Origin of the sequence: Chelativorans sp. M5D2P16 (genome assembly GCF_034427935.1) — a bacterium.
Taxonomy (GTDB): domain Bacteria; phylum Pseudomonadota; class Alphaproteobacteria; order Rhizobiales; family Rhizobiaceae; genus Chelativorans.
In genome coordinates, this window is the sequence record NZ_JAXQNM010000040.1 from 234,470 (window position 1) to 319,574 (window position 85,105).

Consider the following 85,105-nt stretch of genomic DNA (forward strand, 5'->3'; position numbering starts at 1 on the left):
CGTGCGGATTTCCATCGGGGAGCCCCAGGGGGTGAGTTGGTCGGGGTCGACCGTCACCGTCTCCAGCCTCAGAAGCCGGTTGACGAGAACGGCGACGAAGGCGCCGAGCATGAACAGCGCGCCGTGCGCGAAATTGACGACTCCGAGCGTGCCGAAGACGAGCGTCAGACCCAGCGCGATCAGCGCGTAGGCTCCGCCCTTGTCCAGTCCGTTGAGCAGTTGCAGAAGGAACGCGTCCATTCAGTTTACCCTTGCCACCCGCCGCGACGAAGAGAGCGTAAAGGCCGGGCGAAACTGCGCCGCCCGGCCTTCTTCCCCCCGGAGATCGTCAGCACTTGTTGCTGACGGGGCCGAGCTCGCCGCCGAAGATGGACGGGTCGTACATTACCTGTTCCGTCGGCACTTCCCTGACGACCTGCAGCAGGTCGTACTTGTCCTTGGGATCCTCCTTGCCCTGCACCACGAGCACCGGCTTGAAACACTGGTGGTCGGCGCCGCGATAGAGCGTCGGGCCGTTGCCCAGCCCGTCGAACTCGAGATCCTGGAGCGCTTCCACCACGCCCTCGGGATTGAACGTGCCGGCAGCTTCGCAGGCGTTGGCGTAGAGCAGTGTCTGCACGTAGCAGGTCTGCGCCGCCTGTGACGGCGGCTGGCCGTACTCCTGCCCGAAGGACTTGGTGAAGGCCTTGGTGCCTTCGTTCTCCAGCTTCCAGTCCCAGTTGGCGGTGCCGTAGATGCCCTTGATCGCATCGCCGGCGCCCTGCGCCATCAATTCGGAGAACAGCGGCACGACGATCTGGAAATCCTTGCCGTTGACCTGCTTGTCGCGCATCCCGAACTGGACGGCCTGGGTCAGCGAGTTGATCATGTCCTTGCCGTAGTGATTCAGGATCAACACATCGGCGCCCGAATTGAGGACCGGCGTGATGTACTGCGAGAAGTCGCCGGCGCCGAGCGGCGTGCGCACGGCCTGCACCGTTTCCCAGCCGAGGGCCTCGGTGGCATTCTTGATCGATTCCTCCTGGGTCCAGCCCCAGGTATAGTCGGCGGTCAGATGATAGGCCTTGCGGTCCTTGCCGTAGGCCTCGGCCAGCACCGGCCCGAGTGCCTGGCCGGACATGTAGGCATTGAAGAAGTGACGGAAGCCGTTGCGCTTCTTGTCCTTGCCGGTGGTGTCGTTGGAATGCGTCAGGCCGGCCATGAAAATGATGCCAGATTCCTGGCACAGCGACTGCACGGCGACGGCGACGCCGGAGGACGAGCCGCCGGTGATCATCAGCGCGCCGTCCTTCTCGATCATGCGCTTGGCCGAGGCACGCGCAGCATCGGACTTGGTCTGCGTGTCGCCGGTGACGAAGGTCACCTTCTTGCCCAGGACGCCGTCGCCCTTAAGCGCCGTCCCCTTGAAGGTGTTCAGCATGCCGCCGTCACCCTCGCCGTTCAGATGCTGGACGGCAAGCTTGAGGGCGCGAAGTTCGTCGGCGCCTTCGTCCGCGTAGGGGCCGGTCTGCGGAACGTTGAAGCCGAGCACGAGATTCGCGCCTGTCGGGGCGTTGCAGAAGTCCTGCGCCCGCGAGGCGCTGGTGAAGATGGTCGGCATCGCCAGACCGGCGCCCGCCACCGCGCTGCCTCGCAGGAAGACACGCCGGGTGATCCTCTCAAATGTCATCAATTCCTCCCTTGGCTGGTTGAACGCAACATCCGGCAGGATGCGCGCCACCTCGCGCAAGTTATCGCCGTATCCGTCAACTTTTCAATAAGTAATTGGTATGAAAGGATATTTTTGTAAATATATTCCTATTGCGATAGGATTCTGTGTAAGGTATTTACAGGTCATGAGGAGGAGGAAAGCTCGTGGCGCGCAACCTGACCGGGCTCAAGATCCGCTCCTTCCGCAGGAAAGCAGGCCTGACCCAGAGCGCGCTCGCGGATCGCGTCGGCATCTCGGCCTCCTATCTCAATCTCATCGAAAGCAACAAGCGCTCCGCCGCCGGCATGCTGCTCGTCAAGTTGGGCGCGGAACTGGGGGTATCGCCATCGGAACTCGACGGGCTCGCCGAACGCCGCCTGGTCGAATCGCTGGAGGAACTCGCCACCGATCCGCGCATCGGCGGCGAGGGACCGCGCGCCCGCGCCACGGAGGATCTCGTCGGCCGGCACCCGGAATGGGCGGAGTTGATCCTCGGCCTCTACCGGGCGTTCAACGACCAGAGTGAGGCCGTGCTGGCACTGGCCGACCGGCTCAACCACGATCCGTTCCTCGGCGAAAGCGTGCACCGGATGCTGACAAGCGTCACTTCCGTCAGCTCGGCGGCGGAAATCCTCGGTAGCGCGGACGATCTCGCCCCGGCCGACCGCGAGCGCTTCCTGGCGATCATCGCTGCCGACGGAGCGCGTCTCACGCAGACGGCGCGCGCCCTGCTCGACTTCTTCGACAATTCCACCATGCGCGTGCGCTCGGCCACGTCGATGGAGCACGTCGACGCCTTCATCTTCCAGTCGGACAACTATTTTCCGGAACTGGAGACGTTGGCCGACGAGTACCGGCGGGAGGCTCTCGCCCTGGAAATACCCCCTGAAGCGGACGATACGGCTTCGGTTCCCGCCAGGGCTGAAAGCGCCCGCTTTGCCGCCACGCGGGTGCTCGCCGGCCGCGTGGCGGAAGAGGCGGTCAACACGATCGTCAATGCCCACCCCGCGCTTCCGACCGAGGAAGCCCGCGCGCTTGCGCGCGCCGCACTCATCAGCTATGTGGCCGGCGCTTTCCTCATGCCCTACGAACGTTTCCTGGAAGCGGCCGAAGCGTGCCGCTACGATCTCGATCAGCTCTCCCGCCGCTTCCGGGTGTCCTACGAGCAGGCGGCCCATCGCCTTGCCACGCTGCGCCGGCCGGGTGCCGCCGGAGTCCGTTTTGCCTATATGCGCTCGGACGCCTCCGGATATGTGACCAAGCGCCTGCCGCTGCCGGGACTTCCGTTGCCGCGCTACGGCACCGCCTGTCCGATGTGGCCCGTCTACGGCGCCTTCCAGACGCCCGGCCCGACGGCGCGCTGCTTCGGCGAACTGCCTTCCGGCGACGGTTTTCTCTTCTTCGCGCGCGCGGTGGAGAAGCAGTCGGCAAACGTGGGACATCCGCGCAAGCTGCTGTCGATCATGCTCGCCTGCCCGGCACACGAGGCCGAGAACGTCGTCTATGGAGACGGCCTCGACCGGGCGCGCGCCACCATTCCCGTGGGGACGGTGTGTCGGCTGTGCCCACGCACGAACTGCACCCACCGCCAGGAGGCGCCGCTGATCGCGTGAGAGATAAGCATGCAGGAAGGGACTATGTTCACGTGAGCGTGGGTCATATACTGCGGCGGGAGGAGCCATGGGAGGATCGGGTCTGTCTTCGCAACGTATTCTAATAATCGAGGACGAGCCGAACATCGTTGAATCGCTACGTTTCATCCTCGAACGGGCGCGATTCGCGGTCGATGTCGTCTCGAACGGGGCCGCTGCGCTCGAAAGGCTGCGGCGCGAGCCCTTTGCCGCGGTCATTCTCGACATCATGCTGCCTGGCATGGACGGCTTCGACGTTCTGAGGGCGGTGCGCGAGGAACCGGGGCTTGCCGCGCTTCCGGTCGTCGTGCTGACGGCGAAGGGCCAATCGAGCGACCGCGACATGGCCATATCGAGCGGTGCCAGCGCCTACATCACGAAACCCTTTTCCAATGCCGAGGTGGTGGCGCAGGTGAGGAAGCTGACCGGAATGTGAAATGAACGAGATCGAAACAGGCGGACGTGGCGCGCGGGACGCGGCTAAGGTGCTGCCCTTCCTGGCGGCCGTTCTCCTGGCGCCGCCCATCGTGCTTATCTTCACCGCTCCGGTCACAATCGCCGGCATGCCGCTGATCGTCGTCTACCTCTTCGGGGTCTGGACTGCGGTGGTGTTCGCAGCCTTCCTTTTGTCGCGGCGCCTGGCCGAGGGCGAAGCGCCCGGGGACGAGCCGCGCCGCCCATCCGACGGTAAGAGGCGCTGATGCTTCCCACCGACGTCGTCATCCTGGTTTGCCTCGGCTATGTCGCCATCCTGTTCGCGGTGGCCTTCGCCGGCGACCGGCGCGCGCGCAGGGATCCCGGCGGCTGGCTCTCCTCGCCCCTCGTCTACACGCTGTCGATCTCGATCTACTGCACGTCCTGGACGTTCTTCGGCGCCGTCGGTTCGGCGGCACGCAGCGGATTCGAGTTCGCCACCATATATCTCGGCCCGACGATCGTCTTCGTCGGCTGGTGGGTCTTCCTGCGCAAGCTGGTTACCATCGGCCGCGTCTACCACACCACCTCGATCGCCGATCTGATTTCGGCGCGCTTCGGCAAGGACCCCGCGCTCGGCGCGCTCGTCACCGTGATCGCGCTCATCGCGACCGCGCCCTATATCGCGCTCCAGCTCAAGGCGCTGACGGCCAGCTTCCAGGTCATCACATTCCCCGCCGGCGCGGTGACGGCGGCGAAGATCAACCTCGAACCGGACTTCACGACCACCTTCTGGCTGGCTGCCGGCCTGTGCGTCTTTTCCATCATGTTCGGCGTGCGCAACATCGACGTGAACGAGCGCCATCATGGCGTCATCGCGGCCATTGCGCTGGAAGCCGTCGTCAAGCTGGTCGCGCTCCTGACTGTCGGGCTGTGGGTCGTCTTCGGCCTGCAGGACACACCCGCCGCTGCCTTCGACAACGCGCCGGTGAGCCTCACCAATCCCGACGCGACCTTCGGCACACGATGGCTCACGCTCTGCTTTCTCGCCGGCGCCGCCGTTATCTGTCTGCCGCGCCAGTTCCAGGTGACGGTGGTGGAGAATTCAAGTGAAAGACAACTTCGCACCGCCTCCTGGCTTTTCCCGCTCTATCTGCTGCTCATCTGCCTTTTCGTCGTGCCGATCGCCGTCACCGGGCTGAACCTGCTTCCGGAAGACACCAACCCGGATCTCTTCGTGCTCACGCTTCCGCTCAGCGCCGACCGAAACACCATCGCGCTGCTTGCCTTCCTGGGCGGCTTCTCCTCGGCGACCTCCATGGTGATCGTATCGTCCATCGCGCTTTCGACGATGATCTCCAACCACATCATCATGCCGCTGGCGCTGCGCTTTTCCATCGCCCCCTCCGAGAGCGGGCAGGCCATGCGCGGCTTCATTCTTGGCGCGCGCCGCATCAGCATCGTCTTCATCGTCTTCCTGGGCTTCATCTATTTCAAGCTGAGCGGCACCGGGAGCGCGCTCGCCTCCATCGGCCTCATCTCCTTTTGCGGCGTGGCGCAATTCCTGCCGAGCCTCGTCGGCGGTCTCTACTGGCGCAGGGCCACTCATGGAGGGGCGCTGGCGGGGCTCGCAGCGGGTTTCCTCGTGTGGGGCTACACGCTCTTCCTCCCGAGCTTCGGCGGAACGTTCCTGATGCCGGCGTCGATCATCACGCACGGGCCGTGGGAGATCGGCCTTCTCAGGCCGCAGGCGCTGTTCGGCCTTGCCGGCATGGATCCGCTCGTTCACGCCGTCTTCTGGAGCATGTTCTTCAACGTCGCGCTGTTCATCGGTGTCTCCATCCTGTCCGAGCCAACGCCGCTTGCGCGGTACCAGGCGCGCCTCTTCATCGATGTCTTCCGCCGGCGGACCGAGGGCGAGGTGAGCATCATCCGCCGTACCGCGCGGATCGCCGATCTGCGGCGCATCGCCGATCGCATCCTCGGGCCCGCCGAGGCGCTGGAGCTTTTCGCGCTGACGGAGCCGGCGGACCGGGCGACGACAGCGAGCGACGAGCTCATCTCTCTGGTCGAGCAACGGCTGGCGGCCAATGTCGGCGCGGCGACGGCACGCTCCCTCGTTTCCAGCGTCGTGACGAGCGAGACGATCAGCGTCGACGAACTAAAACGCCTGGCCGACGAAACGGAGCAGATCCGCGCCTATTCGGCCGAACTCGAACGGAAGTCGCGCCAGATCGAGGAGGCCGCCGCGGAGCTTGCCCGTGCCAACCAGCAGCTTCGCGAGATCGACGTGCAGAAGGACGAGTTTCTGAGCCAGGTGAGCCACGAGTTGAGGACACCGATGACCTCGATCCGCTCCTTCAGTGACATCCTGCTTTCGACCCCGGACCTCGGCGAAGGCCGGCGGCGACGCTTCCTGCAGATCATCCAGGACGAGAGCATCAGGCTCACCAGGCTCCTGGACAGCATTCTGCACCTGAACCGGATGGAGAATGGCGGCGTCGAATGGGAGGTCGAACCCTTCGATCCAGACGCCGCGCTCGACCTTGCCATGGCGAGTTGCGAGGCGCTCGCCCGTTCCGAAGGGGTGACGCTGAAGCGGATGGGTCGCGCCCGGCGCGCGGTGGTCGAAGGCAATCGCGACCAGCTCGCTCAGGTGTTCATCAACCTCATCTCCAACGCCATCAAGTACAACACGGCCCGCGACCCGCTCGTCACCGTCAAAAGCGTGGCGCGCAAAGGCATCTACGAAGCACACGTGGATGACAACGGGCCGGGCATTCCCAAGTCGGAGCGCGAGCGCATCTTCGTCAAGTTCTCGCGCGGGCCGATACCGCGACAGGTCGGCACGGGACTGGGACTGGCCATCAGCCGTCAGATCGTCGAAAACATGGGCGGTACGCTGACGCTTTCCGAAAGCAGGCTGGGCGGCGCCAGATTCACGGTGGGGCTGAGGACGACCCAGGCTGCATCAACGCCATCGCCGGCCGCCTCGTCGCGCGACGTGCTCGACCGTGCACACGAAGACGCAGAGTCCAGCGCCGTCAGTTCCCGCCCGTAAGGTCGTCTTCTGCTTCCTGCAACGACACCAGCTTGAAAGCGCTCATGGCCGACACCTCGGGCAGACCGTGCATCCAAAGAGCACAGGCGGGCGCCAGATCCGGATCACGTATCTTCATAGAGGCCGAGATACCTCTCGCGCAGCACGTTCTTCTGCACCTTGCCCATCGTGTTACGCGGCAGTTCGTCGACGAAAAGGACGCGCTTGGGCTGCTTATAGCGGGCAAGACGGTCCTTGAGGCTGTCCAGGATCGCCCGTTCATCGATCGCCGCCTCCGGTTTTACAACCACAATCGCTGTCACGCCCTCGCCGAAATCAGGGTGCGGGACACCGATAACCGCGCTTTCGACAACGCCCTGGAACCGGTCGATCTCCGTCTCGACCTCTTTCGGATAGACGTTGTAGCCGCCGGAAATCACCAGGTCCTTGCCGCGCCCGACGATGTGGACATAGCCCGCTTCATCGATCCTGCCGAGGTCTCCGGTGATGAAGAAGCCGTCGTCGCGGAACTCTGCCCTGGTCTTTTCCGGCATGCGCCAATACCCCTTGAAGACGTTGGGGCCGCGCACTTCGATCATGCCCACCTCGCCCTGCTCCAGCAATTCGCCCGTTTCGGGATCGGTGATGCGCAATTCCACACCCCGCAGGGGGAAACCGACCGTACCGGCAACCCGCTCGCCCTCATAGGGGTTGGAGGTGTTCATGTTGGTTTCGGTCATGCCGTAGCGCTCGAGAATGGCATGGCCCGTGCGCTCACGGAACCGGCGGTGCGTCTCGGCGAGCAACGGCGCGGAGCCGGAGATGAAAAGGCGCATATTGGCTGCTGCCTCGCGGGTGAGACCTTCGTGCTGCAGAAGGCGGACATAGAAGGTCGGCACGCCCATAAACGTGGTCGCCTGAGGCAGCAGCCGCAGGATTTCCTCGGCGTCGAAACCGGGCAGGAAAAACATCGAAGCACCCGAAAGAAGGACGACATTGGTCGCCACGAAGAGCCCGTGCGTGTGGAAGATGGGCAGGGCGTGGATCAACCTGTCCTTTGCCGTGAAGCGCCAGATGTCGCGCAGCGTCACGGCATTGGACAGAAGATTGTCATGGGAAAGCATCGCCCCCTTCGAGCGCCCGGTCGTGCCCGAGGTGTAAAGGATGGCGGCCAGGTCGTCGGGACCGCGCGGCACGTCCGCGAACGCACCCCCGGCGGCGCTCGCGCGCTGCATGAGTGTGCCGCCTCCTTGGCGGTCGAGTGTTTCCACGTTGGCGCCATGCCTGGCGGCGAGCACGGTGACATTCCTTGCCGCGTCGGGCGATACGACGACCAGCCTCGGCTCGGCATCGCCGATGAAGTAGTCGAGCTCGGCCAGTGTGTAGGCGGTGTTGAGGGGCAGGTAGACAGCCCCCGCCCTGAGACAGGCGAGGTAGAGCATCACGGCCTGAGCGCTCTTTTCCACCTGTGCCGCAACGCGGTCCCCGGGCGTGACACCAAGCTCGACGAGCGCCGCGGCCAGTTTCGCGGTTTCATCCAGCATATCCCGATAGGTCCAGCGGCGATCGCCCGGCACATCGATGAGCCTCCCCTCGCGATTTGCTGCCGCACCGCGGATGGCGTCGAACAGGTGATTGCTCATGAAGCGGACTCCCTCGATTCACTGCCGGCTTCAGGACAGCCGGAAACGCTTCTCCCGTCACACAGCGCTTCTGTAACCGAACGGTCGGCCATGTCGTAAGGCGGCGGAGCAGAGAGAGGACGGTAAATTGCTGAAATTCAAGATTCCAGTGAGGACATGTGGTGCCGAACGATAGTCCGGACGAAAGAAACATGATATAAGCGCTCCACTATTGATGCCGTGAAGCGGAGTCTCTATGGCTTCTGCCGTCGCATTGCACAGAAATCATACCTGGAGGGTTCCGATGAAGTTTTCGTTTGCCGTCGCCCTGGCCGGCCTCGGCATCTCCACTGCTCATGCAGCGGAGCCGTCGGCCATTCTCGACACCTATGCCGACGTCGCGCTGGCCGGCTATGAGGACAGCCTGGAGACCGCACGCTCGCTGCAGAGTGCGGTGGAGGCGCTGGTCGCCGACCCCTCGAAAGGGACGCTGACTGCCGCGCGCGAGGCCTGGCTTGCTTCCCGTGTTCCCTACCAGCAGACGGAGGCCTATCGTTTCGGCAACGCCATCGTCGACGAATGGGAGGGCAAGGTGAATGCCTGGCCGCTGGACGAGGGGCTGATCGACTATGTCGACGCCAGCTACGGCACCGAGTCCGACGTCAACGCGTTCTACACGGTCAATGTTATCGCCAATGATCATGTGAGCGTGGGCGGCGAAACCGTCGAGGTCTCCGAAATCACGCCGGCCGTCATCCAGTCCCTTCATGAACTGGGCGGCATCGAGGCGAATGTCGCCACCGGTTATCACGCTGTCGAATTCCTCTTGTGGGGGCAGGATCTGAACGGCACGGGACCGGGCGCCGGCGAGCGTCCCTACACGGACTTCGATCCGGAGAACTGCACCGGCGGCCATTGCGAGCGCCGCGCGCAGTATCTGACGGCCGCGGCAAGCCTGCTCGTCTCCGACCTGGAGGAGATGGTGGCCAACTGGCAGGAGGATGGCGCCGCACGGAAGGCGCTGACCGACGGTGACCCGGATGCGGGGCTGACGGCGATCCTGACCGGCCTCGGATCGCTCTCCTATGGCGAGCTTGCCGGCGAGCGCATGAAGCTCGGGCTCCTCCTGAACGATCCGGAAGAGGAGCATGACTGCTTCTCCGACAACACCCACAACAGCCACTTTTACGATATCGTGGGCATCAACAACGTCTATTTCGGCCGCTACGAGCGCACGAACGGGGAGACCGTGGAAGGGCCGAGCCTGGCAGAACTCGTACGCGAGAAAGATTCGGCGCTTGCCGACGAGGTGGAGGCAAAGCTCGCCGCTACTCTCGAGGCCGCCGAGGCGCTCAAGGAGCGCGCCGAGACGACAGAGGCCTACGACCAGATGATCGGCGAGGGCAATGACGAGGGCAACGCGGCCGTGCAGGCCGTGATCGACGGGCTCGTCGGCCAGACCCGCTCGCTGGAGCGCACGATCGCCGCGCTCGACCTATCCGGCGTGACGATCGAAGGCTCCGACAGCCTGGACAATCCAGACGCCGTCTTCCAGTAAGACGCCCGAGCCGCCCGTCCTTCGGACGCGGCGGCTCCCTCTTTCCGCCTGTCGGTGCGATGCGTTTTCCTGTTCGATCTTTCCTGCCTCTCATAGCGGCATTCCTCACCCTCCTCATCGCTGTCGAGGCGCGGGTGCCGGCCCCGCGCGACGATCTGAGCGAAAAGGATCGTGCGCGTGTGGAAAAGGTGACGCGACCGACCACGGACTTCACCGCCGCCGAGCGTTTCGAGCGCAGGCAGGCAGGTGCCGCGACCTCCACGAAGCGCGTCAACGCCGATGCCTACTCGCATCCCTCCGCCAATCTGAAGTTCGAAGACGAGCAGCGCTTCCTGCTCGGCAACGGGCTTTTCCGCAAGGAGTGGGTGTCCGCCCCCTCCTCCACCCAGGCTTCCGACGGGCTTGGGCCGCTCTTCAATGCACGCGCCTGCCAGTCCTGCCACATAAAGGACGGCCGTGGCCACGCGCCTGCGAGCCGGAAGGATGCGGCTGTCTCCCTGCTCGTGCGGCTCTCGGTGCCGCCCACGGAGAAACAGGAAGAAGCAATTCGCGACGGCCGCCTTTCCGTGGTTCCCGAGCCGGTCTATGGCGGCCAGCTCCAGGATTTTGCCGTAGCCGGGCTGCCGGCCGAAGGCCGCGTGCGGATCGACTACGCGGAGGTGCCCGTGCGGCTCGGCGACGGCGAGATCGTGCGTCTTCGCAGGCCGAAGCTTTCCATCGACAATCCGGGTTTCGGACCTCTGCATCCCGACGTCATGCTTTCGGCCCGTGTCGCCCCGCCGATGATTGGTCTCGGGCTCCTGGAAGCGATCGACCGTGGTGACATTCTTGTTCGCGAGGACCCGCAGGACGCGGACGGCGACGGTATCTCCGGCCGCGCCCGCTGGGTGCGCGACAAGGCGGGCGAATGGCATCTCGGCCGCTTCGGCTGGAAGGGCAATGCCATGAGTGTCGAGCAGCAGACGGCCGACGCCTTCTTCGGCGACATGGGCCTTTCCACGCCGCTGGTGCCGGACCACTGGGGCGAATGCACGAAAGCCGAAGGTGCCTGCCGCGAATTGCCCCATGGCGCCCAGCCGCATCTGGGGGCGGAGGAGGTGCCGGCCGAGCTGCTCGACCTCGTCGTCTTCTATTCGCAGAATCTGGCCGTGCCCGCGCGCCGCGACGTGGACGACCCAAGCGTCCTCGCCGGCAAGCAGGTCTTCTACGAGGCGGGCTGCACGAACTGCCACACACCCAAATTCGTGACCCGGCGGGACGCCGCCGTGCCCGCGCTCGCCTTCCAGCTCATCTGGCCGTACACCGACCTTCTGCTTCACGATATGGGCGAGGGTCTCGCCGACCACCGACCGGAAGGTACGGCAACCGGCTATGAATGGCGTACGCCGCCGCTTTGGGGGATCGGTCTTGCAAAGACCGTGCACGGCGAGGCAACCTTCCTGCACGATGGCCGCGCGCGAACACTTCTGGAGGCGATTCTGTGGCACGGCGGCGAGGCGAAGGCCGCACGCGACAGAGTGGTGGAGATGGACAAGGCCGACCGCGACAATCTCATCCGTTTCCTGGAGTCGCTGTAGATGCTGAAGACGCTCCTTCTTTGCCTCAGCCTTGCCTTGAGCCTGCCGGTGCAGGCGCAGGAATCCGGGCATATTCCGCCCGATATCGGCACGCGCGTGGCGGATCGCTACGCCGCATCGAGCCTTGCCGGTTTTGCCGGCGTGACGGGGCGGCTGCGCGGCAAGATTGAAGAGCTTTGCGCGAGACCGGGCAAGGCTGCCCTTGCCGAAGTGCGCGCGACCTTCGCAGACACGATCAGGGCCTGGGCCTATGTCTCAATCCTGCGCTTCGGGCCGCTTGTCGAAGAAAACCGCTTCGAGCACATCTTCTTCTGGCCGGATCCGCGCGGAGTGACGCTGCGCCAGGTGCAGGGCGTGCTCGCGGAAAAGGACGAACAGGCGGCAAATCCCTTGACGCTCAAGGAAAAGAGCGTGGCACTCCAGGGCCTGCCGGCGCTCGAATTCGTACTGTTCGGCTCGGGCTCCGAGGCGCTTGCCCGAGTGGGCGACGGTTTTCGCTGCCGTTACGGCACGGCGATCGCTGCCAATCTGGCCAATCGCGCCGCAGCCCTAGAGGCCGCCTGGGCGCCGGGCTCTTCGTTCCACGCCGCGTTCACCGAGCCCGGCGCGGACAACGCCCTCTACCGCTCGCCGAAGGAGGTGGCGGGCGAAGTGGTCAAGGCGCTGGGCACCACGCTGCAATTTGCCCGAGACGCCGAGCTTCTGCCGGCCCTCGGCGACGATGCAGCAAAGGCCAATGGCCGGCGCGCGCCGTTCTGGCGCTCCAATCTCACCTTCGCTCTGGTCGGTGCGCAGATCGAGGGCACGATGGCGCTCCTTCAGTCGACCGGATTCGGCACCCGGCTCGACGCGGAACGCCGGGCCGTCATCGACACGGTTCTGTTCGATCTGGAGCATGCACTGGGTGCGGTCGACGACGTGCAGGCGCCGGCGGAGACAGCCTTCGCGGAGGAAAAGAGCCGTCGCCGCATCACCTATGCCGCCGTGGCACTCAAGGGCGCCAACCGCAGCATCAGCGAAGAGCTTTCGGCCGCTATCGGATTGACGATGGGCTTCAATGCACTCGACGGCGATTGACCGCAGAACCTTTCTGGCGCTCGCCGGCTGGGCGTCCTTTGCGCCCGCACGGGCGGGTGCGGCGGAGGAGGCGCTGTTTCTCGGCGCGAGGCTGAACGGCAGCCAGTTCGAGGCCGCCGTCGTCGACGCGCGCGGGCGCGACCGACTGGTGCTGCCGCTCGAAGCGCGCGGCCATTCCTTCGCAATCGACGCACCGCGCCGGCGTGCTGTCGCCTTTGCACGCTCGCCGGGCCGCTTCGCCATCGCCTTCAACGTGGACGACAGGGCGGAACCGGTCGCCATCGCCGCTCCGCCCGACCGCCATTTCTATGGCCACGGCATCTTCACGCCCGACGGCAAGCTGATGCTCGCCACGGAGAACGATTTCGAGGGCGGGCGCGGGGTTGCCGGCATCTATGACGCGACGGACGGCTTCCGCCGCATCGGCGAATTTCCGACCGATGGTGTCGGGCCCCACGAAGCCGTCCTGCTGCGGGATGGCAGGACGCTGTGCGTGGCCAATGGCGGCATCCTCACCCATCCCGACTACGGCCGCACCAAGCTCAACCTTGCCACGATGGCGCCGAGCCTTGCCTATATCGACATCGCCAGCGGCGAGGTGACGGAGAGAACGGCACTCGCCAAGGAGCTTCACCGGCTTTCCCTCCGCCACATGGCGGTGGATGCGGCGGGCGACGTCTGGTTCGGCTGCCAGTACCAGGGCGAGACGGCGGAAAGGCCGCCGCTGGTGGGCCGGCACCGGCGGGGCCGCGTTATCGAGCTGTTTCCCGCCCCGAGGGAGATCCTCCACGCCATGCAGAACTATGTCGGTTCGGTCGCGGTGGACGCCTCGGGCACGATGCTTGCCACCTCCAGCCCGCGCGGCGGGCTGATCGTCTTCTGGGACACGGCGACGGGCCGCTGCCTCGGGCGGCGGACACTCGCCGACGGCTGCGGCGTGGCGCCCGCGGCACGGGATGAGGTGCTTGCCACCAGCGGGCGCGGGGCGATCGTTACGGCCGGGCCCGAGACGGAGAAGGTCATACGCTCCGAGGGCGCGGGTCGGCCCGCCTGGGACAACCACTTGCGCCGCATTTGAACGGTCGTTCAATCCGGTGATCACCAAAGGGCTCTGAGCAGACGACAAACCGGAGCGGCACTTCGGCAGGCCGAGAACGCGGCAGGTTGAAATGAGAGGCGCAAAGTCTATTCTCGGCCACGGCATCATATACAATTGAAATCCCTCCCGGAAACCGAGGTCACCAGTTGCCGGCCCTTCTGCGATACGTTCTGTCTCCGCTTTTTGCGCTTCTTCTGCTCACAGGTTCTGTGGCCGCACAGACCGAAGCGCCGCCCGCACAGGAACCGCCCGGCGGTCCGCAACCGAGCTATGGAGCGATCGCGGATCTTCTCGAAGACGAAGCAGCCCGGAATGCTTTGATTGAGGAACTGCGCAGGCTTGCAGCCGGCGACGCCGTGCCGGCGGAAACGGAAACACAGGATGTCTCGCTGGCCCGCCAGATCGCGGATCTTACAAGTACCGCTGCCGAAGGTTTCGTGACCGAGCTCGACGCGGCCTACGACCGTATCCTGGACCTCGACCTGGATACGTTGTCGTCCACGGGGATGGCGAATCTGGCAAGGGGTGCATTCGATCTCGGCGTCGTTGTCGCCGTCGTCATTGCAATCCTTTGGCTGGCGCGAACTCTGGCGCGTTCGGTCTACCGAAGGGCATCCGATTGGGTGCTGGTGCCGGACCGTCCGGGAACCTGGCTGCGGCGTTGGCTGGCGGCCCTTGGCTGCAGCCTGCTCGATCTCGTCACCGTCGCCGTCGGTTGGGTGGCCGGCTATGCCATCGCCCTTTTCGTCCTCGGGGACGAGACCGGGCGCATCGACACGAGCCAGTCACTCTTCCTCAACGCCTTTCTCGTCATTGAGACCATCAAGGTCGCGCTCCGGCTCTTTTTCGCAACGCGGTACGACGGATTGCGGCTGCTCCCGATCAGGGGTGAGGACGCAGCCTACTGGAATACGTGGCTCTCGGGTCTCACGAGCTTCGTGGGTTACGGGATTCTCCTTGTCGCGCCGATCGTCAACATCAATCTCGGAACGGCACTGGGATCTGTCGTTGCCGCCTTTGTCTATGGTGTGGCGCTCATCCTCGCAGTTGTCATGATCCGTCAGAATCGCGAGCCGGTAAGGACGCGGCTCGAGGCGATGGCCGAGAGAAGCCAGATCGGCTTCGCAAACATCCTTCTGGGCACGCTGGCCCGCATCTGGCACATCATCATGATCGCCTACCTTTCGGTGCTGGCGCTGCTCCTGATCATAGAGCCGGAGGAAGCGCTCTCCTTCATGATCGGCGCAACGGTCCAGATGATCGTGGCGATTGCAGCAGGAATTCTCCTGTCGGCATTGGTCGACAAGGCGATCGCTTTCGGCGTACGGCTGAAGCCCGAGATGCGTTCGCAATTCCCGATGCTGGAGGAGCGGCTGAACGCCTTCGTGCCCACGACATTGAAGGTGGTGCGCATCGTCATTGCCCTCGTCGTGGCGGCGGTTGTTCTGGACGCCTGGGAGGTCTTCGATTTCTTCGCCTGGATACGCTCGGACGGCGGCCTCCTGGTTCTCGGCAAGATCGTGACCATCGCCCTGGTGCTGACCGCAGCTTTCGCCATCTGGCTGTTTGTTTCATCCTGGATCGAATACCGTCTAAACCTGCAAACCAGTGGCGTCCTCGCCGCCTCCATGGCGCGCCAGCGCACGCTTCTGACGATCTTCCGCAACGCCTTGACCGTCGTCCTCGTCGTCATGGCGGCGATGATCACGCTGTCCGAACTCGGCGTCGATATCGGACCATTGCTGGCCGGGGCCGGCGTACTCGGTCTCGCCATCGGCTTCGGCGCGCAAAAGCTCGTGCAGGACGTCATCACGGGCGTGTTCATCCAGCTCGAAAACGCCATCTACACGGGCGACGTCGTCACGGCTGCCGGAACCACGGGCGTGGTCGAAAAGCTGACGATCCGTTCGCTCGGGATTCGCGACCTTTCGGGCACCTACCACATCGTCCCGTTTTCCTCCGTCGATACGGTGTCGAACTTCATGCGCGGCTTCTCCTACCACGTGGGAGAGTACGGGGTCGCGTATCGGGAGAACATCGATGAGGTGATCGAGGTGATGAAGCAGGCGTTTGAGGAATTGCGCGCCAACCCCGATTATTCCGACAGCATCATCGACGATCTCGAGGTGCACGGGGTCACTCAGCTTGCCGATTCCAGCGTGAATGTCCGCATACGCATCAAGACCCTGCCCGGCCAGCAATGGAGTGTCGGGCGGGCCTACAACGCCATCATAAAGAAGCACTTCGACGCGGCCGGGATCGAGATCCCCTTCCCGCATGTCACGCTCTATTTCGGCGAGGACAAGAAAGGCTCCGCGCCCGCCGCGCCGATCAAGATCATTCAGCCCTCGCCTCCGGTTGCAGGCAAAAAATCCGACGATGCAAAGCCGAGCACCCCCCGGCGGGCGAAAGTCTCAAAGAAGAAGCCGGCGCAGTCCTCACAGGAGAACAAGACGGATATCCCTTCCGACGGTGAGGTCTAGAGGCTGCCAGGAACCATGGATGGGCTGCGCGCACGTGTCCCGAACCCATGCGACAGCCAACAATGCGCGGGTAACAGCGCTTGCGTGTACAGCTCCAGTCCCATGGCCCTTCTGATGACGCCCGTTCCCAGAAAGCGGCTCATGTTCGATCTGGTCGATGGCGGCTTCAAACAGCGACGAGCCGGGAATGGGCCAATCAATCAGTCTGAAAAAGACTCCCGCCCGACTGTGCAAACCGCGTAAGATGGCCTTCTCGGGTTGACGGGTACGCCGTGCTACCCAAAAATCGAGACATGCGGATGACGGCGCGTGCAAGCGCGTCGAAACGGGAGGTCTCATTCGCGGGAGGAAAAGATGACGGAATTCATCAGGCTCTTCCGGGGCCCCTTCGGGCATGTCTCACTTCTGAATGTCGGCGGCAATCTCGTCACCCATGCCCACCCGGAGATCCATATCGTAATCTGGCTGGCGGGATGCGCCGGCACCATGACGGTTGACGGCTGGACCATCGCCCCGCGGCCGGGGATCGCCATCGGCATAAATTCCTTTGAGCCGCACAGCCATACCTTTGCCAGGTCCGAAACCCCCGGTCAGTTCCTGGCCTTCTACATCGACCGTGAATGGCTCAACAGCCGGCTCGGGTTGCCTCCCGCCTCCGTGGCCTTCGAGAAGCCGGTCATCCCGCTGCCGCGCTGGCTTGTCGATCTGGCCTTTCTGCTTCCCGACCGGCTGGCCAGCGGCGAGGAGGAGCTCGTCTCCTACGAAGTTGTGCGCTTCATCGACCATGTCATGGCGGCCGCCGGTGCGACGCAGCCAAAAAAGGCAGGCGCCAAGACGATGCGCCGCAGCCGGGACTTCCGCATACGCAAGGCAGTCGCGCTGATGGAAGCGAATATCGGCGAACGCATCTGCTTTGACGAGGTCGCCCGCAGCGTCGGCCTTTCCCGGCCGCACTTCTTCGTGCTCTTCAGGGAGCAGATGGGGGTCACACCGAATGTCTACTGGAACACGCTCAGGCTTGCCGAAGCCACGCGATGCCTGCAATCCTCCGACGAACCCGTGATCTCTCTCGCCTGCAATCTCGGCTTTTCTTCGCAAGGAAACTTCTCCCGCTTCTTTCGCGAACACACAGGCGTTCCGCCGACCGTTTATCGCTCGGCAGCAAGCGAGGGCCGGCCGGGTCTGCCCACACGGGGGCGCGCTGAATTCCTTCGTTAGACGGGCCCTCCGGTTCGATTTTCAGACTATTCGATAGGTACTCCAGACCGATCGATAAGCACATGCCGCTCCGCCTCCCTACGATCCACTCAACTGGATCAGGATAGGGAAGCCACATGCCTACAGTCACCGTTTCTTCCGTCATCGATGCACCGGTCGAGAAGGTCTGGGCACGCATCCGCGACTTCAACGGCCTGCCTTCCTGGCATCCGCGCATGGTCAAGAGCGAGATCGAGGACGGACGGCCCGCCGACGAGATCGGCTGCGTGCGCAAGTTTCAGCTCGCCTCGGGCGCAACGCTGCGCGAGAAGCTGATCGCCTTCTCCGACACCGACCATTCCGTCACTTACAGCATCCTCGAAACGCCACAGCCGATCAGCAACCACCAGGCAACGCTCTCGCTGCGACGCATCACCGACGGCAATCGGACTTACGCCGAATGGACCGCGACGTTCGATGCGCCAGCCGAGGAGGCCGACAAGGTGGCGGAGGGCATGGGCGCCAATGTCTTCCAGGGCGGCTTCGACGCGCTGAAAGCCCATTTCGCGGAGAACCCTTGAGAAAAAGCCATGGCCATGACGCTCCAGACTTTTTCGACTGCGGACGCCGCCGGTGCCGCGCTGGCAGCCGACGACGCCTCGCGCTATATCGGCGGCGGCACGCTCGTCGTGCGCCAAGCCAATGAAGGCGACGTGTCCTTTTCGACATATGTTCGGGCGACGGATCCGGCGCTTTCGGCCATTACCGTAGAAGACGGCCGGGCGACCCTCGGCGCTTCCGTGACGATGGGGCGGATCATCGCCGATGGGCGCCTCGCGGGTCTGGCCGAGGCGGCAAGGAGCGTCGGCGGCCCGGCGATCCGCAACGTGGCGACCGTGGGCGGCAACCTCTATGCACCAGCGCCTTACGGCGACCTCGCCGTCGCGCTGCTGGCGCTGGATGCAACCATAGAGGTCGGCGGTGGGCCGATCCCGCTTTCGGCCTTTCTTGCGGATCGCCACGGGACCTACGCACATACGGTGCTGAAAAGCGTCGGCTTTGCCTTACCGTCGGCCGGCAGCTTGCGATTCCTCAAGGTCTCGCGCGTCAAGCCGAAAGGTATCTCGGTCGTGACGATCGCCGCTCTTCTTGAGGAAAAGGACGGAACGATCACCAGCGCGCGCGTCGCCTATGGCTGCATGGCCGACCGGCCGATCCGGGCGCAAGCGGTGGAGGCCGCGCTCATCGGCAAGCCACGGACGGCGGACGGCATTCGCGACGCCCTGGCTGTCGCGACCGACGGCACCTCGCCCATCACAGATGCGGTTGCAAGTGCATGGTACCGCAGCCAGGTCCTGCCGGTGCATCTGGGCAGGCTGTTGCTCGCCTAGCAGTATAAGGGAGGAGGCGATGGCAAAGGTTCCGGTACAGTTCACGCTCAACGGCGAGGAAATGGCAGAGTTCGTCGAAAGCGGCACCACACTCTTGAAGGCGCTGCGCGAGAAGATCGGCGACATGTCGGTGAAAGGCGGTTGCCACCAGGGCACCTGCGGAAGCTGCTCCGTCATCATCGATGGCGACCTCAGGCTTTCGTGCCTCACCCTTGCGGAGACCTGCGACGATGCGGCCATCGAAACCACCGCGGGGCTTGCCCGCGGCGGCGTGCTCCATCCGCTGCAACGCGCCTTCCATGAAGGATTTGCCGCACAGTGCGGCTTCTGCACGCCGGGCATGCTGATGGCGGCCAAGGCGCTGCTTGATCGCAACCCGTCACCGAGCCGCGAGGACGTCATCGACGCGATCGGCGGCAACGTCTGTCGGTGCACCGGCTACGAACCGATCATCCAGGCGATCCTTTCGGCCGCACGGGCCAATTCCGTCAACGCGGCCTAGAGGCCGCCAGGGAGGGCACAATGGAGGTCCGCAAGTCCTACTTTGCCGACGAGCGCAAGGATGATCTCAAGGAGATCGGGCAGCCGAGACCGCGCGTCGATACGCTCGGCCACGTCACCGGCAGGACGACCTATTTCGCCGACCGGGAGCTCCCCGGGCTTTTGCATCTGAAGATGGTGCGCAGCCCCCACCACCATGCCCGTATCCGCGGCATCGACCTTTCCGAGGCCGAAAAGCAGCCTGGCCTCGTGCGCATCCTGACGGCTGCCGACGTGCCGCATAATGTCTACACCATCCTGACCCTCATCCAGGTGGGCCCGGAGGACGAGACGGTGCTCGCCGCCGACAAGGTGCGCTGGAAGGGCGAGGCGATCGTTGCCATCCTCGCCGACAGCGAGCGTGCCGCCCACGAGGCGGCCGCCAAGGTGAAGGTCGACTACGAGGTGCTGCCGGCGGTCCTCAGCATCGGGGATGCGCTGAAGCCGGACGCGCCGATCGTCAACGAGTACCACGGCCAGAACTACTACCGCTACGACAGTGGCGAATGCCGCAAGGTCCGCTTCGGCGATGTCGAGGCCGGCTTTGCCGAGGCCGATCACGTGCTCGAGGAGACCTATTCGTCGGGCCCGATCGAGCACGCGCCGACGGAGACGACCGGCTGCATCGTGGTGCCCGAAGGCGACGGCCGCTTCACCTGCTACACCAACACCCAGGCGATGTTCTTCACGCTCGACAACACCTCGATCATCCTCGAGATGGAGGGAGCCAAGCTGCACATGGTCGGCGGCACGGTCGGCGGCGGATTCGGCGGAAAGGTGGACGTCATCGTCGAGCCGATCGCCATTCTTGGTGCGAAGCTCACCGGAAGGCCGGTCTCCTTCATCTATAGCCGTGAAGAAGAAATGCAGATCTCCTCGCCGCGCGCCGCCGAGAAGCTCGTCATCAAGGACGGCGTCATGAAGGACGGACGGATCGTCGCGCGCTACGTGAAGGCCTATATCGACGCCGGCGCCTATTCCCGCCATTCACCCTATGGTGCGCAGAAATCGGCGGCGCATTTCCCCGGCCCCTACACGGTGCCGAATGTCTGGGTGGACAGCTATTGCGTCTACACCAACCGTACGCCATCGAGCGCCATGCGCGGCTTCGGCGTCACGATCGGCGACTTCGCGCTCGAGGTGCAGATGGACAAGCTCGCACAACGCATCGGCATGGACCCGATCGAGTTCCGCTTCGTCAACGCCTATCGCGACGGAGACATGAAGGCGCATCGTCAGGTCACCGAAGGCGCGGCGCTGATCGAATGCATGCAGGAGGCCTCGCGTATCGCGAGTTGGCCGATCGCCGAGAAGTACATGCGGATGTCGTCCGCCACGAGGGAGACGTGAACCATGGCTTTGAAGAGAGGCCGCGGGGTCGCGGCGGTGAACTATCCCACGGGCATGAACCTCGGCGGCGATCCGACGCAGGCGCTGGTGCATTCCACCCCGACGGGCAACTTCATGGTCTCCCTCTCCTCGGTCGATCTCGGCCAGGGCATGAAGCAGGTCATGACACAGATCTGCGCCGAGACGATCGGTGTGCCGACCGACCGCGTGGTGATCGACACCGCCGATACGGATACGGGCCCGCACTGCATGGGCACCTTCGCCTCACGCGGGACGCATCGCGCCGGAAACGCCGTGGTCCAGGCAGCGATGGAAGCCCGCCAGGTAATGCTGGAGGTGGCGGCCGAGGAGCTGGAGACGGATGCCGCCGACCTTGATACGGACGGCCAGGGCAACATCCATGTGAAAGGCGCGCCGCAGCGCTCGGTCTCGATCTTCGATACCGCTCTTGCCGCCCATTTCAAGCACGGCCGCTCGATCTCCGGGCGCGGCATGTTCCTCGTCCCCCGCTCCTATCCGGACACGGAAACGGGCGCCATGAAACCATCCACCTGCTATGCCCATGCCTGCACGGTGGCCGAAGTTGAGGTGGACGACGAGACCGGCGAGGTGACCGTTCTGTCCATCAAGAACGTCTTCGAGATCGGCCGGGCGCTCAATCCGAAGATGGTGGAACAGCAGCTCGTCGGCGGCTCCTGGATGGGCATAAGTCACGCGCTCTACGAGACGACGGAACCATACTATCCAAGCCGCGAGCACGGGGGGCGCGATTTCAACCAGTATGTGATGCCCGGGCCCGGCGACCTCGCGGAAACCGAGATCGTCGTGCTGGAGCGACCCGCGGCGGACGGTCCCTATGGCGCCAAAGGACCCGGCGAGATGTGCGCCAACCCGCAGATCCCCGCCATTGCCAACGCCATCTTCAATGCCGTAGGCGTGCGGATCGACACGCTGCCGATCACGCCCGAACGGGTTCTGCGCGCGCTGCGGCAGAACGCTGGTGCGGCCCATTGAGCGGCGCGATGGGCGTAATGGCGGCAAGCGAAGTTCTAAGCTCGCCCGAACAGGTTGCCGAGCGCTTCGGGCATTGCCGCTACATCGCCGACGAGCCGCTTGCGACAGCGGTCTTTCTCGCCATCCGGCTCGGCAAGCCGTTGCTGCTGGAAGGCGTGCCGGGCGTGGGCAAAACGGAGGCCGCGAAAGCCGTGGCCGAGATATTGCAGAGGGACCTCATCCGCCTGCAATGCTACGAAGGCATCGACGCTCAACACGCCCTCTACGAGTGGAACTACCAGCGCCAGCTCCTGGCGATCCGCCAGGCGAAGAAGGCCGAGACCGACATCTATGACGACCGCTTCCTGATTGAGCGTCCGCTGCTGCGCTCGCTCCGCAACCCCCAGCGGACGGTGCTCCTGGTCGACGAGATCGACCGCTCAGACCATGAATTCGAGGCGCTGCTTCTTGAATATCTCTCCGATTTCCAGATCTCGATTCCCGAGCGGGGAACGGTGCGCGCCGGCGAACCGCCGATCGTGATCCTCACCTCAAACCGCACGCGCGAACTGGCGGAAGCGCTCCGCCGGCGCTGCGTCTACCATTGGATCGCCTATCCCGATCCCGTTCGCGAAACGGCGATCATCCTGGCTCGCGCCGCCGACGTGGCCGAAAGCACGGCGGCCGCCGTAGCGCGCGCCGTAAGCACCATCCGCTCGCATCCGCTGACCAAGCCGCCCGGCATCTCGGAAGCCGTCGAATGGGCAAATGCCGCAACCGTTCTGGAGAAGACGGGCAGCCCGTGGCCGGAGGCTTTCCGCCGGGCGATCGGCGTGCTTCTCAAGGATGAGGAGGACCTCGCCTGTATGCATGAGGAACTGCCGCGCATCCTCGAGGAGGCACTGACGTGAGGCACGCAGCGAGCGCGGATCGCCGGACGCAGCCGCTGCCCCGCCTGCCTCGGGAATGCGCCCCCTTCCTCGACTTCGTCCAGGCGCTGCGCCGCCATGGTTTCGCCGTCGCACCTGACCAGACGGTGAGCTTTCTCGCAGCGGTCGCTCTGCTCGGCCCGAAAAGCATGGAGCATATTCGGCGCGCTGCCATCGCAACGCTTGCCCCGCCGCTCGACAGGCAGAGCACCTTCGACGCGCTTTTCCGCGCCGTCTTCTTCGGAGAAGCCCGCGTAGCGGCCGTGCAAAACGAGGAAGAGGAAGAAATCCTCGTGAAGGACCAGGGCGGCGCCGAAGCTGTCGGCGAGATCCTCCTGCAGCGGGAAAAGGGCGGCGCCCACGCTTCCGCGGCGGAGCGGCTCTCCACGCGTGCGTTCGATAACAGGGAGCGCTCCTTGAGGGCCTTCCAGCGCCAGCTGCCCGACGCCCTGCCCCGCCGCCGGACCTTCCGGCACCTTCGGACCCGTTCGAAGGGCATGATCGACCTGCGCCGCTCGTTCCGCGACATCGTGCATGCGGATGGCGATCTCGCCTCCCCCCGCTTGCGCCGACGCAAGGAGATTGCGCGCCGGCTGCTGCTGATCATCGATATCTCCGGTTCGATGCGGGAGCACACGGACGGACTTCTTGAGCTCGCCCATGCGGCCGTCCAGGCAGCGCCCGGCACCGAGGTCTTCACCATCGGCACCAGGCTCAGCCGCATCACGACGGCGCTCAGAAGCCGCGACCGGGCCCAGGCGCTTGAGCGCGCGGCTGTGTCAGTTGACGACTGGGACGGCGGAACGCGCATAGGACCGTCGCTCAAGGCCTTTCTCGCAGTGCCCCGCTTCGTGGCGCTCGCGCGCGGCAGCCTCGTCGTCCTCGCGTCGGACGGCCTGGAGCGTGGCGGCCATGCGGAATTCGAAAGTGCGGTACGCCGCCTCTCCGCCCTCGCCAACCGCCTGTCGCTTGCAACACCGCTTGCCGGGGATCCGCGGTTCCGGCCGGAAACGGCGGCGCTCGCCTCCATCCTGCCTTGGCTCGACGATCTCGTTGACGGCTCATCCGGTGAGGCGCTCGCGCGCTTCATCCTGTCGCTCGGCAGGCAAGCGCCCCGGGCGGCAGTCTTAAGGAAGGAGGAAGCCCATGCAGCGCGTCATTGACTCGCATTTCCATATCTGGCGCCGCGCCGACCTGCCGTGGCTCAGCGGCCCCATGGTCCCGCGCATCTTCGGTCCCTATGAGCCGATCCGGCGGGACTATCCAATCGACGAATATCTCTCCGATCTCGAAGGACTGGACGTCACAAAGGCCGTTTACGTGCAGACCAACTGGGCAAGGGAGGACTTCGAGAAGGAGGTCGCCTGGGTCAGCGAGACGGCCGAAAAAACCGGCTGGCCGCACGCGATCGTCGGCTATGCGGACATGACGGCAGAGGACGTTCGCCCGCAGCTCGACCGGCTCAAGGCCTATCCGCTGGTACGCGGCGTGCGGATGCAGTTGCACTGGCACGAGGTGCCGGAGTACCGCTTTGCCTCCGGGCCCGACCAGGTTGTCGATCCGGCCGTGCGAAGGAACGTGGGACGGCTCAAGGAATACGGCTTCTCTTTCGACCTTCAGCTCTTCCCGGCGCAAATGAAGGCGGGCGCGGAACTTATCGGAGAAAACCCGGAGACGGATTTCATCCTCACCCATTGCGGTATGCTGGTTGACGAACGGCCGGAAACGGTCGCCGCCTGGAAGGACGGCCTCGCCCGCCTTTCGCCCCTGCCGAACCTTTTTGCCAAGCTCTCGGGCCTGGGCACCTTCGTGCACCGGAACGATCCGGACCTCACAACCTTCATCGTCGATGCCGCCATCGAGTTACTGGGAAGCGAGCGGCTGATGTTCGGCTCGAACTTCCCGATCGAAAAGCTCTGGTCGGACTACGCATCGGTGCTCTCCGCCCATCGCGCCGCAGCCGAGCGGCATGGCGCGAAGGCCGTGGCGGACATCATGCACGACGCGGCCGAGCGCGTCTATCGACCGGCATAGATCTAAAGCGGGATAAATTCGGGTGGAGCCGGCAGTGCGTGCCTTCACCCTCGTCCTTCGACAAGCTCAGGATGAGGGTAAAGGCAGGCCGGCCCCATGCAAGCTTCGACTTCAACGAATGGCGGCGTTCGCCAGCCCTCATCCTGAGCTTGTCGAAGGACGAGGGCGGGATGCCATTCGCAACCCGATCAGCCTTCAATTCATGATACTAGCTATGCCTGATCTCCGTGCCCAGCACCTTCAGGCACTCGCGCATAAAGGCGGCCAGCGCCGTCCAGCCCTTCGCCGAGACCATCTTGCCGTCGACAAGCGCCTCTGTGGGCGACAAGTCGACATAGGTGCCGCCGGCGAGCCTCACCTCCGGCGCGCAGGCGCCGAGCGCCCCGACCCTCTTGCCTTCCAGCACACCGTCGACGGCAATGAGAATCTGGACGCCATGGCATATCGTGAAAATTGGCTTATCGGTCTCGTGAAAGTGCCGGACGATCGTCTGGATACGCTCGTCGGTGCGGATGTATTCCGGGCCGCGGCCGCCCGCGCAATAGACGGCGTCATACTCCTCCGGCCTCACCTCCGAGAAGGTCTTGTTGATGACGAAGTCATGCCCCGGCTTTTCCGTATAGGTCTGATGCCCCTCGAAATCGTGTAGCGAGGTCTTGATCACGTCGCCGGCGTTCTTGTCCGGGCAGATCACATGAACCGTGTGTCCGACCGCCTCCATCGCCTGTTGGAAAACGAAAATCTCGTACTCTTCAGTGAACTCACCGGTCAGCATCAATATCTTCTTGCCCGGCATCGCTTTACTCCTCCCGTGAATTACCCAAAATCGACTATCTCCAGCCACCTCGCCGCGAATATCACGCGTTGAGATCACGGCGGATGTGGCGATAGCCTTCCCGATGGACGGCGTCGGGGCCTTCGGCGAAATCCCCAGTCCTTGGCCGCCCTCATCGGCCCTCGCCGGAATAATGCCCGGGCGTGGAATGGAGCAGTCCGCAATCTGGTAATACCAAACTATCCAATAGGGTCAAGGACTCGAATTCTGACACCTCGACCTTCCCATTTCCACCGTTCTCTATAACACATTGTTTTATCGTGCAAACAGCCACCGTAACTCATACTCGTTGTCAAATCTTGTGGATCGCTTGAGAATGCGATAGAGGTGAAAGAAGATTCTATTGGTCACACCAGATATCGCGCCCGGCGAAGCGCGGAGCTTTCAGGAGGAGGCAAGGAGGATGCATCTTTCGACACACAATTGGATGCGGGCGGAACCATTGGAGACGACGCTGCGCCGTATCAAGCAGTTCGGTTATGAATCCATCGAGATCTCAGGCGAGCCAAGTCAGTACCAGGTGGGGGAGACGCGCGCGCTGCTGAGGGAACACGGCATCCGCTGCTGGGGCGCGGTGACGCTGACGCTGGGCGAGCGCAACCTCGCGGCCAAGGACGAGGAGCAGCGGGCCCGTTCCGTCGATTACGTTAAGAGCGTGATCACGATGGTATCGGAGCTCGACGGGGAGATCATCACGCTCGTGCCGGCAACGGTCGGCAAGGTCGTTCCGGACGCCACCGAAGAGGAGGAGTGGCGGTGGGTCGTCGATGCCACCCGGGAATGCTTCGACCACGCCAAGAAGCGGGGGGTGCGGATCGCCATCGAACCGCTGAACCGCTTCGAGACCTATCTCTTCAATCGCTGCGCGCAGGCGCTGGCCCTGGCCGACGCCGTCGACCCCGAATGCGGCGTTTGCCTCGACGCCTTCCACCTGAATATCGAGGAAGAGGACATCTACGAGGCGATCCGGCTCGCCGGCAGGCGCCTTTTCGATTTCCACATCGCCGACAACAATCGCTTTGCCGCCGGCCTCGGCCATCTCGACTGGCCGAAGATCATCGGCACGCTCAAGGAGATCGGCTATGACGGCGCGCTAACGAACGAGTTCGTCGCACCGGTCGATCGCACACCCGCCGCGAAGTACCCCGACATGGTGGAGCGCGATCCCGTCGACATCCCGCCCGAGCAGCTGAAGTTCATCCAGGATCACGGCTCCAGCCTGCTCACGGAGAAGTTCTATTCCGACCAGATGCGCATTACGGCCGAGACGATCCTGCCGCTGATCCGATGAGCGCATGAAATGCGGATCAAATCGGCACAGGCGTGGTGGGTCAGAATACCGATCGCGCCAGATCGCCAGCATCGCAGCGACTTCGGCCTGTTGCAGACATTCGACGCTGCGATCCTCCGCGTCGAAACCGACGACGGGCTGGTAGGCTGGGGCGAGGGCAAGAATGCCGCCGGCAGCGCCGGCACCTACGCCGCGCTGGTTCACATGCTGAACCATGAGATCGCGCCCCGGCTGATCGGGCGCGATCCCGCCGACATCGTTCAGATATGGGAGATGCTCTACAACGGCGTGCGGTACGAAACTGCCGCCGCCCAGGGATATGCGATGCCCGAACTTTCCCGCCGCGGCCTGTCCATCGCGGCGATCAGCGCAGTCGACATTGCGCTATGGGATATCCTCGGCAAATCGCTCGGACAGCCCGTGTGGCGATTGCTCGGGGGACGCAAATCGGACCGGATGCCAGCATATGCCTCGGGCGGCTGGGCACCCGCCGACAAGATCGGCGAGCAGTTACAATCCTATCTTGCCGATGGCGGTTTCCGGGCGGTGAAGATGCGCGTGGGGGCCATGGATGGCCTGCCCCACATTTCGGCGGCCAGGGTGAAGGCCGCCCGCGCCGCACTCGGCCCGGACATCCAGCTGATGGTCGACGCGCACGGGACCTATACCGTCGCCGAGGCAAAACGCTTTATCCAACTCGTGTCCGATTGCGACCTCGCCTGGTTCGAGGAGCCAGTGAGTGCCGATGACAAGGCAGGCATGGCCGAGGTTCGCTCGAGCGGCCTGATGCCGATCGCTGCCGGTGAGTCCGATACAACGCGTTTTGCGTTCCGCGACCTCGCAATCCTGAGATCGGCCGACATCTTTCAGCCTGATCCAGCCTTCTGCGGCGGCATAACCGAGGCGATGCGCATCGGCGCGATCGCCAGCGCCTTCAACCTGAGGCTCGCACCACATCTGTGGGCCGGCGCACCTTGTTTCTTTGCCGGCCTGCATGTATGCGCAGCGTCGCCGGCGAGCTTCATCATCGAGTATTCGCTCGGCGCAAACCCGATGATCCACGACCTCGTGGAAGACGAGGTACGAGTGGAGGACGGCATGATCAAAATCCCGGACCGCCCCGGCCTCGGTTTCACCATCGCGGAAACGGTTCTTGAAACCTACGCGCAGAAGAGTTGAAAGATGAAGGAAAACAACCTTCTACCGGACCTTGCAGCGCATCTTTACGCGCACTCCAAAGCGGACAATGGGCGCCTTCCGTCCGAACGCGAGCTCGCCGACCACTTCTCGGTGAGCCGCGGCCAGATCCGGGAAGCGCTGGCCATCCTCGAGGCCATGCGTATCGTCGAGCGTCGCGCCAAGTCCGGCATCTATCTGACGACCAACGAGGCGAGCGTGGAGGCGATGGCCCTGTTTGCGCGTGCCGGCGTACCGCTCGATCCCGTCCAGATCTATGAGACGGTGGAACTCAGGAAGATCCACGAGATCAAGGCAGCCGAACTCGCCTGCGAAAGAGCGACGGAAGAGAACTTCGAGCGGCTGCGGGAGATCCTGAGGACCTCGGAGGAGAAGCTGGCCGCGGGCGAAGGTCTTGCGCGCGAGGATCGTGATTTCCACCTCGAAATCGTGCGGGCGACGAAGAACAGCGTCTTCCACAAGGTCTGCAGCGTTTACTACATCATGGGCGAACAGCGCCTGCCGATCTATTTCGGTGATCCTGAACGCAGCCGTCGATCCCATGCCGAGCATATCCAGATCTTCGAGGCCCTCCTGCGAAGGGACGGCAATCTGGCGCAAGCGCTCATGAGCGCGCACCTGACCGGAGCCGAGAGCTACTGGAAAGGCTTGATCGGCACGCCCGGTGCGGACGATCGGGATGCGCCCCGAATGGAGGCCGCCGACGCGCGAGCTTAGTCAAAGTGCCGGTCATCTTCTCGACGCATAGTCTTCACCCCCACGCTGTGCGAGTTCTCGAGCAGGTCGGCGAGTTTGTCGTTGCGAGCGCACCCGATCAGGAGACCCTGCAGCGCGAAGGCCGCGAGGCCGATGTGATCATCGTCAGGGCTCCCCTGCCCACGGCGCTGTTCGACGATCCGCCACGGCTGCGCGCGGCAATCAGGCACGGAGCGGGGCTCGACATGATCCCGGTCGAGGCTGCGACCGAGGCGGGCGTTCTCGTGGCAAACGTGCCGGCCGTCAATGCCCGGACGGTGGCGGAACATGTGATGATGGTCACCCTGGCGCTGCAGCGTCGGTTCCGTATCGTCGACCGCGATCTGCGACAGGCAGGCTGGACGGCGGCGCGGGCCCATGCGGATCTGGGACATGACCTCGCCGGCCGGACCATGGGCATCGTCGGCATGGGCGCAGTCGGACGGGCCGTGTTCGAAACCGCCAGATCAGGTTTCGGGCTGAATGTCATCACGGCAACCCGCAGTTCCACCGCGCTTCCCGAGGGAGTCCTGCGGGTAGATCTCGATACGCTGGTCGCCCGATCGGACGTGATCGTGCTGTGCTGTCCGCTGACAGCCGAGACCAGAGGGCTCATCAATCGTGGGCGCATCAGGCGGATGAAGCCCGAGGTCCTGCTGATCAACGTCTCGCGCGGTCCTGTCGTCGACGAGGCAGCCCTCCTGACGGCCTTGCAAAAGGGAACGATCGCGGGCGCCGCACTCGACGTATTTTCAACCCAGCCACTGCCGGTGGACCATCCACTGCTTGCGCTCGACAACGTGATCCTCACACCCCACATGGCCGGAATTACCGAGGATTCCATGATGAGAATGGGCACTGGAGCTGCCGAAGAGGCGGTGCGGGTTCTGTCCGGTGAACTTCCCAGGAATTTCTGCAATCCGCAGGCGGAAGCCCGCTACCGCCTGAGATTTCCTTCAGGTGGCTGAGATCAGCAATTTCGCAGGGTGGAGCCCCTCCGGCTTGCCAGGCCCGGCAACGTTTCTTTGCCTCAACCTGGATAGGCGAGGCTCCGGCCCGTCCCCCTGTCGAAAAGGATGATCTTGCTCGGGTTACAGGAAAATTGCACCGCCTCGTCGATCCGAAAGCTTTGATGCGCCGGTGTCGTCAGCCGGATCATACTGTCGCCGGTACGCAAAGTGACGATCTTCTCGACACCATAATTTTCGACGTCGTGTACTCTTGCCTGCGCCGGGGCGCCGCTTTCGAGGAACATGTCCTCGGGCCTGATCCCGAAAATCAAGTGACGACCTTCCATGTCGCCTCTGGGCGCTGCGATCGGTAGGCTGAAACCGGCCTCCGCGACGGCATTTCCGCCACTGATTGCACCATGGATGAGATTCATCGGCGGCGAGCCGACCGAACGTGCAACGAAAGTATTCCTTGGGTGGGAGTAGATTTCCGAAGGGGCGCCGACCTGAACGAGGCGGCCACGATCGAGCACGCCGATCCGGTCGCCCATGGACATGGCCTCGATCTGGTCGTGCGTGACGAACAGAAATGTTGCGCCAAGATTCATCTGGAGATTCTTGAGCTCCGTACGCAGCGCCTCGCGCAGCTTGGCGTCGAGCGCCGACAACGGCTCGTCCATGAGAAAGACGCGCGGCTTGCGCACGATCGCCCGTCCGATGGAGACGCGCTGCATCTCTCCACCGGAAAGGCGGTCCGTCTTGCGGTCGAGCAGGTGATCGATGCGCAAGGTTTTCGCGACTTGCTCCACGCGCATCTTCCTCTCGTCCGGTTCGACGCGGCGGATTTTGGACTTCAACGGGAATTCGAGGTTCTCGCGCACCGTGTAGCGCGGGTAGAGCGAATATTGCTGGAGCACGAGCGCGACATCGCGCTCGGCCGGGCCCCAGTTGCTGACGTCCACCCCATCGATCAGCACCGTTCCTTCGGTCGGCTTCTCCAGCCCGGCCACAATACGCAGCGTGGTGGTCTTGCCGGCGCCCGTTTCGCCGAGCAGCACGAAGAACTGGCCGTCGGCGACTTCGAGGTCGAGCCCTCGAAGCGCGGTGTTGGCGCCAAAGGTCTTCGTGATGTCTCTCAGTTCGATATGTGCCATCGCCTACAGCCTCACTCCAAGCGACTTGCCGTCCCTGGTATCGAAGAAGTGCGCCTGCACGGGATCGATGCGTGCATGCACCTGCTCTCCCGCCCTCGGCACGAAGCCAGCCGGCGTGCGCGCACGCAGCATGCCCTCGCCCACCCTGAGGTCGACGATGTCGTGAGAGCCGAGCGGCTCTATGATCTGCGCTTCGACCGGCAGGTAGCCCTCGCGCGGCTCACGCGAGACCAGGATCCCCTCCGGCCGGACACCGAGCGCGAGAGTGTCCTCGGGCGCATGCCCGTTCAGCTTCATCAGCAGTTCACGCGGGAACTGGAAGCCCTCAGCCGCATCATCGACCGTGACACGCGCCGAACCGGCTTCCTCCCTCACGCGCGCGGGCATGACGTTCATCACCGGACTGCCCACGAACTGCGCCACGAAGAGATTCTGCGGGCGGGCATAGACTTCCTCCGGGGTGCCGACTTGCTGGAGCACGCCTTCGTGCATGATGACGATCCGGTCCGCGAGGCTCATCGCCTCCACCTGGTCGTGCGTGACATAAATGGTGGTCGATCCCTGCTTGATGTGCAGGCGCTTGATCTCAGCGCGCATCTCCTCGCGCAGCTTGGCGTCGAGCGCACCGATCGGCTCGTCCATCAGCATGGCCTTCGGCTGGCGCACCAGCGCGCGGCCGATGGCGACGCGCTGCATGTCGCCACCCGAGAGCGCCGACGGCTTGCGGTCGAGCAGGTGCGTGATGCGCAGCACCTTCGCAATCTCGCGAACGGCCTCGTCGATGTCGCCCCTGCTCGTACGCGTAGCGCGAAGCGGGAAGGCAATATTTTCGTACACCGTCATGTGCGGATAAAGCGAGAAGGACTGGAACACCATCGCGATGTCGCGATCCGAGCACTTCAGGTGCTGGACCGGCTTGCCGTCGATCAGGATATCGCCCTCGTCGATCGTCTCTAGTCCGGCGATGGCACGCAGCGTCGTCGTCTTGCCGCAGCCTGACTGCCCGAGCATCACGATGAACTCGTTGCCGGCGATCGACAGGTTGAAGTCCTTGATGACCTGAAGGCTGCCGAACCACTTCTGGACGCCGCGAAGCTCAATTTCCGTCATGCCTTGCCCTCGCGGTGGTCGGAGACGTCAAAAACATCGTCGGAGACGTCCTCTTCGGTCCCCACGGAGCCCGGCCCGATATGCGAGGTGATGATGAATCCCACAAGGCCGATCAGTATGATCGTCACGCCATAGCGGTGCAGGAAGAATATCCAGGGCTGGCAGAGCGCCACGATCCCAAAGATCATCAGCCACATCGAGCCTGGTTCGAGATATCGCCGGTTCATCTCTCGGAAAGTCATTTGCGGATCGCTCCGAAGGACATGCCGCGCAGGAGGTGATTGCGCAGAAGGAAGGTGAAGATCGCGACCGGAAGCAGGAACAGGAATGTGCCCGCCGCAATGACGGTCCAGTCCGGCAGGCCGGAACCGACCTGGCTTGGAATGAAAGGCGGAGCGGTCTGCGCACGCCGGTTCGTCATGATCAGTGCAAAGGCGTACTCGTTCCACGCGATGATGAAGCAGAAGACGGCCGTCGCCGCGATGCCGGTGACGGCTTCGGGCAGCACGACCTTGAAGAAGGCCTGGAGCCGCGTGTAGCCGTCGACGAGCGCCGCCTCCTCGTATTCCTTCGGGATCTCGTCGATGAAGCCTTTCATGAGCCAGACCGAGAAGGAGAGATTGAAGGCGGTATAGAGAATGATCAGCCCGATGTGGGTATCGTTCAGCCCGAACCAGCGGTACATCAGGAACATCGGTATGGCCACGACCACCGGCGGCAGCATTCGCGTCGACAGGATGAAGAACAACCAGTCCTGCTCACCGGCCACCTTGAAGCGCGAAAAACCGTAGGCCGTGAGTGTGCCCATGCCGACTGCAAGGACCGTCGAGGAAATCGCGATGATGAGCGAATTCATGAAGCGGTCCGGATAGGCCGACAGTTGCACTTCGCCGCGGCCGGACCGGACGATCTTCTCCCCATCGTCGAGCACGATCTGCTCCCACCAGGGCGCGGCCGCGTATTCTTCAGGTGTCGGAGGCTCGCGAAGCTGTGAGCGGCGCACCATCAGCTTCACAAACGGCGCGATTTCCGGCTCGAACAGGACCGTCGGCGGAATGGTGGTTGCCAGGTTGCGCGGCTTGAAAGCCGTCGAGGCGATCCAGTAGATCGGCGCCAGGAAGATGATCGTCACGATCAGGACGGCGACGATCGCCAGCCTGTTGAGCGCGACTTCGGAGGTTGTTTTAACTGCCGCCACCTCAGCGCTCCTTCACCTTGTTCAGGTACTTGACGTAGATGTTGGTGATGGCGACCACCATGATCAGCATGATGTAGGCGAGTGCGGAGGACATGCCGGTCTGCCACTCCTGGAAAGCCATCTTGTAGAGCCGGATCGATATGAGTTCCGTGGTCGGCTGGCTGGTCAGGATGTAGGCCAGGTCGAAAGTCTTGAACGCTTCCATGGTGCGGAAGATGATCGCGATCATCAGGATCGGCGCCACCAATGGCAGCGTGATCCGGAAGAAGGTGTAGAACGGCCCGGCCCGGTCGATCGCCGCGGCTTCATAAAGATGCTTGGGCACCGCCGAAAGGCCGGCCAGCGACAGCAGCATGACGAACGGCGACCACATCCAGATGTCGGTGATCGCGACGGCATAAAGCGCCATGTCCGGATTGGACAGCCATTCGAAGCGGCCGAGGCCGAGCGCATAATTGATGATGCCGAAGGATGGATCGTAAAGCAGCTTCCAGAACAGGCCGACGACGGCCATGGACAGCATCATCGGCAAGAGCAGCAGCGTTGTCAGGAGACCCTTGAAAGGAATCGCCCGGTTGAGCAGCATCGCGACGCCGAACCCGACCAGCACCTGCCCCGTCACGGAGACAATCACGTATTTCGCGGTGATCGCGAAGTTGGTCCAAATATAGGGATCGTTCAGCAGTGTGCGGTAGTTCGCGAGACCTACGAAATTCGCGGGCGCATTGGTGGAGGCGCGGAAATCCGTGAAGGAGTAGCCGAGCGAGTACAGCAGCGGGAAGATATTGAAGATGATCAGGAAAAGGATGGTCGGGATTATGAAAAGGTTCCGGATCGTCAAGTCGCTCCAGCCGCGCGCGGCCGCACGCGACTGCGGATCCAGCCGTGTCATGACTTCGGTCGCCAAAACTCTCCTCCTCCGAGAGTACGCCGCGCAAGCGGCCCGGTGAAATCCGCGCCGAAGGGGGCGAAAGCCCCCTTCGTCTGTTCGCATCACTCGTAGCGATTGTACTTTTCGAACGTCGCCTTCCAGTCTGCCGCCAGTGCGTCGAGCGCTTCCTTGGCCGAACCTTCCCCACCCACGATGTAGGGGTAGATGCGCTGGTTCATCTGAATCAGAAGCTCGGCATATTCCGGCGTGGCCCAGAAGTCCTTCACCTTGAACATGGTCTGATAGAAGGCCTCGTTATAAGGGGTCGCATTGCGGAACTCTTCCGATTCCAGCGTTTTGGCGTGCGCGGTGTAGCCGCCGAGTTCGGCCCAGCGCTTCTGGACGTCGTCCTGGATGAACCATTCCAGGAATTTCATCGCCTCTTCCTTATTCTCGGAATAGGAGACGATCGAAATCCCCTGCCCGCCGAGCGCGGCGAACTGGTCGCCGTCCGGACCTTCCGGATTGGCGAAGAAACCGGTCACCTCGGCATTCGGGTTCGACGCCTCATTCACGAGTGCCGGGAAGAAGGCGAAGTAGTTCATGCTCATCGCGGCCAGGTTTTCGGTGATGGCCTGGTTGTTCTCCACGAAGAAGGTCTTGGCCCAGCCCGGCGGCGTATAGTCGTAGAGCTCGCGATACATCTCGAGCGCCTTGACGTTCTGCTCGGAGTTGATGATGCCGTCGACCTCGTAAGTCTCGTAATTGCCCAGCTCGCCGCCATAGGAGAAGATGGCGTTTTCGACGCCCATCACCAGGCCATCATAGGAGTTGTCGGTGTAGATGGCGATGCCGTAGCGGTTTTCGTCCGGACGGTGGAAGAACTCCGCAATGTCGCGCATCTGAGCCCAGGTTGTCGGCGGCGCGAGATCGTAGCCGTACTTGGCCTTGAACGCCTCCATCTCCTTGGGATCCTCGAACCAGTCCTTGCGGTAGGCCCAGCCGACCGCGTCCCCCTCGGCCGGAATGGCCCAGTACTTACCGGAATTGGCCGGATATTCGGCGTAGTATTTCACCGTCGCCGGTGCCATCACCTCGTTCAAGTTGTGCTCGTTGAAGAAGTCCGTGAGGTCCACATAGTGCCCCGCCTCGGAAGCAGCGCCGAGCCACTGGGAGTCGCCGACGACCATGTCATAGGCGGAGCCCCTCGCGTTGAACTCGGTGAAGGCCTTCGTCTGGAAGTCCTGCCAAGGCGTCGTCTCGACCGTGACCATTACACCGGTCTCGGCTTCGTATTCATTGACGAGTTCCTGCAGATAGTTCGCCGGATCCCACTCGGCCCAGAAGATCGTCAGTTCCTGCGCGCTTGCTGATGCCCCGAAAGCAAGCAGCGATATGCCCGCAAATAGGCTCTTCATTCCATTGCGCATGATGTTCCTCCCATTCTTGCGCCTGAACCGCTGCTGATCGCCCCACTTATGTCCTTGTGCGGACAGGCCTCCTCACCTGTTTGCCAGCTCTCTGCGAGACGATTTTTCCTCCCTTCTCCGATAGATCTGGTAGTACCAAATTACAACCACAGTCAAGCCACTTGTCGCGCCAGACTACTTCCATTTAGCCGAAGGACCTGCTCCGAAGCCCGCGCCTTTCGGTGTCTGCTCAGGCGAACCCGACGCATGCCCCGTGGGCAAATTATGCGGCAAGGCAAACAAGCAGATGCCCTATCTGGTCTAACCAGATTGACCTATGTTTCTAGCCCTCCTTGTTCTTGTGGCGCATTGTCGCCCGCACCAGTTCCAGTGCGGCCCAGGTCGCCACCTTCTCGGATTCCTTGCTGTCGAGGCCCCAGATGTCCTTGAGCACCACCAGGGCCTCGATGCCGAAGATCAGCGACAGTGCCTGAGTGAGCCGGTCGAATTCTTCTCCTGGCAACTGTGCTCGCAGCGGCTCCAGAGCATTGCGCAGGAGTTCCACGCGGTGGCCGCGCATGAACTGCGGTTCGCCCTCCGGCGCCCCCGATTTCCGCTGCGCCCACTGATCCAGCGAAAGCTTCAACGCGGCCTTGAACGTTGCCTCGAACTCATCGAGTCGCGGCAACGAGGTGCGAAACAAGCTCTCGATCCGTTCCCCGGCATCAGGCGACCGGTCCTTCCACTTCAAGATCGGCCCCAAAGCCTCGTCCACCACGGCATCGACCAGAGCCGCCTGGCTGGGGAAGTAGCGGTATGCGGTCGCCCGAGAGACTCCCGCCGCTTCGGCAACGTCGCTGACCGACGGCGTCAGACCCGCCTGCATGAGCCGGATTGCCGTCTTGAGCATGAGCCGACGGGTCCTCGCCCGCGGGCCGCGTTCGTTTTCCTCCGGCAACTCGGTTGATTGACGTGAGATATCCATATCATTATGATACTCGCGTCTCAAAAATTTGCAACAGCCAGCAGAAGCTGTCGCCGTCGGGAAGGGCGGAAGAGAGGAACGATCGTCGAGGAAGGTTGCTTGAAACGGGTCTATGTCGTCGGCACGGCCGACACGAAAGGGGAGGAACTGACCTTCCTCGCCGCTCTGGTCGAGGCGCGCGGGCTGCCCGTGGTCCGGGTGGACGTGGGCACGCGTCCATCCACGTTCGAGATGGACATCACGGCCGCAGAGGTGGCGGCCCTTCATCCCGACGGCGCGACGGCGGTTCTCGGTCTGGACGATCGCGGGACTGCCATCGCGACGATGGGCACGGCCTTCAGCCGCTTCATCGTTTCACGAGAAGATGTCGGTGCGGTCATCGGCCTCGGCGGGGGCGGCGGCACCTCGATCATCACGGTCGGGATGCGCATGCTGCCTTACGGCGTCCCGAAGCTGATGGTCTCGACGCTCGCTTCCGGGGACGTGTCGCCTTATGTCGACATCTCCGACATTGTCATGATGCCCGCGGTCACCGACATCGCGGGGCTGAACGGCCTCAGCCGCGTCATCCTGCACAATGCCGCGGAGGCGATCGCGGGAATGGCCGCGCATCCCGCCGATCGAGGTGAGACCAAGCCGGCGATCGGTCTTACCATGTTCGGCGTGACGACCCCCTGCGTCACCGCGGTCGCAGAGCGCCTGCGGGAAGACTACGACTGCATGGTCTTCCACGCCACGGGTACAGGCGGTCGTACGATGGAGAAGCTGGCCGACAGCGGCATGCTGGCCGGCTTCATCGACATCACGACCACCGAGGTGTGCGACCTGCTCTTCGGCGGTGTCCTTCCGGCCACCGAGGATCGTTTCGGCGCCGTCGCCCGCACGCGCCTTCCCTATGTCGGCTCGGTCGGCGCGCTCGACATGGTGAACTTCTGGGCACCGGAGACCGTTCCGCCGCATCACCGCACGCGTAATCTCTACAAGCACAACCCGAACGTCACGCTGATGCGCACGACGCGGGAGGAGTGCCGGGCCATAGGCGAGTGGATCGGCAATAAGCTGAACGCGTGCGAGGGAGAGATCCGGTTCCTGATCCCCGAAAAAGGCGTTTCAGCGCTCGATATCGAAGGGGGCGCCTTCTTCGATCCGGAGGCCGACGCGGCTTTGTTCATGGCGATTGAAGCGACGGTCCGGCAGACCGAAAGGCGCAGGATCGTGCCCCTGCCGCTGCACATCAACGATCCCGCCTTCGCCGAGGCTGCAGCCGCGACTTTTCTCGAAATCCATCACAACTGAGAGGCAAGATGCCCGCAATTCCCCGCAAGCAAGTCCTCGAGACGTTCCGTAAGATGATCGACGAGGGCAAGCCCATCGTCGGCGGAGGGGCCGGAACAGGCCTTTCCGCCAAGGCCGAGGAGGCGGGCGGGATCGACCTCATCATCATATACAATTCGGGCCGCTATCGCATGGCGGGTCGGGGTTCCGCCGCCGGCCTGCTCGCCTACGGGAATGCCAACGCGATCGTGAAGGAAATGGCGGCGGAGGTTCTGCCGGTGGTCGAAAGAACGCCGGTGCTTGCGGGCGTCAACGGAACGGACCCTTTCGTGCTGATGCCGCAGTTCCTTTCCGAACTGAAGGCGATGGGCTTCTCCGGCGTGCAGAATTTCCCGACGATCGGACTCTTCGACGGGATGATGCGCCGAAGTTTCGAGGAGACGGGCATGTCCTACGCGCTGGAGGTCGACATGATCGCCGCCGCGCACCGGCTCGACCTCCTGACGACGCCATATGTCTTCAATGCGGATGAGGCAATCGCAATGACGCGCGCCGGTGCGGACATCGTGGTCGCCCACATGGGCGTGACCACCGGCGGCACGATCGGAGCGTCCTCGGCCAAGTCGCTGGACCAGTGCGTAGAAGAGATAGACGCGATCGCGGCGGCGGCCCGAACCGTTCGCGGGGACGTGATCGTGCTCTGTCATGGAGGGCCGATCTCGATGCCCGAGGACGCGCGCTACATCCTCGAGCGCTGCGCTGGCATCCACGGCTTCTACGGTGCGAGCTCAATGGAGCGCCTGCCCGCGGAGGCGGCGATCCGAGACCAGACGGCAAGCTTCAAAGCGCTGCTGCTGCGCGAAGGCGCGTGAGGTTTCAGGGAGGAAAGCGAGATGAGCGAAAGCAGGCGGCAATTCTTCAACTATCCCGGCGAGGTGGATGCTTTCGGCTTCGACTGGGGCAGACTGGCGCTGACGGTCGGGCCGGAGGTCAATGGTGCCAGGCGGTTTTCCGGTGGTGTCGTGGACGTCAACCCGGGAGAAGGGCATGCGCGCCACAACCATCCGGGCGCCGAAGAGATCATCTTCGTGATTTCAGGCAACGGCGAACAGATGGTCGAGGACGAGAACGGCAACCCCGTAACGCGTGAAGTGGGGCCGGGCTGCACCGTCTATGTTCCCGAAAGCCGCTATCACTCGACGCTCAACACCGGCGACGGCCCGATGCAGCTCTTCGTCGTCTATTCACCGGCCGGCCCGGAACAGGCGCTTCGGGACCTTCCCGACTTCCGCCTGTTGAAGGCTGGCGGGGCGTAACGCGGCGAGCCATCGGCGGCACGCACGCAGGGGGCGTGGCCTTTCGGCTGGCTGTCCGTTTCCTATGCCGTCGCGCCCCGGTTCCACCCCCTGCCATTTTCGCCGAACATCTCATAGCCGTCGTTTGTAACCGCCAGCGTATCCTCGAGCTTGATGAAGCCGCGGGAAGGGTGAAGCATGGTCGTCTCCACCGAGACGACCATGCCGGCCTCCAGGGGGCGGGCGGCGTCGACACCCTCATAGGTGACCGGATGATTGGTCATCAGAAACGGCACCTCATGGGTGATCAGGCCCATGCCGTGGGCGAAGAAATCGGTAAATTCGGCAACCTTGGAGGCCTTGAGCACGCTCTGCGCATGGGCGATCACGTCGCCGCCGCGCGCACCTGCGCGAACCTTCGAGAAAGCCGCCTGCTGGATCTGCTCCACCTCGCCAAGCAAATCCTCCAGTTCGGCGTCGGGATGCCCCAGCACGCCCATGCGGCACAGATCACCGATATAGCCGCGATAGTTTCCGCCGGAATCGATGGAGAGCACATCGCCCTCCCGCCAGGCCTGGTCCGACGCTGCCCGGTTGTGGCTCGATCCCAGGGTGAGAAGACAATATTCGAATTGCAGGCCGCGGTTCGTCTCCTCCTGCCGCAGCCTCTCGATGATCTCGTTCTTTGTGGTTCCTGCGCGCGCCCAAGCGATTGTCGCCATCATGGCGTCGGTGACGAGCTCGGAGGCCTTGCGCAGCTTCTCCAGCTCTTCCGGCGTCTTCACGGCACGCAACCGCTCGAGCACGCCGGTCGCGTCCACGAAAGTCGCGCCCTCTAGCCGCTCGCTTAGCAGCCTGTAGGCGTCCAGCGGCAGGAAGGACGGCTCGATGCCGATGCGTGCCACCCCCTTCCCGATCTTCCTCAGATGCTCCACCGCGTATTCGGCGGCATCCAGCGTTCCCCAAGCCGCAGCATGAAAGGCGGGTGTCCAGAACGGATGGTTCTGGTGTTCACCGCCCTCCATCCGGTTGGCCACATAAGCGGAATTTTCGGCGTGTCCCTTTTCATAGATGACGACGGGCAGGTAGCGGCTGTGCCCGATCGCATCCATCGTTGAAAAGAAGATGAACCTGTAGCCGCCGAGCAGATACTGCGTGTTGTGCTTGGAAGTGGCGAGGAGCACATCTATGCCAGCCTCTTCCATCAGCGCGTCGAGGTGGCTCGTATCAAACGGGGCCATGGTACGGGTCGTTAGAGACGCGTCGATATTCACCGGTTCCTCCCTTGCAAGCGGCCGCATCAATCATTTCTGGTCGGACCAGTTTTGCACATCGGAAGCTGGACCGTCCAGAGCTCCGGGGGCGGCGTCCAGGCAACCCAAACCTATCCATCCGCCGCCGGGCGACAAGCCGTCCGGCCGCACGGGCACGCGCGCCGTCCCGCCCGATCGCCACTCGTGCCCGCCAATCACTATCGGGCGAGGAGATGTCGCGGGGCGCACCGGCTGCGCGCCACAGCAACCCGCATTGCTGGTGAACACCGGCCACGTTTGCGCGCGTACATGATATCCCGTATGGAAACGGCATCGAGCTGAGACCTGATCGGCGCCACTCAGGATCCGGTTGCCATACCGATTTCTGTCAGATCGGTTCCATGGGATCACCTCGATCCTGCAGGGGCCCCCGTTTGTGTACCGGTTTACGCTTCGGTTGAGTGCCCTCGCTTCGCAAGACACGCATTCAAGATCATTGAGCGTCTACCCTCACCAGCTTCTGGGCAGCCAATCTCGCCGGCATCGTGTCAATGTGCTCGGTGATGCATTCGTCGATTTTCGATGGATCTACAACGCGGCTGCCCTGCCGCTCGAAGGCAATCTTTCCCTCACGAACGTGCTTTTCTAGAGAGACCAGCAGGGCCTCACGATCCCGGGTCCCATCGAGTTCCGGTAAGAGCCATGCCTCGATGATTCCCAGCGGCACAGGCTGAGTCCTGCACCGCGAAGAGTTGTGATCCGTTGATCGCATCCGTCGAAGTGACGCTGATGCGGCCCGCGGCGACGTTCTGGATCTGCCGCTCCGCTCCCGGAGCACCGACCGAGACGACGCTCGTCGGCGCGGCACCCGCGAAGTTGTATGTCGTGCCGCGAATCGTCGTGCTCGCCGTCGGAGTGGGTGCCGCGGTCACCGAGCCCGAGCCGAGCGCCACGTCGCCGGCATTGTTGGCTATTGCCGTATCGCCAAAGGCGAGCGAGCCGGCTCCCAGCGCCTCGCTCGTGCTGCCGAGGGCGATCGAGCCCTGGCCAACCACCGTGTTCTGGTAACCGATGCCGACCGCGCCCTGCGCCGCCGTGCCGGGGGTGCTCACCGCCTGGCCGCCGCCGCCGACCATGTTGGTGTTGCCCATCGCCACCGAACCGTTGCCGGTCGCGGTGTTGTCCATGCCCTGCGCCACCGCGCCGTCGCCGGTGGCGGTGTTGGGATCGCCGATGGCGACCGCGCCGTTGCCGCTGGCGAGGTTGCCGGAGCCGACGGCAACTGCCTTGCCGCCCGTAGCGGTGGAGCCGTTGCCGATCGCGACGGCGTCGGCAGCGTCCGCCGTTGCATCGGTGCCCATGGCAATGGCGTCCAGCGCGCTCGCTGTGGCGCCGCGGCCGAGGGCCGTCGCACGATCGGCGCTCGCGGTCGCGCGCCGGCCGAGCGCCAATGCGGCGGCGGAACCAGAGGCCTCCGCGAAGATGCCGAGCGCGACGTTGCTCTGCCCGGTGCTCTTGGCACCGTTTCCTATGGCGACCGAATTGATGTCGGTGACGGACGTGTTGTAGCCGATGGCAACCGAGGCACCGGCCGTCGCATCGGTTGCGGCGTTTTGGCCGATCGCGATGGAATTGGAGGCGGCCGCATTGGCGCCAAAGCCGATCGCCGTGCTGATGTCGGCCGACGCGGCCGCGCCATCGCCCAGCGCGATCGAGCTCTTTCCCGAAGCCGCTGAATTCACGCCGAGGGCGGTGGCTCCCTCAGCCGAAGCTGTCGCGCTGCGCCCGAAAGCCGAAGCCAGGATTCCCGAGGCGACGGAGTTCTGCCCGACAGCAGTAGCAGCATTGCCGGTTGCATTGGCGCCAACACCGACTGCCGTTCCAGTCAGGGCCGCACTTGATGATGAGCCGATAGCGACGCCATATTTATCAGTGACTGTCGCTGACCAACCAAGCGCCACGCCGTTGAGGCCCTGGGACTGCGCCAGGCGCCCCACTGCGACCGCGGAATCGGCATTCGCGACGGAAGCCGAACCAAACGCGATGGAGGCAACGCCCCTCGGATTTTGCCGAGATGCCCATTCCGATAGCATGATTGCCACTGGCAGTGACGTTCCGGCCGATGCCGACGGCGTGATCCCCGCTAACGACGGTGTTCATTCCCATACCGACTCCAGAAAGCCCGCTTACCGTGACGGTGCAGCCGATGCCGGTGCTGTAGTCGGCCACGAACGTATGGCAAAGCGGGCCCGTGCCGATCGAAACCGCGCCCTGGCCAGTGCCGGTGAGCTGGCCGTTGCCGGCGGCGTAGCCCGCCAGGGCCGAGGTCGCGGACATTCCCAGGGCGACTGCCGCAATCGAGCCGCCGATACCGAGCGTGCCCAGCCCCAGTCGGCCGCGCCGCATGCCGAGGACCGAATGCGCCATGCGCAGCACCGCCATCAGCCGGCGCCGGAGCGAACGGCTTTCGGCAGCACCCGAAATCCAGTTGTCGACGAAACCACGGCGGAGCTTGGCTGGCGGGAAATTCCCAATGGAACCGGTCATGACAACTCCTCTTCGACGACCGCAGTTCGACGGCTGGTACCTGCCTCACCGGCTGCACGGACATCTTGAACGCGACTGTGGTTGGTAATGGCGAGGCCCATGTCGATGCCACGCCGTTCTACCGATTGATAAGCGGCTTCGACCCATGGCTCGGTGGGCACGGGCACGGCATGCAAGGCTGCATGAGCGCGCTCTGGGGTCATCTTGGGCGAAACCAGCGCCCGGCAGGCAGCGAAATGAACGGACGGTTCAGCGTCGCCGTAGACCGGGGACGTCAAGCCGAATACGAAACATGCGAAAAGGTGATCGATCTGCGCTTGCGGGATCCGGCTGGCGTAGCGTCCGTGCAGCACGTTCCACGCCGCGTCCACCTTGGTGGCGAAAACCTGGATTTCAGGAGTTTCCAGAGAAGCCAGAGCTGTGTCCAGCACGCTTTCCGGATCGCCTTGTTCACTATCCTCGCTCGTCGATCCAGAAGGAGTAACCGATTTCGATTGGACTTCCTTCCGCGACAACTGCTGGTCGAACGCCGCATTCGACACCAGACTGTCTCTCCTATACGCATCTTATCGGAATAAGGCACATTTCCGCCATATAGTCTTTATGTGATACGACTATTGTTTATGGAATATCTGCAACACGGCGTGTCGAAGCGCCAAAACGAGCGTTGCATCTATCGGTTGCACTCCTTCCTGTAGGCTGCCGGCGTTGTGCCGGTCATGCGCCGGAAGGTTTGCGTCAGATGCATCTGATCGGCAAAACCGCACTCGAAGGCGATGCTTGCAACCGTCATCGTCGTTTCGGCAAGAAGGCGCTGAGCGCGCTCGATGCGGCGGCGCATGACGTATCTGTAAGGCGTGAGCCCGCTCGACTTCTTGAACAGGCGGGCGAAATGCCCGGGGCTCAGCTTGCTGTCCCGCGCAAGATCGGCCAGCGACAGCGGCTTTGACAGATTGGCCTCGATGAATTCCACCGCCCTGGCGAATTGGCGCGGGTCGAGCCCGTGCGACGATGCGGCGCGGACAGGCCGCTCCGCCGCGCTCGAATGGTTCCGGACGAGATGCGCGGCGAAAGCCGTCGCCAGATGATCGACATAGAGCGGCGACGTCGCGACCGGGTCGCGCGCCGCATCACACATCCCCATCGCGAGCTGCTCGAGCATCGGATCGAGGGCCGCGAACCGGGGTATTATTTCCAGCCGGTCCGGATCGCCCTTGACCAGGTCAACCGACACCTCCTCGACAATTGCCTGACGAATATAGACCTGGACGGATTCGAGAGGGCGGTCCAGCTTGGCCTCGAACGGCGCGCCTGCCGGGACGATGCCGAAGCTGCCGGGAAGCATGTCCTTCTCGTCCGCGACCCCATGGACGTTGCGCCAGACCCGGATCGGACCGTCGAGCGTGAAGGCGACCATCGTATCCGGGCAGGCGGCGAAGCTCTTCCGATAAGGATATTCTTTCTGCCGCGAGACATATGCGCTGGTCCAGCCGCAGCCGTCGCTCGTCAGCACGACCTCGCAATGCTCGGACTGGACGAAACCGTGCGTCTGGTCGCCCGTGAATTCGAAAAGCACCGGCCTTGCGCGTGAAGGTTGCGGGCGGGCGCGGGCTTCGGACGGATAGACAGGGTAGTCGTCAGCCGCCAGCTTCATGCCATTCTGCGTGCCGTCTCGGACATCATCGATCCGTCGAGGTACAGCCCGTAACCGACGCGTTCTGGAACCGGCCTTCGATACGGCATGCCGCATAACCTTGTCGGTTTATCCGTTGAGAACGAACATAAACAATAGAAACTGAAAGGAACTATCTGTCAACAGCAAGGAAGGCCCGAATTTTTTGCAAGCATATTCGCCGAGCGAATGCTTCTTCCGTCGCGTTTGATCTCGCCGGTGGAAGGCACGAGCCCCATCACCGCACGCAAGGTCGTCGATGACGAGGGTGGAGTTGAGCTTGCGATCGATACGGACGCGACATTGAACGCCGGAACTTGTGAAGCTGAGCTTCATAAGTATTGAAATTTTGTTGCGTGTTAACGGCTGCCTCGGCTGGTAGAGGTTCCGGGAAGTCGCCAAATGGGAGGAGATCATGACAGTGGAAGAACGCCCCGGCGTGGTTCGCAACATGTCGCTTGAGCTGCGGGCGTGGAATATCCGCCGCAAGGCGCTCCAAATGGGAGAAGTTCAGGGTCAGGGATATATCGGTCAGGCGCTCGGCATTGCGGACGTGCTGGCGGCCAGCTACTTCCACGCCCTCAAATACCGCCCCGAGCAGCCGGAATGGGAGGGCCGCGACCGGTACCTGCTGTCGATCGGGCATTACGCGATCGCGCTCTACGCCGTTCTGATGGAAGCCGGCATACTGCCCGAGGAAGAGCTCGAGACCTATGGCGCGGATGACAGCCGCATGCCGATGTCGGGCATGGGGTCCTACACCCCCGGAATGGAAATCACCGGCGGCTCTCTGGGACATGGCCTCGGCATAGCCGTCGGCATGGCGCTGGGGCTGAAGCGCAAGAAGAACCCGGCCTTCGTTTATAATTTGATGTCCGACGGCGAACTGGGCGAGGGCGTGACCTGGGAGGCCGCAATGTCGGCCGTACAGTGGAAGCTCGACAACCTCATCTGCCTCGTCGACTTTAATAATCAGCAGGCCGACTGCAAGACGACAGAGGCGCTCGCGCAGGTGCCCGAGCAGGCCAAGTGGGAAGCCTTCGGCTGGCACGCTCAACGCGTGGACGGGAACGACATGGGGGCCGTGGTCGCCGCGTTTGATGCGGCCCGTGCTGTCACCGAGCCAAAGCCGCGCGTGATCATCTTCGACACGCAGATGTGCAGGGGTGTGGACTTTCTCGAGAACCGGGAGATCACGCACTTCGTGCGCGTCGAGTCCGACGAATGGTCCAAGGCGTTGGCCACTCTGGAAGAAGGAAAGCCGCAATGACCCTTGCCTCGATGAAGCGGAAATACGAACCGCGCAAGGTCATTCCAAAGGAGCAGCGGCAGGCCACCTCGGCGATGATCGCTTCGCTCGCGGCAGAAGGCTACGATACCGTTGCCGCTCCCTTCGGTCATGCCTTGGTCGACGCGGCAAAGAAGGACGACAAGATCGTCGGGCTTTCCGCGGATCTCTCGAAATACACCGATCTACACATTTTCGCGAATGCGATGCCCGACCGGTTCTACCAGATGGGCATGGCCGAGCAACTGCTCGTCTCCGCGGCCGCCGGCATGGCCCGGGAAGGCTTCAACCCTTTTGCGACCACCTATGCGGTCTTCGCCTCGCGCCGGGCCTACGACTTCATCGCCATGGCCATCGCCGAAGAGAACCTCCCGGTCAAGATCATGTGTGCCCTGCCGGGCCTGACGACCGGCTACGGGCCCAGTCACCAGGCGACCGAGGATCTCGCAATATTCCGCGGCCTCCCGAACTTGACGATTATAGATCCCTGTGACGCGGACGACGTGATGGGGATGGTTCCCGCGGTGGCGAACCACAACGGTCCGGTTTACGCACGCCTGCCGCGCGGCAAGGTGCCCTCTGTCCTCACGCGCCATAAGCCGGATTACAAGTTCAGACTCGGCAAGGCGGAGACAATCCGCGAGGGCAAGGATGTGCTTGTGATCTCCTCTGGTTTCATGACGATGCGGTCGCTCGATGCAGCCGAGAGGCTAGCTGCGGACGGCATCGATGTGTCGGTCCTGCACGTGCCGACGATCAAGCCGCTGGACACCGCGACGATCCTTGCCGAAGTGCACAAGGGCGGCCGGTTGGTCGTGACGGCGGAAAACCACTCCGTTGTTGGCGGGCTGGGCGAGGCGGTGGCGCGAACGCTGCTGACCAACGACGCTCGCCCGACTTTCCGAATGATCGGCCTGCCAGACGAGTTTCTGGAGGCCGGAGCGCTGCCGACGCTGCATGACATGTACGGCCTCACGGTCGACAAAGTGGCCGAACAGATCCGTGGCTGGCTCGGATGTGGCCCGGGAGCAAACCGCAAGGCATCGGGAGTAGGATATTGAGCCTTCTAAAAGACAAATATGCGATCGTGACCGGTGCGGCATCGCCCCGCGGTCTCGGGAGGGCCATTGCGCAGATGTTCGCCGATCACGGTGCAACGGTCGCCATTCTCGACCTCGACCGGGATGGCGCCCAGGCCGCCGCGTCCGACCTCGGGAACAACCACATTGGACTTGCCTGCGATGTAACCGACAGGGCCAAATGTGTCGCTACGGTGGAGGAACTACTTGGGCGCTGGGGCCGCATCGACATCCTGGTGAACAACGCGGGGATCACCCAACCGCTGAAGTTAATGGACATAGCGCCGGAGAATTACGACGCGGTGCTCGACGTCAACCTCCGCGGAACGCTCTACGCGAGCCAAGCGGTGGTCCCGGCCATGCGCCAGCGTGGGGCGGGGGCGATCGTGAACCTCAGCTCGGTTTCGGCACAACGCGGTGGCGGCATTTTCGGCGGTCCGCACTATTCGGCTGCCAAGGCCGGGATTTTGGGCCTCACCAAGGCGATGGCCCGTGAACTGGCGCCAGACGGCATCCGCGTGAACGCCATCTGCCCCGGCTTCATCGCGACCGACATCACAGCCGGAAAACTCACGCCGGAGATGCACGAGCAGATTCTCGCGGGAATACCGATGGGGCGTGCGGGTGCCGCAACCGACGTAGCCGGTTGCGCGCTCTTCCTGGCCTCCGAGTTGTCCGCGTACTGCACAGGAAGCGAAGTCGACGTGAACGGAGGCTCGCTTATCCACTGAGAACCAGCGCCGGGACGGAAGAGCCACCGGCGCAATACCACAGTCTTTAAAAAAGGGAGGAAACATTATGAAGACGACATTCATAGCCATTCTGGCCGCAACAACTATGCTCGCTGGCGTCGCGCATGCCGAAGAGATCACCTTCGCGCATGGCGCCAATCCGGGGAACCCGCGGTTCGTGGCCGCGGAGAAATGGGCGGATCTCTTTTCCGAGTGCAGCGGTGGAGAGCACAGCGTGACCGTCGCACCGTCGGCCACAATGGGCGACGACGTCGAGATGTTGACCTCGGCTACCGCCGGCGTGATCAATGTGTCCGCAAACAGCCAGGGGGCGATGAGCCAGATCGTTCCTGAGATTGGCCTACTCGGACTGCCCTTCCTGTTCCAAGACCTTCCGACCGCCTGGGAGGTGCTTGACGGCGAGGTCGGTGAGATGCTGGACGAACGCGCGCAGGAGGCTGGACTGAAGGTGCTGGGCTTCTGGGACAACGGGATTCGTCACGTGAGCCACGTCTCGAAAACTGTTCCGACCCCGGCCGATCTGAAGGGCATGAAGATCCGCACGCCCCCGGATCAGATGACCGTGGACATTTTTGAGTCGCTGGGCGCCGCTCCGGCCCCACTTGCCTTCTCGGAACTGCCTACGGCGCTCCAATCGGGCGTGTTCGACGGACAGGAGAACCCGCTGGTCAACATCCACTCCTCAAAGATCCATGAGATCACCCCTTATATCACGCTGACTGGCCACAAGTACGAGTCCACGCCGGTGGTCGCAGGGCTGTCCTGGTGGTCGGGACTAGACGACGCCACGAAGCAGTGCGCTCTCGACGCTACCGCCCAAGCCGGTGAAGAGCAGCGCCAGGCCGTGCGCGAAGCCTCCGACAGCCTGATAGCGACCATGGAGGAAGAAGGCGTAACCTTCGCCGAGGCCGACAAGGCTGCCTATCAACAGGCCACGCAATCCGTTTACGATAAATATGCCAACAAATATCCGGACCTAGTTGAAGCGCTCCGCACCGCGGCCAAGGGGCAGTAATGACTCTCGGGGATTGCGATTCCCCGGTCGAGCGGAGGAGGCCCCTGCGCCTCCTCCACTCCCTAGCAAGTCGGGTGGTGACCCTGCTCGATTGGAGTGGCCGGCTCATAGCGGCAGCCTGCCTCGGTGTCATGTTCGTTGCGCTTTTCGTTAATGTTGTCCTTCGCTACGCTTTCGGGTCGGGTATCGCGTGGGCCTATGAGATCCACGCGCTGTTGCTTCCGTGGCTGGTCGCCGGGGGCATTGTCATCGCCGCCGCGCGCGGCCGGAACATAGCCATCACCCTGCTGCCCGATCTGTTGTCCGCCTCAGGACGCCGAGTGCTGACACTCCTGATCCATCTTGTGATCGTCCTCATCGCGACAAGCGTTCTCTGGTCGTCTCAACCGATCCTCAAGGCAGCACAATTCCAGACGCTCTCCACCCTCGGGATCAAGCAGATCTGGGGTTACGCCAGCCTCGTTTTCGCCTTCGGTGCAATGAGCGTGATTGGCGTCGTGGAGATCGTGCGGCTACTCGCGGGCGGCGATCCCGACCCTCTTGACCTTGAGCGCCAGAGCCTCGGTTGAAAGGACCGTCAAATGACCGCTCCCCTGATCGGGATATTTCTCGTGTTGCTGGCCATCGCCGTACCGGTCGCCCACGCCATGCTCGGCGGCGTTGCAGCAGCGCTCTGGCTCGACGGGAAGCCGATGGCGGTGATCGCTCAGCGGCTGTACACGCCGACACAGAGCTTCCCGATGCTTGCCATCCCATTCTTCATCATGGCCGGAAGCCTTATGATGTCAGGCCGTTTCGGTGTATATCTCGTCAACATCGCACGGCTGCTGGTGGGCAATTTCAAGGGCGGCCTGGGCCAAGTTTCGATCATAGGGTCCGTTATGTTTGGCGGCGTCTCCGGCTCGGCTGTGGCCGATGCCTCCGCGCTCGGCAACGCCCTAATTCCAGTACAGAAGCGCGAAGGTTACCCTGCTGGGTTCTCCGCAGCCATCAACTCGGCGTCCTCGACTGTTTCCGTCCTCATTCCACCGTCGATCCCACTCATTCTCTACGGCCTCGTCTCCAACGTCTCGATCGTCGATCTGTTCGTGGCGGGGATCCTTCCCGGCGTTCTGCTTGGCACTGGCATGTTCTTCTCGGTCTGGCTCCTGGCTCATCGTCTGAACTTGCCGCGCTCGCCCCTGACCGGGGGCATTCGCGTGTTCCGCAGCCAAATCATCTCGGCCATTCCCGCCCTTCTGATGCCGGTCTTTGTCATCGGCACGCTACGCTTCGGCGTGGCAACGCCGACCGAGGTGAGCGTCATGGCCGTTGCCTATTCCTTGCTCGTCAGCGGTCTCGTTTATCGCGATCTGACGTGGCGCAGGATCTGGCAGGCAGCGATCGAGACGGCCGTGATGACGGGGGCGGTGATGTTCATCATCATGGCATCCTCGACGATCCAGTGGGTGCTGACAGCGGAGCAGGTGCCGACCAGACTTGCGGAGTGGGTAACCGGTGCCTTTGCCGATCCATGGATGGTGATACTCGCGCTGAACGTAGTGATGCTGATTGTCGGGGCATTCCTCGATCTGCCGGCGGCTGTTCTCCTGCTGGGACCGCTCTTCGTGACAATCGGGCAGGCAATCGGGATCGATCTCGTGCAACTCGGCCTGATGATGGTCGTGAACTTGTCGATCGGTCTTTACACGCCCCCGGTCGGCACCACGCTCTTCATTTCCGCCGGCATCGCGCGTGCGGGGATCGGCGAGACGGTAAAGGCGCTCATGCCTTTCTACCTCGTGGCACTGCTCGTTCTGCTGCTGATCTCTTACGTTCCATTCCTGACCATTTATTAGAAAACCCACGGCTCGACCTCAATGAGGTCGGGCCCGGAAATCGTGCGAATACGGCACCCTGCGCTGTTCAGGAAATCCTTTGCCTGGACCTCGTGGGTACTGCACGTCTGCGAAATCCAGTCGGCAAAGCGCTTCACGATTCGTCGATTGAAATGGCGTGGTGGGCAAACCAGCCAATAGGCAAAGAAGCTGATTACATCAAACGACGGGCTGAAAGGCACGAGATCCCCGCGCTCCAAATCCGGCAGACAAAGCATGACGTTCTCGAGGGCGACCCCGCCGCCCTGTTTTGCCAGCTCTATCGACATCGAAGATCGATCGAACCGGAAAGGATAGCTGAGCTCCGGGAGGGTTACCCGATGTTCGGCCAACCAGAGGTCCCAACGGAAAAGCTGCTTTGCGCTGTCAATCAATCGCGCATGTCCGAGTTGTTCGACTGGGTTGTCGGAATATTGCTGCAACTGGCTCAAGTAGGCAGGGCTGCACATCGGCATGACATAGTCCGACATGATGCAGGTTACCGAAAGCCCGGACCAGCCTCCAAGACCATAGCGAAGGTCGAAGTCCACCGCCTCCGTATCGAAGGCCGAGAAATCGGGCGTGGCATCCACGCGGATGTTCCATTCGGGATTGTCTGCCGAGAAACGGTCGATCCGCGGACCGAGCCAGCGAACCCCAAAGCTCGGGCTGACCCGGATCGTCAGTCCGCGGGCGTGGCGTTGGCGAGATATGGCATTCCGGGCATTACGAAGAGCGCTGAAGGCCTGCGTTGTCGTCTGAAACAAGCGATCGCCGTCCAGTGTCAACACCAACTGCCGCTTTTCGCGCCGAAACAGTTTGACGCCAAACTGCGTTTCCAGCGCGCGAAGCTGCTGACTCACGGCCGAAGCCGAGATTCCGAGATCCTCCGCCGCCTTGCTCACCGAGCCGAGACGGGCAACCGCCTCGAAGTACTCGGTGGCCTTGAGATTTATATCCCGCATTTGGCAGTTTCCCAGCTGCTTATATGAAGACACGCTAAATGAATTATGCAGTTTCTTAAAGTGATCTGGCCTCAAAATGGCCGTGGTGCCGCTGCTGCGTGAAAATCCCGAAGTTCGTTGAAAGAGCTTCTTCCAGTCCGTGCCGAAACTGATCATGCTCGGCGCATGATGCGTCTGACGAGGATTATGACGGCTGCGCCGTAGAGGGCGGCGGAGATTACCGGATCGGATCTGCTCCCGAACAGCGGACCTTCATCCGAATCGCCATGGACTATCAGAGGCCTGCGGAAGCGAAGCCGGCCGGACTACGTGCGTATACCCGAGTAAAATCGACCATCGGCAAAAATGCTGTCGCCCATGTGACGTTTTCCAATGCGCAGATCATGCTGCCGCGGTGCAGAAATCCAGATCGTGCCGGCAGGCTCGCCCTGTGCTCCGCCTCATCACCGGTCTCACGAGGCCAGTTGCATCAGGGTAGCCGTGAAACGGCGCGACATCGCTGTCGGCGGCGCATCGGCGGGGGTGATGACGAAGAGCTGGCGCTCCATCGAGACTCCTTCGAGAGTGAGGGCGACGAGGCTGCCCGAGGCGACTTCGTCGCGAACGGCACTTGCAAGTACGATGGAGATGCCAAGGCCCGCGGCGACCGCCCGTTTCACGGCCTCCGTGCTGCCGAGTTGCTGCGTCACATTCATTCGATCCACTAGACTTCTCAACTCCGAGCGCAACAATCGTCCCGTACCCGTTCCGGGCTCGCCTCCCAATACAGGTTCGGTGACGAATTCTTCCGCAGAGATTGAGCGTCTTCGGCTCCAGCGGTGGTCGGGCGCCACAATCACCACCATCGGATCGCGCCGCCAGGGTGCCGCCTCGCAGCCCGAACGGGGCTCCCACCACTCCGTCACGGCGACATCGATCTCTCCGCTCTCGAGCCGCGCGATCGTCTCGGGGTTGGTGCCGATGCGCAGCCGCACGGGAAGCGCTTTGGGATCCTCCTGTTCAAAGCGGCGGATATAGGGCGGCAGCAGGTAAATGCCCGGATTGGAGGCAGCCCCGACAGCGATGGGATGGCGATGAACCGCCTGAATCGAGCGTTCCGCGCCCTCGATGAGGCGCCGGGCGAACGGGAGGAAGGCCGCCCCCCGCGCCGTTGGGGAAGCATTGCGATGGGCACGATGAACGAGTGTCACGCCGAGGCTCTCCTCGAGCTTGCGCAACTGCTGGCTCACCGTCGGCTGGGAGGCACCGAGGCGGCGGGCCGCTTCATGGAAGCCGCCTGAATCCACGATGGCGAGGAACGCTTGGACATGCGTCAAGTTGAGCATCAGGCGGTTCTCTCCATGGATTTGTGCGGATCGAGGATCATTCCGTGCATCCGCCCGCCATCGAGGAAGCGCAGGATGTCGTCGGCGGCGGCGAGTGCGATGTCGCGGCGCACGCTGTCGACGGCCGAGCCCAGATGGGGCGTCAGCACGGTGCGGGGATGGGCGCGCAGCCGTGACTCGACATCGCAGCGGCGGTCCGGCCGCGCCCAGTCCTCCATTTCGAAAACGTCAGCCGCGTAGCCACCGAGAGTGCCGGCCTCGAGCGCATCGGCGACGGCCGCTTCGTTGACGAGGGAGCCGCGGGCCGGATTGACGAGCATTGCGCCGGGTTTCATTGCCGCCAGTGCAACCGCATCGATCAGATGGAGCGAGTCGGGAACGAGTGGCAGCGCCAGGACCACATAGTCGCACTCCCGCAGGAGCGGTGACAGGTCTCGTCGTCCCAGGCAGAGCGCATCCTCCTTTCCTGGCGAAAGCGGACGCGCATCGCAGTAGAGGAGCCGGCACCGGAAGGCGCGCAGCCGATATGCGATCGCCTGGCCGACGGCGCCCATACCGATGATCCCGACGGTGGCACCGTCCAGGCCAGTGCCGTAGAGGATCGGCCGCCAGCCCGTGAAGGAACCGCCACGAACAAGCCGGTCGCCTTCCACGATGTTGCGGCCGAGGGCGATCATGAGGCCGATGGTGAGCTCCGCCGTCGGCGCGGTCAGCAGGTCCGGGACGATGCTGACGGCCACGCCACGCCGCCGACACGCCGCCAGGTCGAAATTGTCGGCCCCCTTCAAGGCGCAGGCGATGACCTTGAGGTCCGGGCATTGCTCGAGGAATTCTTCATCGACGTGATCGGTCATGAAAGCGACCATCGCGTCGGCGTCTCGCGCCCGGGTCAGAAGCTCTTCGCGCGACCACGGCTGGCGCGCCTGGTTCGCTTCCACCGCGCCTCTCGTCTCGAGCCGGTCGAGCACCTCCCGATGTACCCAGTTGGTGACGATGGTCTTGCGTGCCACGTTCGATACCTCCTCGAATGGTCGGCAGGCCAGCCGGTCAGCTACGAGGCCATTCGGCTCTCTATGCTTCGCGTTTGATAATCATCGTCGTATATCAATCGTGTAAGCCAATCAATATGGAAATCAAGCGCGGAACAATCCTCAGAAGAGAGATCCATTTTTAGGCAGGAACTTTTCCGGATGTCGTTCATACAGGCGTCATCTTGCGCTGCTAGGAAGCCATCAATCGATAAGGCTTTATAATTGGAAATAGAAATCAAATAGCAATGCTGACTCTCCGGGGAGTGGTCCGCCGTTGTGCTTGCCATCCCTTGCCAGCACAGGAGAAGCAAATGATTCGCGTCGAAAGTCTGTCGCTCGCTTATCCGAACGGGGTGACGGCATTGCACGACACCGATCTGGAGGTGGCTGCAGGTCGATTCCTCGTGCTGCTGGGTCCTTCCGGTGCAGGAAAGTCCAGCCTCCTGCGTTGCCTCAACGGATTGGTGCGCCCAACGCACGGTGATGTTCAGTGCGGCGATGCGGGCTCGATCTTTTCGTCACGGGCACGCCTGCGCGCACATCGGCGCACCACGGGCATGGTTTTTCAGCATCATCATCTGATCGGACGGATGACGGCCCTGGCCAATGTGCTAACGGCCCGGTTATCGCGGCATCCGGTCTTGCGGACGCTGTTGCCACTGCCGCGATCCGACCGGCTTGTGGCTCTGGAGGCACTGGACCGCGTCGGCCTTCTCGACCGGGCGCTCGATCGGGCCGACCAACTGTCCGGCGGGCAGCAGCAACGCGTCGGCATCGCGCGTGCGATGACGCAGGAGCCCAGCCTGATACTTGCCGACGAACCCGTGGCGAGCCTCGACCCCGCCACTGCGGAGCGCGTGCTCTCGGATCTGCACAGAATTTGCAGCGAGGACGGGATCACCGCCGTGGTGAGCCTGCACCAAGTGGAATTCGCCCGCCGCTTTGCGGACGAGATCATCGGGCTTTCCGCCGGACGCGTCGTGTTTCGCGGGACCCCGAAAACGCTCACACCTCATGCGCTCGACGCAATCTATGGCCGCTTGCCTGCGGATTTGCCCGCTGCCGCCGCATAACCATTCAAACCGATCGATCAGGAGATCGCCATGCTGCCTACCCGACGCCACGTCCTCGCCGCTCTCGTTGCCTCGAGCTTCGCCACCGCTCTGCCTGCCGCGGCGTCGGACCGCGCCGACCCGCAGACCCTGCGCGTGGCGCTCCTGCCTGACGAGAACGCTGCAACCATCATCCAGAACGCGCAGCCCCTGAAGGAGTTTCTCGCTGAGCGCCTGGGCAGGGACGTCGAAATCCTCGTGACGACCGACTATTCTTCCATGATCGAAGCGATGCGTTTCGGGCGCATCGAGGTCGGGTATTTTGGCCCGCTCTCCTACGTCATGGCCAAGTCGCGTGCGCCCGAAATCGAGCCCTTCGGCGTGGGCGTGGTCGATGGTTCACCGACCTACCGCTCAATCCTGATCGCGAATGCCGAGGGTCCGGTAAAGGGCTACGAGGATATTCGCGGCAAGCCCTTTGCGTTTGGCGATCAGGCGTCGACTTCGAGCCACCTGGCACCGCGCACGGTGCTGGCCAAGGCTGGGCTCAAGGGCGATTCAGACTACAAGGTCGTGCATTTGGGCAAGCACGACGCCGTAGCGCGGGCAGTGGCTGCTGGCCAGGTGCCTGCCGGCGGCCTGTCGGAATCGATTTACGAGGTTCTGGTCGAGCGGGGCAAGGTCGATGCTTCCAAAATTCGCGTGCTGGGCTACAGCGATCCGCTGCCGAACTATCCCCTCACCATGCAAGGCTACCTCGTCCCGGAGTTGAAGGAGGCGATCAGGTCGGCCTTCCTGGATATCGACAATCCCGAGATTCTCGAGCTGTTTCGGGTGGAGCGGCTCGATCCGACCGATGACGCTGCTTATGACGTGCTGCGCGAGATGGCCGAAATTCTCGAGATCAATCTGGCAAAGGCGAACTGAGCCATGTCGACGGAAGAGATCTACGCCGGCATCCTGGCGGAAGAGCGCCGCGCCGCCCGCTGGGCGGCCGCGCTGGCCGCTTTGATCGTTACCGTGTGCATCGGAGCGCTTTGGATCACCGGTTTCTTCGACCTCGCACGCCTGCGGGATGGCGGTCCGGCGATCGCCCAGCTTTTCGACGAGATGGTGCCACCGGATTTCTCCCGCTGGCAGAGCTGGATGCGCCCGCTGATCGACACCCTTGCCATGTCGATCGCTGGAACCGCCTTTGCGGTGGTGTTCTCGCTTCCACTCGCTCTGCTGGCGGCGCCGAACACCGCCCCGAATGCGGTAATCTACCAGGGCGCGCGATTGGTCCTTTCCTTCCTCAGATCCGTGCCTGAAATCATCATGGGCGTGCTTTTCGTCGCCGCTGTCGGCTTCGGAGCACTTCCAGGGGTGCTTGCGCTGGGGCTTCACTCAGTCGGTATGGTCGGCAAGTTCTACGCCGAGGCCATCGAACACGTGGACCCGAAACCGATCGAGGCGGCCCGGGCGGCCGGATGCGGGCCGATGGGCGTCATCCTGCATGCCGTTCTGCCGCAGGTGCTGCCGCAGCTCGCCGACATCACGATCTACCGCTGGGAATATCATTTCCGCGCCTCGGCCGTGCTGGGTATCGTCGGTGCTGGTGGGATCGGCTTCGAACTGATGGCGGCGCTGCGTCTGTTGGCCTACGATCAGGTCTCGGCGATTCTCCTTGCGATCCTGTTCTGTGTTGTCCTGGTCGACGGGTTGGGCGCCACGCTCCGAAGTGCACTAAGGTGATCGTAGCGCGTATGAGCTTCTCCATCTGAGAAGGCTGTTCAACTGACAACCCCGTCACGGGCATCAGGAACCCTTTAACTCACCCGTGGCCTCGGCGGCAGCGCCGTCCACTCTTGGCGGGCAACAGGGACAGCTCGGATAAACAGAGATCGGCGCGAAGCGGAGACGCTTTTGTGTACGCTACTCTTCGCTGGAACACTCCCGCCCTTTGAAGCGGCTTGACATCAATCCCGAAAGTGGGCAGCGGATGGGACCGCGTGTCAGAAATGGAGAACGCCAACTCTGCGGGAGTACGATACGTATGGGAACGGCAACAGGACGGCAGCGAAAACCGCCGCCGAATTATGCTATCGTCGCCATTTACCCGCTCGCCCACTCTATCGTTGATACGTCGTATTCTGGCGCGCCACCGGATACTTCCGGCATCGCCTGAATCACTCGCACTCTATTATTGATAACTACCTAAATGCGTTGAAATATAACGAGAAAAAATTTTTCGACAAAAATTCACCGTCGAGCATCCCGTCAAAAATTCGGGCTTTTCAAATAATTGTATTTTTCGGGGTAACGCGAAAAACCGTGGTTTCGGGGACTATCGTCTACCGACGGAGCCTCGAATGCTTTGTGACGGTACACATGCATTCGCCGTTTCTGCGCTATAGTTCTACTGGCACCAGAACGCCTTGACGTCTACTGCCACCCGCGCAGGATTGGATCGTAGATCAAATCCCTCCCCCCTCAACCAACGATTCTTGCGGCTCGCAGAAAGCGAAATACCGCGGTTGGCGGCATAAGGCGATTCTGTTGCGAAAAAAAGCGTCTCACGCACCGCCGTCGAAATGCAAACTAACGGTATCCTGCAGCTTGCCCAGGGTGCCGTCTTTGCGAAAGCGTGTACCGCTCACAACAAAGATGATATTCTCGTCACTGCCGTAGAGCGTAACACCGCTGACGGAAAGGCGGAGTAGCCGTCCACCACTGTCGGCCGTCACGATGTCTCCGACTTCAATTCCGAGGATTGATTGGGCCAACGCGGAGCGTTCGGCTTCCAGTTCCGTCTCCCAGCGCTCCAATTCATCTTCCAGGCGCCGCCAAGCCTCTCGTGTCGACCGAAAAGGTCGGTCGTTCCCAAACCATATCCGATCCGCAACCGCGAGCCTCTCATCGGGGACTTCCCGTTCGATCGCATAGGCCGCGTCGGACAACATGAACCCGGTCAGCCTCGAGAAGAGCACGAAGGCGCTCACGATAGGGAGCCACGGCAGCCCTCGAAATCACGGGCGACAACGGGACCTCCCGCACGGGCAAGTAGTCGTTCGGCATGATCTCCTGCAGCTTCAGCCTACCGGTCACGATGCGTTCCGGAGGATCCTCTTCGCGCCATGCTTTGCGTATGCATTCCACCCAGATTTCGGATGCCGAGACGCACAATGTGCTTTCCAGAAATAGATGCGAGCCGGCAGCTTAGACGTGATGGGCGGACCAGGCATGATCCGCAGCCATCAGCGGCATGACGACGTGACGCAGCTTCTGTTCTCGAACGATGCGAACGAGAGATGCGATCCGTTCCTGCAAGGGTGCGGTCAAGCGCACAAGAACAGCGGGGCCGCTTGCCGTGTACCAGTTCTTCCTGCGCTCGCTCTCGAACATCAAGAGCTGTGGCCGCGCCACCGGCAACAGCTTTTCGACAAGCTTCGCCGCGCTGTTCTGAACCGAATGGCGCCACCGCGCGGTTACTTTCCTCTCCTTGACCCACTCATGCCCACGGCTCTGGATGAGGAGCAGGATTTGAGCGGCGATGTCCGGAGTAAGATCGGGTAACCTGCCTCCGCGTACCTCAGCCGCACCCACGTCGATACCACGACGCTCCAGGTCCGAAAGAGCAGCCTGATAGAATTGTTGCTGGAGCTTTGACAGCAATCCTGCGGCTTTGATCCGGGCGGCATCGCGGCGCTTGCGGTCAATTTCCTCCCGAAACGCGGCAAGCGGCGGCGTCGCGGAGTCTGCCCCGACCGCACTCTCGCCCAATATCCACGCGGTGGTTTTGGAACCTGCAAACGCGCGCACATCTTGCCGATTGCGACGTCGGATACACCAAGCTCCTTTGCCACCTCCTGTGTCGGTTTCTCCCAAACCAGCGCAAAGAGCTCCTCGCGGGAAAGGTCTCGCCTAGCCATCGGAAATTCAACTCAGGTCAAAAAGATCTCACACGACAATCTCCAAAATCGAGCCTCGGACTGACTGCCCCTGCTGTGCGCTGTCCGAGACCCTTGGTCGCGCCGACATGCAACTGTTCCTGGACATGGTAACCTAACATGAAACACTGTATCTCACGGCTTCTGCGCCATCTCTGGTTGTTGCGCTTTGTCTTTTTGATCGACCGCAGTCCGTCCTTGCCGGACAAGTCATCAATCGTAAACGAAAGCCTCACACTCGTGGAAAGTGGAGGTGTCAAGAATGAGCCTGCCTCAGATGCCCGGGCGGCTGCGGAGAGGTCATCAATCTGTCCTTGAATCCCAGCCAGCGGCTGCGCTGGATTGTCTCGGAAGACTTCTGTGCGCGGCCATCAATCCACCCGTCGGTGCATCAGCAAAACGAGTGCCGGTGTCATTTCTGGATCAAACAGGGCCGTGTCCATTGGTGTAAGGATGGACTTCCTCGGACTCAAATCCACGGGCGGCAGCATTGAGCGTATTGCAATCGGAGCTTCGGAATTGAATGTCCGCTTTCGATCATCCGTCACTCGTGTTTTGTTTAGGCAGCGAAGGTCCGCCTCCGCCCGTCTCAGACCTTCGATCAGGCCGCGGGGGAACCATATCCGAACCTGGACAATAGACGGGACAGCTTCTGCTATAGGACGACAGCAACATTCTCCCAACGACCATTGCCCTGATCCGTTGGTATATGCTTAGCCATATCCTCTACGCGAAGCTCCTTGAGTTCCTCGGTTTCCAAATTCCAAATATGGAAAGCACTTTCAGCCTTGTGCTTCTCGGCAAAATCCCATTCATTCCGCGTAAGGAGGAAGTGTGTCGGTGAATAGACACATGCCTTCACCTCAATGCACTTGTTTTGCAAATCGTCGCTTCCAAGTCGATCAAACGAGAGCACATCGTATCCTTTGCTATTATCATCCAGAGCAACCCATTTAGGATCCTGTGGGATGCCCTCGGCGTTTAGCCGCTTGCTTTCATATTCTATGGTCCGCCTCTCACCCTCACGTCCGATCTCCAATTTGCGTCGCTCTTCTGCCGCTCGGGAGACCGCGGCAAGCGTATCCCACCACTTTGCAACATCTTCATCCGCGGGCTCTACCAAGAGCCCTGCTGCCTCCAGACACTGCCATTGATCATCACCAACAACGGAGAGCACCCTCCGGCGCCCTAGGTGAGCGGTTCGCGCCCAGAACGGACGCAGTCGAAGTGCGAGCTGTAGCAGGGTGGCGCGGACTTGTGTCCTGCGATCGCCATCGATGACGATTGCATCCCAGCCGGCCGTATTCCCGAGTTCTAGGGCCCGAGTATAATCAAGGCTCGCGTATCCAGCAGGACCGTTCCGTAGCTGCCTTACCGCGATCTCGGTCGTACATTCGGGGTAGCTGCGTTTATGCGCACAGACGGCGAGTGCGCCATCGATTACACTCATCCGGAAATAGGCATCGATGGAGTTCACAGCACCTCGTCCTCTGTAAGCTCAGGTGCCTCGCCTGACAACTCGTCGATCACGTCTCGTAGATCGTCGAGCGTAATATCGTAATCTATGGGCTCATCACCCTCTTCTTCATCAAGCGCAAGACGCTGAAGATCAAAATCATCGAGCGCCGACGACATCGTTCGTAGCTTGTCGATCAATCGCCTGCGTACGGAGAAGTCGACGGAGCCTGTGATCCGTGGGGTAACGCTTTCGAGGATGTAGATATGGGTCTCCGTCCCTTCGGGTAGGCCTAGACGGTGAATCCGGTCGACAGACTGAAGATAGTGAGCGGCATTGAACGAACGGTCTATATAGATTGCGTGGTGACATGCTCGATGGAGGCTTATGCCCTCTGAGCACGCAGCGGGATTGGCGACGAGAACTCGGCACCCGCTGGAATCCTCATGGAAGAGCCGGATGCGCCCCTCTCTTGTACTCGGATCGTCACTGTCCCCGGTATCTACCCCGCCGTGGATGTATGTGGCGCCCAAGTCCGACAACGCCTCGGAGATACGCTCTACATTCTCAGTGAAGCTCGTCCAGATAACAGACCGCTGGCCCTGATCGGCGAGTTCGCGGGCAAGCTCGCATGCCCTACGGATTTTCGCCGAGTCACCTTCCTCGACAATACTCGTGAAAATCGCCTCAATCTTGGGATCATCGTACCGGTAGGTATCCGGGGCCTCCTGAGTAAGCCGCCGCACGACCAACAACGGGTTAGATGCAGCGGACGTTAAATCCACATTGGCCGACGCCTTGATGCCGGTTAGCCGCTTGAGAACCTCTTCACGAATTATGGCGTATAGCGCCATCTGCGGCGGAGACATTGGAACCTGAACGAAGTGCCGCGAAATCGGGGGCAAGTCGAGCTCGTGCTTGGTCGTTCGAACGTACAGGCCTTTGAGAACAGTATGCGGGTGCGGTGCTGATGCCGCCCTCAGACCGATACCCTGCCCCGGCCAAAGAAAGTCGAGCTGTAACTTGATATCTTCGATTGATCGGGGAATTGGCGTGCCGCTCAAAATGTCTTTACGAGCCGGCAGATGCGCAATGCGTAACAGACTCAATCCGCGCTGGGAGCGGTCCCCAGCTTTCATCCGATGGCTTTCGTCGAGAATGATGTGTGTCTTGCGCGTGCTGAGCAAACGCGCGACCTGATCCTGGACCCTCGTCAACTGATCATAGCTAATCAGCATCCTCTTCGGCGGGTCGCGAAGCTGCTCGCGAATGGCGTCATAACCGCCTGTCAGCCGAACCGGATACCACTCTTCGGCCAGCTCGTCCGCCAAGCAATCATCGACGACTTCATTCCACGCGGGGAAAGCATTCTTCGGCGCAATAATCAGGAGATGAGTGTCATCTTCGCACGTAAGCATGTGCGTTGCGAGGGCGACGGTTGTCTTTCCCGCGCCAGGAACAGAAAAATTGGCACCGTTCGCGAGTGTCGCCATTCCGGCAACGTCGCGAAGCTGCTCAGCGGTAAGTTTGCGCTTTACGAAACCGAGAGTCTCCAACCTTTCCTGCACCGCATCGGGGTCAATATCGATCCCGCCCCTATGCGAAGATATTGCGCGTCTTTCATCCCGGTACTTGCGCAGATAAGACTTTGCTGGAGCGTTATAATTTACGGAAAACTCAAAGGTCTCCCGAAGTGAAGCAATCACGGGGGGCAAGCTTAATACGGTAGTCCACTCGACCTCAATCGACCACCCAAGGAAGGTTGCGTCCGCCTGATCGCGTTGAGTTGGGCGCGAATACCGCTATAGGTCGACGGATCTGCGTCGGTAAGATCAACACCGGCCAGAAGAGTATGGGCCCTGGTGATGTGCTTCAGAGCGACCAGAGGGGATCGATCTCCACCAAGCGTGCCGCACGGCCGCATTGATCAGCTGCAATCAATGTCGAGCCAGATCCGCCGAATATATCGAGGACGAGATTGCCGCGCCAGGAGCAGTCGCGGATCGCGTCGGCAACCAGGACGACCGGCTTGACCGTGGGATGCATGGCCAGCTCCTCATCCCGCGTTGCACCGAGCGAACTGATACCCGGATAATCCCAGACATTGGTGCTATAGCGGCCGCTGTCGCCGAGGCCGAAATTGTTGATATGCGCTGCCCCACCCTTCTTGAACACGAAGACGAGCTCGTGCTTGGAGCGGTAGAACGATCCCATGCCGCCATTGGTCTTGTTCCAGACGCAGAGATTCTTCAACTCGTCGAAGACGGCATGGCCCGCCTCCAGCAGCTCGCGCATGTGCCGCCAATCCATGCACACATAGGCGATCGCGCCGCCCTTGAGGTGGGCTACCGCGGTCTCGAGCGACCGGCGCAGGAACGCGGTGAAAGCCGCTTCGTCCATCTCGCCCGAAGCCAGGGCGAACTCGCGATGCCTGATGCGGCCAAGCCCGCTGACATGGCCGTTGATCGGCACATTATAGGGTGGATCGGTGAACATCATCGTCGCGCATTCACCACCAAGAAGGCGCCCGACCTCGTCTGCCGATCGCGCATCGGCACATAAGAGGCGATGCGGACCGAGCTGCCATATGTCCCCTTTTCTTGTCACCGCCGGCCCTTCCGCGACGGGCTCGGGCGCATCGAGACGAGGATCAGGCCCGCGCTTCTCGGCGGCTTCGCCGTCAATGATCAGGTCGATCTCGGTGGTCGAAAAGCCCAGCACCTCGATGTCGAAATCGAGATCGATGAGGCCCTGCATTTCGACGGCGAGCAGCTCGCGGTCCCAGCCGGCATTCTCCGCCAGCTTGTTGTCGGCCAGAATGTAGGCACGGATCTCCTCGCGCGACAGATGCGACAGCTTGCGAACCGGGACCTCCGTCAGGCCAATCAGCCTGGCCGCTTCGACCCGCCCATGGCCCGCAACGATCGTATGGTCGTCGGACACGAGAACCGGATTGCAGAAGCCGAAGCGCCTGATGCTGTCGGCGATCTGCCTGATCTGTTTCTTGGAATGCGTGCGTGCGTTGTTGGCGTAGGGGGTGAGCCTGTCGATCGGGCACAGCTCTTCGCTTGGCGAATGCATGGGCAATCTCCATAAGGCCCGCGCGAGGCGGGAAAGCCGATGTTTGTTGGATATCCGTGACGCTTGAACTGCCGGAACGATAGCCAGGCCGAACCGCGCCCTGCAACAGTCGACCGGCAAAAAGCAAAACTGTTTCGCGCCCTGCGCGCGGGCCCTCGAACGGGCTTCAAACACCCCTCAAACGTCCTTTGAAGACCCTTCAAATTCAAAGTCTCACAAATCACTGAAAATCGGCGCAAATCTTGGAAGAAAATTCTAACGCCGCGGCGGCTTCTACCGCACGAAACCTGGCCTCGGTAGCGAAAACGGCCGAACCAGCCGGTGCTCGGCATGGGCCTGACCGCGGAAGGCAGAGCATCTGATCGCCTTGCAGCAGGAGCCAACACACGGCACCGAGGTATTGAACGTCTCAATTGTACGCGATCGCGGCCCGGCGGATCGAGCAAGCCGCCGCTCATGATGAGTCCGGCGCATGACAAGGGAATGCATGAAGCGTCTTGCATCGGACGTCGCGGTGTTCGATGCATTGAACCGTGATGAATGCATCGCGCGATGGAAACGGCAATTCGGTCGGGTACCGCCAAAATACATGTCACTCCGCTTCATGCGCCGGGCGCTGGCCCATGAGGCTCAGCTGAAGGTGCATGGCGGACATTCGTCGGCGGTCCGAAGAGCGCTCAAGACTGCCTTGAAAGAGGCACGACACGGGGTCGGCACAGCGGCAACATCGGCGAGCGCATCCTCTGTTATCTTGCGTCCGGGCACGCATCTGGTGCGCGAGTGGAACGGCCGCACCTACCGGGTCGAGGTGCTGGAAAAGGGATTTCTACTCGACGGCAAGACATATCGCTCCTTGAGCGCCGTCGCCCGCAGGATCACCGGCGCCCACTGGTCCGGACCACGCTTCTTCGGTCTGGGTTTGTCATGAGGAAGATCCGCTGTGCCATCTATACGCGCAAATCCTCCGAGGAGGGACTGGAGCCGGAGTTCAACTCGCTCCATGCCCAGCGCGAAGCCTGCGCCGCCTACATCGCCAGCCAGAAGCATGAGGGTTGGGTGCTGCTGCCGGAGCACTATGATGATGGTGGCCTGTCGGGCGGCACGCTGGTCAGGCCAGGGCTGCAACGGTTGCTGCACGATGTCGATGAAGGGCTGGTCGATCAGATTGTGGTCTACAAGTTCGACCGGCTGACCCGCTCGCTGGCCGACTTCGCCAAGCTGGTCGAGCGTCTGGATGCGGTCGAAGCTTCGTTCGTATCAGTGACGCAGTCCTTCAACACGGCGACCACATGGGCCGGCTGACCCTGAACGTGCTTCTTTCCTTCGCCCAGTTCGAGCGCGAGGTCACGGCCGAGCGCATCCGCGACAAGATCGCCGCCTCGAAGAAGAAGGGGTTGTGGATGGGCGGCAGCTGCGCGATCATATCGCCGTCGATCTCCTGCACCAGCCCTCGGCCGATGAGATCGCCCGGATCGCAAACCAACTCAATGCCGATGCATCGGGTGGTCCCGAGCGAGAGCCGGCGATGTTCCTCGCATGCATCGAGCGGGCGACCATTGCCCCTGGGCAGATCGACATCACGCTCGCGGCCGATGCCGTTGCGGGCATTCTGGGTGTTCCTGCCACGACGCTCAATGCGGAGCGGCTGCGCCTTGCCGCCTCCTTCCAATTCCGCAAGCGCGGTGTCGAAACAAAGCTCGTGATCGGGCGTGCGGCGACCAAGGCGGTCGACAAAACCCTGATCCGCAACATCGCCCGGGCGCATCGCTGTTATGATGCGATCAGGCAAGGCCGTACGATCTATGAGATCGCCGCAGCCGAAAACACCTCCAAGCCGCGCATCCTGCAACTGATCGACCTGGCCTTCCTGGCACCCGACATCGTGCAGGCGATTATCCTCGGCGATCAGCCGGTCGGGCTGACGTCGCAATGGCTGCAGCGCAATGCCCTGCCGCCTGACTGGCAGGTGCAACGGCGCCTCATCGCCACACTCTGAGAATCGCCACCCTTATAATGACCATTGCCCATCATCGGGCGCCGAGCGGCACCGACATGGCCGATGCATCGATGATGGTCCTATCCGCAAACTCTCAGCGTCCAATTGGCTGGCTGAGACGGTGGGACATTCCTGGCCCGTTTCCGAGTGAAAGCAGCGTCTCTGTTTGCCCCGCAGCCGCGCAAGCCTTTGAAATGTCGCCGAGAAGGCCACAGAAAGTAGCTATATATCGATGACTTGTGGAAGGTGGCTGGGGAACCTGGATTCGAACCAGGACTGACGGAGTCAGAGTCCGCTGTTCTACCGTTAAACTATTCCCCAATGCCGGCCAGAGCTACGGCGGCGTGGCTCCACGCTATTTATCGATCTGCATGCAATAGTCAACCCAGGCCGGTTTCATTCGCCGGCCCTGGATCCGTCGGGCCGCATCCGTGTCGGTGGTGCGGTGTGACGGTCTTGTCCGGATTCTTTCGCCTGTGCTCTTGGTCAAAACGCGCCCCGCTGCTACTGTGTCGCCAACATGGAATGTCAGACGCCTGCAGCGCCCGTTGGTGCGCGCGGCGCAGAAGGAACAGCGGTGGACGAGCACGAGCAAGGTGACGCGCCACCGGTCGCGGAACTCGTTCGCGATCACGTCTCGGCCGGGGGCGACGTGGCCGAAGAACAGGGGGAGCCCTCGCAGGCGCTCCTTTCGGGTTTCGCGGGCGATGGCCCGGCGAAGCGCAAGCGCAAACGCAGGAGAAAGCGTGGGCGCCGCCGCGTCTTTGTCCGTGACGGGGCAGAGTGCGAGACGCGTCCACAACCTCCGGCGGCTGTCCCGCCGACCGCATCCAGCGAACCGGAGACCCTGCGCCGCGGCCGCGCCTATGCGGCGCGTCTGACCTATTCCCGATCGGACGAAACCTTCTATGCCGCCCTGGATCTCGGCACGAACAACTGTCGCCTGCTCGTCGCCACGCCGGGCCGCCCGGGCTGCTTTCGGGTGGTGGATGCATTCTCCCGCATCGTGCGGCTGGGCGAAGGGCTCGCCTCGAGCGGGCGTTTGACCCAGGCGGCCATGGACCGCGCCGTCGAGGCGCTGGCGGTTTGTGCGGAGAAGCTGGGCAACCGCAGGCTCGCTGGCCTGCGCATGATCGCCACGGAGGCCTGCCGCTCGGCCGAGAACGGAGGCCATTTCATCGAACGCGTGCACAGCGAGACCGGGCTTTCGCTGGAGATCATCGATCGGCGCACCGAGGCGCGCCTCGCCGTCTCCGGCTGCAGTTCGCTGGTCACCCGCGAGACCGACGGTCTCGTCTTGTTCGATATCGGCGGCGGCTCGTCGGAGATCGCGCTCATCGACCTGTCGCGCCACCGCACGCCGCGCCTGGCGGACCATATCGTCTCCTGGACCTCGCTGCCCGTCGGCGTGGTTTCGCTCGCCGAGCGCTTCGGCGGCCGTGAAGTCACGCGCGAGCGCTTCGAGGCGATGGTGGCGCATGTATCGGCCATGCTCGAGCGCTTTGACGGGGGCGGGCGGCTGGCCCATCTCGTTTCCGGGGAGCGTTTCCACCTTCTGGGCACATCCGGCACGGTGACGACGCTGGCCGGCGTGCATCTCGGCCTGAGGCGGTATGACCGCCGGCGCGTCGACGGGCTGTGGATGGAACGCGTCAACGTCGACCGGATGATCGAGACCATCCTCGGCTGGAGCTTCGAGCAACGCAAGGCCAATCCCTGCATCGGCGCAGAGCGGGCCGATCTCGTGCTCGCCGGCTGCGCGATCCTGGAAGCCATCCGCCGCCAGTGGCCGGCCGAGCGCCTGCGGGTGGCCGACCGCGGCCTGCGCGAGGGCATGCTCAACGAGATGATGGCGCGTGACGGCGTGTGGCGGCGCCGGAAGCGCTCGAGGGTCGAAGCCGGATGAAGAAGGGGGCGAAGGCCGGCGCCGGCGCGCGTGCGCTCAGGACACGGGTGAAGAAGAAGCGCGGCCTGAAGAACTCCTCCCGCCGCTGGCTGGAGCGCCACCTGAACGACCCCTACGTCCATCGTGCCAGCGCGGAGGGCATGCGCTCGCGCGCCGCCTACAAGCTGGCGGAGATCGACGACAGGTACGGGATCCTGAAGCCCGGCATGAAGGTGATCGATCTGGGGGCCGCCCCCGGCGGCTGGTCGCAGGTGGCGGCCGAGCGCGTGCGCTCCGATCCCGAAAGCCCGAGCGTCGTGGGCATCGACTATCTGGAGATGGACCCGGTGCCGGGCGCGGCCATTCTGCAGACCGACTTTCTGGACGACGACGCGCCGGACCGGCTGATCGCGCTCCTCGGCGGCCCGCCCGATGTCGTTTTGTCCGACATGGCCGCACCGACCACCGGCCACCGCCGCACCGACCATCTGCGCACCATGCATTTGTGCGAGGCGGCGGCCGACTTCGCCGTCAACGTGCTGGCCCCCGGCGGGCACTTCCTCGCCAAAACCTTTCAGGGCGGGGCGGAGGCGGAACTGCTTTCCATGCTCAAGCGCAATTTCCGCTTCGTCCACCACGTTAAGCCACCCGCCTCGCGCAGCGAATCAGTGGAACTTTACCTGCTCGCCAGGGAGTTCAAGGGCGCCGCGCCTGCCTGAGCCGTTATTCGGCGGCGGCGGTATGCTTCGTCTCCGCCGCTCGGTGACGGTGGCCCGACACGGCGCTTCCCGTGTCTGCCGGCAGCTTTAGGAAGGGCAGAACGGCGAATGCGCTCATCATCGAGACGACCACGAAGGCGTTGAAGAAGGCGTCAAGGCCGAGCGGCGCCCCGGTTGCGCGCACGGTCGCCTCGAGGATACCGCCGCCGATCGCCACCCCGAGGGCGATGCTCACCTGCTGGCTCACCGCGGCGATCGCCGTCGCCTGGCTCGCCTCCTTGTCGCTGATCTCGGCAAAGACCAGCGCGTTGACCGAGGTGAAGAACAGGGAGCGAAAGAAACCCGCTGCCACCAGCACGGCAATGATGACGGCGTGGGACGTTGCGGGCGTGAAGAGCGCGTTGACGGCGATGAACCCGCTGCCGGCCAGGGCGGCCGTCACAAGCACCAGACGGAAGCCGGCGGTCCTCAGCGTGGTGCTGGCGATGAACTTCATCGCGATAGCGCCGAAGGCGGAGGTGAAGGTGAGCAGCCCCGACTGGAACGGCGACAGGCCGAAACCGACCTGGAACATGAGCGGCAAGAGAAAGGGCACGGCGCCGAGTCCGATCCGGAACAGCGATCCGCCGAGGATGGCGGCGCGGAATGCGCGGTTCCTGAAAAGCTGGAGATCGAGGATTGGACGCGTCGACCGCCGTGCATGACGCACGTAGAGCCATGTCATCGCCACGCCGAGGCCGGCAGTGGCAAAGCCGACGGAAGGCGGCAGGGTTGGCACGCTGATGACGGACAGCCCGAATACCAGGCCGGCTGCGGCCAGCCCCGCCAGGAGAAAACCCTTGAAATCCAGTCTCTGGCGCGCGTCCGGTTCGAAGTCGGGCAGGATGCGCCCGGAAAGCACGATCCCGGCCAGCCCGATCGGCACATTGATGATGAAGATCCAATGCCAGGAGAAGTAGGTGGTGATGAAGCCGCCGACCGGCGGGCCGGCGAGCGGGCCGATCAGCGCCGGCACGGCGACCCAGGCCATCGCCGAGACCAGTTGATTGCGCGGTGTCGCCCGCACCAGCACAAGCCGTCCCACCGGCGTCATCATCGCCCCGCCCATTCCCTGCACGAAACGCGCCAGCACGAAGGCCGGCAGCGACTGGGCGAGCGCGCACGCGACCGAACCCAGGACAAAGACGCCGATGGCGAGCCGAAAGACCCGCTTGGCACCGAAGCGGTCGGCCATCCACCCGCTGACGGGGATGAAGATGGCCAGCGCCACCAGATAGGTGGTCAGGGCCAGCTTCAGCGTGACCGGGCTGGTGCCGATGTCGGCGGCGATCGCGGGCAGGGAGGTGGCGATGATGGTGGAGTCCATCTGCTCCATGAAGAGCGCCACGGCAAGGATCAACGGCAGGCTGCGGTTCAAGGCTGAGCGTCCGTTTCGTTTCGCGGAACCGCCGGCAAAAACGGAAAAGATCGTCGGCGCAGACCGTATCGGCCTTCCGCCGCGACTTGTCAAAGCCAGCAGGGACGGAAAGGGGATGCCAGCAGCGCCTACCGCCCCTCCACCTCCTGGGCATGCCGGCGGATATCCTCGATGCGGTCTGGGGTTGCCGGGTGGGTGGAGAGAAAGTCGTTGCCGCTAACGTCGTCGTATCGGTCGCGCAGCACCTCGAAGAGGCGCGCTAGGCCCGTGGGCTCCCGGCCCGCCTTCGCCATCAATTCGACGCTGTAGCGGTCGGCCTCGTTTTCCTGCGCGCGCGAATAGGAAAGCGTCAGCAGCCCCGAGCCCTGGACCAGCACCTCCTCCACACCCGAGCCGACATCGCCGCCGATGAACATGATGAGCGCGGTCACGCCGGCTGCGCGATAGAGGCGGCGCAGGCTGTGCTCGTGCACAACGTGGCCGATCTCGTGCGCCAGCACGCCGAGCACGGCGTCTTCGCCCTGTGCAAGCCGCACCAGCTCATCGGTCAGGATGATCGTACCGTCGGGAAGCGCGAAGGCGTTGGGCCCGATGATGCCGCCTTCGCGGAAGTTAAGCTCGAAGGCGTCAGCGCCTTCGGGCGTCAGCGCGGCAAGAGCGCGGAACTCCTCGGTAATCGCCGCACGCCTGGCTTCCTCGAGGCGCGAGGGAGAAAGAACCGCTTTGTCCAGTGAGGAAAGCACGCCCTGGCTCATCAGGCGCGGGGCGGCCGGCGGCGTCAGCGCCACCGCCGCCTCGACCGTAACCGGCAGAGCATAGCGGTAAAGCCCAACGCAGAGCAGGGCGACAAGCACCACAAAAAGCACGAGCCGCGGGTGAAAGCGCTCCAGCCGGTGCACGAGCCCCGCCCGGCGGCCGTAGAGCGCACCCAGCCAGCGGTCGATGGCGTCGTTATCCTCGGTCTCGAAGACGCTACCGTCCTCAAAGGTGATGCGGCGCGGGACGGCGCCGACACGGGCCGAGATCGCCAGGCCGTCAACGGCGCCCGTGGCAAGTGCGGCCTCTCCTTCGGCATCGGTGACGGTGGCCATGCCGTCGGCTGTCGTGAACCGGGAGGGCACCGCCCGGCTGGAGCGCGGGGGATGCCAGACGCCGGTAATGGTTGGGCAGTCAGAACCCAAAGTCGATGCCTTCCACGTCCATATATTCGGCACCCACGGCAGGACCGGTCTCCTCCACCTGATTGAGATAGTCGTCGAGCACGCCGCTGACGAGGACCGCCGTGGCCGTGGCCGTGTAACGTGCCATACGCACCGCGGCCCAGGGGCGTGCCAGACCGATGGTGCAGATGGTCGCCAGGAAGTTCGTGGTCGAAATCCAGGCGTAGCGGCGCCGGCCGAGCGTTGAGACGAATTGATGGCGGCCGTCGAGCATCGCCGCGTTGAAGGCGACGTTGCGCACGCCGGCGCGGTAGAACAGGCCGGCCACGCCGTAGATCAGCGCAAGCGCGATGAAGACGGCAACCGGTAGGAAGGCGAGCCCGAGGTCCGCGCCCGGAAACGCCCCGCCGAACGGGAAAAAAACTGCCACGGCAAGCAGGCCGAGCAGCGCGGTTCCCAAGAGCACCATCACCGCCGGCAGCCACCATTGGCCGTAGAGCGCCTTGAGCCGCGGGTCGCAGTCCATCTTGCGGCCGCCATAGCTCACATTTCCAAGCGTGTAGCGCCACGCCCAGCGTGAGGCAAGCGGCGCCAGGAAGCCGAGGGTGACTGCGGCCAGGGCCGGGCCGATGACGAAGGACAGAAGGGCTCCCCAATAGCCGCCGTGGAAGTCGAGCCGGACGTTGCGGTAGCTGGTCACGCGGGCATTGAAGCGCAGGCCCCGCTTGATGAGCCACGGCGTGACGGCGATCAAAAGTGCAAGCAGCACAAGGCTCGCGATCGGGAAGAACGTGGCCACGGCGTTGTAGACGAGGAGCGCTGCCAGAACGACGATCCGCCCGATGAGGATCTGCATCGGCCGTGCATGGTAGTCGAAGCTGCGGCCGGCAAGCTTCGTGTTGCCGTAGAAATAGCGCTGCCGGCGCACCTTCGCCCATGCGGAGTAGATGCCGAGGGTCAGGATCGTTAGCAGGATGTTGACGATCCAGATGCCGAAATATTCGCCGGCCGTGCCCGTGAAGGAAAACCGCTCGAGACGGCGTTCCCCGGGTGCGCCCTCCGCCAGGCTCGGTTGTGTGGCGTCGTTCATCCTGCCCCGCCTCGTGAAAATGCGATTCAATCAAGGCGTGCACCATGGCGCCAATCCACCGTCTTTTCAATTCCCGGCAGACGTGGTACCAGCCAGCGCCAATCCTGAAAGGGAATCATATTCGAGGAGGCAGCCCGTTGTCCCGCCAGGGACGGGCCGCCTCCCACATTATTTCAAGGATCGGCCATGGCGAAAATCATCGAAACCGCAACCGGCGCCGAGGCGCTGACCTTTGACGACGTGCTTTTGCAGCCGGGACATTCCGATGTCATGCCGGGCCAGACGGATGTGCGCACGCGCATCGCAGGCGACGTCGAGCTCAACATACCCATCCTGTCGGCGGCCATGGATACGGTCACCGAAGCGCGGCTGGCGATTGCCGTGGCCCAGGCCGGCGGCATCGGCGTTGTCCACCGCAATTTCACGCCCGCTGAGCAGGCCGAGGAAGTGCGCCAGGTCAAGAAGTTCGAGTCCGGCATGGTGGTGAATCCCGTCACCATCGGCCCCGACGCCACGCTGGCCGACGCGCATGCGCTCATGAACGCCCACACCATCTCCGGCATCCCGGTGGTGGAGAACGGCGGGCGTGGCGGCCACACGACCGGCCGGCTGATCGGGATCCTCACCAATCGCGACGTCCGCTTCGCCTCGAACCCGGCCCAGCCCGTGCGCGAACTGATGACGCACGACAACCTGATCACCGTGAAGGAAGGGGTAAGCCAGGAAGAGGCCAAGCGCCTCCTGCATCAGCATCGCATCGAGAAGCTGCTGGTCATCGACGATGCCGGCAATTGCGTCGGGCTGATCACGGTCAAGGACATCGAGAAATCTCAGCTCAACCCCCATGCCTGCAAGGATGCGCAGGGCAGGTTGCGGGTGGCGGCGGCCACCAGCGTCGGCGACGATGGTTTCGAGCGTGCCGAGCGGCTCATCGATGCAGGGGTCGATCTCCTGGTGATCGACACAGCCCACGGACATTCCCAGCGGGTCCTGGATGCCGTCGCCCGCGCCAAGACGATCTCCAACGCCGTGCGCATCGTCGCCGGCAACGTGGCCACGGCCGACGGGACGAAGGCACTGATCGACGCGGGCGCGGACGCGGTCAAGGTGGGCATCGGCCCCGGCTCCATCTGCACCACGCGCGTGGTGGCGGGCGTCGGGGTGCCGCAGCTTTCGGCGATCATGGCGGCGGCGGAAGCCGCCCACAAGGCCGGCGCGGCGGTCATCGCCGACGGCGGCATCAAATATTCCGGCGATCTGGCCAAGGCGCTGGCCGCCGGTGCCGACGCGGCCATGATCGGCTCCCTGCTGGCCGGCACGGACGAAAGCCCCGGCGAGGTTTATCTCTACCAGGGCCGCTCCTTCAAAGCCTATCGCGGCATGGGGTCCGTGGGCGCCATGGCGCGCGGCTCGGCCGACCGCTATTTCCAGGCGGAGGTGCGCGATACGTTGAAGCTCGTGCCGGAGGGCATCGAGGGCCAAGTGCCCTATAAGGGGCCGGCCGCTGGCGTCCTGCACCAGCTGACGGGCGGGCTGAAGGCGGCCATGGGGTATGTCGGCGCGCAAAACCTGCCGGAGTTCCAGAAACGGGCCACCTTCGTGCGCATCTCCGGCGCGGGCCTGCGCGAGAGCCATCCCCACGACGTGACGATCACCCGCGAAAGTCCGAATTATCCCGGTGCCGGGTAGGGGGCGATTTCGCTCTCCGGTTAACGTAGTAATATTAATGGGATAGCAGGTATCACCCTTCAGGGCGTGCGGACAGCCAGTTCGTGTCAGCAGGATGTCCGCATTTTCGCTTGAATGTGCCCGGAATGGGTCCGGGCACAAAAAACGCAACCGAAAGATGGCGGCCTGCTGGCTGGGGCAGGATGGTGGTATAGGGGGACAAGTGGGATGGCGATTAACGATCCCGATCCGGGAGTGCTTGGGAAGGTGCGCTTTGTCTTCCTCACCCTCAGAAATCCTGAGGTGGTCGCGAGAGAAGCAACGGACGCGTTGCAACTCCCGGGGCCAGATAGTTACGACTGGATGCTATATCGCTCACGGGCGGTCCGACGCGGGTTTTTCACCTCCCTCGGCGTGGTGTCCTATATCGGGGCGCTCGGTTTCATGATGGGCAGGATCGCCTTCCGCGAAATTGGTGAGAACAATATCGCCGTATTGATCTTCGGAGCGATCGGCGGCCTCATCTTTTTCTGGGCAACCCTGGCAATTCGGGGCTGGGAGATCGAAACCATGGAGGGCTCAAGCCTACCGGAGCGCATTAACCAATGGATTTTCAGAGGGCTCTACCTTCTCGGAACGCTGCTTGTCGTGATGTCAGGCAGTTGGGGAATCGGCCATCTGTGAACAGGCAGCGCGCGGCTAGAACAGCAGCGGCGTTCGCGCCGGCGGGGAGAATACAAACGCCAAATCAAGGAGTTATATCGTCTTCCGGTGCAAAGCCTTCTGCGAAAAGGGTTTGAGCGCTACGCCTTGCGCGAAAGCCCGAATTATCCGGGCGCAGGCTGAGCGGGCCTGCAGCACTCCGCAGGGGCCGCGATCGGGCGGTGCCCGGCGCCTCGGTCGTCGCGGTCCCGCGCCGGACTTCCCTGATGGCGGCACCCATGGCCGTGAAATCCGCTTGGCGGGGATTCGTCTTGCGCCAGCCGAGACAGATGGTGCGTGAAGGTCCTGGCTCGGCGAATGGCAGCACACGTACGCGCGGCAGAAGCGCGGCCGCCTTACGCGCCATTTCCGGGATCAGTGTCACGCCCAGCCCGTGCGAGACCATGTGCAGGAGCGTTGCCAGGCTCGTGGCGCCGAAACTCGCCATCGTTACCGGCTTGACCATGCCGCAGACGGCCAGCGCCTGGGCGCGCAGGCAATGGCCTTCCTCCAGCAGCATCAACCGCTCGAGCGCCATGCTCTCCTGGGCGACCGGCGGCGCCATGCGTTCCGCCTCCTCTTCCGGCACGGCGAGGTAGAAGCGGTCCTCGAAGAGCGTTTCCTGCACGAGCTGCGGCGCGTCGAGCGGCGCGGCGGCGATGATCCCGTCGAGCCCGCCATTGCCCGTCTCCCTCAGCAGCGTTTCTGTGACGGCCTCGCGCACCTCCAGGCGCAGCGCCGGAAAGCGTTCCTTCAATAGCGGCAGCAGGTGCGGCAGCAGATAGGGCGCGACAGTGGGAATGACGCCCAGCCGGAACGGTCCTTCGAGCACGCTCCGGCCGCGCCGGGCGACATTTTCCAGATCCTCGACCTCGGCCAGGATGCGCGCGACGCGCGGGCGCAGTTCCAGGGCTTCCGCGGTCAACCGTACGGTGCCGCCACCCCGCTCGAACAGCCGCACCCCCAGTTGCGCCTCCATCTCCGCGATCTGGGCGGAAAGCGCGGGCTGCGTGACGCCGGCCGCCTCTGCGGCGCGTCGGAAATGCAGGGTTTCTGCCAGATGCTGGAAATACTGCATCTGACGGAGTGTCAATCGCAACATAAGGAAAACTTATCACATAGAATAAGAAAGACAATTGGAGTTGGGGGACGCCCGGCTATATAGTCTGGAACTGTTCCAATCACCGTCTTTCAGCCGCGCACTCCCACGAGCGGATGCGCCAGCAAGGAGGAATTGCGATGGCCGATAAACCGACGCTCACCACCACAGCGGGCGCACCGATCCCGGACAACCAGAACTCGATCACGGCGGGCGAGCGCGGCCCCGTTCTCCTGCAGGACTATCAGCTTATCGAGAAGCTGGCGCACCAGAACCGCGAGCGCATCCCCGAACGCGTGGTCCATGCCAAGGGCTGGGGCGCCTACGGCACGCTCAAGATCACCGGCGACATCTCCAAATACACCAAGGCCAAGGCGCTGCAGCCGGGCGCGGAGACGCCGCTGATCCTGCGCTTTTCCACCGTGGCCGGCGAGCTCGGCGCGGCTGACGCCGAGCGCGACGTGCGCGGCTTCGCCATCAAGTTCTACACCGAAGAGGGCAACTGGGATCTCGTCGGCAACAACACGCCGGTCTTCTTCGTGCGCGATCCCTTGAAGTTCCCCGACTTCATCCACACCCAGAAGCGGCACCCCAAGACCAACTTGCGCTCGGCGACGGCCATGTGGGATTTCTGGTCGCTTTCGCCGGAGAGCCTGCACCAGGTCACCATCCTGATGTCCGACCGCGGCCTGCCGACGGCGCCGATGTTCATGAACGGCTACGGCTCGCACACCTATTCCTTCTGGAACGACGCCGGCGAGCGCTATTGGGTGAAGTTCCACTTCAAGACCTTGCAGGGCCATAAGTTCCACACCAATGAAGAGGCGGAAAAGGTCGTCGGCAAGACCCGAGAGAGCTATCAGGAGGCCCTCTTCAACACGATCGAGAACGGCGACTTCCCGAAGTGGAAGGTGCAGGTGCAGATCATGCCCGAACTCGATGCGGACAAGACACCTTACAACCCCTTCGACCTCACCAAGGTCTGGCCGCACGGCGACTATCCGCCGATCGACATCGGCGTGCTGGAGTTGAACCGCAACCCGGAGAACTACTTCGCCGAGATCGAGCAGGTGGCCTTTTCTCCCTCCAACATCGTGCCCGGCATTTCGCATTCGCCGGACAAGATGCTGCAGGCGCGCATCTTCTCCTATGCCGATGCGCACCGTTACCGGCTCGGCACCCATTACGAGGCGCTGCCGGTCAATGCGCCGCGCTGCCCCGTCCACCACTACCACAAGGACGGCCAGATGAACTTCTTCGGCCACAAGTCCGGTAATGCGGATGCCTATTACGAGCCGAACTCGATGAATGGTCCGGTAGAGCAGTCCGCCGCCAAGGAGCCGCCGCTGAAGATCTCCGGCGATGCCGATCGCTACAACCATCGCATCGGCAATGACGACTATTCCCAGCCGCGGGCGCTCTTCAATCTGTTCGACGGGGACCAGAGGCACCGGCTCTTCAACAACATCGCCGCGGCGATGGCTGGGGTGCCGGGCGAGATCGTCGAGCGTCAGCTCGCCCATTTCGACAAGGTGCACCCCGACTACGGCAATGGCGTGCGCAAGGCGCTGAAGGAGATGCACGGCTACGAGGCCAACGCCGTCTCCACCGCCGAGTCCTCGCCGCAGGCGGCGGCCGAATAGCGCTTACCTTACGAAGGCGAAATACGGGCGCGGAGCGATCCGCGCCCGTTCTTCTATTGGGCGCTTGTCTGCGCCGCCGGGTCGGCTTAGCTAGGAGCCGAGACGGGCAACCGGAAAGGCAACACCCATGCGCCTCGGCGGCAGGCTGGCGGCAGCCATCGAGATTCTCCAGGACATCGAGACGCGTCACAGGCCCGCGGCCGAAGCGATGCGGGACTGGGGATTGTCGCATCGTTTCGCTGGAGCAGGCGACCGGGCGGCGATCGGCAATTTCGTTTATGACGGGCTGCGGCGTCGGCGCGCGGCCGCTTTCCTTTTCGACGCGGACACGCCGCGCGCGCTCGCCCTCGGCGGCTTCCTCCTGGAGAACCGCAAAGGGCCGGAGGCGCTGGAGGCCGCCTTTGCCGATGACAGTTTCGCACCGCCGCCTCTGGACGATGCCGAGAAGGCGATGCTCGTTACCCGGCTTCGGCAGGACCTGCCCGACGCCGTCCGTGCCAGCGTGCCGGCATGGTGCGAGCCGATGATGGCACGTGCATTTGCCGAGGGTTGGGTGGAGGAGGGGATGGCCCTGGCCACCCGGCCGCCGCTCGACATGCGTGCCAACACCTTGAAGGCCGGGCGCGAAAAGGTCCTCGCCGCCCTGTCGCGGGTCGGGGCCGTGCCCGCCCGTATTGCGTCCCATGGCATGCGTATTCCCCCGGTCGAGGGTGACCGGCGCCACCCCAATGTCCAGGCCGAGCCCGCCTTCCGCCGGGGCTGGTTCGAGGTGCAGGACGAGGGCTCGCAGGTCGTCGCCGAACTTGCCAGGGCCGCTCCCGGCGCCCAGGTGCTCGACTTCTGCGCCGGCGCGGGCGGCAAGACCCTTGCCATGGCCGCGATGATGGAAAACCGCGGCCAGATCCATGCCTATGATGCCGACCGGCAGCGCCTCGCGCCCATCTTCGAGCGCCTGAAGCGCGCCGCCTGCCGCAATGTCCAGGTCATCGCGCAGGAGGATGCGCTGAAGGCGCTCGAGGGGCGGATGGATCTCGTCGTGGTGGACGCGCCCTGCACGGGCTCCGGCACGTGGCGCCGGCGGCCGGACGCCAAATGGCGGCTCACCCCGCAACAACTCGAAGCCCGCTGCGCCGAACAGATGGCCATCCTCGACAGCGCCGCCCGCTACGTAAAGCCGGGTGGCAGGCTTGCCTACATCACCTGCTCGATTTTCGAGGAGGAGAACGGCGCACAGGCGCAAGCTTTCCTGGCGCGCGCACCCGAATTCCGCGCCCTCGTCCACGGCGCGCTGTGGCGTGATCGCTTTCCCGGCAACCAGACAGCCGCCCGCGTGGATGAAGCCAGCGGCATCACCCTGACACCCGCTTCGGCAGGCACGGACGGCTTTTACTTCGCCGGCTTCGAACGCGCATAGAACGCCACATGCTTCCGCCCGGAGCGAAGCGATGACTTGAGGTCACCCCTGAAACGACCAACGGTTGATCAGGTTATATTTCGAAAGCCCAAGCTCGCTGTGGACGAGGGCGAATGCGGTCGCCGTGAAGCGGATCGGTTTGATCGGCTGGAACGGCACTTTCCGCCGACCATAGAGAAGGGTCATGTGCGGCGTGAAATCCGCCGAGGCTTTCAGGCCGTTCCTTTCCATGGCGGCGCCGAGAACCCCGTGGAGATTCAGCAGCGCATCTCCCTCGGCGAGCAGGACAAGCGGCCGCTTGCGCGGCCGGCCCGCGACCGCCGGCGCCCCCTCGAAGCTTCCCACAGAGCGGAAGGTCACCTCGAACGGGCACGTCGCCACGGCGTTTCCGGCCTGCTTTGCCGCATAGATGAATTTCGTCCGCAGGCAGCTGTAGTCTCCAACATGCTGCAGCGATATGTGCAGGCGCTTCCACTTGATCCGCCTGCCTTGCAGTCCGCTTTTCCGGATGAACTGTCCTGCGAACCACCATACCCGAAGGGCTGTTTCCTTGTCCGGAAACAGCAGGAACATCAGCCGTTCGGGTTTCGCGGGCCTGGCGGGGCCGTCGAGGTAGAACGGAAACGCACTTTGCACCGGGGGCACTTCCGTCACTCCATACACGCCCCCAAATCCGGTCGAGATATTAGAACAAATAGAGAACGAAAGCAAGCGCCATCGCAGATGCCGAGATCGGTCTGCATTTTGCCCTCGGGGCACCTAGCTATTCCCCAGTGGATCTCTTGAGCATACGAGAAATGCGATGCCGAGTTCGACCTACCAGCTGTTCGCGCAGGCCATGGCAGGCCGCAAACAGGTCATCTGCACCTATGACGGCTATCCGCGCGAGGTCTGTCCGGTCATCCTGGGGCACAGCAAGGGGCGGGAGGCCGCGCTTGTCTACCAGTTTGCCGGCGGCAGCAGGAGCGGACTTCCCAAGGAAGGGCAGTGGAAGTGTTTTTCGCTTTCCAAGGCGAGCGGCGTTCGGCTTCGCGACGGCCCCTGGCGTGCCGGCTCCAGCCATCGGCGGCCGCAAAGCTGTGTCGAAATCGTCGATCTGGACGTCAATCCCGACAGCCCCTACGACCCACTGCGCCGCTTCGGCAAAGCGTGAGGCTTCGGGGCGCTGTCGGCCGCATTGCAGCGGTGCAAAGGTTCCTATATGGCATTGCAACGGAGGCTTTGCCGGGTCATTGCCCAGGCCGCTTTCCGGCGCTTTTCACCCGGACCCGTTGGAGCACCATGAGCATCACCAAACATCCCGACACCGTTCTCATCGTCGATTTCGGCAGCCAGGTCACGCAGCTCATCGCGCGGCGCGTGCGCGAGGCTGGCGTCTACTCGGAGATTGCCCCCTTCCAGCTTGCCGGGGAGGCGTTCCGCCGCCTGCAGCCCAAGGCGGTCATCCTGTCCGGAAGTCCCGCCTCCACCGCCGACGTCGGCAGCCCCCGCGCCCCCGAAGTCGTTTTTGAATCGGGCGTGCCGGTCCTCGGCATCTGCTACGGCGAGCAGACCATCTGCGCCCAGCTCGGCGGCAAGGTGGAAGGCAGCGACCATCGCGAGTTCGGCCGCGCCTTCCTGGAGGTCGAGGAGGATTGCGCCCTTTTCGAAGGCGTGTGGGCCCCCGGCACCCGGCACCAGGTGTGGATGAGCCATGGCGACCGCGTGACGGCGATCCCGCCCGGCTTCAAGGTGGTGGGCACCTCCGCCGGCGCGCCCTTCGCGGCCATCGCCGACGACAAGCGCAGATATTACGGCGTGCAGTTCCATCCGGAGGTCGTCCACACGCCCGACGGCGCGAAGCTCATCGCCAATTTCGTGCACAAAATAGCCGGGCTCGCCGGCGACTGGACCATGGCCGCCTATCGCGATCAGGCGATTGCCGCGATCCGCGATCAGGTGGGCGACGGCAAAGTGATCTGCGCCCTTTCCGGCGGCGTCGATTCCTCTGTGGCCGCCTTGCTGACGCACGAGGCGGTGGGCGAGCAGCTCACCTGCATCCTGGTCGACCACGGTCTGATGCGCAAGAACGAAGCGGCCGAGGTCGTGCAGATGTTCCGCGAGCACTACAACGTGCCGCTGATCCTGGTCGATGCCTCCGACCGCTTCATCGGTGCGCTGGAGAACGAGAGCGACCCCGAAAAGAAGCGCAAGACCATCGGCCGGCTTTTCATCGAGGTGTTCGAGGACGAGGCATCGAGGCTGGGCGGTGCGGATTTCCTCGTCCAGGGAACGCTGTACCCCGATGTGATCGAAAGCGTCTCCTTCACCGGCGGTCCCTCCGTCACCATCAAGTCACACCACAATGTGGGCGGCCTGCCCGAGCGCATGAACATGAGCCTGGTGGAACCCCTGCGCGAGCTCTTTAAGGACGAGGTGCGCGTGCTTGGGAAAGAACTCGGCCTGCCCGACCACTTCATCGGCCGTCATCCCTTTCCGGGCCCCGGCCTTGCCATTCGCTGCCCCGGCGGGGTGACGCGCGAGAAACTCGAAATCCTGCGCTCGGCCGACGCCATCTATCTCGATGAGATCCGCAAGGCCGGCCTCTATGACGCCATCTGGCAGGCCTTCGCCGTGCTCCTTCCCGTCCAGACGGTGGGCGTGATGGGCGACGGTCGCACCTACGAATATGTCTGCGCGCTGCGCGCCGTCACCTCCGTCGACGGCATGACCGCCGACTTCTACCACTTCGACATGGACTTCCTCGGCCGCGCCGCCACCCGCATCATCAACGAGGTCAAAGGCATCAATCGTGTCGTCTACGACGTAACGAGCAAGCCGCCGGGAACGATCGAGTGGGAATGATTCAGGCCATGCCGGGAGTATTCGGCGGCACGCCAGAATGCGACATAAACAATTGATGTGTAAGAAAAAAGGTTCGCCGTCCTTCACGATCTATCGCCCCGCAAGCGTTGCGAATGACGGACCGCGTGACGGACCTCCGAAGCCTTGCTACCGACGCGAATTGAAAGTACCGTCAGCGATGTGAAGGCCTCTGACGGACTTTTTTTGAGCTTATTGCTCTGAAAACAAAGAAAAATAATTGTCCAGAGGGCGTGAAAATGGCCTGACGGACATTTCGGCGGCTATCCCTCATTTTTCGGCCGTTCTCGGAGGGACAATGTTGACCGATACAGCCCTTAAGGCTTTGAAGCCGCGAGATAAAAAGTACAAGGTGACGGACCGTGACGGCATGTACGTGCTCGTCATGCCGACTGGAGCCATCAGCTTCCGCTATGACTACCGCCTTAACGGCCGTCGGGAGACGGTCATTCTGGGCCGGTACGGACCTGCCGGCCTTTCCCTGGCTCGAGCGCGTGAAAAGCTGATCGATGCGAAGCGGGCGGTGCAGGAGGGCCGATCTCCGGCGCGGGAGAAGCAGCAGCAGAAGCGGCGTCTGAAGGAGGCCAAGAGCTTCGGTGAGTTCGGCGAGCGCTATTTCCAAGTGGCGCCGATGGCCGACAGCACGCGAGCCATGCGCCGGGCTATCTATGAGCGCGACATCCTGCCCAAGTTCCGCAAGAGGCTGCTCACCGAGATCGAGCCCGATGACCTCCGGGCGCTATGCGCTAAGGTGAAGGATCGGGGCGCTCCCGCGACCGCAATACACGTTCGCGACATCGTCAAGCAGATCTATGGGTTTGCCATCCTGAATGGCGAGAAGGTCGCCAATCCGGCCGAAGAGGTCGGACCTTCGTCGATCGCGACCTTCGCACCGAAGGACCGGGCGCTGTCGCCGGCGGAGATCCGGATCATGCTCGACCAGCTCGAGCATGTGGCGACGCTGCCGACGATCCGGCTCGGCCTGAAGCTGATCCTCCTGACGATGGTGCGTAAGAGCGAGCTGCAGGATGCGACCTGGGATGAGGTCGATTTCGAGAATGCGGTGTGGTCGATACGGAAGGAGCGTATGAAGCGGTCCAAGCCGCACAACGTTTATCTGGCCCAGCAGGCGCTTGACATCCTGGTCGCACTCAAGACCTGCTCCGGAAATTCCAAGTATCTTCTTCCGTCGCGCTATCATGCCGATGCGCCGATGTCGCGCGCGACGTTCAACCGTGTCACAATGGCCATCATCAAACGTGCAAAGGAACAAGATCTACCGCTCGAGCCGTTTACGGTCCACGATCTTCGGCAGACCGGATCGACGCTGCTGAACGAACTCGGCTTCAACAGCGACTGGATCGAGAAGTGCCTGGCGCACGAGGATGGCCGTTCGTCCCGAGGCGTCTACAACAAGGCCGAGTACGAACACCAGCGCCGGCACATGTTGCAGGAATGGGCCAATCTGGTGGACGCCTGGGCAGCTGGGCAGAAGTATACGCCGACCCTCTATCCGCCATCGATGGACCTGCTGGCTCCCGATCCTAGCGTTTGACGGGGCGGGTCCTCCGCAGACGGACATCGGGCATGGGCGCACGCCGGGCGATCTTGGCGTCCGATACCTTGCGCCGCTCTTCGATCCATGCCTCCACCTCGGCCAGGTCCCAAACGACGCAACGGGACGTCAAATAGAAGCGACGCGGGAATTCTCCGCGCTGCTCCATCTCGTATATCGTAGTGTCGGCAAGCGGTACAATCTCGTGGAGTTGATGCCGTCGGATAGTTCTCCTGATATTTGACTCTGCGGACCGGGTCATCAGTACTCTCCTCGAAATGAAGGTCTTCCCGATAGAAAGCGATCGAACTGGTGTGATGGAAGACTCCACTTAAAGGTGGGCGGCAAAAGGAAAGCGTGGCGTAAAAATCGGATGGTGCCGTCACCGAGATATCCCCTGTTCTCGCGGGGCCAATCGTAGGGGCTCGCAACAGTTGCTCGGGGCACTCATCTTCGGTCGATGGCGTGAGCGCTGCCCTCCGAAGGCGAAGGTCTCAGGTTCGAATCCTGATGGGTGCGCCACCGCTCAACTGTACGACCCGGAGACATAGGTAATAGATTGTACCTAAGACATGGGTGACAATCTCGTGCCGAACGGATTGTCGATGGTCTGCAAGGTTCTCTGCTCCAGGTCGATATATCCCAGATCATAGTGCATGAAGCTCACGAGCCAAATGCCATCGTCGACCTCCTTGATTCCGAGCCTCTGACCGGCGAGCACGGTCGAGACGTTGACCTTCTTGCGGTGCATGCAGATGCGGCCGCAGGCGGTGACCAGGATGTCCTTATCATGGAAGGGGTAGTCCAGCTCCGGCAGGCCCTGATAGGCTTTTGAGGAGGGTGTATAGAGTTCGGCCGGCATCTGCATGTCGAGCGCCTCGTGCGGCCTTTCCTCGTTGAATTCGCTGACGAAACGATCGAAACGGTCCTGCTGCTGGAGGATGTTCATGCCGGCCGGCTTGGTCGCCTCCTTCTTCAAGGTCAGGTGCATGCGCTCGTGACGGCCGTTCTGGTGCGGATGTCCCGGCTTGATGCGCTCGATGGCGATGCCGAGCCTGAGCCACCAGACCGACAGCTTCGACAGGTTATAGAGGCCGTTGGGAGAGGCGAAGGGAAGGCCGTTATCGCTTCTGATGGCGGCCGGCAGGCCGCGTTCCCTGAAGAGGCGGATGAAGGCCTCGATGACGGGCGCTTCCTTCGTCGATTCAAGGACTTCGGCGATGAGCAGGTAGCGTGAGGCCTGGTCAGTGACCGTCAGGGGGTAACAGTAGCGGCGATTGCCAAGCCGGAACTCACCCTTGAAATCGGCGCACCACAAATCGTTGGGCGCCACCGCCTGCGACAACGGCGTGCCCATGGCCTTGTGAGCCCGGTTCCTCTTGCGGGCCTGGCTCACAAGGCCACGGCGATCGAGCACCGCGTGGACCGTGCTTTTGGCCGGAACGCGTACGTCGCCGGCCATCTTCCTGATAAGCAGCTCCCGGAACTTCCTGGCGCCCCAGTGCGGCTTGTCGCGCTTGGTCTCCACGATCAGCCGCTCGATCTGGACGGGGAGCGGCATTGGGGTTCTCCTCGACCAACTCGTCGCGCTATGTGCAATCTCTACAACCTCACGACCGCCAAGGAGGCGATTATCCGCTGGACGCGCGCGATGCGCCACAACGCCTTCTGGAACGAGCCTTCGCTGCAGATCTATCCGAACTACCGCGCGCCGGTGGTCCGCAATGCACATGACGGAGCGCGCGAGCTGGCCATGCTCAACTGGGGCATGCCGACGCCGCCGCAGTTCGTGAAGGGGAAGGCAGACCGCGGCGTGACCAACATCCGCAATGTCAACTCTCCACATTGGCGCCGCTGGCTGGGCGTGGAAAGTCGCTGCGTCGTGCCGTTCACCAGCTTTTCCGCTCGCCTTCTTCGCCGGCATGTGGACGCCCTGGCGCGGCATCCGCCGCGTGCGCGACGGCGAACAGGATTTCGAGCTTTACGCCTTCATGACGTGCGCGCCGAACGGCATCGTGAAACCGATCCACCAGAAAGCCATCCCGGTCATCCTGACCACCCAGGTGGAAGTCGAGACCTGGCTGACGGCGCCATGGGACGATGCGAAAGCGCTGCAGCGGCCGCTCCCCGATGACATGCTGACGATCGTTGACGCACCAGCCGTTCCGGAAAACGAACCGGCATCCGCCCAGGGATCCTTACTGTGAGCGACAGTCCGAACGGCGCCGAGGTACCCTCTTCCACGCCGGCCGGCATCGACGAGCACTATTGCGAGCGTCCGGAATGCCCGGCATGGGGAGGATTCGGCTATTCACGCGGCAAGGATCAGCCGTCGAAATGGTACTGCGGTGAGCACAATCGGCCGGTGAGCGCTATATCGGGAAAGGGTGACCGATTGTACATTGGACGGGAACGACCATGCCCCTTGCAGCCGGCCCCAACAGCCCCGAGACGGTCGCCAGTGCCATCCCGCGCGCTGTCATGCACGGCATGGAGGATATCGAACCGGGGAAGCTTCAGCCGGGGAACCGTGACGATGAATGACCCGAGCGTGCGGGTTTAGGCGGATGGGCCGCGGTGGTCGCGGCCCACACTGTTACTCTTTGTCTTTCAAGCGTTTCCGGATCTTGTCTTCGGTCTCGCCAAGGCCATGCTTCGTGCGCT

Annotated in this window: 76 protein-coding genes, 2 tRNA genes and 6 pseudogenes (1 of these 84 only partly in view); 50 read left to right on the forward strand and 34 right to left on the reverse strand. The window is 63.0% G+C overall.

The features are described 5' to 3' along the window. Together SIN08_RS21375 and SIN08_RS21380 are read right to left on the reverse strand one after the other, a co-directional pair. Positions 1–240 carry the beginning of a branched-chain amino acid ABC transporter permease gene (locus tag SIN08_RS21375; RefSeq protein WP_322453635.1) on the reverse strand. It extends 786 nt beyond the left edge of the window, so 240 of the gene's 1,026 nt are visible here — the first part of the coding sequence; it begins with the start codon at positions 238–240; its stop codon lies off the left edge, out of view. Between the two features lie 88 nt (positions 241–328). Continuing rightward, positions 329–1,669 (reverse strand): substrate-binding protein, encoded by a 1,341-nt coding sequence (locus SIN08_RS21380; protein WP_322453636.1) that lies wholly within the window; start codon positions 1,667–1,669, stop codon positions 329–331. A gap of 185 nt (positions 1,670–1,854) precedes the next feature. On the opposite strand from SIN08_RS21380, the gene SIN08_RS21385 reads away from it, so the two are divergent. The 4 genes from SIN08_RS21385 (at position 1,855) to SIN08_RS21400 (ending at position 6,796) form a co-directional block, all read left to right on the forward strand. Beyond that, a complete protein-coding gene (locus SIN08_RS21385; RefSeq protein WP_322453637.1) occupies positions 1,855–3,303 on the forward strand; it encodes a helix-turn-helix domain-containing protein in 1,449 nt (482 codons plus the stop codon). Between the two features lie 67 nt (positions 3,304–3,370). Beyond that, positions 3,371–3,757 carry a response regulator transcription factor gene (locus SIN08_RS21390; RefSeq protein ID WP_322453638.1) on the forward strand — a complete coding sequence of 129 codons (387 nt, stop codon included), beginning with the start codon at positions 3,371–3,373 and terminating at the stop codon, positions 3,755–3,757. 1 nt (position 3,758) lies between these two features. Continuing rightward, the gene (locus SIN08_RS21395; protein ID WP_322453639.1) at positions 3,759–4,022 is read left to right on the forward strand and encodes a hypothetical protein; all 264 of its coding nucleotides are present in this window, start codon (positions 3,759–3,761) and stop codon (positions 4,020–4,022) included. Beyond that, complete coding sequence (locus tag SIN08_RS21400) at positions 4,022–6,796, forward strand: sensor histidine kinase (protein ID WP_322453640.1); 2,775 nt, start codon at positions 4,022–4,024, stop codon at positions 6,794–6,796. Before SIN08_RS21395 ends, SIN08_RS21400 begins: the two co-directional genes overlap by 1 nt. A 104-nt stretch (positions 6,797–6,900) precedes the next feature. Here the strand turns inward: SIN08_RS21400 and SIN08_RS21405 are convergent, their stop codons facing one another. Then, on the reverse strand, positions 6,901–8,418 hold the full coding sequence (locus tag SIN08_RS21405) for a malonyl-CoA synthase (protein WP_322453641.1): 1,518 nt from the start codon (positions 8,416–8,418) through the stop codon (positions 6,901–6,903). Positions 8,419–8,701: 283 nt separating this feature from the next. Between SIN08_RS21405 and SIN08_RS21410 the strand changes: the two genes are divergently transcribed. From SIN08_RS21410 to SIN08_RS21475, 14 genes are all read left to right on the forward strand, one after another. Next, positions 8,702–9,955, forward strand: a complete 1,254-nt coding sequence (locus SIN08_RS21410) for an imelysin family protein (protein ID WP_322453642.1) — start codon at positions 8,702–8,704, stop codon at positions 9,953–9,955. Between the two features lie 59 nt (positions 9,956–10,014). Then, positions 10,015–11,532 carry a di-heme oxidoredictase family protein gene (locus tag SIN08_RS21415; protein WP_322453643.1) on the forward strand — a complete coding sequence of 506 codons (1,518 nt, stop codon included), beginning with the start codon at positions 10,015–10,017 and terminating at the stop codon, positions 11,530–11,532. After that, positions 11,533–12,609: an imelysin family protein gene (locus SIN08_RS21420; protein WP_322453644.1), complete on the forward strand. Its 1,077-nt coding sequence runs from the start codon at positions 11,533–11,535 to the stop codon at positions 12,607–12,609. Next, positions 12,590–13,687 carry a DUF1513 domain-containing protein gene (locus SIN08_RS21425; RefSeq protein ID WP_322453645.1) on the forward strand — a complete coding sequence of 366 codons (1,098 nt, stop codon included), beginning with the start codon at positions 12,590–12,592 and terminating at the stop codon, positions 13,685–13,687. Before SIN08_RS21420 ends, SIN08_RS21425 begins: the two co-directional genes overlap by 20 nt. A 338-nt stretch (positions 13,688–14,025) precedes the next feature. Next, a complete protein-coding gene (locus tag SIN08_RS21430; RefSeq protein ID WP_322453646.1) occupies positions 14,026–16,191 on the forward strand; it encodes a mechanosensitive ion channel domain-containing protein in 2,166 nt (721 codons plus the stop codon). 354 nt (positions 16,192–16,545) lie between these two features. Beyond that, positions 16,546–17,409 (forward strand): AraC family transcriptional regulator, encoded by an 864-nt coding sequence (locus SIN08_RS21435; protein WP_322453647.1) that lies wholly within the window; start codon positions 16,546–16,548, stop codon positions 17,407–17,409. A gap of 116 nt (positions 17,410–17,525) precedes the next feature. After that, positions 17,526–17,969, forward strand: coding sequence for an SRPBCC family protein (locus SIN08_RS21440; RefSeq protein ID WP_322453648.1), 444 nt, complete (start codon positions 17,526–17,528; stop codon positions 17,967–17,969). Between the two features lie 9 nt (positions 17,970–17,978). After that, a complete protein-coding gene (locus tag SIN08_RS21445; protein WP_322453649.1) occupies positions 17,979–18,779 on the forward strand; it encodes an FAD binding domain-containing protein in 801 nt (266 codons plus the stop codon). Between the two features lie 19 nt (positions 18,780–18,798). Beyond that, complete coding sequence (locus SIN08_RS21450) at positions 18,799–19,281, forward strand: (2Fe-2S)-binding protein (RefSeq protein WP_322453650.1); 483 nt, start codon at positions 18,799–18,801, stop codon at positions 19,279–19,281. Between the two features lie 20 nt (positions 19,282–19,301). Further along, the gene (locus tag SIN08_RS21455; RefSeq protein WP_322453651.1) at positions 19,302–20,669 is read left to right on the forward strand and encodes a xanthine dehydrogenase family protein molybdopterin-binding subunit; all 1,368 of its coding nucleotides are present in this window, start codon (positions 19,302–19,304) and stop codon (positions 20,667–20,669) included. A 3-nt stretch (positions 20,670–20,672) separates the two neighbouring features. After that, complete coding sequence (locus tag SIN08_RS21460; RefSeq protein WP_322453652.1) at positions 20,673–21,683, forward strand: xanthine dehydrogenase family protein molybdopterin-binding subunit; 1,011 nt, start codon at positions 20,673–20,675, stop codon at positions 21,681–21,683. Between the two features lie 17 nt (positions 21,684–21,700). Further along, positions 21,701–22,573, forward strand: coding sequence for a MoxR family ATPase (locus SIN08_RS21465; protein ID WP_322453653.1), 873 nt, complete (start codon positions 21,701–21,703; stop codon positions 22,571–22,573). Then, complete coding sequence (locus SIN08_RS21470) at positions 22,570–23,754, forward strand: VWA domain-containing protein (RefSeq protein ID WP_322453654.1); 1,185 nt, start codon at positions 22,570–22,572, stop codon at positions 23,752–23,754. Before SIN08_RS21465 ends, SIN08_RS21470 begins: the two co-directional genes overlap by 4 nt. Continuing rightward, entirely contained in the window at positions 23,738–24,625 is an 888-nt protein-coding gene (locus SIN08_RS21475; RefSeq protein ID WP_322453655.1) for an amidohydrolase, read from the forward strand. Before SIN08_RS21470 ends, SIN08_RS21475 begins: the two co-directional genes overlap by 17 nt. Before the next feature lie 208 nt (positions 24,626–24,833). Here the strand turns inward: SIN08_RS21475 and SIN08_RS21480 are convergent, their stop codons facing one another. After that, on the reverse strand, positions 24,834–25,421 hold the full coding sequence (locus SIN08_RS21480; protein ID WP_322453656.1) for a DJ-1/PfpI family protein: 588 nt from the start codon (positions 25,419–25,421) through the stop codon (positions 24,834–24,836). Positions 25,422–25,863: 442 nt separating this feature from the next. Between SIN08_RS21480 and SIN08_RS21485 the strand changes: the two genes are divergently transcribed. From SIN08_RS21485 to SIN08_RS21500, 4 genes are read left to right on the forward strand one after another with little or no spacing between them, the layout of a single operon-like run. Beyond that, positions 25,864–26,751, forward strand: coding sequence for a sugar phosphate isomerase/epimerase family protein (locus tag SIN08_RS21485; protein ID WP_322453657.1), 888 nt, complete (start codon positions 25,864–25,866; stop codon positions 26,749–26,751). 9 nt (positions 26,752–26,760) lie between these two features. Further along, positions 26,761–27,930 carry a mandelate racemase/muconate lactonizing enzyme family protein gene (locus SIN08_RS21490; protein WP_322453658.1) on the forward strand — a complete coding sequence of 390 codons (1,170 nt, stop codon included), beginning with the start codon at positions 26,761–26,763 and terminating at the stop codon, positions 27,928–27,930. Between the two features lie 3 nt (positions 27,931–27,933). Further along, complete coding sequence (locus SIN08_RS21495; protein ID WP_322453660.1) at positions 27,934–28,665, forward strand: FadR/GntR family transcriptional regulator; 732 nt, start codon at positions 27,934–27,936, stop codon at positions 28,663–28,665. A 5-nt stretch (positions 28,666–28,670) separates the two neighbouring features. Next, entirely contained in the window at positions 28,671–29,651 is a 981-nt protein-coding gene (locus tag SIN08_RS21500; protein ID WP_322453661.1) for a hydroxyacid dehydrogenase, read from the forward strand. Positions 29,652–29,713: 62 nt separating this feature from the next. Here SIN08_RS21500 and SIN08_RS21505 read toward each other — a convergent pair whose 3' ends face one another. The 7 genes from SIN08_RS21505 to SIN08_RS21535 all read right to left on the reverse strand — a co-directional run bounded on the left by SIN08_RS21505 (position 29,714) and on the right by SIN08_RS21535 (position 36,360). Further along, a complete protein-coding gene (locus SIN08_RS21505) occupies positions 29,714–30,787 on the reverse strand; it encodes an ABC transporter ATP-binding protein (protein WP_322453662.1) in 1,074 nt (357 codons plus the stop codon). Between the two features lie 3 nt (positions 30,788–30,790). After that, positions 30,791–31,897, reverse strand: coding sequence for an ABC transporter ATP-binding protein (locus SIN08_RS21510; protein ID WP_322453663.1), 1,107 nt, complete (start codon positions 31,895–31,897; stop codon positions 30,791–30,793). Then, positions 31,894–32,139, reverse strand: coding sequence for a hypothetical protein (locus SIN08_RS21515; RefSeq protein WP_322453664.1), 246 nt, complete (start codon positions 32,137–32,139; stop codon positions 31,894–31,896). Before SIN08_RS21515 ends, SIN08_RS21510 begins: the two co-directional genes overlap by 4 nt. Beyond that, positions 32,136–33,095: a carbohydrate ABC transporter permease gene (locus tag SIN08_RS21520; protein WP_322453665.1), complete on the reverse strand. Its 960-nt coding sequence runs from the start codon at positions 33,093–33,095 to the stop codon at positions 32,136–32,138. Before SIN08_RS21520 ends, SIN08_RS21515 begins: the two co-directional genes overlap by 4 nt. 1 nt (position 33,096) lies before the next feature. Continuing rightward, complete coding sequence (locus SIN08_RS21525) at positions 33,097–34,002, reverse strand: carbohydrate ABC transporter permease (protein WP_322453666.1); 906 nt, start codon at positions 34,000–34,002, stop codon at positions 33,097–33,099. A gap of 86 nt (positions 34,003–34,088) precedes the next feature. After that, a complete protein-coding gene (locus SIN08_RS21530; protein WP_322453667.1) occupies positions 34,089–35,396 on the reverse strand; it encodes an ABC transporter substrate-binding protein in 1,308 nt (435 codons plus the stop codon). Positions 35,397–35,718: 322 nt separating this feature from the next. Continuing rightward, a complete protein-coding gene (locus tag SIN08_RS21535; RefSeq protein ID WP_322453668.1) occupies positions 35,719–36,360 on the reverse strand; it encodes a TetR/AcrR family transcriptional regulator in 642 nt (213 codons plus the stop codon). Between the two features lie 99 nt (positions 36,361–36,459). On the opposite strand from SIN08_RS21535, the gene SIN08_RS21540 reads away from it, so the two are divergent. Genes SIN08_RS21540 through SIN08_RS21550 form a run of 3 tightly spaced genes read left to right on the forward strand, consistent with a single transcriptional unit; the run spans position 36,460 to position 38,951 of the window. Next, complete coding sequence (locus tag SIN08_RS21540) at positions 36,460–37,656, forward strand: Tm-1-like ATP-binding domain-containing protein (protein ID WP_322453669.1); 1,197 nt, start codon at positions 36,460–36,462, stop codon at positions 37,654–37,656. 8 nt (positions 37,657–37,664) lie between these two features. Further along, positions 37,665–38,507, forward strand: a complete 843-nt coding sequence (locus SIN08_RS21545) for a phosphoenolpyruvate hydrolase family protein (RefSeq protein WP_322453670.1) — start codon at positions 37,665–37,667, stop codon at positions 38,505–38,507. A gap of 21 nt (positions 38,508–38,528) precedes the next feature. After that, complete coding sequence (locus SIN08_RS21550) at positions 38,529–38,951, forward strand: cupin domain-containing protein (RefSeq protein ID WP_322453671.1); 423 nt, start codon at positions 38,529–38,531, stop codon at positions 38,949–38,951. Between the two features lie 62 nt (positions 38,952–39,013). On the opposite strand, the gene SIN08_RS21555 is transcribed toward SIN08_RS21550, so the two are convergent. The 7 genes and pseudogenes from SIN08_RS21555 to SIN08_RS21575 all read right to left on the reverse strand — a co-directional run bounded on the left by SIN08_RS21555 (position 39,014) and on the right by SIN08_RS21575 (position 44,384). Beyond that, positions 39,014–40,171: a Xaa-Pro peptidase family protein gene (locus tag SIN08_RS21555; RefSeq protein ID WP_322453672.1), complete on the reverse strand. Its 1,158-nt coding sequence runs from the start codon at positions 40,169–40,171 to the stop codon at positions 39,014–39,016. A 505-nt stretch (positions 40,172–40,676) separates the two neighbouring features. Beyond that, entirely contained in the window at positions 40,677–40,955 is a 279-nt protein-coding gene (locus SIN08_RS23690) for a hypothetical protein (RefSeq protein ID WP_416208114.1), read from the reverse strand. After that, entirely contained in the window at positions 40,849–41,925 is a 1,077-nt protein-coding gene (locus SIN08_RS21560) for a hypothetical protein (RefSeq protein WP_322453673.1), read from the reverse strand. The genes SIN08_RS23690 and SIN08_RS21560 overlap by 107 nt, the downstream gene beginning before the upstream one ends. Before the next feature lie 3 nt (positions 41,926–41,928). After that, positions 41,929–42,228, reverse strand: a pseudogene (locus tag SIN08_RS23695) (hypothetical protein); the annotation flags it as partial. Then, positions 42,113–42,730 carry a hypothetical protein gene (locus SIN08_RS21565; RefSeq protein ID WP_322453674.1) on the reverse strand — a complete coding sequence of 206 codons (618 nt, stop codon included), beginning with the start codon at positions 42,728–42,730 and terminating at the stop codon, positions 42,113–42,115. The gene SIN08_RS21565 and the pseudogene SIN08_RS23695, both read right to left, overlap by 116 nt. Then, on the reverse strand, positions 42,727–43,272 hold the full coding sequence (locus tag SIN08_RS21570) for a hypothetical protein (protein WP_322453675.1): 546 nt from the start codon (positions 43,270–43,272) through the stop codon (positions 42,727–42,729). Before SIN08_RS21570 ends, SIN08_RS21565 begins: the two co-directional genes overlap by 4 nt. A gap of 131 nt (positions 43,273–43,403) precedes the next feature. Beyond that, positions 43,404–44,384 carry an AraC family transcriptional regulator gene (locus SIN08_RS21575; RefSeq protein ID WP_322453676.1) on the reverse strand — a complete coding sequence of 327 codons (981 nt, stop codon included), beginning with the start codon at positions 44,382–44,384 and terminating at the stop codon, positions 43,404–43,406. A 433-nt stretch (positions 44,385–44,817) separates the two neighbouring features. Between SIN08_RS21575 and SIN08_RS21580 the strand changes: the two genes are divergently transcribed. From SIN08_RS21580 to SIN08_RS21605, 6 genes are all read left to right on the forward strand, one after another. Beyond that, complete coding sequence (locus SIN08_RS21580; RefSeq protein WP_322453677.1) at positions 44,818–45,672, forward strand: transketolase; 855 nt, start codon at positions 44,818–44,820, stop codon at positions 45,670–45,672. Positions 45,673–45,683: 11 nt separating this feature from the next. Further along, positions 45,684–46,751 (forward strand): transketolase family protein, encoded by a 1,068-nt coding sequence (locus tag SIN08_RS21585; RefSeq protein WP_322453723.1) that lies wholly within the window; start codon positions 45,684–45,686, stop codon positions 46,749–46,751. Then, a complete protein-coding gene (locus tag SIN08_RS21590) occupies positions 46,706–47,500 on the forward strand; it encodes an SDR family NAD(P)-dependent oxidoreductase (protein WP_416208115.1) in 795 nt (264 codons plus the stop codon). Before SIN08_RS21585 ends, SIN08_RS21590 begins: the two co-directional genes overlap by 46 nt. A 67-nt stretch (positions 47,501–47,567) precedes the next feature. Further along, complete coding sequence (locus tag SIN08_RS21595; RefSeq protein ID WP_322453678.1) at positions 47,568–48,536, forward strand: TRAP transporter substrate-binding protein; 969 nt, start codon at positions 47,568–47,570, stop codon at positions 48,534–48,536. Between the two features lie 77 nt (positions 48,537–48,613). Next, the gene (locus SIN08_RS21600) at positions 48,614–49,105 is read left to right on the forward strand and encodes a TRAP transporter small permease (RefSeq protein ID WP_322453679.1); all 492 of its coding nucleotides are present in this window, start codon (positions 48,614–48,616) and stop codon (positions 49,103–49,105) included. Positions 49,106–49,117: 12 nt separating this feature from the next. After that, the gene (locus SIN08_RS21605; RefSeq protein WP_322453680.1) at positions 49,118–50,374 is read left to right on the forward strand and encodes a TRAP transporter large permease subunit; all 1,257 of its coding nucleotides are present in this window, start codon (positions 49,118–49,120) and stop codon (positions 50,372–50,374) included. Here SIN08_RS21605 and SIN08_RS21610 read toward each other — a convergent pair. From SIN08_RS21610 to SIN08_RS21620, 3 genes are all read right to left on the reverse strand, one after another. Continuing rightward, positions 50,371–51,513 (reverse strand): LysR substrate-binding domain-containing protein, encoded by a 1,143-nt coding sequence (locus tag SIN08_RS21610; protein WP_322453681.1) that lies wholly within the window; start codon positions 51,511–51,513, stop codon positions 50,371–50,373. The genes SIN08_RS21605 and SIN08_RS21610 overlap by 4 nt on opposite strands. Before the next feature lie 296 nt (positions 51,514–51,809). Further along, positions 51,810–52,682 (reverse strand): LysR family transcriptional regulator, encoded by an 873-nt coding sequence (locus SIN08_RS21615; RefSeq protein ID WP_322453682.1) that lies wholly within the window; start codon positions 52,680–52,682, stop codon positions 51,810–51,812. After that, on the reverse strand, positions 52,682–53,692 hold the full coding sequence (locus SIN08_RS21620) for a phosphonate dehydrogenase (protein ID WP_322453683.1): 1,011 nt from the start codon (positions 53,690–53,692) through the stop codon (positions 52,682–52,684). The genes SIN08_RS21615 and SIN08_RS21620 overlap by 1 nt, the downstream gene beginning before the upstream one ends. Before the next feature lie 332 nt (positions 53,693–54,024). Here SIN08_RS21620 and phnC point away from each other — a divergent pair, with 332 nt between their 5' ends. From phnC to phnE, 3 genes are read left to right on the forward strand one after another with little or no spacing between them, the layout of a single operon-like run. Next, a complete protein-coding gene (gene phnC, locus SIN08_RS21625) occupies positions 54,025–54,786 on the forward strand; it encodes a phosphonate ABC transporter ATP-binding protein (RefSeq protein ID WP_322453684.1) in 762 nt (253 codons plus the stop codon). 30 nt (positions 54,787–54,816) lie between these two features. Continuing rightward, positions 54,817–55,692 carry a phosphate/phosphite/phosphonate ABC transporter substrate-binding protein gene (gene phnD / locus SIN08_RS21630; protein WP_322453685.1) on the forward strand — a complete coding sequence of 292 codons (876 nt, stop codon included), beginning with the start codon at positions 54,817–54,819 and terminating at the stop codon, positions 55,690–55,692. 3 nt (positions 55,693–55,695) lie between these two features. Further along, positions 55,696–56,499: a phosphonate ABC transporter, permease protein PhnE gene (gene phnE / locus SIN08_RS21635; RefSeq protein ID WP_322453686.1), complete on the forward strand. Its 804-nt coding sequence runs from the start codon at positions 55,696–55,698 to the stop codon at positions 56,497–56,499. Positions 56,500–57,320: 821 nt separating this feature from the next. Here phnE and SIN08_RS21640 read toward each other — a convergent pair. Beyond that, a complete protein-coding gene (locus SIN08_RS21640; RefSeq protein WP_322453687.1) occupies positions 57,321–57,746 on the reverse strand; it encodes a hypothetical protein in 426 nt (141 codons plus the stop codon). A 217-nt stretch (positions 57,747–57,963) separates the two neighbouring features. Further along, positions 57,964–58,527, reverse strand: coding sequence for a hypothetical protein (locus tag SIN08_RS21645; RefSeq protein WP_322453688.1), 564 nt, complete (start codon positions 58,525–58,527; stop codon positions 57,964–57,966). A gap of 445 nt (positions 58,528–58,972) precedes the next feature. Between SIN08_RS21645 and SIN08_RS23700 the strand changes: the two are divergent. Next, positions 58,973–59,188: pseudogene (locus SIN08_RS23700) on the forward strand (DUF6527 family protein); the annotation flags it as partial. Positions 59,189–59,349: 161 nt separating this feature from the next. On the opposite strand, the gene SIN08_RS21650 reads toward SIN08_RS23700, so the two are convergent. The 3 genes from SIN08_RS21650 to SIN08_RS21660 form a co-directional block, all read right to left on the reverse strand. Then, entirely contained in the window at positions 59,350–60,171 is an 822-nt protein-coding gene (locus SIN08_RS21650; protein WP_322453689.1) for a DUF3883 domain-containing protein, read from the reverse strand. Then, entirely contained in the window at positions 60,168–61,706 is a 1,539-nt protein-coding gene (locus SIN08_RS21655; protein ID WP_322453690.1) for a DEAD/DEAH box helicase, read from the reverse strand. Before SIN08_RS21655 ends, SIN08_RS21650 begins: the two co-directional genes overlap by 4 nt. A gap of 316 nt (positions 61,707–62,022) precedes the next feature. After that, positions 62,023–63,231 carry a DNA methyltransferase gene (locus SIN08_RS21660; RefSeq protein ID WP_322453691.1) on the reverse strand — a complete coding sequence of 403 codons (1,209 nt, stop codon included), beginning with the start codon at positions 63,229–63,231 and terminating at the stop codon, positions 62,023–62,025. Between the two features lie 487 nt (positions 63,232–63,718). Here SIN08_RS21660 and SIN08_RS21665 point away from each other — a divergent pair, with 487 nt between their 5' ends. From SIN08_RS21665 to SIN08_RS21675, 3 genes and pseudogenes are all read left to right on the forward strand, one after another. Further along, entirely contained in the window at positions 63,719–64,159 is a 441-nt protein-coding gene (locus SIN08_RS21665; RefSeq protein WP_322453692.1) for a DUF2924 domain-containing protein, read from the forward strand. Then, positions 64,156–64,568, forward strand: a pseudogene (locus SIN08_RS21670) (recombinase family protein); the annotation flags it as partial. The gene SIN08_RS21665 and the pseudogene SIN08_RS21670, both read left to right, overlap by 4 nt. A 59-nt stretch (positions 64,569–64,627) precedes the next feature. Continuing rightward, the gene (locus SIN08_RS21675; protein WP_322453725.1) at positions 64,628–65,227 is read left to right on the forward strand and encodes a hypothetical protein; all 600 of its coding nucleotides are present in this window, start codon (positions 64,628–64,630) and stop codon (positions 65,225–65,227) included. Positions 65,228–65,474: 247 nt separating this feature from the next. Here the strand turns inward: SIN08_RS21675 and SIN08_RS21680 are convergent. Next, positions 65,475–65,548: transfer RNA gene (locus SIN08_RS21680), tRNA-Gln, on the reverse strand. A gap of 256 nt (positions 65,549–65,804) precedes the next feature. Here SIN08_RS21680 and SIN08_RS21685 point away from each other — a divergent pair. Both SIN08_RS21685 and SIN08_RS21690 read left to right on the forward strand, forming a co-directional pair. Further along, positions 65,805–67,133, forward strand: a complete 1,329-nt coding sequence (locus SIN08_RS21685; protein WP_416208116.1) for a Ppx/GppA phosphatase family protein — start codon at positions 65,805–65,807, stop codon at positions 67,131–67,133. After that, the gene (locus SIN08_RS21690; protein ID WP_322453694.1) at positions 67,130–67,831 is read left to right on the forward strand and encodes an RlmE family RNA methyltransferase; all 702 of its coding nucleotides are present in this window, start codon (positions 67,130–67,132) and stop codon (positions 67,829–67,831) included. Before SIN08_RS21685 ends, SIN08_RS21690 begins: the two co-directional genes overlap by 4 nt. A gap of 4 nt (positions 67,832–67,835) precedes the next feature. On the opposite strand, the gene SIN08_RS21695 is transcribed toward SIN08_RS21690, so the two are convergent. The 3 genes from SIN08_RS21695 to SIN08_RS21705 form a co-directional block, all read right to left on the reverse strand. Next, positions 67,836–69,248 carry a DHA2 family efflux MFS transporter permease subunit gene (locus SIN08_RS21695; RefSeq protein WP_322453695.1) on the reverse strand — a complete coding sequence of 471 codons (1,413 nt, stop codon included), beginning with the start codon at positions 69,246–69,248 and terminating at the stop codon, positions 67,836–67,838. A gap of 128 nt (positions 69,249–69,376) precedes the next feature. Further along, complete coding sequence (locus tag SIN08_RS21700; RefSeq protein WP_322453696.1) at positions 69,377–70,429, reverse strand: M48 family metallopeptidase; 1,053 nt, start codon at positions 70,427–70,429, stop codon at positions 69,377–69,379. Next, on the reverse strand, positions 70,419–71,498 hold the full coding sequence (locus tag SIN08_RS21705; RefSeq protein ID WP_322453697.1) for a YjgN family protein: 1,080 nt from the start codon (positions 71,496–71,498) through the stop codon (positions 70,419–70,421). The genes SIN08_RS21700 and SIN08_RS21705 overlap by 11 nt, the downstream gene beginning before the upstream one ends. 186 nt (positions 71,499–71,684) lie before the next feature. On the opposite strand from SIN08_RS21705, the gene guaB reads away from it, so the two are divergent. Then, complete coding sequence (gene guaB / locus SIN08_RS21710) at positions 71,685–73,187, forward strand: IMP dehydrogenase (RefSeq protein ID WP_322453698.1); 1,503 nt, start codon at positions 71,685–71,687, stop codon at positions 73,185–73,187. A gap of 207 nt (positions 73,188–73,394) precedes the next feature. Beyond that, positions 73,395–73,850, forward strand: a complete 456-nt coding sequence (locus tag SIN08_RS21715) for a hypothetical protein (protein ID WP_322453699.1) — start codon at positions 73,395–73,397, stop codon at positions 73,848–73,850. A gap of 241 nt (positions 73,851–74,091) precedes the next feature. On the opposite strand, the pseudogene SIN08_RS21720 reads toward SIN08_RS21715, so the two are convergent. Further along, a pseudogene (locus tag SIN08_RS21720) lies at positions 74,092–74,970 on the reverse strand (hydrogen peroxide-inducible genes activator); the annotation flags it as partial. A gap of 137 nt (positions 74,971–75,107) precedes the next feature. Here SIN08_RS21720 and katA point away from each other — a divergent pair. Together katA and SIN08_RS21730 are read left to right on the forward strand one after the other, a co-directional pair. Next, positions 75,108–76,610, forward strand: a complete 1,503-nt coding sequence (katA, locus tag SIN08_RS21725) for a catalase KatA (protein WP_322453701.1) — start codon at positions 75,108–75,110, stop codon at positions 76,608–76,610. A gap of 127 nt (positions 76,611–76,737) precedes the next feature. After that, complete coding sequence (locus tag SIN08_RS21730; RefSeq protein ID WP_322453702.1) at positions 76,738–78,024, forward strand: RsmB/NOP family class I SAM-dependent RNA methyltransferase; 1,287 nt, start codon at positions 76,738–76,740, stop codon at positions 78,022–78,024. 42 nt (positions 78,025–78,066) lie between these two features. On the opposite strand, the gene SIN08_RS21735 is transcribed toward SIN08_RS21730, so the two are convergent. Next, positions 78,067–78,735, reverse strand: a complete 669-nt coding sequence (locus SIN08_RS21735) for a 2'-5' RNA ligase family protein (protein ID WP_322453703.1) — start codon at positions 78,733–78,735, stop codon at positions 78,067–78,069. 91 nt (positions 78,736–78,826) lie between these two features. Between SIN08_RS21735 and SIN08_RS21740 the strand changes: the two genes are divergently transcribed. The 3 genes from SIN08_RS21740 (at position 78,827) to SIN08_RS21750 (ending at position 82,441) form a co-directional block, all read left to right on the forward strand. Then, positions 78,827–79,177 (forward strand): hypothetical protein, encoded by a 351-nt coding sequence (locus tag SIN08_RS21740; RefSeq protein ID WP_322453704.1) that lies wholly within the window; start codon positions 78,827–78,829, stop codon positions 79,175–79,177. Between the two features lie 128 nt (positions 79,178–79,305). Further along, positions 79,306–80,868, forward strand: a complete 1,563-nt coding sequence (gene guaA / locus SIN08_RS21745) for a glutamine-hydrolyzing GMP synthase (protein ID WP_322453705.1) — start codon at positions 79,306–79,308, stop codon at positions 80,866–80,868. 316 nt (positions 80,869–81,184) lie between these two features. Next, entirely contained in the window at positions 81,185–82,441 is a 1,257-nt protein-coding gene (locus SIN08_RS21750) for a tyrosine-type recombinase/integrase (protein ID WP_322453706.1), read from the forward strand. On the opposite strand, the gene SIN08_RS21755 is transcribed toward SIN08_RS21750, so the two are convergent. Next, positions 82,431–82,703: a helix-turn-helix transcriptional regulator gene (locus tag SIN08_RS21755; RefSeq protein WP_322453707.1), complete on the reverse strand. Its 273-nt coding sequence runs from the start codon at positions 82,701–82,703 to the stop codon at positions 82,431–82,433. The two genes, SIN08_RS21750 and SIN08_RS21755, sit on opposite strands and share 11 nt — an antisense overlap. Positions 82,704–82,884: 181 nt before the next feature. Here SIN08_RS21755 and SIN08_RS21760 point away from each other — a divergent pair. Further along, positions 82,885–82,963 (forward strand) — tRNA-Arg (locus SIN08_RS21760). 43 nt (positions 82,964–83,006) lie between these two features. On the opposite strand, the pseudogene SIN08_RS21765 reads toward SIN08_RS21760, so the two are convergent. Continuing rightward, positions 83,007–83,996: pseudogene (locus SIN08_RS21765) on the reverse strand (integrase core domain-containing protein); the annotation flags it as partial. Between the two features lie 36 nt (positions 83,997–84,032). On the opposite strand from SIN08_RS21765, the pseudogene SIN08_RS21770 reads away from it, so the two are divergent. Together SIN08_RS21770 and SIN08_RS21775 are read left to right on the forward strand one after the other, a co-directional pair. Next, positions 84,033–84,648: pseudogene (locus tag SIN08_RS21770) on the forward strand (SOS response-associated peptidase). A 211-nt stretch (positions 84,649–84,859) separates the two neighbouring features. Continuing rightward, a complete protein-coding gene (locus SIN08_RS21775; RefSeq protein WP_322453709.1) occupies positions 84,860–84,985 on the forward strand; it encodes a hypothetical protein in 126 nt (41 codons plus the stop codon). The last annotated feature ends 120 nt before the right edge of the window (positions 84,986–85,105 follow it).

Coding starts and splice junctions, on each gene's coding strand:
- SIN08_RS21405 (WP_322453641.1), bottom strand. CDS start 8,418: ATGAGCAATCACCTGTTCGACGCCATCCGCGGTGCGGCAGCAAATCGC.
- SIN08_RS21505 (WP_322453662.1), bottom strand. CDS start 30,787: ATGGCACATATCGAACTGAGAGACATCACGAAGACCTTTGGCGCCAAC.
- SIN08_RS21510 (WP_322453663.1), bottom strand. CDS start 31,897: ATGACGGAAATTGAGCTTCGCGGCGTCCAGAAGTGGTTCGGCAGCCTT.
- SIN08_RS21615 (WP_322453682.1), bottom strand. CDS start 52,682: ATGCTCAACTTGACGCATGTCCAAGCGTTCCTCGCCATCGTGGATTCA.
- SIN08_RS21535 (WP_322453668.1), bottom strand. CDS start 36,360: ATGGATATCTCACGTCAATCAACCGAGTTGCCGGAGGAAAACGAACGC.
- SIN08_RS21555 (WP_322453672.1), bottom strand. CDS start 40,171: ATGGCCCCGTTTGATACGAGCCACCTCGACGCGCTGATGGAAGAGGCT.
- SIN08_RS21435 (WP_322453647.1), top strand. CDS start 16,546: ATGACGGAATTCATCAGGCTCTTCCGGGGCCCCTTCGGGCATGTCTCA.
- SIN08_RS21580 (WP_322453677.1), top strand. CDS start 44,818: ATGACAGTGGAAGAACGCCCCGGCGTGGTTCGCAACATGTCGCTTGAG.
- SIN08_RS21395 (WP_322453639.1), top strand. CDS start 3,759: ATGAACGAGATCGAAACAGGCGGACGTGGCGCGCGGGACGCGGCTAAG.
- SIN08_RS21705 (WP_322453697.1), bottom strand. CDS start 71,498: ATGAACGACGCCACACAACCGAGCCTGGCGGAGGGCGCACCCGGGGAA.
- SIN08_RS21690 (WP_322453694.1), top strand. CDS start 67,130: ATGAAGAAGGGGGCGAAGGCCGGCGCCGGCGCGCGTGCGCTCAGGACA.
- SIN08_RS21585 (WP_322453723.1), top strand. CDS start 45,684: ATGAAGCGGAAATACGAACCGCGCAAGGTCATTCCAAAGGAGCAGCGG.
- SIN08_RS21605 (WP_322453680.1), top strand. CDS start 49,118: ATGACCGCTCCCCTGATCGGGATATTTCTCGTGTTGCTGGCCATCGCC.
- SIN08_RS21595 (WP_322453678.1), top strand. CDS start 47,568: ATGAAGACGACATTCATAGCCATTCTGGCCGCAACAACTATGCTCGCT.
- SIN08_RS23690 (WP_416208114.1), bottom strand. CDS start 40,955: ATGCGATCAACGGATCACAACTCTTCGCGGTGCAGGACTCAGCCTGTG.
- SIN08_RS21400 (WP_322453640.1), top strand. CDS start 4,022: ATGCTTCCCACCGACGTCGTCATCCTGGTTTGCCTCGGCTATGTCGCC.
- SIN08_RS21410 (WP_322453642.1), top strand. CDS start 8,702: ATGAAGTTTTCGTTTGCCGTCGCCCTGGCCGGCCTCGGCATCTCCACT.
- SIN08_RS21465 (WP_322453653.1), top strand. CDS start 21,701: ATGGCGGCAAGCGAAGTTCTAAGCTCGCCCGAACAGGTTGCCGAGCGC.
- SIN08_RS21440 (WP_322453648.1), top strand. CDS start 17,526: ATGCCTACAGTCACCGTTTCTTCCGTCATCGATGCACCGGTCGAGAAG.
- SIN08_RS21490 (WP_322453658.1), top strand. CDS start 26,761: ATGCGGATCAAATCGGCACAGGCGTGGTGGGTCAGAATACCGATCGCG.
- katA (WP_322453701.1), top strand. CDS start 75,108: ATGGCCGATAAACCGACGCTCACCACCACAGCGGGCGCACCGATCCCG.
- SIN08_RS21495 (WP_322453660.1), top strand. CDS start 27,934: ATGAAGGAAAACAACCTTCTACCGGACCTTGCAGCGCATCTTTACGCG.
- SIN08_RS21750 (WP_322453706.1), top strand. CDS start 81,185: ATGTTGACCGATACAGCCCTTAAGGCTTTGAAGCCGCGAGATAAAAAG.
- SIN08_RS21665 (WP_322453692.1), top strand. CDS start 63,719: ATGAAGCGTCTTGCATCGGACGTCGCGGTGTTCGATGCATTGAACCGT.
- SIN08_RS21445 (WP_322453649.1), top strand. CDS start 17,979: ATGGCCATGACGCTCCAGACTTTTTCGACTGCGGACGCCGCCGGTGCC.
- SIN08_RS21565 (WP_322453674.1), bottom strand. CDS start 42,730: ATGACCGGTTCCATTGGGAATTTCCCGCCAGCCAAGCTCCGCCGTGGT.
- guaA (WP_322453705.1), top strand. CDS start 79,306: ATGAGCATCACCAAACATCCCGACACCGTTCTCATCGTCGATTTCGGC.
- SIN08_RS21660 (WP_322453691.1), bottom strand. CDS start 63,231: ATGCATTCGCCAAGCGAAGAGCTGTGCCCGATCGACAGGCTCACCCCC.
- SIN08_RS21420 (WP_322453644.1), top strand. CDS start 11,533: ATGCTGAAGACGCTCCTTCTTTGCCTCAGCCTTGCCTTGAGCCTGCCG.
- SIN08_RS21455 (WP_322453651.1), top strand. CDS start 19,302: ATGGAGGTCCGCAAGTCCTACTTTGCCGACGAGCGCAAGGATGATCTC.
- SIN08_RS21545 (WP_322453670.1), top strand. CDS start 37,665: ATGCCCGCAATTCCCCGCAAGCAAGTCCTCGAGACGTTCCGTAAGATG.
- SIN08_RS21575 (WP_322453676.1), bottom strand. CDS start 44,384: ATGAAGCTGGCGGCTGACGACTACCCTGTCTATCCGTCCGAAGCCCGC.
- SIN08_RS21755 (WP_322453707.1), bottom strand. CDS start 82,703: ATGACCCGGTCCGCAGAGTCAAATATCAGGAGAACTATCCGACGGCAT.
- SIN08_RS21740 (WP_322453704.1), top strand. CDS start 78,827: ATGCCGAGTTCGACCTACCAGCTGTTCGCGCAGGCCATGGCAGGCCGC.
- SIN08_RS21450 (WP_322453650.1), top strand. CDS start 18,799: ATGGCAAAGGTTCCGGTACAGTTCACGCTCAACGGCGAGGAAATGGCA.
- SIN08_RS21485 (WP_322453657.1), top strand. CDS start 25,864: ATGCATCTTTCGACACACAATTGGATGCGGGCGGAACCATTGGAGACG.
- SIN08_RS21475 (WP_322453655.1), top strand. CDS start 23,738: ATGCAGCGCGTCATTGACTCGCATTTCCATATCTGGCGCCGCGCCGAC.
- SIN08_RS21425 (WP_322453645.1), top strand. CDS start 12,590: ATGCACTCGACGGCGATTGACCGCAGAACCTTTCTGGCGCTCGCCGGC.
- SIN08_RS21380 (WP_322453636.1), bottom strand. CDS start 1,669: ATGACATTTGAGAGGATCACCCGGCGTGTCTTCCTGCGAGGCAGCGCG.
- SIN08_RS21515 (WP_322453664.1), bottom strand. CDS start 32,139: ATGACTTTCCGAGAGATGAACCGGCGATATCTCGAACCAGGCTCGATG.
- SIN08_RS21715 (WP_322453699.1), top strand. CDS start 73,395: ATGGCGATTAACGATCCCGATCCGGGAGTGCTTGGGAAGGTGCGCTTT.
- SIN08_RS21730 (WP_322453702.1), top strand. CDS start 76,738: ATGCGCCTCGGCGGCAGGCTGGCGGCAGCCATCGAGATTCTCCAGGAC.
- phnD (WP_322453685.1), top strand. CDS start 54,817: ATGCTGCCTACCCGACGCCACGTCCTCGCCGCTCTCGTTGCCTCGAGC.
- SIN08_RS21460 (WP_322453652.1), top strand. CDS start 20,673: ATGGCTTTGAAGAGAGGCCGCGGGGTCGCGGCGGTGAACTATCCCACG.
- SIN08_RS21550 (WP_322453671.1), top strand. CDS start 38,529: ATGAGCGAAAGCAGGCGGCAATTCTTCAACTATCCCGGCGAGGTGGAT.
- SIN08_RS21390 (WP_322453638.1), top strand. CDS start 3,371: ATGGGAGGATCGGGTCTGTCTTCGCAACGTATTCTAATAATCGAGGAC.
- SIN08_RS21590 (WP_416208115.1), top strand. CDS start 46,706: ATGTGGCCCGGGAGCAAACCGCAAGGCATCGGGAGTAGGATATTGAGC.
- guaB (WP_322453698.1), top strand. CDS start 71,685: ATGGCGAAAATCATCGAAACCGCAACCGGCGCCGAGGCGCTGACCTTT.
- SIN08_RS21775 (WP_322453709.1), top strand. CDS start 84,860: ATGCCCCTTGCAGCCGGCCCCAACAGCCCCGAGACGGTCGCCAGTGCC.
- phnC (WP_322453684.1), top strand. CDS start 54,025: ATGATTCGCGTCGAAAGTCTGTCGCTCGCTTATCCGAACGGGGTGACG.
- SIN08_RS21480 (WP_322453656.1), bottom strand. CDS start 25,421: ATGCCGGGCAAGAAGATATTGATGCTGACCGGTGAGTTCACTGAAGAG.
- SIN08_RS21610 (WP_322453681.1), bottom strand. CDS start 51,513: ATGATCAGTTTCGGCACGGACTGGAAGAAGCTCTTTCAACGAACTTCG.
- SIN08_RS21415 (WP_322453643.1), top strand. CDS start 10,015: ATGCGTTTTCCTGTTCGATCTTTCCTGCCTCTCATAGCGGCATTCCTC.
- phnE (WP_322453686.1), top strand. CDS start 55,696: ATGTCGACGGAAGAGATCTACGCCGGCATCCTGGCGGAAGAGCGCCGC.
- SIN08_RS21530 (WP_322453667.1), bottom strand. CDS start 35,396: ATGCGCAATGGAATGAAGAGCCTATTTGCGGGCATATCGCTGCTTGCT.